Source organism: Bradyrhizobium sp. MI1.7 (assembly GCF_055811795.1).
In genome coordinates, this window is record NZ_JBVVPO010000029.1 from 1 (window position 1) to 85,080 (window position 85,080).

The 85,080-nt window shown below is 64.2% G+C and carries 78 protein-coding genes; 32 read left to right on the forward strand and 46 right to left on the reverse strand.

Going from position 1 to position 85,080, the window contains the following annotated elements; genetic code table 11:
- From AC0L3X_RS24505 to AC0L3X_RS24515, 3 genes are all read right to left on the reverse strand, one after another.
- The coding region (locus tag AC0L3X_RS24505; protein WP_473316929.1) for a GDP-mannose 4,6-dehydratase at window positions 1-131 on the reverse strand (131 nt) is incomplete at its 3' end.
- 69 nt (window positions 132-200) lie between these two features.
- Window positions 201-2,510, reverse strand: coding sequence for a polysaccharide biosynthesis tyrosine autokinase (locus AC0L3X_RS24510; protein WP_225048739.1), 2,310 nt, complete (start codon window positions 2,508-2,510; stop codon window positions 201-203).
- A gap of 447 nt (window positions 2,511-2,957) precedes the next feature.
- Entirely contained in the window at window positions 2,958-3,122 is a 165-nt protein-coding gene (locus AC0L3X_RS24515; RefSeq protein WP_231144474.1) for a hypothetical protein, read from the reverse strand.
- 280 nt (window positions 3,123-3,402) lie between these two features.
- Between AC0L3X_RS24515 and AC0L3X_RS24520 the strand changes: the two genes are divergently transcribed.
- Together AC0L3X_RS24520 and AC0L3X_RS24525 are read left to right on the forward strand one after the other, a co-directional pair.
- Window positions 3,403-4,857 carry a sensor histidine kinase gene (locus tag AC0L3X_RS24520; protein WP_063984542.1) on the forward strand — a complete coding sequence of 485 codons (1,455 nt, stop codon included), beginning with the start codon at window positions 3,403-3,405 and terminating at the stop codon, window positions 4,855-4,857.
- A complete protein-coding gene (locus AC0L3X_RS24525; RefSeq protein WP_063984541.1) occupies window positions 4,854-7,841 on the forward strand; it encodes a bifunctional [glutamine synthetase] adenylyltransferase/[glutamine synthetase]-adenylyl-L-tyrosine phosphorylase in 2,988 nt (995 codons plus the stop codon). The genes AC0L3X_RS24520 and AC0L3X_RS24525 overlap by 4 nt, the downstream gene beginning before the upstream one ends.
- On the opposite strand, the gene AC0L3X_RS24530 is transcribed toward AC0L3X_RS24525, so the two are convergent.
- The 5 genes from AC0L3X_RS24530 to AC0L3X_RS24550 are packed head-to-tail and all read right to left on the reverse strand — an operon-like array spanning window position 7,798 to window position 13,769.
- Window positions 7,798-8,034, reverse strand: a complete 237-nt coding sequence (locus tag AC0L3X_RS24530) for a formate dehydrogenase subunit delta (RefSeq protein WP_028151503.1) — start codon at window positions 8,032-8,034, stop codon at window positions 7,798-7,800. The two genes, AC0L3X_RS24525 and AC0L3X_RS24530, sit on opposite strands and share 44 nt — an antisense overlap.
- Window positions 8,021-8,851, reverse strand: a complete 831-nt coding sequence (gene fdhD / locus AC0L3X_RS24535; RefSeq protein WP_063984540.1) for a formate dehydrogenase accessory sulfurtransferase FdhD — start codon at window positions 8,849-8,851, stop codon at window positions 8,021-8,023. The genes AC0L3X_RS24530 and fdhD overlap by 14 nt, the downstream gene beginning before the upstream one ends.
- 4 nt (window positions 8,852-8,855) lie before the next feature.
- The gene (gene fdhF, locus AC0L3X_RS24540) at window positions 8,856-11,729 is read right to left on the reverse strand and encodes a formate dehydrogenase subunit alpha (protein WP_063984539.1); all 2,874 of its coding nucleotides are present in this window, start codon (window positions 11,727-11,729) and stop codon (window positions 8,856-8,858) included.
- Between the two features lie 10 nt (window positions 11,730-11,739).
- Window positions 11,740-13,296, reverse strand: a complete 1,557-nt coding sequence (locus tag AC0L3X_RS24545) for a formate dehydrogenase beta subunit (RefSeq protein WP_473316916.1) — start codon at window positions 13,294-13,296, stop codon at window positions 11,740-11,742.
- Window positions 13,293-13,769 carry a formate dehydrogenase subunit gamma gene (locus AC0L3X_RS24550; RefSeq protein WP_014496685.1) on the reverse strand — a complete coding sequence of 159 codons (477 nt, stop codon included), beginning with the start codon at window positions 13,767-13,769 and terminating at the stop codon, window positions 13,293-13,295. The genes AC0L3X_RS24545 and AC0L3X_RS24550 overlap by 4 nt, the downstream gene beginning before the upstream one ends.
- A gap of 224 nt (window positions 13,770-13,993) precedes the next feature.
- Here AC0L3X_RS24550 and AC0L3X_RS24555 point away from each other — a divergent pair, with 224 nt between their 5' ends.
- Complete coding sequence (locus AC0L3X_RS24555; RefSeq protein ID WP_014496684.1) at window positions 13,994-14,887, forward strand: LysR family transcriptional regulator; 894 nt, start codon at window positions 13,994-13,996, stop codon at window positions 14,885-14,887.
- Between the two features lie 188 nt (window positions 14,888-15,075).
- Here the strand turns inward: AC0L3X_RS24555 and AC0L3X_RS24560 are convergent, their stop codons facing one another.
- From AC0L3X_RS24560 to AC0L3X_RS24625, 14 genes are all read right to left on the reverse strand, one after another.
- Complete coding sequence (locus AC0L3X_RS24560) at window positions 15,076-17,406, reverse strand: PAS domain-containing sensor histidine kinase (RefSeq protein ID WP_063984537.1); 2,331 nt, start codon at window positions 17,404-17,406, stop codon at window positions 15,076-15,078.
- Window positions 17,407-17,634: 228 nt separating this feature from the next.
- On the reverse strand, window positions 17,635-19,008 hold the full coding sequence (locus AC0L3X_RS24565) for a cation-efflux pump (RefSeq protein ID WP_063984536.1): 1,374 nt from the start codon (window positions 19,006-19,008) through the stop codon (window positions 17,635-17,637).
- 256 nt (window positions 19,009-19,264) lie between these two features.
- The gene (locus tag AC0L3X_RS24570; protein WP_063984535.1) at window positions 19,265-20,233 is read right to left on the reverse strand and encodes a quinone oxidoreductase family protein; all 969 of its coding nucleotides are present in this window, start codon (window positions 20,231-20,233) and stop codon (window positions 19,265-19,267) included.
- Between the two features lie 25 nt (window positions 20,234-20,258).
- The gene (locus tag AC0L3X_RS24575) at window positions 20,259-21,254 is read right to left on the reverse strand and encodes an NAD(P)H-dependent flavin oxidoreductase (protein ID WP_063984534.1); all 996 of its coding nucleotides are present in this window, start codon (window positions 21,252-21,254) and stop codon (window positions 20,259-20,261) included.
- A gap of 271 nt (window positions 21,255-21,525) precedes the next feature.
- Complete coding sequence (locus tag AC0L3X_RS24580; protein WP_187387764.1) at window positions 21,526-22,086, reverse strand: hypothetical protein; 561 nt, start codon at window positions 22,084-22,086, stop codon at window positions 21,526-21,528.
- 183 nt (window positions 22,087-22,269) lie between these two features.
- A complete protein-coding gene (locus AC0L3X_RS24585) occupies window positions 22,270-22,920 on the reverse strand; it encodes a hypothetical protein (RefSeq protein ID WP_063984532.1) in 651 nt (216 codons plus the stop codon).
- Between the two features lie 60 nt (window positions 22,921-22,980).
- The gene (locus AC0L3X_RS24590; RefSeq protein WP_063984531.1) at window positions 22,981-23,184 is read right to left on the reverse strand and encodes a hypothetical protein; all 204 of its coding nucleotides are present in this window, start codon (window positions 23,182-23,184) and stop codon (window positions 22,981-22,983) included.
- Window positions 23,185-23,455: 271 nt separating this feature from the next.
- Entirely contained in the window at window positions 23,456-24,862 is a 1,407-nt protein-coding gene (locus tag AC0L3X_RS24595) for a hypothetical protein (protein ID WP_231144476.1), read from the reverse strand.
- Between the two features lie 615 nt (window positions 24,863-25,477).
- Window positions 25,478-26,251, reverse strand: coding sequence for a fumarylacetoacetate hydrolase family protein (locus AC0L3X_RS24600; protein WP_063986546.1), 774 nt, complete (start codon window positions 26,249-26,251; stop codon window positions 25,478-25,480).
- An 11-nt stretch (window positions 26,252-26,262) separates the two neighbouring features.
- On the reverse strand, window positions 26,263-27,282 hold the full coding sequence (locus AC0L3X_RS24605) for a 2-dehydropantoate 2-reductase (RefSeq protein ID WP_063984530.1): 1,020 nt from the start codon (window positions 27,280-27,282) through the stop codon (window positions 26,263-26,265).
- A gap of 98 nt (window positions 27,283-27,380) precedes the next feature.
- Window positions 27,381-27,809 carry a CBS domain-containing protein gene (locus tag AC0L3X_RS24610; RefSeq protein ID WP_063984529.1) on the reverse strand — a complete coding sequence of 143 codons (429 nt, stop codon included), beginning with the start codon at window positions 27,807-27,809 and terminating at the stop codon, window positions 27,381-27,383.
- A 179-nt stretch (window positions 27,810-27,988) separates the two neighbouring features.
- Entirely contained in the window at window positions 27,989-29,326 is a 1,338-nt protein-coding gene (gene oxlT / locus AC0L3X_RS24615; RefSeq protein ID WP_063984528.1) for an oxalate/formate MFS antiporter, read from the reverse strand.
- A gap of 263 nt (window positions 29,327-29,589) precedes the next feature.
- Complete coding sequence (gene oxlT, locus AC0L3X_RS24620; protein ID WP_063984527.1) at window positions 29,590-30,882, reverse strand: oxalate/formate MFS antiporter; 1,293 nt, start codon at window positions 30,880-30,882, stop codon at window positions 29,590-29,592.
- Window positions 30,883-31,127: 245 nt separating this feature from the next.
- A complete protein-coding gene (locus AC0L3X_RS24625; protein WP_166098301.1) occupies window positions 31,128-31,265 on the reverse strand; it encodes a hypothetical protein in 138 nt (45 codons plus the stop codon).
- Between the two features lie 347 nt (window positions 31,266-31,612).
- Here AC0L3X_RS24625 and AC0L3X_RS24630 point away from each other — a divergent pair, with 347 nt between their 5' ends.
- Window positions 31,613-32,944, forward strand: a complete 1,332-nt coding sequence (locus AC0L3X_RS24630) for an Hsp70 family protein (protein WP_063984526.1) — start codon at window positions 31,613-31,615, stop codon at window positions 32,942-32,944.
- A gap of 169 nt (window positions 32,945-33,113) precedes the next feature.
- Here AC0L3X_RS24630 and AC0L3X_RS24635 read toward each other — a convergent pair whose 3' ends face one another.
- Together AC0L3X_RS24635 and AC0L3X_RS24640 are read right to left on the reverse strand one after the other, a co-directional pair.
- On the reverse strand, window positions 33,114-33,557 hold the full coding sequence (locus tag AC0L3X_RS24635) for an SRPBCC family protein (protein ID WP_063984525.1): 444 nt from the start codon (window positions 33,555-33,557) through the stop codon (window positions 33,114-33,116).
- A 194-nt stretch (window positions 33,558-33,751) separates the two neighbouring features.
- Window positions 33,752-34,189 (reverse strand): DUF2147 domain-containing protein, encoded by a 438-nt coding sequence (locus tag AC0L3X_RS24640; RefSeq protein WP_084795231.1) that lies wholly within the window; start codon window positions 34,187-34,189, stop codon window positions 33,752-33,754.
- 138 nt (window positions 34,190-34,327) lie between these two features.
- Here AC0L3X_RS24640 and AC0L3X_RS24645 point away from each other — a divergent pair, with 138 nt between their 5' ends.
- Window positions 34,328-34,894 (forward strand): DUF2975 domain-containing protein, encoded by a 567-nt coding sequence (locus tag AC0L3X_RS24645; RefSeq protein ID WP_473316921.1) that lies wholly within the window; start codon window positions 34,328-34,330, stop codon window positions 34,892-34,894.
- A gap of 11 nt (window positions 34,895-34,905) precedes the next feature.
- Window positions 34,906-35,148: a helix-turn-helix domain-containing protein gene (locus tag AC0L3X_RS24650; RefSeq protein WP_063986544.1), complete on the forward strand. Its 243-nt coding sequence runs from the start codon at window positions 34,906-34,908 to the stop codon at window positions 35,146-35,148.
- A 153-nt stretch (window positions 35,149-35,301) separates the two neighbouring features.
- On the opposite strand, the gene AC0L3X_RS24655 is transcribed toward AC0L3X_RS24650, so the two are convergent.
- Window positions 35,302-35,991 carry a hypothetical protein gene (locus AC0L3X_RS24655; RefSeq protein WP_063986543.1) on the reverse strand — a complete coding sequence of 230 codons (690 nt, stop codon included), beginning with the start codon at window positions 35,989-35,991 and terminating at the stop codon, window positions 35,302-35,304.
- Window positions 35,992-36,545: 554 nt separating this feature from the next.
- On the opposite strand from AC0L3X_RS24655, the gene AC0L3X_RS24660 reads away from it, so the two are divergent.
- The 3 genes from AC0L3X_RS24660 (at window position 36,546) to AC0L3X_RS24670 (ending at window position 37,374) form a co-directional block, all read left to right on the forward strand.
- Window positions 36,546-36,755: a cold-shock protein gene (locus AC0L3X_RS24660; protein WP_028151479.1), complete on the forward strand. Its 210-nt coding sequence runs from the start codon at window positions 36,546-36,548 to the stop codon at window positions 36,753-36,755.
- 97 nt (window positions 36,756-36,852) lie between these two features.
- Entirely contained in the window at window positions 36,853-37,095 is a 243-nt protein-coding gene (locus tag AC0L3X_RS24665; protein WP_063984523.1) for a hypothetical protein, read from the forward strand.
- A gap of 54 nt (window positions 37,096-37,149) precedes the next feature.
- On the forward strand, window positions 37,150-37,374 hold the full coding sequence (locus AC0L3X_RS24670) for a hypothetical protein (RefSeq protein WP_028151477.1): 225 nt from the start codon (window positions 37,150-37,152) through the stop codon (window positions 37,372-37,374).
- Window positions 37,375-37,580: 206 nt separating this feature from the next.
- On the opposite strand, the gene AC0L3X_RS24675 is transcribed toward AC0L3X_RS24670, so the two are convergent.
- Window positions 37,581-37,763 (reverse strand): hypothetical protein, encoded by a 183-nt coding sequence (locus tag AC0L3X_RS24675; protein WP_063984522.1) that lies wholly within the window; start codon window positions 37,761-37,763, stop codon window positions 37,581-37,583.
- A 305-nt stretch (window positions 37,764-38,068) separates the two neighbouring features.
- On the opposite strand from AC0L3X_RS24675, the gene bioB reads away from it, so the two are divergent.
- Window positions 38,069-39,055, forward strand: coding sequence for a biotin synthase BioB (gene bioB, locus AC0L3X_RS24680; RefSeq protein WP_166105922.1), 987 nt, complete (start codon window positions 38,069-38,071; stop codon window positions 39,053-39,055).
- 314 nt (window positions 39,056-39,369) lie between these two features.
- Here the strand turns inward: bioB and frc are convergent, their stop codons facing one another.
- The 3 genes from frc to AC0L3X_RS24695 all read right to left on the reverse strand — a co-directional run bounded on the left by frc (window position 39,370) and on the right by AC0L3X_RS24695 (window position 43,217).
- Window positions 39,370-40,647 carry a formyl-CoA transferase gene (gene frc, locus AC0L3X_RS24685; RefSeq protein ID WP_473316923.1) on the reverse strand — a complete coding sequence of 426 codons (1,278 nt, stop codon included), beginning with the start codon at window positions 40,645-40,647 and terminating at the stop codon, window positions 39,370-39,372.
- A gap of 66 nt (window positions 40,648-40,713) precedes the next feature.
- Complete coding sequence (gene oxc, locus AC0L3X_RS24690; protein WP_063984520.1) at window positions 40,714-42,447, reverse strand: oxalyl-CoA decarboxylase; 1,734 nt, start codon at window positions 42,445-42,447, stop codon at window positions 40,714-40,716.
- Window positions 42,448-42,521: 74 nt separating this feature from the next.
- Window positions 42,522-43,217 carry a GntR family transcriptional regulator gene (locus AC0L3X_RS24695; RefSeq protein WP_166105920.1) on the reverse strand — a complete coding sequence of 232 codons (696 nt, stop codon included), beginning with the start codon at window positions 43,215-43,217 and terminating at the stop codon, window positions 42,522-42,524.
- A gap of 347 nt (window positions 43,218-43,564) precedes the next feature.
- On the opposite strand from AC0L3X_RS24695, the gene AC0L3X_RS24700 reads away from it, so the two are divergent.
- From AC0L3X_RS24700 to AC0L3X_RS24750, 11 genes are all read left to right on the forward strand, one after another.
- Window positions 43,565-45,694: an acetate--CoA ligase family protein gene (locus tag AC0L3X_RS24700; protein ID WP_063984518.1), complete on the forward strand. Its 2,130-nt coding sequence runs from the start codon at window positions 43,565-43,567 to the stop codon at window positions 45,692-45,694.
- Between the two features lie 214 nt (window positions 45,695-45,908).
- On the forward strand, window positions 45,909-46,751 hold the full coding sequence (locus AC0L3X_RS24705) for an IclR family transcriptional regulator (protein ID WP_063984517.1): 843 nt from the start codon (window positions 45,909-45,911) through the stop codon (window positions 46,749-46,751).
- 113 nt (window positions 46,752-46,864) lie between these two features.
- Window positions 46,865-47,833 (forward strand): Bug family tripartite tricarboxylate transporter substrate binding protein, encoded by a 969-nt coding sequence (locus AC0L3X_RS24710; protein ID WP_063986542.1) that lies wholly within the window; start codon window positions 46,865-46,867, stop codon window positions 47,831-47,833.
- Window positions 47,830-48,312 carry a tripartite tricarboxylate transporter TctB family protein gene (locus AC0L3X_RS24715; RefSeq protein WP_063984516.1) on the forward strand — a complete coding sequence of 161 codons (483 nt, stop codon included), beginning with the start codon at window positions 47,830-47,832 and terminating at the stop codon, window positions 48,310-48,312. The genes AC0L3X_RS24710 and AC0L3X_RS24715 overlap by 4 nt, the downstream gene beginning before the upstream one ends.
- Window positions 48,312-49,811 (forward strand): tripartite tricarboxylate transporter permease, encoded by a 1,500-nt coding sequence (locus AC0L3X_RS24720; protein ID WP_063984515.1) that lies wholly within the window; start codon window positions 48,312-48,314, stop codon window positions 49,809-49,811. The genes AC0L3X_RS24715 and AC0L3X_RS24720 overlap by 1 nt, the downstream gene beginning before the upstream one ends.
- Before the next feature lie 54 nt (window positions 49,812-49,865).
- Complete coding sequence (locus tag AC0L3X_RS24725) at window positions 49,866-50,666, forward strand: NYN domain-containing protein (RefSeq protein ID WP_028150272.1); 801 nt, start codon at window positions 49,866-49,868, stop codon at window positions 50,664-50,666.
- An 85-nt stretch (window positions 50,667-50,751) separates the two neighbouring features.
- A complete protein-coding gene (locus AC0L3X_RS24730; RefSeq protein WP_063984514.1) occupies window positions 50,752-52,554 on the forward strand; it encodes an adenine deaminase C-terminal domain-containing protein in 1,803 nt (600 codons plus the stop codon).
- 152 nt (window positions 52,555-52,706) lie between these two features.
- Window positions 52,707-54,497: a glyoxylate carboligase gene (gcl, locus tag AC0L3X_RS24735; RefSeq protein ID WP_063984513.1), complete on the forward strand. Its 1,791-nt coding sequence runs from the start codon at window positions 52,707-52,709 to the stop codon at window positions 54,495-54,497.
- An 11-nt stretch (window positions 54,498-54,508) separates the two neighbouring features.
- A complete protein-coding gene (gene hyi / locus AC0L3X_RS24740; RefSeq protein ID WP_063984512.1) occupies window positions 54,509-55,294 on the forward strand; it encodes a hydroxypyruvate isomerase in 786 nt (261 codons plus the stop codon).
- A gap of 12 nt (window positions 55,295-55,306) precedes the next feature.
- Complete coding sequence (locus AC0L3X_RS24745) at window positions 55,307-56,194, forward strand: 2-hydroxy-3-oxopropionate reductase (protein ID WP_063984511.1); 888 nt, start codon at window positions 55,307-55,309, stop codon at window positions 56,192-56,194.
- A 112-nt stretch (window positions 56,195-56,306) separates the two neighbouring features.
- A complete protein-coding gene (locus AC0L3X_RS24750; protein ID WP_063984510.1) occupies window positions 56,307-56,690 on the forward strand; it encodes a DUF1236 domain-containing protein in 384 nt (127 codons plus the stop codon).
- Between the two features lie 60 nt (window positions 56,691-56,750).
- On the opposite strand, the gene AC0L3X_RS24755 is transcribed toward AC0L3X_RS24750, so the two are convergent.
- The 3 genes from AC0L3X_RS24755 to AC0L3X_RS24765 all read right to left on the reverse strand — a co-directional run bounded on the left by AC0L3X_RS24755 (window position 56,751) and on the right by AC0L3X_RS24765 (window position 58,377).
- The gene (locus AC0L3X_RS24755) at window positions 56,751-57,113 is read right to left on the reverse strand and encodes a VanZ family protein (protein WP_063984509.1); all 363 of its coding nucleotides are present in this window, start codon (window positions 57,111-57,113) and stop codon (window positions 56,751-56,753) included.
- A gap of 77 nt (window positions 57,114-57,190) precedes the next feature.
- Complete coding sequence (locus AC0L3X_RS24760; RefSeq protein ID WP_063984508.1) at window positions 57,191-57,799, reverse strand: thiamine pyrophosphate-dependent enzyme; 609 nt, start codon at window positions 57,797-57,799, stop codon at window positions 57,191-57,193.
- 11 nt (window positions 57,800-57,810) lie between these two features.
- Window positions 57,811-58,377 carry a thiamine pyrophosphate-binding protein gene (locus AC0L3X_RS24765; protein WP_014496644.1) on the reverse strand — a complete coding sequence of 189 codons (567 nt, stop codon included), beginning with the start codon at window positions 58,375-58,377 and terminating at the stop codon, window positions 57,811-57,813.
- Between the two features lie 244 nt (window positions 58,378-58,621).
- Between AC0L3X_RS24765 and AC0L3X_RS24770 the strand changes: the two genes are divergently transcribed.
- The 3 genes from AC0L3X_RS24770 to AC0L3X_RS24780 all read left to right on the forward strand — a co-directional run bounded on the left by AC0L3X_RS24770 (window position 58,622) and on the right by AC0L3X_RS24780 (window position 60,591).
- Window positions 58,622-59,671 carry a hydroxyacid dehydrogenase gene (locus AC0L3X_RS24770; RefSeq protein ID WP_063984507.1) on the forward strand — a complete coding sequence of 350 codons (1,050 nt, stop codon included), beginning with the start codon at window positions 58,622-58,624 and terminating at the stop codon, window positions 59,669-59,671.
- Window positions 59,672-59,788: 117 nt separating this feature from the next.
- On the forward strand, window positions 59,789-60,238 hold the full coding sequence (locus tag AC0L3X_RS24775) for a flagellar basal body rod protein FlgC (RefSeq protein WP_063984506.1): 450 nt from the start codon (window positions 59,789-59,791) through the stop codon (window positions 60,236-60,238).
- Between the two features lie 140 nt (window positions 60,239-60,378).
- Window positions 60,379-60,591, forward strand: coding sequence for a hypothetical protein (locus AC0L3X_RS24780; protein WP_028150282.1), 213 nt, complete (start codon window positions 60,379-60,381; stop codon window positions 60,589-60,591).
- A gap of 3 nt (window positions 60,592-60,594) precedes the next feature.
- Here AC0L3X_RS24780 and AC0L3X_RS24785 read toward each other — a convergent pair whose 3' ends face one another.
- The 6 genes from AC0L3X_RS24785 to AC0L3X_RS24810 all read right to left on the reverse strand — a co-directional run bounded on the left by AC0L3X_RS24785 (window position 60,595) and on the right by AC0L3X_RS24810 (window position 67,974).
- Window positions 60,595-61,173, reverse strand: coding sequence for a GNAT family N-acetyltransferase (locus AC0L3X_RS24785; RefSeq protein ID WP_014496638.1), 579 nt, complete (start codon window positions 61,171-61,173; stop codon window positions 60,595-60,597).
- A gap of 6 nt (window positions 61,174-61,179) precedes the next feature.
- Window positions 61,180-63,537 (reverse strand): Orn/Lys/Arg family decarboxylase, encoded by a 2,358-nt coding sequence (locus AC0L3X_RS24790; protein WP_283018566.1) that lies wholly within the window; start codon window positions 63,535-63,537, stop codon window positions 61,180-61,182.
- Between the two features lie 97 nt (window positions 63,538-63,634).
- Window positions 63,635-65,839, reverse strand: a complete 2,205-nt coding sequence (locus tag AC0L3X_RS24795) for a xanthine dehydrogenase family protein molybdopterin-binding subunit (protein ID WP_063984505.1) — start codon at window positions 65,837-65,839, stop codon at window positions 63,635-63,637.
- Between the two features lie 7 nt (window positions 65,840-65,846).
- Window positions 65,847-66,863 (reverse strand): FAD binding domain-containing protein, encoded by a 1,017-nt coding sequence (locus tag AC0L3X_RS24800; protein WP_231144477.1) that lies wholly within the window; start codon window positions 66,861-66,863, stop codon window positions 65,847-65,849.
- Entirely contained in the window at window positions 66,860-67,351 is a 492-nt protein-coding gene (locus AC0L3X_RS24805) for a (2Fe-2S)-binding protein (protein ID WP_063984503.1), read from the reverse strand. The genes AC0L3X_RS24800 and AC0L3X_RS24805 overlap by 4 nt, the downstream gene beginning before the upstream one ends.
- 143 nt (window positions 67,352-67,494) lie before the next feature.
- On the reverse strand, window positions 67,495-67,974 hold the full coding sequence (locus AC0L3X_RS24810; protein ID WP_028150288.1) for an Lrp/AsnC family transcriptional regulator: 480 nt from the start codon (window positions 67,972-67,974) through the stop codon (window positions 67,495-67,497).
- A gap of 141 nt (window positions 67,975-68,115) precedes the next feature.
- Between AC0L3X_RS24810 and ald the strand changes: the two genes are divergently transcribed.
- The gene (gene ald / locus AC0L3X_RS24815) at window positions 68,116-69,231 is read left to right on the forward strand and encodes an alanine dehydrogenase (RefSeq protein WP_063984502.1); all 1,116 of its coding nucleotides are present in this window, start codon (window positions 68,116-68,118) and stop codon (window positions 69,229-69,231) included.
- 3 nt (window positions 69,232-69,234) lie between these two features.
- On the opposite strand, the gene AC0L3X_RS24820 is transcribed toward ald, so the two are convergent.
- From AC0L3X_RS24820 to AC0L3X_RS24835, 4 genes are all read right to left on the reverse strand, one after another.
- Entirely contained in the window at window positions 69,235-69,870 is a 636-nt protein-coding gene (locus AC0L3X_RS24820) for a 2-hydroxychromene-2-carboxylate isomerase (RefSeq protein WP_063984501.1), read from the reverse strand.
- Window positions 69,871-70,071: 201 nt separating this feature from the next.
- A complete protein-coding gene (locus tag AC0L3X_RS24825; RefSeq protein WP_231144478.1) occupies window positions 70,072-71,982 on the reverse strand; it encodes a flavin-containing monooxygenase in 1,911 nt (636 codons plus the stop codon).
- On the reverse strand, window positions 71,979-72,620 hold the full coding sequence (locus AC0L3X_RS24830) for a TetR/AcrR family transcriptional regulator (RefSeq protein ID WP_063984499.1): 642 nt from the start codon (window positions 72,618-72,620) through the stop codon (window positions 71,979-71,981). The genes AC0L3X_RS24825 and AC0L3X_RS24830 overlap by 4 nt, the downstream gene beginning before the upstream one ends.
- Entirely contained in the window at window positions 72,617-74,110 is a 1,494-nt protein-coding gene (locus AC0L3X_RS24835) for an AMP-binding protein (protein ID WP_063984498.1), read from the reverse strand. The genes AC0L3X_RS24830 and AC0L3X_RS24835 overlap by 4 nt, the downstream gene beginning before the upstream one ends.
- Window positions 74,111-74,283: 173 nt before the next feature.
- On the opposite strand from AC0L3X_RS24835, the gene AC0L3X_RS24840 reads away from it, so the two are divergent.
- From AC0L3X_RS24840 to AC0L3X_RS24870, 7 genes are all read left to right on the forward strand, one after another.
- Window positions 74,284-75,543, forward strand: coding sequence for an ABC transporter substrate-binding protein (locus AC0L3X_RS24840; RefSeq protein ID WP_063984497.1), 1,260 nt, complete (start codon window positions 74,284-74,286; stop codon window positions 75,541-75,543).
- Between the two features lie 90 nt (window positions 75,544-75,633).
- Window positions 75,634-76,536 carry a branched-chain amino acid ABC transporter permease gene (locus AC0L3X_RS24845; protein ID WP_063984496.1) on the forward strand — a complete coding sequence of 301 codons (903 nt, stop codon included), beginning with the start codon at window positions 75,634-75,636 and terminating at the stop codon, window positions 76,534-76,536.
- The gene (locus AC0L3X_RS24850) at window positions 76,533-77,552 is read left to right on the forward strand and encodes a branched-chain amino acid ABC transporter permease (RefSeq protein WP_063984495.1); all 1,020 of its coding nucleotides are present in this window, start codon (window positions 76,533-76,535) and stop codon (window positions 77,550-77,552) included. Before AC0L3X_RS24845 ends, AC0L3X_RS24850 begins: the two co-directional genes overlap by 4 nt.
- A gap of 2 nt (window positions 77,553-77,554) precedes the next feature.
- Complete coding sequence (locus tag AC0L3X_RS24855) at window positions 77,555-78,310, forward strand: ABC transporter ATP-binding protein (RefSeq protein WP_063984494.1); 756 nt, start codon at window positions 77,555-77,557, stop codon at window positions 78,308-78,310.
- On the forward strand, window positions 78,307-79,020 hold the full coding sequence (locus AC0L3X_RS24860; protein WP_063984493.1) for an ABC transporter ATP-binding protein: 714 nt from the start codon (window positions 78,307-78,309) through the stop codon (window positions 79,018-79,020). Before AC0L3X_RS24855 ends, AC0L3X_RS24860 begins: the two co-directional genes overlap by 4 nt.
- Window positions 79,021-79,183: 163 nt before the next feature.
- Entirely contained in the window at window positions 79,184-79,402 is a 219-nt protein-coding gene (locus AC0L3X_RS24865; RefSeq protein WP_063984492.1) for a hypothetical protein, read from the forward strand.
- Between the two features lie 110 nt (window positions 79,403-79,512).
- Window positions 79,513-80,571: a YeiH family protein gene (locus tag AC0L3X_RS24870; protein ID WP_038941923.1), complete on the forward strand. Its 1,059-nt coding sequence runs from the start codon at window positions 79,513-79,515 to the stop codon at window positions 80,569-80,571.
- Between the two features lie 205 nt (window positions 80,572-80,776).
- Here the strand turns inward: AC0L3X_RS24870 and AC0L3X_RS24875 are convergent, their stop codons facing one another.
- The 4 genes from AC0L3X_RS24875 to AC0L3X_RS24890 all read right to left on the reverse strand — a co-directional run bounded on the left by AC0L3X_RS24875 (window position 80,777) and on the right by AC0L3X_RS24890 (window position 84,914).
- Window positions 80,777-81,649 (reverse strand): ABC transporter ATP-binding protein, encoded by an 873-nt coding sequence (locus tag AC0L3X_RS24875; RefSeq protein WP_063984491.1) that lies wholly within the window; start codon window positions 81,647-81,649, stop codon window positions 80,777-80,779.
- Entirely contained in the window at window positions 81,646-82,557 is a 912-nt protein-coding gene (locus tag AC0L3X_RS24880) for an ABC transporter permease (RefSeq protein ID WP_187387763.1), read from the reverse strand. The genes AC0L3X_RS24875 and AC0L3X_RS24880 overlap by 4 nt, the downstream gene beginning before the upstream one ends.
- Window positions 82,554-83,975, reverse strand: coding sequence for an ABC transporter substrate-binding protein (locus AC0L3X_RS24885; RefSeq protein ID WP_063984490.1), 1,422 nt, complete (start codon window positions 83,973-83,975; stop codon window positions 82,554-82,556). The genes AC0L3X_RS24880 and AC0L3X_RS24885 overlap by 4 nt, the downstream gene beginning before the upstream one ends.
- 165 nt (window positions 83,976-84,140) lie before the next feature.
- Window positions 84,141-84,914 carry a Crp/Fnr family transcriptional regulator gene (locus tag AC0L3X_RS24890; RefSeq protein WP_063984489.1) on the reverse strand — a complete coding sequence of 258 codons (774 nt, stop codon included), beginning with the start codon at window positions 84,912-84,914 and terminating at the stop codon, window positions 84,141-84,143.
- Window positions 84,915-85,080 lie beyond the last annotated feature (166 nt).

Consider the following 85,080-nt stretch of genomic DNA (forward strand, 5'->3'; position numbering starts at 1 on the left):
CGCGCGGTGTTGAACGAGGACGAGCGCCGCTTGATGCCGTGCACGACATAGCCGAGCGACAGCAAATATTCGGCGAGATAGGCGCCGTCCTGACCGGTCACGCCGGTGATGAGAGCGATCCGCTTGCTCATCCGAGCGCTCGCTCCCGCCGAAGCGGGGATCCGGCGTGGCGCCCTCCAAGCATCGATTCAACGGCACCTCTAGCTGCCACTTCTGTAGTATCCATTCTGATAAACACCCGGCTGCTCAAATTTTTCGAGAACCCTCAGATCGGCCTTGTTCAGCACCACGCCAAGCAGGCGATCGTGAAGGTCCGGCTCGGCTAGCAGATGGCGCCGCACCGCCTTGATCCTGGTGCTTCCCCATTCTACCACGAACACGAAGGAGTCGATCACCGGGACGATCGCACGCACGTCGACGACAGGTGCGATCGGCGGAAGGTCGACGATAACATAATCATAGCTTTCGCGCAGTCGATCAAGCAGGGTTCGAAATCCCTGCGATGCCAGCACCTCGTCGGAATGGACCGGAGCTTCGGTCAGCAGCAGAGGCAGCAGTGCCAGTCCCGTGGCGGCGTCTCGACCCGTGGCCTGTGCGAGATCGATCTTCCCGCTCAGCACCTCCAGCCATCCGGCTGACGGCCGTGGCGTGAGCGAGCGGGCAAGCGTAGGATTGCGAAGGTCCGCGTCGATCAGGATCACGCGTCGACCGGCATCGGCCAACAGCGACGCAAGGTTCGCGGCAACGGTGGATTTGCCTTCGCCCGCGACGGTCGAGGTGATGCCGATCAGCCTGTTCTCGCGGATGGTGGATTCCAGCCACGCTCTCATCTTGATTGCGCGAAACGCTTCGGTGAAGACCGAGATCGGATCGTCGACTGCGCGTCGCTTCAACGGATCGATGAATGCGTAATGGGGTGTATCCGCCGCCACGTTCTCCACGGTTTGCGGCGGCGGACCCAGTCGACCGGCCTCTGCATCGAATCCGGTCGCGATCGATCGCGGAGGTGATGGTGCACGAGGTGCCTGTCCAGCCGCGAGCGGAATCACCGACAGACAACGGACGCCCAATTCCTGTTCGGCCTGCGATCCCGTGCGGAAGACGCCGTCGACTGCCTCGCGCCAGGCTGCAATTCCAAAGCTCGCCATCAGGCCCATCGTGAGCGCGATGGCAAGGACGAATGACGCCACCGGCTTGCTCTTCTTCTTCGGCGCGACGGCTGGACTGATCACGCGTGCATCGGTGATCGGAAACGACTGCTGCTGTATCGCCTCCATATAACGCTGCAGGAAAGTGTCGTAGAGCGTGTGATATACCTTGGCCGAGCTTTCGAGCTCGGCCAATCCAAGCCGATCGCGGTTGGTGAGCTGGCCCTCGGATACCAGGCTGGCCAGCGACCGCTCCAAACTTTCTTCGCGCGTCTTGGCGATCTCGTAATCGCTCTTGTAGCTGCCAGCGATCCGTCCGAGCTCCCCGCGGATGTTTCGGCGCGTTTCCTCCATCTGGTCGCGCAGGTTGATCGCGGCCGTATGGTCCGCACCATATCTCGTCGAGATGTTGGCCTCGCGCGCAGACAGGTCGACATACTGATTGCGGAGCCGCGTAATGACCTCGTTTTTCAGGATATCTGCGACGGCGCCCTCGCTGACGTCCATTTTCCGGACTTGCTCGATCCGGTCGAGCCGGGCCTTGGCCTCGCTGGTGGCGCCGCGGGCGGCGGCGAGCTGGCTGTTCAGTTCGAACAGCTGTTGTTCGCCGATGAGCCGGCTCGCGCTGCCGGCCGATACGTTCGGTCCGCCGAGGTCGACAATGTTGTTCTTTTCCTTGAACTCCAGGACGGCGCGATCGGCTGTCGCCGCCTTCGACTTCAGCTCGTTGATCCGGTCCTGCAGCCAGGCGCCTGCGCGGGTGACTGTCTGGTATTTTGCGCCGAGCTGGTCGTCGATATAGGCCTCCGCGATCGCGTTGGTGACCTTGGCCGCGGTCTCGGGGCTACGCGACGTGTATGAGATGTTCAGCGCATAAGTCTTGTCGCCGCGCGTGATAGAGCGGTGGGCCAGAAACTCATCGAGCGCCCTCTGCTCGCGTTCTTCCACCGTGTTTGAGGTGACGTCCGGACGCGAGAACAGGCTCCAGCCACCGGCGAATTCCGGATCGTCGGCGAGCTTGAGGCTTCTTACAACGTCGAGTCCCAGCTTGCGCGAGGCGAGAATTTCGACCTGGGAGCCCACCTGAAGCGTGTCGAGCGGAATATCCCCCTGCGGCTGCAACTGGTTCTGCAGGACCCGCAGCGTGCTGCTGTCGATCAAAAGCGTAGCGGTCGCGGTGTATTGCGAGGGAGTGACCAGCAGATAGAGCAGGCCGATGGCTATGGCCACGGCAGGCACGATGAGAATGACCCGATACTGTCGCCGGGCCAGTCCGGACAGTTGGTCGATCAAGGCCGACATCGAGGACGAAGCTTCTTCCCGCCCACCGCTATAGTTGACGCGGGTTCTGTGCAACGGCATGTCCATCGTCGATCACATCCTCGGCGGGCGGGCGGTTGCTCGGAGCAAAAAGGCGCTGCCACGACCGCAGCGAAATTCCACCTGACCGGGGCATCTCACCCTGTCTGGTCCCAAGGGCAGCGGGAGAGGCATTGATCGTCGCATAACTCTACCAGCTAGGAGTATCTCGACTCATGGTCTTGCCATGACCGAGCCCGGCCCGCCGAGTTGTGACGCCAGCCCCCGTAACGTTGATGGCTTTCTCTAGCGAACAAATAATACACATTTGCAACAGTTTGATATGAACTGATGTAGGTGCGTCGTTCGATATGTTATGTGTTATCGCGGCGGACGACGCCGGATGTCACGCGCCGTCCTTTCGCGTCGGCGTGTCGAGGAAATGGCGCATCGGCCGGGGCGGGTGCCATTCCGTGATCTCGCAAAGTTCAGTGGCTTGCGGTCCAAGCCTCACGTCTTGCCGGGACGCTTCTCGACGCGCGGATCGACGCCATCGCGTTTCAAGATGACCTTGTATTCGCGGGCATGGTTGGGCGCGCCGCTCAACGTCAGTACGTCGCGGCGAACACCATTTGCGCGCCGTTTACCGTCAAGGTCAGTGAAGCGGAAGGCCACACCCGATCGCCGCTCCCGCCCATGACCAGATAGCCCCGCCGTCCGCATGAACGCCAGCTTGCAGGGATTTAACTTGGTTCGAATTGAGTGCCACTTTAACGTTCCATTCCACTGACCAGATGCCTCGGAAGAGAGTCGCGCCAACTTGCCGCTTTTTCGCCAGAGACGGCCGGGAACCAGACAGCATAAGATGCGGTAACTGCTTGAAACAAAAAGAGAATATGAGAAGTTGCGATGACCGGTGATAGCACGCGCAGCGCTCTGATTGGGTACCGGATCCGTGACGGCATTCGGTAAACTCGTCCGCACCACGGCATTCCGGCTGACGCTGGTCTACCTGTTCCTGTTTGCGATTTTCGCGGCCTCGCTGCTCGGCTATTTCGCCTGGAATACGCGGCGGCTGATCACCGAGGAAATCACGCAGACGGTCAATGCCGAGACCTCGGAGATCAACGAGATCTACGGCCGTCGCGGCCTGCGCGGCCTCGTGCTCGCGATCGAGTACCGGGCGCTGCGGCCGGGCGCCAACCTCTATCTCGTGACCACGCCGACCGGGCAGGCGATCGCCGGCAATGTCGGCTCGCTGGCGCCGGGCGTAATGGCGACGCGCGGTTGGTCGGAGACGGCCTACAAGCGGATCGAGGACGCCGACGAGCGCGACCATCGCGCGCTGGTGCGCGTCACCGAGCTCGAAAACGGTTTCCGCCTCCTGATCGGTCGCGACCTCGACGAGCGGCGGCGCCTGTTCGGGATCGTCGCCAAGGCCGCGCAATGGTCGATCCTGATCGTGGTCGTGCTGGGCCTCGGCGGCGGCATCTTCGTCGCGCGCCGCGTGCTCACGCGCATCGATGCGATGACCGGCACCGCGCAGCGCATCATGACCGGCGATCTCAGCGGGCGCCTGCCGGTGGGGCGCAGCGGCGACGAACTCGATCGTCTTGCGGAAAACCTCAATGCGATGCTGGAGCGGATCGAGGCGCTGATGGCGGGGCTGAAGGAAGTCTCCGACAACATCGCCCACGACCTCAAGACGCCACTGACGCGTCTGCGCAACCGCGCCGAGGAGGCGCTGGCGAAATCGGGCAGCGAGACCGATTACCGAGCGGCGCTGGAGCGGACCATCGAGGAATCCGACGGCTTGATCCGCACCTTCAATGCGCTGTTGATGATCGCGCGCGCCGAGTCCGGCCAGGCGCGTGGCAACATGGATGATTTCGACGCCGCCGAAGTCGCGGGCGGCATCCACGAGCTCTACGAGCCGCTGGCCGAGGACGATGGCATGACCTTGAAGGTCAAGGCCGAGCCGACGCCGGTTCACGCCAACCGCGAATTGATCAGCCAGGCGCTCGCCAACCTGGTCGAGAACGCGATCAAGTACGGCAAGCCGGTCGCGCAGACCGGTGGAACCGTGGTCAGCATGGACTCCAGGCAGATCATCATCGAGGCGAGGCGCGAGGGAGACCAGGTGCTGCTCAGCGTCACCGATCGTGGCCCTGGTATCCCCGAAGCCGACCGCAAGCATGTCGTCGAGCGATTCGTGCGGCTTGAAGCCAGCCGCACGCTGCCGGGCTCCGGCCTCGGTCTCAGCCTTGCCGCCGCGGTTGCGACGTTGCATGGCGGAGAATTGCGGCTGGGTGATGCCCAGCCTGGCCTCGTCGCCACGCTGGTGCTCCCGGCGCGCGCCGGCGACAGGGTTGCTCCGCCAATGCAGGATGTGCCACAGAAGGTGGCATGAACCACTCCGCGCCGGGAAACGCGGACAAGACTGGTGAGAGCCTCGCCGCGCGCTTTGCGGAGGCTCCCCATATTGCCGCTTCCACCACCGACGAACGACGTCTTGAAAGCTGGCTGGCCGAGCTCGAGCCGGCGCAATCGGCCCGTCTTGGCGTGTTGCTGGCTCATCCCTTCGCGCGGGATATTCTGGCCGGCATCGCAGAATTCTCGCCCTATTTGTTCGATCTGGTGCGCACTGACCCGCTGCGGCTGATCCGGTTGCTGGAATGCGATCCGGATGCGCATCTCGCCCTGCTGATCGCGGAGGCGAGGGACGCGGTGCTCGCGGCAGGCGACGAAGCCGAGGTGATGCGGCTGCTTCGCAGGATGAAGGCCGAAGCGGCGCTTCTCACTGCGCTGTGCGATATCGGCGGCGTCTGGCCGGTGATGCGGGTGACGGCGGCGCTGACCGATGTCGCGGTATCCTCGGTGCAGGCGGCGCTCCAGTACCAGCTGCGGCAGGAAGCCGCACGTGGGAAGATCCTGCCGCCGAATCCCGAAGCTCCGGAAGAGGGCTGCGGCCTGATCGTGCTCGCGATGGGCAAGATGGGGGCGGGCGAGCTGAACTATTCCAGCGACATCGACCTCATCGTGTTCTTCGATCCCGATGCCACGACGCTCGCACCCGACATCGAGCCGCAGCCGTTCTTCGTGCGGGTGACGCAGGGCGTGGCGCGCATTCTCCAGCAGCGTACCTATGACGGCTACGTCTTCCGCGTCGACCTGCGCCTGCGTCCCGATCCGTCCTCGACGCAAGTGGCGATTTCGCGAGACGCCGCGCTGAACTATTACGAGCGGGAAGGGCGCACCTGGGAGCGTGCTGCGATGATCAAGGCGCGTGCCTGCGCCGGCGATGCCAAAGCGGGCGAGGCGCTGCTCGCCGAAATCGCGCCGTTCGTCTGGCGCAAGCATCTCGACTTCGCCGCGCTTGCCGACGTCCACGACATGAAGCGTCAGATGCAGACCTATCGCGGCCAGAGCGAGATCGCGGTCGAGGGGCACAACGTCAAGGTCGGGCGTGGCGGCATTCGCGAGATCGAATTTTTCGCGCAGACGCAGCAGCTGATCGCCGGCGGTCGCCATCCGGAGTTGCGGGTGCGGCCGACGCTCGCTGCGCTCGATATTCTCGCCACCAGCAACTGGATCACCTTTGCCGCGCGTGACGAGCTGACCATTGCGTATGAATTCCTGCGCCGCGTCGAGCACCGCCTCCAGATGATCGCCGACGAGCAGACCCATGCGTTGCCCGACGACAAGGAGGCGGTCGAGCGCTTTGCGCGCTTCTTTGGCTATCCGGATCGCGAAGCCTTTGCGCGCGACCTGTTGCGGCAGCTCCAGATCGTGCAGGGACATTACGAAAAGCTGTTCGAGGGCGATGACCCGACCGGCACGGCAAAGCTGCCGGCGCTCGACTACAGCGCAGGTCCTGACGATCCGCGCCTGCTGCAATATTTGACGACGCTCGGCTTCAAGAAGCCGGCCGCGCTCGCGCAGACCATACGCGACTGGATCACAGGCGACTACCGCGTGTTCCGCAACGACCAGACGCGAAGCGCTTTCGTCGAATTCGTGCCGGCCCTGATCGACGGCCTCGCGCGGGCCGAGGAGCCGGATCGCGCCGTCGTGGCGTTCGATCAGTTCCTCCAGGCACTCCAGCTTGGCGGGCGGCTGATCACGCTGCTCGGCCAGAACCGCGATCTCGTCGCGCTCGTGGCGCTGGTGCTCGGCGCGGCGCCGCGGCTCGGCGAGATGCTGGCGCGGAAGCCGCAGCTCATGGACGGCCTGATCGATCCCAGATTCTTCGGCGCGATGCCGGACAAGCAGGAATTGTCGGCGCGATTGGCCGCGACGGTGCGCGACGCCGACTCCTATGAGGAATTTCTCGACCGTCTCCGCTTGTTCGGGCAGGAGAGCCTGTTCCTGATCGGCACGCGCATTCTCTCCGGTACTGTCTCGGCGCAGCAGGCCAGCACGGCTTTCGCCGATGTCGCCGAAGGCATCGTCCACACCGTGCACGATCTTGTCGCCGAACGCTTCGCCGCCCAACACGGACGTATCAAGGATCAGGAGACCGCGATCATCGCGATGGGCCGGCTCGGCAGCCGCGAGATGACGGCATCGTCCGATCTCGACCTGATCCTGCTGTACGATTTCGACAGCGACAATCCGGACTCCGACGGGGCCAAATCGCTTCAGGGCGCCCACTACTTCGCGCGCTTCACCCAGCGCCTGATCAGTGCCTTCACCACACGCACCAATTACGGTGTGCTGTACGAGATCGACATGCGGCTGCGCCCGTCGGGACGCGCCGGTCCGGTGGCGTCGAGCCTCGTCTCATTCGCGGACTACCAGGCCAACGAGGCCTGGACCTGGGAGCACATGGCCCTGACCCGCGCCCGCGTGGTATCGGCCTCGGATGAATTCCGTGAGCGGATCGAGCGTATCATCCGCGATGTCCTGACCCGCCGCCGCGATCGGGCGACCATTGCCAACGACGTCGCCGACATGCGGCGCGCCATCGCGCAGGAGAAGGGCGAGAGCGACCATTGGGATCTCAAATACGCTGCAGGCGGCATGGTCGATATCGACTTCATCGCGCAATATCTCCAGCTCGTGCACGCCCATGACAAGCCTGAAATTCTCGACGTCAGCACCCTTCAGGTTCTGGACAACGCCGCCAAGCTCAACGTGCTCCCGCAATCGGAGGCGGAGATCCTTCGCGCGGCGGCGCGGCTCTATCACGACCTGACGCAGATCCTGCGGCTCTGCGTCAGCGACGGCTTCAAGCCCGAGACCGCCGGCACCGACCTTCAGCGCGTGATGGCGCGCGCCGGCGATGCGCCCGACTTCTCGTCGCTGGAGGCGCGCGTGAAGGAAACGCAGAGCGAGGTGAGGCGCGTATTTACGGCGCTGCTGGAAGGGACGTCGTCTGCTTCAGCGAGGTGAGAGCCTCGCGCACGTTCGGCTCCAGGCCTGCGCCGCCCGCGTCGAGATGGGCGAAGATCGCGCGCTTCATCCGGGGATCCCAGAACTTCTTGATGTGGTCGGCGATCCCCGGCACGGCCTTGTCGTGGCCCTGGCTCTTGAAGAAGGTACCGATCTGGTTGGCCATGTAGACGAGGCGGTCAGGCGACGACATCGATAATCTCCTGAGCACGATGAGCCGTAACGCGACTCTGGTGCGTGAATACTTCAAACCCATCGCTGCGGGCAATCGCGATCAACGTGATGCCGGCGGCTTCCGCGGTGCGAACCGCGAGCGCGGTGGGCGCCGAGACGGCGACCAGCACCGGGGCGCCGATTGCGGCCGTCTTCTGCACCATCTCGACCGAGACACGGCTCGTCAGCAGCACCATGCCCACGCTAGCGTCCGTCCGGCTGCGCGCCAGCGAACCTGCGAGCTTGTCTAGCGCGTTATGGCGGCCGACGTCCTCGCGCAGGGCCACAATGCCATTCGATGGCGACCAGAAGGCCGCGGCGTGGACCGCGCGCGTCTGCATGTTGATCGATTGCAGGGGCGCGATCGCCTGTATCGCCGTCATGATCTGTTGCGGCGTGAAGCTGGACCCTGGTGGGACGACGGCCGCAGGCCGCACGGCCTCGGCGATTGAATCGATGCCGCAAATGCCGCAGCCGGTCGGGCCGGCAATGTGCCGCCGCCGCTCGCTGATGCGCGCGGCATCTTCCGACGCCAGCCACATGCGCAGCTCGATGCCGTCGTCGAGGCGGACCACTTCGAGCGACTTGATGTCGTCGACCGACCTGATGATGCCTTCGTCCAGGCTGAAGCCGACCGCAAAATCCTCGAGGTTCTGCGGCGTCCCCATCATGACGGCATAGCTGCCGCCGTTATAGGTCAGCGCCAGCGGCGTCTCCTCCGGGATCAGGCGCGTGCCTTCGGACGCGGCACCGTCGCGCCAGATCTCGCGGTCGATGGCCTGGACCGGCACGTGCATGCCGTTACTCCGCGGCCTCGGCCGGCGCGATGCGGCGGGAGTGCTGCGCCTGCGCGTCATAGGCCTTCTGCCAGTCGGACGGGCCGTTCGACGGCGAGATCTGCACCGCCGTGACCTTGTATTCGGGGCAGTTGGTGGCCCAATCCGAATAGTCGGTGGTGATGACGTTGGCCTGCGTGTCCGGGTGATGGAAGGTGGTGTAGACGACGCCCGGTGAGACGCGGTCGGTGATCTCCGCGCGCAGCGTGGTTTCGCCCGCACGGCTCGCGAGCCGCACCCAGTCGCCGTCGCGTACACCGCGCTGCTCGGCGTCGTGCGGATGAATCTCGAGCCGGTCCTCGGCATGCCAGACCACGTTCTCGGTGCGCCTTGTCTGCGCGCCGACATTGTACTGGCTGAGGATGCGGCCCGTGGTGAGCAGCAGCGGGAAGCGGGGGCCGGTACGCTCGTCGGTCGCGACATATTCCGTGACGATGAACTTGCCCTTGCCGCGGACGAAGCCGCCGATATGCATCACCGGGGTGCCCTCCGGCGCCTTCTCGTTGCAGGGCCATTGCACCGAGCCGAGTTCGTCGAGCTTGGCGTAGGAGACGCCGGTAAACGTCGGCGTCAGTGCCGCGATCTCGTCCATGATCTCGGACGGATGGCTGTAGTTCATCTCGAAGCCCATGGCTTTGGCGAGGGCGATGGTGACCTCCCAGTCGGCCATGCCGTTCTTCGGTGACATCACCTTCCGGACGCGCTGGATGCGGCGCTCGGCATTGGTGAAGGTGCCGTCCTTCTCGAGGAAGCTCGAGCCGGGCAGGAAGACATGGGCGTAGTTTGCGGTCTCGTTCAGGAAGAGGTCGTGAACGATGACGCATTCCATCGACGACAGCGCCGCCACCACGTGCTTGGTGTTGGGATCGGACTGGAGGATGTCCTCGCCCTGCACGTAGATGCCCATGAACGTGCCTTCGATTGCGGCATCGAACATGTTGGGAATGCGCAGGCCCGGCTCCGGGTTGAGCTTGACGTTCCAGAGCGCTTCGAACTGGTCGCGCACGGCGTCGCCCGAGATGTGGCGATAGCCGGGCAGCTCGTGCGGGAACGAGCCCATGTCGCAAGAGCCCTGCACGTTGTTCTGGCCGCGCAGCGGGTTCACGCCGACGCCGGGGCGGCCGATATTGCCGGTCGCCATCGCGAGGTTGGCGATCGCGATCACGGTGGTCGAGCCCTGGCTGTGCTCGGTGACGCCGAGGCCGTAATAGATCGCGCCATTGCCGCCAGTGGCGTAGATGCGCGCGGCTTCACGCAACACCTGCGGATCGACGCCGGTGAGGATCGCGGTGGCTTCCGGGCTGTGTTTCGGCTGGGCGACGAAGGCGGCCCATTCCTCGAACTCGGCCCAGTCGCAGCGCTCGCGCACGAAGGCTTCGTTGGCGAGGCCCTCCGTGACGATGACATGCGCCAGCGCGGTCACGACCGCAACGTTGGTGCCGGGCATCAGCGGCAGGTGCAGCGCCTTCACGTGCGGTGATTCCACCATTTCGGTCCGGCGCGGATCGATTACGATCAGCTTTGCGCCCTGGCGCAGCCGCTTCTTCAGGCGCGACGCGAACACCGGGTGAGCGGAGGCGGGATTTGCACCAATGATGACCGCGACGTCGGTGTCCTCGACCGAGTCGAAGTCCTGCGTGCCGGCCGACGTGCCGAAGGTCTGCGACAGGCCATAGCCGGTCGGCGAGTGGCAGACGCGGGCGCAGGTGTCGACATTGTTGTTGCCGAAGCCGCCGCGGATCAGCTTCTGCACCAGATAGGTTTCTTCGTTGGTGCAGCGGGACGAGGTGATGCCGCCGATGGCGTCACGGCCGTATTTCTTCTGGATGCCGCGCATCTTGGCAGCGGCAAACGAGAACGCCTCATCCCAGGACACTTCGCGCCAGGGATCCTCGATCCGCTCGCGGATCATCGGGTTGAGGATACGCTCCTTGTGGTTGGTGTAGCCCCAGGCGAAGCGGCCCTTGACGCAGGAATGGCCGCGATTGGCCTTGCCGTCCTTGTACGGCACCATGCGCACGACTTCCTCGCCGCGCATCTCGGCCTTGAAGGCGCAGCCGACGCCGCAATAAGCGCAGGTGGTGACGACGGAGTGCTCGGGCTGGCCGATCTCGATCACCGACTTTTCCGTCAGCGTCGCGGTCGGGCAAGCCTGCACGCAGGCGCCGCAGGAGACGCATTCGGAGCCGAGGAAGCTCTCGCTCATGCCGGGCGAAACGCGGCTGTCGAAGCCGCGGCCAGAGATGGTCAGTGCGAAGGTGCCTTGCACTTCCTCGCAGGCGCGGACGCAGCGCGAGCAGACGATGCACTTGGAGGGATCGTAGGTGAAGTAAGGATTGGACTCGTCCTTCGGCATCCAGGCGGCGTTGATCTCGCCATGGGATTTTGCGAAGACGTGGTTCTCGCCCTCGTAGCCGTAGCGCACGTCGCGGAGGCCCACGGCGCCGGCCATGTCCTGCAATTCGCAATCGCCGTTGGCGCCGCAGGTGAGACAGTCAAGCGGATGGTCGGAGATGTAGAGCTCCATCACGCCCTTGCGCAGCTTCTTCAGCCGTTCGCTCTGGGTGTGCACGACGAGGCCGTTCATCACGGGCGTGGTGCAGGAGGCCGGCGTGCCGGCGCGGCCCTCGATCTCGACGACGCAGAGACGGCAGGAGCCGAACGCGTCGACCATGTCGGTCGCGCAGAGCTTTGGGATCTGGTGGCCCGCGTCCATCGCGGCCCGCATGATCGAGGTGCCCTCGGGCACCGTGACCTGGTTCCCGTCGATGGTCAGCGTCACCATCGTCGTCGATTTGGAGCGCGGTGTGCCGTAGTCGATTTCTTCGATCAGAGACATCGTCGTTCTCCTATTCCGCGGCCTGAAGCGTGGTCGGGGCCGGGATGAAATCTTCCCGGAAATGCTTCAATGCACTGAGCACGGGGTAGGGCGTGAAGCCCCCGAGTGCGCAGAGCGAGCCGAATTTCATGGTGTTGCAGAGGTCTTCGACGAGCGCGAGATTTTCGCTCACGCGCTCGCCGCGGATGATCTTTTCGATGGTCTCGACGCCACGGGTCGAGCCGATCCGGCAGGGCGTGCACTTGCCGCAGGATTCGATGGCGCAGAATTCCATGGCGAAGCGCGCCTGCCTGCGCATGTCGACGCTGTCGTCGAACACGACGATGCCGCCATGGCCGATCAGGCCGTCGCGTGCGGCGAAGGCTTCGTAGTCGAACGGGGTGTCGAACAGCGCGCGCGGGAAATAGGCGCCGAGCGGGCCGCCGACTTGCACCGCGCGGACCGGGCGGCCCGTGAACGTGCCACCGCCGATGTCGTCGACGAGCTCGCCAAGCGTCACGCCGAACGCGGTCTCGAACAGCCCGCCATGGCGGATGTTGCCGGCGAGCTGGATCGGCATCGTGCCGCGCGAGCGGCCCATGCCGAAATCGGCATAGGCCTTGGCGCCCTCGGCGAGAATGAAGGGGATCGCGGCGAACGACAGCACGTTGTTGATGACGGTCGGCTTGCCGAACAGGCCGTGATGCGCGGGCAGCGGCGGCTTGGCGCGCACCAGGCCGCGGCGGCCTTCGAGACTTTCCAGCAGCGAGGTCTCTTCGCCGCAAACGTAAGCGCCGGCGCCGACCCGCACTTCGAGATCGAAGCTGTAGGTGGAGCCGCCGATCTTGTCGCCGAGATAGCCGCCGCGCTTTGCTGCCTTGATGGCCGCGTTCATCGCTTCGACTGCGTGCGGGTATTCGCTGCGGATGTAGATGTAGCCCTTGGTCGCGCCGACGGTGATGCCGGCGGTCGTCATGCCCTCGATCACCAGGAAGGGGTCGCCTTCCATGATCATGCGGTCGGCGAAGGTGCCGCTGTCGCCTTCGTCGGCGTTGCAGACGATGAATTTGCGGTCGGCCTTCGCTTGCGCGACGGTCTTCCACTTGATGCCGGTCGGGAAGCCCGCACCGCCGCGGCCACGCAGGCCGGATGCGGTGACCTCGGCGAGGATCGCATCCGAGCCGAGCGACAGCGCGCGCTCGAGGCCCTTATAGCCGTCATGGGCGCGGTAGTCGTCGAGCGAGCGCGGATCGATCACGCCGCAGCGGGCGAAGGTGAGGCGGATCTGGCGCTTCAGCCAGGGGATCTCCTCGGTTGCGCCCAGCCGCAGCAGATGCGGCGTGTTGCTGGCGAGGGCATCGAGCAGGGAGGGCACATCGGCCTCGGTGACCGGGCCGAACGCGATCCGGCCCTGCGGCGTCGCGACCTCGACCAGCGGCTCCAGCCAGTACATGCCGCGCGAGCCAGTCCTGACGATCTCGACTGCAACGCCGCGCTTGGCCGCATCCTGCTCCAGCGCCAGCGCAACCTCGTCGGCGCCAACCGCAATCGCACCCGCGTCGCGGGAGACGAATAGACGCATGCTCATCGCTGTGCCTCCGCGACCAGTGCATCGAGGCGCTTCTCATCGAGCCGGCCAATGAGGCGGCCGTCGAGCATGGCGGACGGTGCGGTCGCGCACAGCCCGAGGCAGTAGATCGGCTCCAGCGTGACGCGATCATCGGCGGTGGTCTTGCCGAGGGGCACGCCAAGCTTCGCTTCGGCGCGCGCGGCGAGAGCATCGCCCCCCGCAGCCTGACAGGCTTCCGCGCGACAAAGCTTCAGCACATGGCGGCCGGCGGGTTTGTGCCTGAAATCATGGTAGAATGTGAACACGCCATGCACCTCGGCGCGCGACAGATTCAACGCCTGCGCCACCATGGGAATCGCCGCCTCCGGCACATAGCCGAACGCCTCCTGAAGGGCGTGCAGGATGACCAGCGTCGCGCCCTCTTGCTTCGCATGTTCGGCGATGATCTCGGCGCCGCGCGTCTCGTCCCAAGGCTCGTAAACCGCTGTCATTCTTTGTTCTCAGATTGAGCGTCCCTTGATCGCAAACTATTTGGAATCGTTCGAAGATCAATAAAGCTGTCTCATGCTGCGATTGCGAATTCCGATCGATTTGGAAGTGCAATCGGACGATACGGAAATGCAATTAATCGCGTTCCGCTTGCCGGTTTTTCCGTGTTGGTAATGACCCGCCGTGCTAGCTTGCATGCCACGATGGCATCCGAGGGGACGACCGGTTGATCGACAAGCTTGAACTGCTGCTGGCGCTGGCGAAGGAGCGGCATTTCGGACGCGCTGCAGAAGTCTGCGGCGTGACGCAACCGACGATGTCGACCGGGCTCAAGCAGCTCGAGGAGATCCTTGGCGTGATGCTGGTGCAGCGCGGCTCCCGCTTCCAGGGTTTTACCCCCGAGGGCGAGCGGGCGCTGGATTGGGCGCGGCGGATCGTGGGCGATGCCCGCGCCATGCGTGACGAGATCAACGGGCTGAAGCATCAGCTCTCCGGCGAAATCCGCATCGCGGCGATCCCGACCGTGCTCGGCATGGTCGCCCAGCTGACGACGCCGTTCCGCGCCAAGCATCCCGAGGTGCGCTTCCGCATCCAGTCCACCACCTCATCCGAGGTGCTGGGGCTGCTCGAAAATCTCGAGGTCGATGCGGGGCTGACCTATATCGAGAACGAGCCGATCGGCAAGGTGCGCACCATTCCGCTCTACAACGAGAGCTATCGTCTGCTGACCGCGCCGGACGGAATGTTCGGCGATCGCGAGACGGTGACGTGGAAGGAGGTCGGCCAGGTGCCGCTGTGCCTGCTGACGCCCGACATGCAGAACCGCCGCATCATCGATCGCGCGCTCCGCTCGGTCGGCGCGGAGGCGACGCCGACCCTGACCTCGAACTCGCTGCTCGTGCTGTTCACGCATGTGAAGACGGGGCGCTGGGCGAGCGTGATGCCGGCCAAGCTTGCCGAGACGCTCGGCCTGTCCGATACGGTGCGCTCGATCCCGATCACCGATCCTGATGTCAATTACAGCATCGGCATGGTGATCCCGCAGCGCGATCCGATGACGCCGCTGATCGCGGCGCTGGTCAACGTCGCGCGCGAAGTCGCGCCGTCGCTGCAGCTGTAGGGGCCAGAGCGGGAGGGCCCGAGCAAGCGCCTCGTCCTTCGAGATGCCCGCTTCGCGGGCTCCTCAGGATGAGGCTCCGTTGTATCGGCGTTCGTTGAAACAGCTGCCGCGTACTCCGCCCTCATCCTGAGGGCCCGCCGGAGGCGGGCGTCTCGAAGGATGGCCGCAGGCGAGCTTCCCGCCATGCTCTAGGCCGCAGCCGACATCCCGGACGCCGCCTTGATCGCATCGCGCGGCAGGGTCACGCGGACGACGGTGCCCACGTCGATCTTCGAGCGGAGCCGCATCGAGCCGCCGTGGAGCTGCGCCAGCGAGCGCGCGATCGCAAGTCCAAGTCCGGAGCCGTGATAGGTCTTGGTGAGCTGGCTTTCGACCTGCTCGAAGGGGCGGCCGAGCCGTGCCAGCGAATGCGGCGCGATCCCGATGCCGGTGTCGGCGATCAACAGCACGATCTTGTCGTCGAGCTGCCGGCTGCGCACCACGATGCGTCCGCCGTCGGGCGTGAACTTCACCGCATTGGAGAGCAGGTTGACGATGATCTGCTTGGTCGCGCGGCGGTCGGCAACGACCGAGATCGATTTCTCGATCCCGGCGTCGAGCGTCAGATGCTTGTCCTGCGCGCGGCCGGAGACGACACGGAGGGACTCCGCGAGCGTCTGTCCGAGGTCGAGCTCTTCCATGTCGAGCTTCATGCGGCCGGCTTCGATCTTGGACATGTCGAGGATGTCGTTGATGACTTCGAGCAGGTAATGGCCGCTGGTCAGGATGTCCTGGCAGTATTCCTGGTACTTCTCCGAGCCGAGCTCGCCGAACATGCCCGAGCCCATGATCTCGGAGAAGCCGATGATGGCGTTGAGCGGCGTGCGCAGCTCGTGGCTCATATTGGCGAGGAATTTCGACTTGGTCTGGTTGGCTTCCTCGGCGCGGGTCTTCTCGCGCTGATACTTCTCGGCGAGGTCGGCGAGCTCGTTGGTCTGGCGCTCCAGCGCGGCCTGGGAGCGCTTCAGGTCGATGACGGTGGCGCGCAGGCGCAGATCGTTGTCGACCAGCTTCTGCTCGTGCTCCTTGATGCGGGTGATGTCGGTGCCGACCGAGACGTAGCCGCCGTCCTTGGTGCGGCGCTCGCTGATGTGCAGCCAGCTGCCGTCGTCGAGCTGCGCCTCGAAGGTGCGTGCGCCCGGACCCTGGCTGGCCGTCTCGTTGTGGCGGGTGCGCACCTCCGGCATGCGGCCGACTTCGAGCACGGTCTCGTAGGAGGTGCCGGGGATGACGGCGCTGTCGGGCAGCTTGTGCAGGCGCTGGAAGTGCGAGTTGCAGAGCACGAGGCGGTCGCTCGCGTCCCACAGCACGAAGGCCTCCGGAATGGTCTCGATGGCGTCGCGCAGGCGGAGGTCGGCTTCGACGGTGCGTTCAGCGAGGCTCTTCTGCTCGGTGATGTCGACGGCGATCCCGATCAGGTGCACGCTGGAATCGGTCGCCCCGTGCGTCTTCTCGCAGCGGACGCGGAGCCAGATCCAGTGACCGTCGACGTGCTGCATGCGGAAGGTCTGGTCGATATGGTCGATCTTCCCGGAGATGAGCTGGTCGGCGATCTCGAACAGGTCGATGTCGTCGGACTTCACCAGCGCGTTGACCTCGCCGAAGGTGAGGAGCTCGTTGCGACCGTCGAGGCCGAGCATCGAAAACATCGACTGCGACCAGAAGATCCGGCCGCGCGACAGATCCCAGTCCCACAGGCCGCAGCGGCCGCGGTTGAGCGCGGTGTCGATGCGGCCGCGCACGGCGTCGTTGATGAGGTCGCCCTCGCGGGCGCGCGTCGACTGCCAGTGGAAGGCGAAGCCGAGGATCAGGACGACGAAGCCGGTGGTCGCCGACAGCGTCACCGAGAGCGCGGCGTCCGAGCCCCAGATCGGCTCGTTGCGCTCCTGGATCACGGTGACGAGGCCCGGCAGCGACTTGATCTGCCGCGAGGTCGCCATCGCGGCGTTGCCGTTCGGCAGCGTCATGTCGGAGACGTTGTTGTCGCGCGGCGGCGCCGCGACCAGTTGCGCCGTGGTGATCGCATCGAGCAGGCGGTCGTTGCCTGAGGGGTCGCGGTCGATCGGAATGCGGGCGAGGATGCGGCGATCGACGCCGGCCGAGGTGACGACGACGTGGCGGCCGGAGGCCGTGCCCCAGGACGGGATGAGATCGGGCAGCAGCGTCGGCAGGTTCTCGATGTTCTTGAGCCGCTCCTGCCGCGACGAGGTCAGGCGATCGATCCGCTCAGCGAGCAGGTCGGCCAGCGCCGAGATGTCGTGGCGGAGCACCTGCCGCTTCTGGCGCGTCTGATCGACGACCTGCACGAACGCGCCGAGACAGATCGTGACCAGGAAGGCGATGATCAGCGTCGGCACGGCGCGGCGCAGCGCCGGCTCCGCGATCAGGAGCCGATGATAGGCAGGTTTCGCGATCGATTGCGCCAATCCCTTGATTGAATCGGATTGGACGCGCACGTTCGCGGCGTCTGCACGCGACATGCCTTCTGCCCCCTGGAAAACCTGCTTGCAACTTGAGTTCGGAAGCAGCCCCACGTCGCTTCCGAATCATGACCGATTTGAATCCAGTTTTCGCAGGCTGTCGAGAGTCAACGAATCGTTAACGCGAATTTATTCTTATCCAACGCGCAGTTTGCGCATTTTGCGTCCGCAAACTTACGTGCGTGGCGAGTCCGAAACGAGAACGTGTGACTCCCCGCACATTTCGCGTCACGCCCGCGGTGGCTCGGCGTGGCTGATCACGCGCTTCACGCCCGGGAACGCGCGGCGCAGCGCGCGCTCGATCGCGTCGACATGCTCGTGCACCTTGATCACGCTCATCGAGGGCGTGGCACGGCAGTGGAAATTGACGATCTCGCCGGCGTCGGTGTTGCGGACACGCACATTGTGGATGTCGTAGATCTCGCCGCCGGCGGCATATTCCGTCAGGGCGGAGGCGATGGCCCGCACCCGTTCCGGCACGGCATCGACCCCGAACGGCAGTTCCGGTTCCAATGGTTCGATATGGACGTCCACCTCGACGTCGGCGCCGAACTCCTCCTGGATGCTGCGCTCCAGCGTGTTGGCGATGTCATGGGCGGCGTCGAGCTGCATCCCGGCGTCGACCTCGAGGTCGATGCCGACGATCAGCTTGGCGCCTAGGTCGTGCACCGTGACGTGGTGGATGGCGAGGCCGGAATTGTGTGCGATGACCATGATCCGGTCGCGCACGGTCTCGTTGTCGCGCGCGACGGGGACGGCGGTGAAGGTAAGGTCGGCGTCGCCGAATGCCTTGTCGACCGCCGCCTGCGCCTTGCGCTTGATCTCCTCGACGCGGTCGATCGGATAGGTTCGCGGCACCTTCGCGATGGTGTCGATGAACGTGGTCGCGCCCACCATGCGCAGCCGCAGCCGCTCGACGTCGATCACGCCGGGCACGCCAAGGATCGCGGCCGTGGCCTTCTCCTGCGCGCCCTCGGGGGCGCGATCGACCAGCGTCTGCACGGTCGAGCCGGCCATGCGCAGGCCGAGCAGGGCGATCATCACGGCGACGGCGGCGGCCGCCGCGGCGTCGCCCCACCAGAAGCCGAGGGCGGCCAGGATCAGGCCGATGATCACGGCGAACGAGCCGAGTACGTCGGAGGCGAAATGCAGCGCGTCCGCCGCGAGCGCCTGGCTGCGCGTTTCCCGTGCGGCGCGGTGCAGGGCGCGGGCACGCCACAAGTTCACGACGATGTCGATCACCAGCACCACGAACGGTACGGCCGAGATGGTCGGCGGCGGAGTTCCCTCGCGCAGGCGGCTGTAGGATTCGACCAGGATGCCCCCGGCCAGCACGTAGAGCAGGGCGGTGACACCGAGCGCGGAGATGCTCTCCAGCTTGCCGTGGCCGTAATGGTGCTCTTCGTCGGCCGGCTTGTCGGACACCCGCACCACCGCCCAGGTGATGATGGTCGCGACCAGGTCGATCGAGGAATGCAGGGCCTCGGAAATCAGCGCCAGCGAGCCGATCGCGATCCCGACCGCAAACTTGGCCGCTGCCATGCCGCCGCTGGCGAAGATCGAGATTGCGGCGACCGAGGTCTTGTTGTGCTGTGCGCTCATGGCCCGGGATTTAGCAGCCTAGGGCTGAACATCAAGCGACGATCCACAGCTGTAGTCGCGAGTGAGTTGCAGGAGCGAAACTATTGCGAATGCTTCCGAATTGAATGCTCGCTTATGCCACCGGCTCAGTCTCGTAGGGTGGGCAAAGGCGCGTAGCGCCGTGCCCACCAACGAGTGTCTCCTGATCAACCGCTGTGGTGGGCACGCTTCGCTTTGCCCACCCTACGAGACCGCGCGCTCGTCGCCCGGCCAGGGATCACAGCGTCACGACGATCTTCCCCAGATGCTTGTTCGCCTCCATGTGCTCGAACGCCTTGTCGATGTCGGCGAAGGCATAGACCTTGTCGATCGGCAGCTGCAGCTTGCGTGACTCGACCGCGCCCCAGATGTCCTTGCGGACCTCGTCGAAGATCTCGCGGACCTCCTCGATGGTGCGGGTGCGGAAGGTGACGCCGACATAGTCGATCCGGCGCGCGGCATGCAGGTCGAAGTTGAAGTCGGCATGGGTGCCGCCGAGCCGGCCGACATTGACGATGCGGCCCTTGACCTTGGTGGCGGCGAGGTTCTGGCTCGCGACCTTGCCCGAGACCTGGTCGACGATGAGGTCGACGCCTTCGCCGTTCGTCGCCTTCAGCACCTCGTCCACCCATTTGGGGTCGGAGGAGTCGACGGCGAGGTCGGCGCCATACTCCCTGAGCCGGCCGCGGCGATAGGGATCGGTCGACGAGCCGATCACGAGCTTGGCACCCTTGAGCCGCGCGATCTGCATCGCCATCAGGCCGACGCCGGAGCTCGCCCCCTGGATCAGCACGGCTTGCCCGGGCTGAACGCCGCCAACGGTGACGACCGCGTTGTGCATGGTCGCGAGCGCGACGGGCAGGGTGGCGGCTTCCTCGAAGTTCATGTTCGAGGGCGCGCGGAACAGCCGGCCGTGATCGGCCAGGGTGTATTCGGCGAACGCCGCGCCGCCCGAGCCCATGATGCGGTCGCCGACCTTCACGCCCTTGGCATCCGGTCCGAGCTCGGCGACCTCGCCGGCCCATTCCATGCCGAGCACGGTGCCGGCACCGCCGGCGGCGCCGTGGGCGTGGCCCTTGCGCATGCCGGTGTCGGCGCGGTTCAGCCCGCAGGCGCGGACGCGGACCAGCACCTGCGTGCCCTTAGGCTTTGGTTGAGCGACGTCGGAAATCTGAGCGCCGTCAGGGCCGTAGACATAAGCCTTCATGAATTACTCTCGCTTCTTGCAGTGATTATTCAGCGGCTTGTGCGCTCGGATGAGCGATCATGCCTTCGAGCCGGCTGCGAATGATGGCTTCGGCCTCGCGCACGATGCGGGAGATCAGCTCGGCGCAGCTCGGGATGTCCTGGATCAGGCCCTGCACCTGGCCCGCCGACCAGATGCCTTCGTCCGAATTGCCGGTCGCATAGACCATCTTACCACGGGCGCCCGCAACCAGCTCGCGGATGTCCTCGAACTTCGCACCTTCCTTCTCCATGGCGACGACCTTGGTCGAGATGTCGTTTTTGGCAACGCGCGAGGTGTTGCGCATGGTGCGGAAGATCAGCTCGGTCTCGCGCTCGTCATTGGCGACGATCTTCTCCTTGATGAGCTGGTGGATCGGGCTTTCCTTGGTAGCCATGAAGCGGGTGCCCATGTTGATGCCCTCGGCGCCGAGCGCCAGGGCGGCGACGAGGCCGCGGGCATCGGCAAAGCCGCCCGAGGCGATCATCGGGATCTTGATCTTGTTGGCGGCGGCCGGGATCAGGATCAGGCCGGGGGTGTCGTCCTCGCCGGGGTGGCCGGCGCATTCGAACCCGTCGATCGAGATGGCGTCGACGCCCATGCGCTCGGCCGAGAGCGCGTGGCGGACGCTGGTGCATTTGTGCACGATCTTGACGCCATGCCTCCTGAACTCGTCGACATGCTCCTGCGGCTTGTTGCCGGCGGTCTCGACCACGGTGATGCCGGCCTCGATGATGGCGGCGCGGTATTCGGCGTAGGGCGGCGGCTTGATCGCGGGCAGGATGGTGAGGTTGACGCCAAAGGGCTTGTCGGTGAGGTCGCGGCAGCGCGCGATCTCCTTGGTCAGGTCTTCCGGGGTCGGCTGGGTCAGCGCCGTGATGAAGCCGAGCGCGCCGGCGTTCGCGACCGCGGCGACCAGCTCGGCGCGTCCGACCCATTGCATGCCGCCCTGGACGATCGGGTGCTCGACGCCGACGAGCTTTGTGAACCGTGTCTGCAGCATGATCTGTTTCCCCCGCCTCGCGTGGCGCTCTGTTATCGGTTGATGGCGGCAGGATGCCGCCGGGGTCGGGAAATGTCTATTGCGCCGCCGTGCGGTGGGGGCGGGGCGATCATGCGAGGCGTGAGGGGATTCCGTGGGGCGGATAATTTTGGTGCGGGGCGCTTGGCGTATTCTCCTGCCGTCGTCCTGACGAAAAGGGGCGACGGCGGAGAGGTAGCAAAGGTGCTGCTCCAAGGGTGCCCGGAAGGCCGAGCGCCAACTGGATCCCGCGTCAACCTTGGCCACGAAGCCGCAGGAGTCGCGATGGAATATACTCGACGTCGATGCTGATGCCGTCTCCGCTCAGAGGGTTCGCGGTGTAGACGACGGAGACAGACAGTTCGAATTGGCTGACAATCGTCAAGATAGCGATGGTGAGCGCGGTGTCTCCGCTCGGGGTCGCGCCCAGCAGCATCTCTGCGATACGGCAGCAATCATCCATCGTCGCCCCCAACGGAGGAAGCTTGATGACCTCTACCTGACGTGCAGCGAACGTGGTCGGATCGGCGACGTCGGGTTCACGCGCAACAACAGCGCCCGAGTTGATCAAGGGCACGACGAACTTCAGAACCGGTGCCGTCACCAGGTTGAGATTTTGAATGTTGACCTCGGTCGCATACACGCCCGGCCGGGCGCCGGCGACACAACAGCAGCTTGCCTCGGATTGCTTGCCGCATACGATCTTCGCGCTGTATGCGAAGAGGCCCTCGGCTGCGGCCGGTATCGCGCCGAGCTTTTCGAGAAATGGATGCTTCAACCGGTCAGCACTTGAGCCCGTCTGATTGTTAGCCATCTCGACCTCCGTGAAGGTTGTGGAACGGATGAGCGGCACCTGGGCGCGTTGCTTATAGTCCTCGGTCTTGCCTCGATTGAGTTTTGATTACGCTACGCCAGACGCTTTCCCGCAGCGCCTGCTCACCACCTACAATAGCACTGTCGAGGAATGCTCGCCAATCATGTCAAAGGCGAATAACGGCTACTCCGCCGACAGCCGCACCATCTGGCGGCCGCCGTTCATTTCCTTGAGGCTGTTGACGAATTTTTCCGGGCGCTGCCAGCGGTAGGGGACCTGCAGGCCCATGAACTCGGCGATGTCGCCGATGAAGCCGGTGCAGTTGGTGGTCTCAGCGTTCCAGACCGGCGAGCTCGCCTGCAATTTCTTGATATAGGCGAAGACGCGCTTGGCGTCGGCTTCGCTCAGATAGACGCGGTAGTTCGCGGTCAGATAGTCCGGATCGAGATCGCCGTAGCTCGCGCCGGTTTCGGCTGGCACCCAGGTGAGGTGACCGAGCACATAAGCCCAGGTGTCGCCGGCGGGCGTGAGGCCCGCGACTTCGACGGCGCGCTCGCTGGTCTTGCCATACCAGACGAACGCATGGCCCCAGCTCGCCGCCGTCCGCGCGCGGAAGTCGACGTAGTAGGGACCTTTCTCTGCGCGCGCGACGGGGCGCCGCGTCGATTGCGGCGCCGGTCGTGATGCGGAGTCGGTCGTAGCAAGCGCATTGGCGTCGGCAACGCGCTTGTTCGCTTCGTGGGCCGAGGCCGAGGGGGTGGTGCAGGCGAGCATCGCCGCGAGAGCGAATCCCGCGAGGATGCAGGATCCCGATCGATCAGATGTGTTCGTCACGTTGTGCCCCTCGACTACCGGCCGCTTACGCAGATTTCTTGCGCGTATTTCCGTTGCGCGTCAGTAGCGCGCAGCGACCGGGCCGGGCGCCTTGCCGATCGGGGCCTTTCCAATCGGGCTCTTGCCAATCGGCATCTTGCCGATCGGCGCCTGCTCCGCAGGATAGACGGGAACGGGCTGGCGACGCGGCAGATCCGCAGCGTTCGCAGCCGTCACCAGAGCAAGCGTCGCACCCAGAGCAATTACAATTTTCTTCACAGTCATACCCCTAGAAGGTTTGGTCCAAACACGGCACGGCCGTGCCCCCAGACACGCCTCATAGAAGGCGGCCGAATGCGTCCAAGTTGCGGCACCCGCGGGACATGTTGGCGGCATTGATCGGGTGTACAGGGATGTGATGTGTCTGGATGTTTCGGGCTGCGCGGCCTGGTCGGTAGGATGGGTAGAGCGCAGCGAAACCCATCGGCCATCTGCGCGGGGAGCGATGATGGGTTTCGCTGCGCTCTACCCATCCTACGCTGCTGCTACGCGTCTCTCACCCGATCCTGTTCAAGCTGTTCCGGATCGTCGAGAAGATGCCGCCGATGTCCTTGCGCAAGGCATCGAGCGCGTTGAAATTGTCAAAGATGCGGGCGAGGCGGTCTTCGACCTCGCGCTTGCTCCTGGCGAGGGCATCGACGCGTGAGGCGAGGGTGACGTCGCCGTTCGCCTCGATCTCGCCGACGGTTTTCGCAAGAAGATCGCGGGTGGTGCCGACCTCCGCGATCAGGGCCTCGATGCCGAACACCGGCGCCTTCAGCGGAACGAGGTCGGCCTGCGACTTCGACAGCTCCGTCTTGAACGCGTTCAGCGTCGCCAGCGTCTCCTGCAACACGCCGAGGCGCTGGCGCGACTGGAGGACGAAATCGTTCAGCGCGTTCTGGCGGTCGACGAGGGTCTTGCCGTCGGGGTCGGTTTCGACGTCGGCGAGCGAGCGTTCGAGCAGGGCCTGGCGCTGGCCGAGCTCCTCGAAATCGAGCCGGATCGCTTTCAGGATGTTGAAGCTGTCGTCGATGCGGGCGAGGCGCTGCGCGATCTCGATCTTGTTCTTCGAGAGCGTCTCGACGCGAGTGTCGAGCGGCGCCTCGCCGCCGGTCTCGAGTTCGTCGATGCTCTTGGCCAGGCGGTCATGGCTGAGGCCGAGCTCGCCGATCAGGGCATTGATGCCGGCGTCCGACGAGCGCAGCGGGACCAGCTCGGCATGGGATTTCGCCAGATCTTCCTTGTACTGGCTGAGGGTCACGAAAGTGTCCTGGACCGCGTTCACCCGTGACAGCAGCGCCGATACGTCGCGCGCAACATCTTTCAGGCGGTCGGCGAGGTTGTTCTTGCGGTCGTCGGTCTCGAGGTCGAGCAGGGAGCGTTCGAGCTGGTTCTGGCGGTCGCGGATCTCGGTGAAAACAGGCTCGACCGCGCGCCGCTGATCGGCGACCTTTCCCACCATCTCTCGCACCCCCTGCTGGCGCCGGCGGATCTCGGCGAGCTGGTCGTGCATGTCGGTGGATTCGTTGCGGCCCTGCTGGAGCAGGGCGCGCTGCTCAGTCTCGCCGAGCTTGTCATGGAGGGCGGAGACGGCCTCGCGGGGATCGCTTTCGATCAGGTGCTGGACGGTGGCGTCGAGGTGGTTTTGCAGGGCGTGGGCGACGACGACATCCTCGCGGGTCTTCTTGAGGCGGTCGCGCAGGGTATTGAGGCGCCGGTCCTGACGCGAGAGCCGCCAGGCGGGGGCGCCGATCAGCGCCAGCCCGAGCGTCACGATCGCGCCGGTTGCGAGACGCTGCGGCATAGGCAGGTCCGCAAACAGGGCGGGCAAGTGCGCGACGTCATAACCAAACGCCTGCTGGGCGAGGATCGCGATGGCGGCTAGCAGGACAAACCAGGCAACCACGAAAAACAGCCACATCGTGACTTCCCCACCCGGGACACATTCTCGCCATAGTTGCTATTGGAGAGCGGAACCGAGATCAAGGGGCGGGCGGGGTTGCCAGATGTTTCCGGTCGCGCGATCCACTGCTGGTTGCGTCAGTCGATTGGCGGAGAGCAGGGTGCCAGGTTTTCCCGGGGAGCGGGGCAAGGCCTGTAAGCCCGGATGGAGCAAAGCGCAATCCGCGGTCTGCGCGCGCAGAAACGCCCGTCCCGGATTAGGCTTCGCTCCATCCGGGCTACGGCACTGCGTGGGCCCCTTTCGGGGAGGCTAGCAGCAGGCGTCGGCGCGAGCCGGCGAGCCTCGGGCTATCATTTCCCGAGGAAGTTCGTGCGCATCTTGTCGGCGAACCAGACCACGAAGATCGCAGCGAACGAGAGAGCGAAGTACAGAGCCGCCCAGAGAAGTGCATTACTGGCATTCGACATGACATCCTCCCTTGCATCAGAAATCGATCTGTTGCCGGGAAGGATAGCGGCAGCCGCGACCGCCGATTTGCGCAGGATCAATTTTTGTCGGGCTGCGGCGCAAATGGCCGGCGAGCCTTCATTCCGGGCCCACGATGGATTTGCGGCCTAGGAATGACGCAGCGAGTTACAGCCGAAACTCGTTGGTGAGCTCGCCGATGCCGTCGATCGCGACGGTCACTGTATTCACCGGCTCCTTCATCACCCCGACGCCGACCGAGGTGCCGACGGCGATGAGGTCGCCGGGAAGCAGGGTCATGTCGTGGGAGATTTTGCTGACCAGCTCCTGCGCGGTGAAGATCATGTCCGAGATCGGATAATTCTGCCGCTCCGCCCCGTTGAGGATGGTGCGCACGGTGAGCTTGGCCGGATCGAGGCCGGTTGCGATGACGGGGCCGAACGGGCCGTAATCATCGATGCCCTTGGCACGGGCCCATTGCGGGAAAGTGGGATCGCTGGTCAGGATGTCGTTGGCGGTGATGTCGTTGACGCAGGTGTAGCCGAAGATGAAACTGTCCGCCTCGGCCGGCGAGACACGGGCGCAGGTCCTGCCGATGACGATGCCAAGCTCGCCCTCATAGGTGGTCTTGCCGTCGTAATAAGAGGGACGGCGGATCACGGCGCCCGGCGTCGTGATGGTGGTGGTCGCCTTCAACAGATAGAGCGGCTCCGGCGGCTCGGGCTGGTTCAGCTTGGCGGCGAGCGCGTGGAAATTATTCCAGAGCGCGACGATCTTGCTGGGTGTGCAAGGCGCGAGCAGCTCGACCTCCGACAGCGCCAGAGTCTTGCCCGTGGCTGCATGGCGGCCGAACATCTCGCCCTCATGCACGCTGATGCCTGATTGCGTCAGGGTGCCGAAACCGGTCGCACCGGCATGGCGGAAGCGCAGCCATTGTTTCATCTCGCCCGCCATCACGCCACCGCCAGTGCACGGGGATCGGCAGGCGCGGAGACGCCGTCATAGAGGCCGGCGATTCGGGCACGCTGGGTCACCATCGCCAGCACCGAGTCGAGCGCGGGCGTGGCGATGCCGGTGAGGCGGCCCATCTCCTGCACCACGGTGACGAGCGGGTCGATCTCCATCGGACGGCCGCGCTCGAGATCCTGCAGCATCGAGGTCTTGTGCGCGCCGACCTTGCGGGCGCCCTCGATGCGGCGCTCGACGTCGACGCGGAATTTGACGCCAAACGTCTCGGCGATGCCTTGCGTCTCCACCATGATCGCGCGCGACAGCGCACGCGTGGAGGGATCGGTGCAGATCACGTCGAGCGTTGCATGGGTCAGTGCGCTGATCGGGTTGAAGCAGACATTGCCCCAGAGTTTCAGCCAGATCTCGTCGCGGATGCGATCAAGCACCGGCGCTTTCAGCCCGGCGGCGACGAAGAGATCGGCGAGGCGCTGCACGTCCGAGGTGATTTCGCCGGAGGGCTCGCCGAGCGGGAAATTGTTGCCGTAGACGTGGCGGATCACGCCGGGCGCTTCGATCTCGGTGGCGGGATAGACGATGCAGCCGATGGCGCGCTCGGCGCCGATCTCGCGCCACTGCCGTCCGCCGGGGTCGATGCTCTCCAGCGTCGAATTCTCGTATTGGCCGCCGTGCTTGTAGAAATACCAATAGGGGATGCCGTTGACGGCGGTGACGATGCGGGTGTGCGGCCCGAGCAGCGGCTGCATCTTCTCGATCACGCCGGTGATCGAATGCGCCTTCAGCGTGATGATGATGTAGTCCTGCACGCCGAGCTCGGCGGGATCGTCGGTGCAGCGCGGATGCACGGTGTGCTTCTCCTCGCCCGCGAGCAGGGTCAGCCCGCGCTCGCGCATCGCGGCAAGGTGGGCGCCGCGCGCGACCAGGCTGACGTCGGCGCCAGCGCGTGCGAGCTGAACCCCGAGATATCCGCCGATCGCGCCGGCGCCGTAGATGCAGATCTTCATGAAATCCTCGCGGGTGTCCGGAATTTTGGGACGAAAGATCCGGTCCGGCTCGGAGAGGTCCGAGCCGGGGCCGGCAGTCGCAGGGGAAGTGTGACGCTTTAAGCTGCTGCTTGCGGCGAGCCGTTGATCGCTTCGTCAACGGCAGCAGCAATGTCGCGCATGCTGATGACGGAGACGAGGCTGTAATCGTCGATGACCGGCAGGTGACGGATGTGATTGCGGTTCATCAGATGCCGGACGTGCTCGATCGTGTCTGAGGAGCTGCAGGACACCAGCTGCTGCACCGACACGAGCTGCGAGACCTTGACGTTAATGGCGTTGGCACCATGCTCGGCGACGGCGCGCACCACGTCACGCTCGGTGAACATGCCGACCGCGGTGTTGCCTTCGGAGCGGACCACGTCCTTGACCACCAGCGCGCTGATATTGTTGGCGCGCATCAGCTTGGCGGCGATACCCACCGTTTCGTTCATTCGCACCGTGACAACGCGCGGTGTCTTCTTGCGCAGAATGTCTCCGACCAGCATTGCAACCTCCCTAGGTGAATGACAGGGGAAGTGTGGTATACATAATGCCAATCGTCAAGCATTCGATTTGGCTGATCCGAAAATTCTTGCGGCAGCAATACTGACGTTTGTCATCGTGCCAAAAAGGAAAAGGGGCGCATCGCTGCGCCCCTTTCGACCGATTGAAAGGCGTGTGGTCGCTACGCTGTCTCGGTCTTGGCGTTGCCGGTCTTGGCGGTGCCGGTCGCAGCGTTGGCGCTCTCGGCTTCCTTGCCGAGGATGAAGGAGCGGCGCAGCGGCTTGATCACGAACAGCGCCGTCAGCGCCGCCGTCGCGTTCAGCGCCACCGCGACCACGAACACGGCCTTCCAGCCGTACGTTGCCGAGATCACGCTGGCGAGCGGGACGAGCAGGGATGCCGTGCCTTTCGCGGTGTAGAGCATGCCGTTGTTGGTGGTTGCGTATTTCGAACCGAAGGTGTCGCCGCAGGTCGCAGGGAACAGCGAGTAGATTTCGCCGAACACGCCGAAGTACACCGCGGTCGCGAGCACGAACACGATCGGTATGTTTCCATAGGCCGACAGCGTCAGCAGCATTACCGCCGCGGTGCCGAACGCGATGAACATGGTGTGCTCGCGGCCGATCGTGTCGGAGACCCAGCCGAAGAAGGGACGTCCGAAACCGTCGAAGATGCGGTCGAGCGAGATCGCGAACGTCAATGCCGCCATCTGGAAGCCCGCGAGCGTCACCGGCGTGTCGGCGATCTTGAAGTCGTGCGCGATCGGGCCGATCTGCGCCGCGGTCATCAGGCCGCCGGAGGCGACCATGACGAAAACGAGATACATCACCCAGAAAATAGGGGTGCGCAGCACCTGCGGCGGGGTGAAGTCGATCTTGGTCTGCGGCAGATTGAGCTGCTTCTTCTTCGGCGGGATCGAGATCCGCGGCGGCTGGATGAAGAAGGCGAGCACGAACACGATCAGGCCCTGGCCGATGCCGAAGGTGAGGAACGCGTGCTGGTAGCCGCTCGTTACGATCATGGTCGCGATCGGCACAATGGTGAGCGCGGCGCCCGCGCCGAAGCCGGCAGCGGTCGCACCGGCGGCGAGACCGCGGCGATCGGGGAACCATTTCAGCGCGTTGCCGACGCAGGTGCCGTACACCGCGCCGGCGCCCATGCCGCCGACGACCGCGGCGGCGTAGAGCAGGGTGAGCGAGTCAGCGTAGGAGTTGAGCACCCAGGACAGCGCGATCATGACGCCGCCGAACATGACGACGATGCGCGGACCGTATTTGTCGACGAACCAGGCCTCGATCGGCACCAGCCAGGTCTCGGTGACGACGAAGATGGTGAAAGCGAGCTGGATCGCCGCGCGGCCCCAATGATACTTGGCGTCAATCGGATCGACGAACAACGTCCAGCCGTATTGCAGATTGGCGATCATCGCCATGCAGACGATGCCCATGGCGAGTTGGAACCAACGGAAACCGGTGCGAAGAGGCGCAGCTGTGACGGCGCCGTCCGTGCTGGAAATCATCAATAACCTCCCAACGCGCCTGATTGAATGCGACCTGGGATTGCAAGATGACCCAGTGTCGCAAATATTGTGGCTTATCGTCGCAAGCGCGGCGGGGACATTGGTATACCATATTCCAGAAGGCAAGCCCAATCTTGTGACGCAGCGCAAGAAAAGTGCACGGTTCCCTTCAGGTCAGCGGTAGCCAAGACGGGTTCTGAAAAAACGAAAACGCCCGGCCGTGAGGCCGGGCGTCGTGCTTGGTTTAGATGTGGTGGCGCGCGTCAGGCGGCGGCGGTCGATTTCGCGACCACGACCTTGCGCCAGGGCTTGAGCACCATGATCGCCAGCAGCGAAGCCAGGATGTTGGCGCCGGCCGCGATGATGAACACGCTGTCCCACGTGCCCGACGATTGCTGCATGTAGTTGGCGATCGGGACAAGCAGCGCGGCGGTACCCTTTGCGGTGTAGAGCAGGCCCGCATTGGTGGTCGCGAACTTGGCGCCGAACGTGTCGGTGCAGGTCGAGGGGAACAGCGAGTAGATCTCACCCCAGGCGAAGAACACGAAGCCCGACAGCAGCACGAACCAGAGCGGGTCGTGTCCCCAGAGATAGAGCATCCAGATGCCGAACCCTTCCATGCCGAAGGCGATGAACATCGTGTTCTCGCGGCCGATCATGTCGGAGATCCAGCCAAAGAACGGACGCGTCAGGCCGTTGAGCACGCGGTCAATCGTGGCTGCGAACGTCACCGCGGTCATCGTCACCGCCATCAGCGTCACCGGAACGCTGTCGACCTTCCAGTCGACTGCGATCGGCTTCAGGTTCGCCGTCACCATCAGGCCGCCGGCGCCGACGATCACGAACATGAAGTACATCAGCCAGAAGATCGGCTGGCGCAGCACTTCGGTCGGCTGATAGTTGCGGCGGGTCTGTTGCAACGCAGCGTTCTGCACAACGGGAGGCACCTGTCCGGCCTTCGGCGCGTAGAGGAAGAAGGCGAGGATGCAGATGATGATGCCCTGGCCGAGCCCGAAATACAGGAAGGTGGTCTGGAATCCGCTGTCCTTGATCATGGCCTGAATCGGCGCAACCGTGAGCGCGGAGCCCGCGCCGAAACCGGCCGCCGTGATGCCGGCAGCAAGACCGCGCTTGTCGGGAAACCATTTCAGCGCATTGCCGACGCAGGTGCCGTAGACGCCGCCGGCGCCGATGCCCGCGATGATCATGCCGAGATAGAAGCCGTTGAGCGTGGTGGCTTGCGCATTGATCGCCCAACCGATGGCGCAGAGCACGCCGCCGACGAGCACGACGATGCGCGGGCCGTATTTGTCGACGAACCATCCTTCGACCGGCACCAGCCATGTCTCGAACAGTACGAAGAGCGTAAAGGCCCATTGGATCGAGGCGCGATCCCAGCCGAACTTTTTCTGGATGTCGGGGACGAAGAACGTCCAGCCGTATTGATAATTGGCGATCATCACCATCGCCGCTACACCGACCGCCAATTGCGCCCAGCGATACGTGTCGCTAACCCGCGCGGCGGTTGGAACCGTTGCCTGCACCATGTCCGTCATAAAGCCTCCCGTGGCGCCTCTAATTTTTCTGCGAGCGCTGGAGAGGCATTCTTGTATTCATTATGCCAAGGTTCAAGCGCTGGTCCGGTCACCGTGCGCAAATGCCGCAGGACCTTCATCGGTTGCGGCTGTGACTCGGGACAACGCAAATAGAAATGGCCCCGTCCTGCGGGGCCATTCATCAAAAGTAGTATGTGGACGGTTCTGAAACCGGCGCGTCGCGCTTGCCGCGCGGGAGGCGCTGCTTACAGGCCGAAGCGGGGCAGGTCGCCGTTGTGATTCGAAATCTCGGCGCTCGCCATCAGGAAGCGATCGACCGCAGCCAGGAAGCGGGTGAACAGCGAGGCGGAGGGGGCGAGCGCGACGGAAGCGGTCTTGGACATCTGAATTCCCTTTCTCGAGACGGTCAGTGATGCTGTCTCATTTCGAAGGGCAATCTACGTATACCAGATGCCAGTGTCCATGCATGCCATTGCATAGCAGCATGCATGCTCCCGCATTGCAGCATAATGATCCGTTAAAGGGACCGAACCGAGCTCAAAATTGCCAGCCGGGCTGCTGGAGTTGCGAGATCGGCCCCAAAAGGCCCCCATTACGGAGGCAAAAGAGCGCGGACAGAGCGGCGCGCGGGTTCCAAATCCAACCGCACCGCAACATTCAAGGTCTTGGCAGGCCCAGCCAAAGCCGTTAGTGGTCTGCCCCCTTTTCCAATCAACTGTCAGAGTGGTTCATGTCGAGCGCCTCGCCCGCCGTCTCGATCGGCATCGATTTTGGGACCAGCAACACGGTCGTCGCGATCGCGGCGGACGATCGCCGGGTCGAGGCCATCCGCTTCGATCACGGCGGCCAGCGCCACAGCGTCTACGTCTCGGCGCTGTGCTTCTGGGAGGATCGGCCGGGCGCCGGCGCCCAGGCCGAAGGCGGTCCATGGGCCATCGAGACGTTCCTCGAAGGCCGCCACGTCTACCGCTTCCTGCAGTCGTTCAAGACGTTTGCGGCGAGCTCCAGCTTCAACACCACGCAAGTGTTTCGGCAGCGCTTCAAGTTCGAGGACATTCTGGCGGCGTTCCTGCGCACGCTGGCGCGCCATGGCGGCGAAAAGTTCGGCTTCGAGACGTCCAACATCACGGTCGGCCGCCCGGTGCGGTTCGCCGGCGGCAATCCCGACGAAGCGCTGGCGATGCAGCGCTATCGGGCCGCGTTCGAACGCCTCGGCGCCGGCCACGCGCGCTATGTCTACGAGCCCGTGGGCGCGGCGTTCTCCTTCGCCCGACGGCTGGAGCGCGATGCCACCGTCCTGGTTGCGGATTTCGGCGGCGGCACCAGCGATTTCTCCGTGATGCGTTTCTCGCGCGTGGGTGGTGCCTTGCGTGCGGAGCCGCTTGGACACGCCGGCATCGGGATTGCGGGCGACACGTTCGATTACCGCATCGTCGACCACGTCGTCTCGCCGCGGCTGGGCAAGGGGTCCAGCTTCCGCTCGTTCGACAAGGTGCTGCCGGTCCCCACCGGCCACTATACCAACCTCGCGCGCTGGCATCAGCTCGCGATGATGAAGAGCAATGGCGATCTGCGCGAGCTCCGGGAGCTTGCGCGCAGCGCGCTGAAGCCGAAGCTCCTTGAAGATTTCATCACCATCGTCGATCTCGACCTCGGCTTTTCGCTCTACCGCGCGGTATCCGACGCCAAGGTCGCGCTGTCGGCGCGGGACGAGGTGGACTTCCGCTTCAAGGGGGGCGGCGTCGACATCGGTGCGACCATCACACGGAAGAATTTTGAATCCTGGATTGCCGACGACATCGCCCGGCTGGCTGCCACCGTCGACAAGGTGCTAAGCGAAGCGGGCATCACCGCGCGCGAGGTGGAGAAGGTGTTCTTGACCGGCGGGACTTCCTTCGTTCCGGCCGTCAGAAAGCTGTTCGCCGACCGGTTCGGCAACGAACGGCTGATGTCGGGCGACCAGTTCGAGTCGATCGCCTACGGCCTCGCGCTGATTGGACACAGTCCCGATCCCGATCGCTGGACCGCAAGCGGTGGGATTACGCCGAAGGCGGGCGCGTAGCCCAGCAACAGCCGCCATTGCTTGGCTGCTCGCAATGACGACGGAGAGCTGTCATCAGTGCCGTAGGGTGGGCAAAGGCGCGGAGCGACGTGCCCACCATCTTTCCGAGGTTGAGAGAGCATCGGTGGGCACGCTGCGCTTTACCCACCCTACGATACTGATTTCGCCGCTACTGATTGATCTCCGGCTCCACGAGCCTTGCGAGGCTTCGCAGCGATTCCTGCCAGCCGAGATAGCAGGCCTCCGGCGGGATGACGTCAGGGATGCCGGCCTGGGTGATGTCGACCTCGGTGCCGACCGAGACCTTCTTCAGCGTCACGGTCACCTGGATTTCGCCGGGCAGATTGGGGTCGTCGAACTTGTCGGTGTAGCGGAGACGTTCGCCCGCGACGAGCTCGAGATATTCGCCGCCGAAGGCGTGGCTGTTGCCCGTCGTGAAATTTCGGAACGACATCTTGAACGTGCCCCCGACCTTGGGCTCGAGGTGATGGACGGTGCAGGTAAAGCCGTTCGGCGGAAGCCATTTCGCCAGCGCATCCGCCTCGAGGAAGGCGCGATAGACTTTCTCCGGACTGGTCGAGAGAACGCGGTGCAGACGTACAGTGCTGGGCATGTTCTTTCATCCTCTTGCATCGATGGGCCCGACCTTGGCGTCTACGGCCCATTCATGTCTCAAGGACGACCGGGACGCCGCCGATCCGACATGGCATTGCAGATAAACGGGGGCCGCCGAAACCAGCGGCCCTTGATGCTGTTTTTGTTCGTCTTGGAACTTATCTTGGACGTTGTTTTGGATCGGTTTGCCGCTCACCGCGTCCAGTCTTCACCCGCGCACAACGTTCCCATGCAGCCCCGGACGTTGAGACTGCCGGATGGCAGCAAGCTGACGGTGCTCGCATAGGTCTTTCCGTCGTCGGCATTATAGATCCTGCCCGACCATTTATTTTCGCCGGCAGCCTGCATGTCGATGAACAGGGAGATGCCGACGATCTTCCGGCCGCGCAATGCAGGATCGGCGTTATGGTCGTCGAGCTGCGCCTTGCCCGTCTTCTTATCGATCGGCTCCTTCAGCCAGACGACCCGGCCGCATAGCGCATTGCCGCAACGGCTCACCTTGATCCTCGCGTCGCCAGACTGTGTCAGCCAGACACCAGCGGGACCGCTGGCCGTTGCGGCTTCAGCGTTTCCAAGCGGGGAGATGGACAACAGCGCTGCGAGCAGGTGCCGGACGAGGGTGGAACGCATGGGGGCTCCATATTGGACCAATTGTCATGAAATATTTCATGATAAACGATCAATATATCGCGCTTAAGGTTGAGTCAATTGTGCGGAACATGCATATTGGGGGAGGGTGGTTGCCTGGAAATTGCGGAGTGCTTGGAGATGGGTGTGGTGGAGATATCGGTACGTGAGGCCCGGCAGAGCTGGTTCCGGCGTCTCGATCTTGCGTTCTGGGCGATCTGGGCGGCACTGCCGGTGGTGGTGTGGCTCGCCTATCTCCGGAGCACGACCGCCTCCGCCTCGATCGCGGCGAGCCTTGGTCCCGACCAGGTGAAATGCGCAGGCCTTGTCGCCAATCCGCTCGAGATGTCGCGCCCGGGACAGCTGTTGTTCTGGACGCTATTTGCGCTTCAGCTCTCGTTCTTCGCCGTGTTGATCGGCATCCTGCACCGTATGGTGCACCGATTCGCACGCGGCCGGATCTTCGCGTCCGAGACGCTTCAGGGTGTGTGGTGGATGGGGATCATTCTGGTGATCTGGCCGTTCATCGACCAGATCACCAGCAACGCGGTGGCTTATGCCTTGCACGAGATCGGCGACGTCAAGTTCTTCCTGCCGTCCTACAACGTCGACATCGGCACGATCGCGGGCGGGATGTTCCTGATGGCGCTGAAATTCGTCATCGAGCACGCCATCCTGCTGCAGTCCGAAAACGAGCTGACGATCTGAGGTGAATGCTTGTGCCGATCGTCGTGAACCTCGATGTCATGCTTGCGAAGCGGAAGCGCCGCCTCGGGGACCTCGCCGACGCAATCGGCATTTCCATCCAGAACCTGTCGGTCCTGAAAACGGGCAAGGCGAGGGCGATGCGCTTCTCGACCCTGGCCGCGATCTGCCGCGAGCTAGATTGTCAGCCCGGAGACATCCTCGAATATGTCGCAGGCGAGGAGGGCCGCGATGAGGATGCAGGCGAGGGGAGCTGAGCTTACACCTGGCGTGCCTTGTCCGCCTTCGTGCTGCACACGAGAACCTGAAACACGTCCTCCATGTGCAACGGTTGGCGCGTTTGCGCGCTCACTTGAATCGAGCTCGCCTGGTGCGAGCTCTACCTCGCGGCCGGCCGGACGACCGATCCGTCAGATCGTTGCCACATCCTGCGGCGTCATCGTGAAGGCGAGCCGGTAGCGGCCGATCGTCGGATTGTCCTGCGCGCCCAGAGCGCCAAGCGCCGCCGGCGAAAGTCGGTCGGCGGTCACCTGCTCGATCGCGTCGGCATCGTAACCCGACAGCAGCATGATCCAGTCGGCGGCGCCGTCCTTGCCGCGGATCTGCTGCTCGGTGGTGGGCGAGCTGGTCCGGGGCGTGTCGGTCAGGAGGAGGTGGGCGCCGGTCAGTCCCGGCATCTGCGCCAATGTGCCGAGCGTCTCCGAGAGATGTGTCTGCAACTCCGCCTCGCGCCCGGCCTCCGGCGAAAGCCGGATGGTGGCGAGCGAGGTCGCGACGCCGCCGCCAAAGCTGGCGGCGACGCGGCACTGGCTGCGGACCATGCCGAGATGGTGCGGCATCATCTTGGTCGACCACGGCGTCGGCGCGTTGAGCCGGTCGAGATATCCCTTCGACGTGAGCACCTCGTACCGCTCCAGCTCGTACAGCACGAAGAAGCCGTCGGTGTCCGTCGTGCTGGTCCAGCGCGATCCGCGCCGGAAGCCGGGAATGCTCATCCGCTCGGGAAAATGTTCGTGGGAATGCCAGTCGCCGAACTCCGCGCGCTGCTCGTGGCGGACGCTCCACCACATCGCGACGGCGGCCTTGCCAAGCAGTGACATGCTGACCTCCCTGTTTTCCAGCACTTTGCCTTGACGCCAACGGAGGAAGCAAGTCGTTCACGCTTCCAATCCGACCCCGTACTGTCAGGTGTGATCTGCTATCCCTTCGCGGCGGAGCCGGCACGTGTGGAGCTTGGCAGTCTTTCGGTGCACACAGTCGATTGGCTGGAGGGAGAGTGGTGCGGGTCTTCCGCGAGCAACTTGCCGGTGGCGTACGGTGTGCGCTCGATAGCGCGGCATCGCATCGACGCTCTCGGGCCAGCACAGTTAGCCGACACCAAATCGCGGCTGCGAACGCGCAACTCACCTTGCCTCAGGCGCCTTTCGGGCCTGAATTCGTAAAGTCCGAATTGTTCCGCCGGAGCCCATGAGGCATTAAATCCCGCCAAGCCTTGCAACTGGCGCCGATGAGGTATACGTTGGTGCTGTTCGTTCAGCCGCTGTGCCTTGTTGAATGCGCCCGCGGGCTCCTTTTCCAGAGACATCGACGAATTGAATCTGGTTCTGCGTGAGTGTCACGCGGAATGTGCGCGTATGCGCTTTGGAGAAGAATAATGACGACAGGTACCGTGAAGTGGTTCAACGGCCAAAAGGGCTTTGGATTCATTCAGCCCGACGACGGCGGCAACGATGTGTTCGTTCACATCAGCGCAGTCGAGCGGGCTGGTCTCTCAGGTCTCGCCGAGGGCCAGAAGGTCAACTTCGAGGCCAAGACCGACAAGATGCGAGGCAAGGTCAGCGCAGAGAATCTATCGCTGGCCTAAGATCCTGCGCCGTTTCACGGATGTACTGAAACGGCCACGCTGCCCGCTCGATCCCAGGGATTGAGCGGGTTTTGTCCGTTGCGGGAGTGGGTGAAGCATGAGCGGCAAGAAGTCGGCTGAACCGTCACCCCAAAGCATTGCGCGTACCAACCGTCAGCGTTTGGCTGCCGAGGAGGGAACGCGGGCAATGGCGGACGTCGAGAGACAGGCCGTCGATGTTCGCAAGAACATGGCGCGGCTTCGCGAACTGCGCGAAGCCAAGGAAGCGGCCGACGCAACTCTTCAAGCATCGCTGCCGGCACCAACCCTGACGAAGCGCAAGAGAAAGCTGACGCGATAGTCGAATTCAACTGCGTCGACGAAAATCTGGAGAGGGCCGGTCACATGCCAAAGAGTGCGGATCGTGCCTAGGATCAAGTCGGACAGCGGTGGTACAATCACCTTCTTTCTCGCGCTTGGCGCAGGCCGGCAGATGTGCCGCCTTGCGACCACGTTTCAGACGCAGAAGCAGGCCTTCAGCTATCTTCAGAAATACCGGACGGAATTCGAGCGCATCGCGCGGAGCCGATTGGCCTCCGGGGAGCTCGAAGACGGGATCGTCGTGCTTTCGATGCTCTAAAGCATGATCCGGACCCGAAGGGCCGCGTTTGCGCAAAGTGCGAAGCGGTTTTCCGAAAAGATCATGCTCAAACAATAACCTAAAGCGCGTTGACGATTCATTCCGATCTCATCGCGCTTTCGGTCAGGCGTCGATTTCGACGCGACGCGCTCAGCGCCAGCCTCCATCGCGCGGATGCAACATCGTGACCCGGCAGGGAACGCGTCCTATTCAGAGCGGTCCTTCGGCTCGGCCTCGCGGGCCAGTCGCTCCGCTTTCAGCCGCTCGCGATTCTCGTTGAAGGAGTGCTGGTCCTTCGCATAGTCATTGATCGGCTTCTGCGTTTTGACAGGCTTGAACGCCTTGTTGGCTTCACGCTTGGCCCGATCCGAGGATTGATCTCTCAACATTTCGACCTCGTTTTGATCAACAAGCTGTGACAGGACAGGTGCTGGCCGACGCCTCCCACCCGCAAACGCTGTGCGTAGGCTTGCTACCTTTCGGGGCGAGAAGAAGGCCAATTCTGCAGCGTTGCGCAGATGCTTTTGCGATGTGTTTCAGTCACTCGCCTTGGCGGCTGCGTTGCTCGTACGTCGGGATAGCACGCCGGCTTAGACAACAATGGCACGCCGCCGCTTTTGTTCCAAGGACCCTGCGGACTGGCGCCAGGTTTGCGATAGTGCGATTGTCCCGCCGCAATGTCAGGAGATGTGTAATGCTCGGTGTGAACGACGGGGAGACAATCCCCGCGAAGGAAAGGCCGCAAAGGCCTCAAAGATGGACCGGTGAAGATGCATGGGCGGCTTACCAGCTTCCCTTCAACGATCTGCTCTTCCGTTCACAATCCGTACATCGGGAGCATTTTGACCCAAATCGCGTGCAGTTGAGCCGGCTGCTGAACATCAAGACAGGTGGTTGTCCGGAAGACTGCGGTTACTGCAGCCAGTCGTCGCATCATGCGACCGCTCTTGCAGCCTCCAAGTTGATGGAGGTCGGGAAGATCGTTGCCGAGGCACGCAAGGCAAAAGACAGCGGCGCGACGCGTTATTGCATGGGGGCGGCCTGGCGCAATCCGAAGCCGCGCGACATGGATGCCATTGTCGAGGTCGTCGGAGCCGTGAAGGAGCTCGGGCTCGAGACCTGCATGACGCTCGGCATGCTCGACCGGGATCAGGCCGACCGGCTGAGTGCTGCCGGGCTTGATTACTACAATCACAATATCGATACCTCGGAGCGCTTCTATCCGAGTGTTACCTCCACCCGCACATTCGCCGATCGTCTCGATACGCTGGAGCATGTCCGCGATGCCGGCATGAAAGTGTGCTGCGGCGGAATTCTCGGCATGGGTGAGAGCGAACAGGACCGCGTCGACATGCTGGTCACGCTCGCCAACCTTCCGGAAGCGCCGGAGAGCGTGCCGATCAACATGCTGATCCCGATTCCGGGAACGCCGATGGCGAAGGCGACGCCGATAGGTCCGGTCGAGTTCGTGCGCATTGTCGCGCTGGCGCGTATCATGATGCCGGCCTCTTTCGTGCGACTCTCGGCGGGGCGGTCGGCGATGAGCGACGAGATGCAGGCGCTGTGCTTCTTTGCCGGCGCAAACTCGATCTTTGTCGGCGACACGCTGCTGACGGCGGGCAATCCGCAGGACGAAGCCGATCGAAAGTTGTTCCGCCGGCTCGGACTGGAAGCGCTCTGACCTTTTTGCAAGCCGCTGAGCCTCTTTCCCGATCATGCCCTGGCCGTTAGGTCGTTTGTCCGACGAACAACCCCTCGGCCGCTCTTCGCAGGGCAGGATATTGGCTTTGTCGGATCATGGCATAATGCCTCTGTTTTGCCCGACGTGTCAAAAGGCATTTCGTGAAATACGAAATCGTTTATGACCAACAGGTTAGCTACTGTGCATGGGGTTGTTTTTCCATTTTTTAGTCACAGCCGCGACCGCACGGTCTTCTGAAGCAAAAAGGGCCGCCCCTTCGGGCGGCCCTTTCGTCTCGTTCAACGTGGTGCGGCTTACTCAGCGGCCTGCTTCTGCGGCGGCTCGAGCGCGCCGGACTTGTGGATGTCGGCGACCTGGTGATCGCTGAAGCCGAGCACGCAGCGCAGGATCTCGTCGGTGTGCTCGCCGAGCAGCGGGGAGCGCTCCACCTCGCTCGGGCTATCCGACAGCTTGATCGGATTGCCGACCGAGATGTACTTGCCGCGGGTCGGGTGATCGACCTCGACCACGGTGCCGGTCGCGCGCAGCGACTGGTCCTCGGCGATCTCCTTCATCGACAGGATCGGGCCGCAGGGGATGTCGTCCTTGTTGAGGATCTCCATCGCCTCGAATTTCGTCTTGGTCATCGTCCACTGTTCGATGCGGGCGAAGATCTCGTTGAGGCGCGGCAGGCGGACGGCCGGCTTGGCGTAGTTCGGATCGGTCTTCCAGGTGGGCTCGCCGATCACGTCGCAGATCTTCTCCCAGACCGGGGCCTGGGTGATGAAGTAGATGTAGGCGTTGGGATCGGTCTCCCAGCCCTTGCACTTCAGGATGCGGCCGGGCTGACCACCGCCGGAATCGTTGCCGGCGCGCGGCACGGCGTCGCCGAACGGAATGCCTTCGCCGAACTGGCTGTATTCCTTGAGCGGACCATGCGCGAGGCGCTGCTGGTCGCGCAGCTTGACGCGCGCGAGGTTGAGCACGCCGTCCTGCATCGCGGCGGTGACCTTCTGGCCCTTGCCCGAATGCGTGCGCTGATAGAGCGCGGTGACGATGCCGAGCGCCAGGTGCAGGCCGGTGCCGCTGTCGCCGATCTGCGCGCCGGTGACGAGCGGCAGGCCGTCGCGGAAGCCGGTGGTCGAGGCGGCGCCGCCGGTGCACTGCGCGACGTTCTCATAGACCTTGCAGTCTTCGTACGGTCCGGGGCCAAAGCCCTTGATCGAGGCGACGATCATCTTCGGGTTGATCGCCTGGATCTTCTCCCAGGGGAAGCCCATGCGGTCGAGCACGCCGGGGCCGAAGTTTTCGACCAGCACGTCGCACTTCTTGATCAGCTCGGTGAGGACTTCCTTGCCCTTGGGGTTCTTGGTGTCGAGCGTGATCGAGCGCTTGTTGTGGTTGAGCATGGTGAAATACAGGCTGTCCACGTTCGGGATGTCCTGCAGCTGGCCGCGGGTAATGTCGCCCACGCCCGGACGTTCCACCTTGATCACGTCGGCGCCGAACCATGCCAGCAGCTGCGTGCAGGTCGGTCCGGACTGGACGTGGGTGAAGTCGAGAATGCGAACGCCCTTGAGCGCTTTGGTCATCGTGTTGCTCCGTATACTCTGTCTGCCCCCGCAAACCGCAGGGAATTAAGGGTTGAAGGGGAGGACTTACTTTTTCTTCTGCAGAACGCTCTGCGGATTGAGGTTGCCGATGCGGCCGCTCTCCGAGCCCGCGGCCGGATCGATCACCGCGTTGATGAGCGTCGGCTTGCCCGAGGCCATCGCCTCGTTGACGGCGCGCTTGAGCTCGTCGGGCGAGGTGGCATTCACGCCGACGCCGCCGAAGGCTTCCATCATCTTGTCGTAGCGCGCGCCCTTGACGAACACCGTCGTCGCCGGATCGGCGTTGACGCTGTTGACGTCGGTGCCGCGATAGATGCCGTCATTGTTGAAGATGACGACGCAGATCGGAAGGTTGTAGCGGCAGATGGTCTCGACCTCCATGCCGGAGAAGCCGAAGGCCGAGTCGCCTTCCACCGCCAGCACGGGGTGGCCGGTCTCGAGCGCCGCCGCGATCGCCTGGCCCATGCCGATGCCCATCACGCCCCAGGTGCCGACGTCGAGGCGCTTGCGCGGCCTGTACATGTCGATGACGCCGCGGGCGAGGTCGAGCGTGTTGGCGCCCTCGTTGACGAGGATCGCCTCCGGGTGATCCTTGATCACGTTCTTCAGCACGCCGAGCGCGCCGTGATAATCCATCGGCGACTTGTTGTTCATGAGCTTCGGCGCCATCTTGGCGACGTTCTCGTCACGCTTGGACACGATGGCCTTGGTCCATTCGGCCGGCGGCGCGGTCCAACCCGTGCTGATCGCCTGATTGAAGGCCGATACGACCGAGCCGATGTCGCCGACGACGGGCGCGACGATCTCGACGTTGGAGTCCATCTCGCGCGGCTCGATGTCGACCTGGATGAACTTCTTGGGCGCTTCGCCCCAGCTCTTGCCCTTGCCGTGCGAGAGCAGCCAGTTCAGCCGGGCGCCGATCAGCAGCACGACGTCGGATTCTTTCAGCACCGTGGAGCGCGCGGCTCCAGCGCATTGCGGATGCGTGTCGGGGAGGAGGCCCTTGGCCATGCTCATCGGCAGGAACGGCACGCCGCTCTTCTCGACGAACGACTTGATCTCTTCATCGGCCTGCGCGTAGGCCGCGCCCTTGCCGAGGATGATGAGCGGACGTTTTGCGCTCTTGAGCACGTCGAGCGCGCGCTTGATTGACGCGGGCGAGGGGATCTGCGCGGGCGCGGCATCGATCACCTTGACCAGCGACTTCTGGCCGGCATCGGCGTTCATCACCTGGCCGAACAGCTTTGCCGGCAGGTCGAGATAGACGCCGCCCGGACGGCCCGAGACCGCGGCGCGGATGGCGCGGGCGAGACCGATGCCGATGTCCTGGGCGTGCAGCACGCGATAGGCCGCCTTGCACAGCGGCTTGGCGATCGCGAGCTGGTCCATCTCTTCGTAGTCGCCCTGCTGGAGGTCGACGATCTCGCGCTCGGAGGAGCCCGAGATCAGGATCATCGGGTAGCAGTTGGTGGTGGCGTGCGCGAGCGCGGTGAGACCGTTGAGGAAGCCGGGCGCCGACACCGTGAGGCAGACGCCGGGCTTCTTGGTGAGGTAGCCGGCAATGCCCGCGGCGTAGCCGGCGTTCTGCTCGTGGCGGAAGGAGATCACGCGAATACCTTCGGCCTGCGCCATGCGGCCCAAATCCGTGATCGGGATGCCCGGCACATTATAGATGGTGTTGATGCCGTTCAGCTTGAGCGCGTCGATGACGAGATGAAAGCCATCCGTCAATTCCTGCTCGGTGCCCGGTGCTTCGGACTTGGTCGCGGTATTCAGCATGGGCCTTGTCTCCCTGGTCTCATATGCCGTTTTAGGCTTTGTGGGCGAATGGCTCGCCCTTCTGGTGGACGTTGCTAGGTGAACAGTTCTTGACCGTGCGCTTCGACGTAAGCGGCAAGGCCAAGGGTGTGGTCGCGGGCGCGCTTCTCGGCGAGCTCGGTGTCGCGCGCTTCCAGTGCTTCGATCATGCTGAGATGCTCGGGCAGCGAAGTGGCGGTGCGATCCTTGCGTCCGATGGTGAGCTGGCGGTAGCCGCGCACGTGCAGCAGCAGGTCGTTGGTGAGATCGACCAGCACCGGCGATTCCGACAGCGAGATCAGCGCCTGGTGGAAGGCGATGTTGGCGCGCGAATATTCCTCGACGTGATCCTCGGGCAGGCGGTCCTTGCCGAAGTCCTTGAAGTAGTCGCGCAGCGCCGTGATGTCTTTCTTGCGTGCGGTGGTGGTGATCAGGCGGGCCGCCATGCTCTCCAGCGCCGCCCAGGCGCGGATCATGTCGACGATCTCGCTCTTGGTTCTGCGCACCACCATGATGCCGCGGCGCGGAACCGTCTTCACGAAGCCATCCTGCTCAAGCATCGCGATGGCTTCGCGGATCGGGGTGCGGCTCACACCCAGGCGTTCGGACAACGCGCGCTCGTCGAGCATCACCGGCTCGGGCGTCGAGTAGATGTCCATCTTGAGGATGGCTTCCTTCAAGGCGTCATACGCCTTGTTCTTGAAGCTGCTCTCCGGGGCAATACGAACGATTGCGATATCTGCCTCGGTCATGTTCGGCAACGCCTTGGTTGGTTTCCGCAGTGACACGACGAATCTCCTCCAGTGGGAGTCGTCTTTTACAGGATTATTAACGGGAAAGTTTTTGGCATACCACATGCCAGAATGTCAAGCTGGCTATTTTTTGCGGCGTTCTAAGTCATGCAGCAGCTTGACAAGTTGGCTTCTGGCATACCAAATGCCATCGCCAGCCATTTTTGATCCAAAGCGGCGGAGTAATGTGGGCTTTATGCCACTCCGTTCCGCGACATGGAACAGAGCGCGGCGAATGGCAAGCATCACGGGCAGCCGCTACACGCGCGCGCTTTGAAAGAACGAACTGAGGTCAAGGGAGAAGCCATATGTCCAATTCCAAAGATGCCGTCCGCAAAGTGCTCGACCAGGTCAAGGCGGACAACCGCACCAGCCTGACCGCGCCGGAAGGCAAGCTGGTCTGCGACGCCTACGGCATTCCGGTGCCGAAGGAGGGCGTGGCCAGGTCGGCGGGTGAGGCCGGCAAAATGGCCTCCTCGATGGGCTTCCCGGTGGTGATGAAGATCGTCTCGCCGGACATTCTCCACAAGACCGAAGCTGGCGGCGTCATCGTCGGCCTCAAGACGGCCGAGGATGCCGAGAAGGCCTACGAGACCATTCTCTCCAACGCCAAGAAGCACAAGTCCGATGCCAAGATCGAGGGCGTCCAGGTGCAGCAGATGCTGGCCGGCGGCACCGAAGTCATCGTCGGCTCGATCACCGACGGCTCGTTCGGCAAGCTGGTCGCCTTCGGCCTCGGCGGCGTGCTGGTCGAAGTCTTGAAGGACATCACCTTCCGCCTCGCACCCGCGACCAAGGAAGACGCGCTCTCGATGCTCGACGGCATCCAGGCGCATGAGATTTTGAAGGGCGTTCGCGGCGGCGAGGCGGTGAACCGTACTGCGCTCGCCGATGTCATCGTCAAGGTTTCGCAGCTCGTCACCGATTTCCCTGAAATCGTCGAGCTCGATCTCAACCCGGTGTTCGCGACGGCCAAGGACGCGATCGCCGCCGACGTGCGTATCGTCGTCGACTTCGCCTATGTGCCCAAGCCGAAGCCGCGCCCGACCGAAGAGATCGTCGCGGCCATGAGCCGCATCATGCAGCCGAAGGCGGTCGCCGTGGTCGGCGCCTCCGCCGAGGACGGCAAGATCGGCAACTCCGTGATGAAGAACCTCATCAACGGCGGCTACAAGGGCGACATCTATCCGATCCATCCCAAGGCCGCCGAGATCCTCGGCTACAAGGCCTACAAGAGCGTCAAGGACGTTTCGGGTGTGATCGACACGGCCGTGTTCGCGATCCCCGCGAAGTTCGTGGCGGCGGCGCTCACCGAATGCGGCGAGAAGAAAATCCCGGGTGCGGTGCTGATTCCGTCGGGCTTCGCTGAAGCCGGCGCGCCGGAGCTTCAGGCCGAGATCGTCGAGGTCGGCAAGAAGTACGACATCCGCCTGATGGGGCCGAACATTTACGGCTTCTATTATACGCCGGCCAATCTCTGCGCGACCTTCTGCACGGCTTACGACGTCAAGGGCCACGCGGCGCTGTCGTCGCAGTCGGGCGGCATCGGCATGGCCATCATCGGCTTCTCGCGCTCGGCGAAGATGGGCGTCTCGGCGATCGTCGGCCTCGGCAACAAGTCCGATATCGACGAGGACGATCTGCTCGCCTTTTTCGAGCAGGATCCGAACACGAACCTGATCGCCCAGCACTGCGAAGACCTCAAGGACGGCCGCGCCTTCGCGGAAGCCGCCAAGCGCGTCTCCAAGAAGAAGCCGGTCATCGTGCTCAAGGCCGGCCGCACCTCGGCCGGCGCAAAGGCGGCCTCGTCGCATACCGGCGCGCTCGCCGGTAACGACAAGATCTACGAGGACGTCCTGGCGCAGTCCGGCGTGATCCGGGCCCGCTCGCTGCGGCAGCTGCTCGAATTCGCCCGTGGCGTGCCGGTGCTGCCGACGCCGAAGGGCGAGAACGTACTGATCATCACCGGCGCCGGCGGCTCTGGCGTGCTGCTGTCGGACTCCTGCGTCGACAACGGCCTGTCGCTGATGTCGATGCCGCCGGATCTGGATGCGGCCTTCCGCAAGTTCATCCCGCCGTTCGGTGCGGCCGGAAATCCTGTGGATATCACCGGCGGCGAGCCGCCGATCACCTACGTCAACACGGTGAAGCTTGGCCTGTCGGATGAGCGGATCCATTCGCTGATCCTCGGCTACTGGCACACCATCGTCACGCCGCCGATGGTGTTCGCCCGCAACATGGTCGAGGTGAAGAAGGAGATGGAGGCCAAGGGCTTCGTGAAGCCGATCGTCGCCTCGCTCGCCGGCGACGTCGAGGTCGAGGAAGCGGCCGAATATCTCTACCAGAACGGCATCCCGGCCTACGCCTATTCCACCGAGCTGCCGGTCGAGGTGCTCGGCGCCAAGTACAAGTGGGCGCGCGGGGCAGGGCTGCTCTGAGACGACGAAGACGCTTCGGTATGATCCGGAGCGGGTGGTTATTCACCTCTCCCCGCGCGCGGGGAGAGGTCGAATTGCGAAGCAATTCGGGTGAGGGGACTCTCCCCGAGTCTAACTGTCACCGTCCTTGCGGAGACTCCCCCTCACCCTGACCCTCTCCCCGCAAGCGGGAGAGGGAAATAAGAATAGGGCGAGGGAGAACGGTCAGGTCGCGATGAGCAAGAACGTGATCCGGCGCAAATCGCTCGAGCCTCGATCGCCATCGGAGGCCGACCACGACGCGCGCGATGGTGGCGTGCAGTCCGTCGACCGCGCGCTGTCGATCCTCGAAACGCTGGCCGAAGACGACGAAGGCTACCGCCTCAGCGACCTCGCCGTGCGCACCGGCCTGTCGGCCTCGACCGTGCACCGCCTGCTGGCGACGCTGGAGAGCCGCCGCTTCGTGCAGTTCGACCGCGCCCAGTCCAAATGGCATGTCGGCGTGCGCAGCTTCACGGTCGGCGCGAGCTTTGCCCGGCGGCGTAATTTCTCCACGCAGGCGATTCCTTACTTGCGCAAGCTGCGCGATCTCACCCGCGAGACCGCCAATCTCGCTGTCGTCGACGACGAGTTCATCATCGTGCTGACCCGCATGGAGAGCCGCGAGATCATGCGCTCGCTGACCCAGGTCGGCGGCCGCGTCGCCATGGTGACGTCAGGCGTCGGCAAGGCAGTGCTCGCGACTTATTCGGACGAGGACGTCGGCGCGGTCATCCGCCATCACGGCATGCCTCGCCTGACCGAGAAGTCGATCGTGCGGCCGGGCGATCTGTTCAAGGAGCTCGAGAAGATCCGCAAGCAGGGTTTTGCGCTCGACGATGAAGAAGCTTGTATGGGCCTGCGCTGTATTGCCGCAGTGGTCTACAACGACTGCGCCGAGCCGCTCGCGGCGATTTCCGTCTCGGGCATGACCAGCCGCCTGACCGACGACAGATTGCCGGAAATCGGCCAAATCGTGCGCGAAGTCGCCGGCGAATTGACCGTCGCGCTCGGCGGGGTGATGCCGAAGTCTGGCTAACAAGGAACCGGGCCTGTCGCTGGACAGCATCGGCCGTTTTGGCTGATATGCGACCAAACGACACAATGCGGCAACCGATCAACGACGTCCGCACGAGCCCGGAGAATACCCTCATGTTTCAATTTCCCGCGCGCCTTGTCGGCGCAGCCGTCGCGTTGACCCTTGCGGCAGCTACGCCGGCCTTCGCCCAGCCGCTGGAGCTCAAGCTGATGGCGCCGGCGGCCCCGGGCGGGGGCTGGGACCAGACCGCGCGCTCGATGCAGCAGGCGCTGGTTGCCGCGGGCGTCGCGCGCAGCGTGCAGGTCACCAACGTTCCCGGCGCCGGCGGCAGCATCGGCATCGCGCAGTTCGTCAACGGCGCCAAGGGCGATGGCAACCAGCTGATGGTCAACGGCTTCGTCATGGTGGGCGCGCTCGCCATGAACAAATCGCCTGTCACGCTCGAGCAGGTGACGCCGATCGCACGCCTCACCGAGGAAATCCAGGTGATCGTGGTGCCGGCGAATTCGCCGATCAAGACCGCGCAGGATCTCGCCGCCGCGGTGAAAGCCGATATCGCCAAGGTGACCTTCGCCGGCGGCTCGGCCGGCGGCGTCGACCATGTCATGGCCGCGTTGTTCGCGGGCGCAGTCGGCGCCGACGCGAAGAAGATCAACTACATCCCGTTCTCCGGCGGCGGCGAATCGCTGGCGGCAATCCTCGGCGGCAAGGTCACCGCGGGCATTTCGGGGCTGAGCGAATATGACGGGCAGATCAAGTCCGGCAAGCTGCGCGCGATCGGCGTGACCTCGGAGAAGCGCATCGCGGGCAGCGACATCCCGACCTTTAGGGAGCAAGGCATCGACCTCGTGATCGCCAATTGGCGTTCGGTGGTCGCGCCTCCCGGCATCACGCCGGAGCAGCGCAAGACGCTGAGCGATGCGGTCGAGAAGATGGTGAAGTCGGACGCCTGGAAGGAGATCCTCAAGCAGAAGGGCTGGGAGGATGCCTATCTCGGCGGCGACGCCTTCGCCGACTTCCTGAAGAAGGAAACCGTGCGCGTCACCGACGTGCTGAAATCGGTCGGCCTGGTCAAGTCATGACCTCAGGCGATCCCGCCCAGCCGCGGCGCGTCGATCGCGCCGGCATCGTCATCGCTGTATTGCTCGCAGGTCTCGCCGCGGTGCTGGTCTGGGACGCGCGCGGGCTGCAATCCACTGCGATGTACGGGATGGGACCGGAGGCGATGCCGGTCGTGGTCGCCACCGGCCTTGGGCTGCTCGCGATCGGAAATTTCATCGACGCGCTACGCGGCAATCTGCCGGTGCGCGAGAGCGCCGATCCCGTGCCTGTGATTCTGATCCTGGTTGGCCTTGCGCTCCTCATTGCCATCATCGGCTTCGGCGGCGGCTTCATCCTGGCGACGTCAGCGCTGTTCGTGACGACGTCGGCAGCTTTCGGGCGCCGTGCCATCCTCGTCGACAGCATCATTGCCCTCGTGATGTCGACCCTCATCTATCTCGCGTTCGACCGGCTGTTGACGCTGAGCCTTCCGACCGGCCCGCTGGAGCGACTGCTGTGATGGACACCTTTGCCGCGCTGGCCCACGGCATGGCGGTCGCCGTCCAGCCGATGAACCTGCTCTATGCGCTGATCGGCGTGTTCCTCGGTACGGCCGTCGGCGTGCTACCCGGCATCGGCCCGGCCCTGACGGTCGCGCTGCTGCTGCCGGTGACCTACAAGCTCGACCCCGGCGGCTCGCTGATCATGTTTGCCGGCATCTATTATGGCGGCATGTATGGCGGATCGACCACCGCGATCCTGATCAACACGCCCGGCGAGAGTGCCTCGATGGCGACCGCGCTCGAAGGCAACAAGATGGCCAAGGCCGGCCGCGGCGGGCCGGCGCTTGCGACATCCGCGATCGGCTCCTTCGTCGCCGGCACCATCGCCACCATCGGGCTCGCGTTCCTCGCGCCGTGGCTGGTCGATTTCGCCGTGCGCTTCGGCCCCGAGGACTATTTCGCGCTGATGTGCGTCGCCTTCGTCACTGTGTCGGCGACCTTCGGCGATTCTCCGATCCGCGGCCTGACCAGCTTGTTCATCGGCCTGACGCTCGGCCTCGTCGGCATCGACAAGCTGACGGGGCAGGCGCGGCTTGCCTTCGGCGTCCCCGAGCTGCTCGACGGCGTCGAGGTGACCACGCTTGCGGTCGGTCTGTTCGCGGTGGGCGAGGCGCTCTACGTCGCATCGCGCCGCCACCACACCGAGGAAAAGCTCGAGCCGGTGCGCGGCTCGCTGTGGATGACCAAGGAAGACTGGAGGCGCTCGTGGAAGCCGTGGCTGCGCGGCACCATGTTCGGCTTCCCGATCGGCGCGCTGCCCGCGGGCGGCGCGGAGATTCCGACCTTTCTGTCCTATTCCACCGAGAAGCGGCTCACAAAACATCCGGAAGAATTCGGCAAGGGCGCGATCGAAGGCGTCGCGGGACCGGAGGCCGCCAACAACGCCTCCGCCGCCGGCACGCTGGTGCCGCTGCTCACGCTGGGATTGCCGACCTCGGCGACGGCCGCGATGATGCTGGCGGGGTTCCAGCAGTACGGCCTCAACCCGGGGCCGCTACTGTTTGCCGAGCGGCCTGACCTCGTGTGGGGCCTGATCGCCAGTCTCTTCATCGCCAATTGCATGTTGCTGGTGCTCAATCTGCCGCTGGTCGGACTGTGGGTGCGGTTGCTCGCGATCCCGCAGCCTTGGCTTTATGCCGGCATTCTCGTGTTCGCGACCATGGGCACCATCGCCGCAAAGCCCTCGGTGGTCGAATTGTCGATGCTGGCCGGCTTCGGCGTGCTCGGTTTCCTGATGCGCCGGTTCGACTTTCCGATCGCGCCCGTCGTCGTCGGCCTGATCCTCGGTCCGATCGCCGAGAGCCAGCTGCGCCGTGCGCTCGCGATCAGCCTCGGCGATCCCATGACGTTGCTCCAGAGCCCGATCTCGGCGACGCTGCTCGGCATCGCGCTGGTTGCGCTGCTGGCCCCGTTCGTGCTGAAGGGGATGGGGCGCTTCAAGGCGAACGAGGACTAGCCGTCCCGGCGCGAGCGTCCTCTAATGCTGCGTCCAGCTCGTTGAGGAAACGCCATGCCGTCGGAACTTCGCTCGCCCCGTCTCGCCGTCCTGATCGATGCCGACAACGCCTCTGCGAAGATCGCGGATGGGCTGTTCGAGGAGATTGCCAAGATCGGCGAGGCCAGCGTCCGCCGCATCTATGGCGACTTCTCCAATGCACGGTCCAGGGGCTGGGCCGACATTCTGTCGAAGCACGCCATCATCCCGCAGCAGCAATTCGCCTATACGACGGGAAAGAATGCCTCCGACATAACCCTGGTGATCGACGCCATGGACCTGCTTCACAGCGGCCGGTTCGACGGCTTCTGCCTGGTCTCCTCCGACAGCGACTTTACCCGTCTGGCCGCCCGCATCCGTGAGCAGGGCGTCGACGTGTTCGGGTTCGGCGAGCAGAAGACGCCGGAGAGCTTCAGGCAGGCCTGCCGAAGGTTCGTCTACACCGAGAACCTGGTCTCCGTCCCGGCGACCACCCAGGATGCCGCCTCAAGATCGACGTCGCTTCAGCCGCCCGATGCAGCCACGCCCATCATCAAGAAGGTCATCACCCAGATGGAGAGCGAAGACGGCTGGGTCGCGCTCGGCGAAGTCGGCCGGCAGCTCGCCAATCTGGCGTCCGATTTCGATCCGAGAACGTTCGGGTTCCGCAAGCTGAGTGACCTCGTACGCAAGACGAATTCGTTTGAGATCGATGAGCCAAAGGGCCGGTCGATGCGAATTCGCGTGAAGCCCGCTGCCGCCGCACCGCCGAGAAGGCGGAACCCGCGCAGGCCCGCAAGGGCGGGGACGACGGGCAGTTCGGCGCCTAAGGCGTAAGCAGGGTCTGCCGTTATATTTGCGCTTGCCCGCTATAGCGCAGGGCGTAACCATCGCTGGGCCGTAACGCCACGCGAGGGTCCCGATGACCAGACTTACCCGCTTCGCCGTCGCACCGCTGCATTCGATGACCCGGTGTCTGGCCGATGTCGCCTCCGCGCGCGTCGCACCGGATCTCGTGGTCACGGGGGCCCGGGTGCTTTCGACCTATTCCGAGCGCATCCATCCCGGTCGGGAGGTCTGGATCACCGGTGGCCGCGTCGCAGCGGTGAAACCGGCCGGGGCGGCGAAGAAGGTCTGGGGCGGGGTGCCACTTTACGACGCCGCCGGCGGCATCATCGCGCCGGGGCTGGTCGATCCGCACATCCACATCGAATCCTCCATGGTGACGGCCTGCGCCTATGCCGAGGCTGCGCTCCTCAACGGCACCACCACGATCTTCTGCGACAGCCACGAGATCGGCAACGTCATGGATGTCGCCGGTGTCGAGGCGATGCTGGAGGACGCGCGCGAGGCGCCGCTCTCGATCTTTTTGACGGTGCCGAGCACGGTGCCGGCCACGTCGGCGGAACTGGAGACCGCGGGCGGCGACCTCACGCCGGACAAGATCGCCGGCCTGTTCGACCGCTGGCCCGAAGCGGTCGCGCTCGGCGAGAAGATGGATTTCGTGCCTGTCACGATGGGCGACGAGCGCAGTCATGCCATCCTTGCCGCTGCCTTGAAGCGGGGACGGCCGGTGTCCGGACACGTTTACGGCCGTGAATTCGTCGCGGCCTATGCGGCGTCCGGCGTCACCGACACCCATGAGGCGATCGATCGCGACATCGCCGACGATCTGCTCGACGCCGGCGTCTGGGTTTTTCTGCGCGGCGGTCCGCCGACCACGCCCTGGCACTCGCTGCCGCAGGCGATCCGCACCATCACCGAGCTCGGTGCGTCGCACAAGCGTACGGCCGTGTGCACCGACGACCGTGATGCCGACGATCTTCTGCTGTTCGGTCTCGACTGGGTGGTGCGCGAGGCCGTAAAGGCCGGCATGTCGCCCGAACAGGCCTGGTCGATGGGCTCGCTGCATGGCGCCACACGCTTCGGCATGGAGGGCGATATCGGCGGGCTCGGCGGCGGCCGCCGCGCCGATCTCGTGCTGATGGACGATCAGCTCAGACCGCAATGCACCTGGTATGGCGGCGAGCTGGTGGTCGAGCACGGCAAGATTACGCCGCGGCTCGATCAGGCGCTGTCGCAACGCTATCAATATCCGAAGGCGGCCTATGCGACCGTAAAGCTTCCGGAGAAGGTCAAGCTGACGCCGGAATTGCCGGCGAAGGCGTGTACCGTCAATGCCATCAAGACCGCGCTGCCGGGCATTACGCTGATCCATGAGAAGGTCGCGATCGAGCCGACAAAGGATTGGCCGTCGCTGTTTGAGCGCTACGGCCTGTGCTTCGTCACGGTGGTCGAGCGCCACGGCAAGTCGGCCGGCAATGTCGCTTACGGCGTGCTGAAGGATTTCGGCCTGAAGCGCGGGGCGGTCGCCTCCAGCGTCGGGCACGACAGCCACAACATCATCGTCGCCGGCACCAACGAGGGCGACATGCAGGCGGCGATATCAGCCATCAAGGCGGAGCAGGGCGGTGTTTGCGTCGTCGCCGACGGCAAGGTGAGGGCGCTGGTTCCGCTGCCGATCGCCGGCCTGCTCTCCGACAGACGGGTCACCGAGGTCGCCGAAGCGGTCAAGGTGCTGAAGAAGGAATGGGCGGAAGCCGGCTGCACCATCCCCTACATGGGCTTCAATTTGATTCCGCTATCGGTCATTCCGGAAATTCGCATCACCGACAAGGGTCTCGTGCTGGTGCCGCAGATGGAGCTGGCGCCGCTGTTCGAGTGAGCGGCTTTCACGCCGATGTCGATCTAACCGTTTGAGACCGCCACGGTTTTTCCGCGGCTGCCGCATCGTGGAAAATAAAATCGATCTCGTTGAGATCGCATCTTGCACGCCTGATGATCGCACTCGCTGACGCAACTCAAGCGAGGTCCGATATGGCGAAGATGCGAGCCGTCGATGCTGCCGTGCGAATTCTGGAAAAGGAAGGCATCTCGACTGCCTTCGGCGTTCCCGGGGCCGCGATCAATCCGCTGTACTCGGCGCTGAAGAAGCGCGGGTCGATCCGCCACATTCTCGCGCGCCATGTCGAGGGCGCCTCGCATATGGCCGAGGGCTATACGCGGGCGAAGGCCGGCAATATCGGCGTCTGCATCGGCACGTCGGGTCCGGCCGGCACCGACATGATTACCGGGCTATATTCGGCGATCGCCGATTCCATTCCGATCCTCTGTATCACCGGGCAGGCGCCGCGCGCACGGCTCTACAAGGAGGACTTCCAGGCCGTCGACATCGAGTCGATTGCAAAGCCCGTGACCAAATGGGCTGTGACCGTGCGCGAGCCGGCGCTGGTGCCGCGTGTGTTCAGCCAGGCCTTTCACATCATGCGCTCGGGCCGGCCGGGTCCGGTGCTGATCGACATGCCGCTCGACGTGCAGGTCGCCGAGATCGAGTTCGACGACGAGACCTATGAGCCGCTGTCGGTCTACAAGCCCACCGCGACGCGCAAGCAGGTCGAGAAGGCGCTGGAGATGCTCAATGCCGCCGAGCGCCCGCTGATCGTCGCCGGTGGTGGTATCATCAACGCCGACGCCTCGGACCTGCTGGTGGAATTCGCCGAGATCGCCAACGTGCCGGTCGTGCCGACGCTGATGGCGTGGGGTGCGATCCCCGACGACCACGTGCTGATGGCCGGCATGGTCGGCCTTCAGACCAGCCACCGCTATGGCAATGCGACCATGCTGGAATCCGACTTCGTACTCGGCATCGGCAACCGCTGGGCCAACCGTCACACCGGCTCGGTCGAGACCTACACCAAGGGCCGCACCTTCGTGCATGTCGACATCGAGCCGACCCAGATCGGGCGCGTTTTCAATCCCGATCTCGGCATCGTCTCGGACGCCAAGGCCGCGCTCGAGCTCTTCGTCACCGTCGCCAGGGAGTGGCGTCGGTCAGGCAGGCTCCGCGAGCGCCAGGCGTGGCCCGCGGCCTGCCGCGATCGCAAGAAGACGATGCTGCGCAAGAGCCATTTCGACAACGTCCCGATCAAGCCGCAGCGCGTCTATGAGGAGATGAACAAGGCCTTCGGCCGCGACACCACCTATGTCACCGTGATCGGCTTGTCGCAGATCGCAGGCGCGCAGTTCTTGGGCGTCTACAAGCCGCGCAACTGGATCAATGCCGGGCAAGCCGGCCCGCTCGGCTGGACGCTGCCTGCCGCGCTCGGGGTGCGTGCGGCATGCCCGGATCGCGAGATCGTCGCGCTGTCCGGCGATTACGACTTCCAGTTCCTGATCGAGGAGCTCGCGGTCGGCGCGCAGTTCAATCTGCCCTACATCCACGTCGTCGTGAACAATTCCTATCTCGGCCTGATCCGCCAGGCCCAGCGCGGCTTCGACATGGATTATCACGTCCAGCTCTCCTTCGAGAACGTCAACGCACCGGAGCTCGGTGGCTACGGCGTCGACCATGTCGCGGTCGCCGAAGGCCTCGGCTGCAAGGCGATCCGCGTCACCGATCCCAAGGATACGCAGGCGGCGTTTGCGACCGCGCGTGAACTGATGGCGAAGCACCGCGTGCCCGTCGTGGTCGAGTTCATTCTCGAACGCGTCACCAACATCGCGATGGGCACGGAGATCGACAACATCGTCGAGTTCGAGGAGGTGCTGGATCTGCCGCTCGACGAGGTCGAGACCAAGCGGCCCGGCGTGCTGCAGCCGGCGGAATAGGGGAGAGCATCATGCCGAAATTTGCCGCCAACCTCACCATGCTCTTCAACGAGATGCCGTTTCCCGACCGCTTTGCCGCGGCGAAAGCGGCGGGCTTCTCCGGGGTCGAGTATCTCTTCCCGTACGATTTCGACAAGGCGCTGCTGCGCGAGCAGCTCGAAGCTCACGGGCTGACGCAGGTGCTGCACAACCTTCCCGCGGGCAACTGGGCAGCGGGCGAGCGCGGCATCGCGATCCTGCCCGATCGCGTCAGTGAATTTCGCGACGGCGTGTTCCGGGCCATCGACTACGCCAAGGCGCTCGATTGCGAGCAGCTCAACTGCCTCGTCGGCATCGCGCCTGCCGATGCCGACCCGCGCGAGCTCAACGAAACGCTGGTTGGCAACCTTCGCTTTGCCGCCTCGACGCTGGCGCGCGAGAACATCAAGCTCCTGGTCGAGCCGATCAACACGCTCGACATTCCCGGCTTCTACCTCAACGGCACCGAGCAGGCGGTTCAGCTGATCTCCGAGGTGCGGTCGAACAATCTGTTCATCCAGTACGACATCTACCACATGCAGATCATGGAGGGCGATCTCGCCCGGACCATGCAGGAATATCTCCCGCAGATCGCCCATATCCAGCTCGCCGACAATCCCGGTCGCCATGAGCCCGGCACCGGTGAGATCAACTACCCCTTCCTGTTCCGCCACCTCGACGCGATCGGCTATCGCGGCTGGATCGGCTGCGAATACAAGCCGCGCACCACGACGCTGGAAGGCCTGTCCTGGCACGCCGCGCAGACATTTGAGACCTGAGGAAACGTAGACATGATCGACATCGGCTTCATCGGACTTGGCACCATGGGACGGCCGATGGCCGGCCACCTTCTGGCCGCGGGCCATCGCGTGCTCCTGCATGACGTCGCGCCGGTCGCGCCTGAGCTGATTTCCGCGGGCGGCATCGCCTGCAAATCGGCGAAGGAAGTCGCGGAGGAGGCGGATGCGGTCATCATCATGGTGCCCGACACCCCGCACGTGGAGGCGGTGCTGTTCGGCAAGGACGGCGTCGCGAGCGGCATCTCCAAGGGCAAGATCGTCGTCGACATGAGCTCGATCTCGCCGCTGGCGACCAAGGAGTTCGCGAAGAAGATCGAGGCGCTCGGCGCGGACTATCTCGACGCGCCGGTGTCGGGCGGGGAGGTCGGGGCGAAAGCAGCGAGCCTCACCATCATGGTCGGCGGCCCGGAGCGGGCCTTTGGCACCATGAAGGCGATCTTCGACAAGATGGGCAAGAACGTCACGCATGTCGGCGCCAATGGCGATGGCCAGACGACGAAGGTCGCCAACCAGATCATCGTCGCACTGACGATTGAGGCGGTGAGCGAAGCGCTGCTGTTCGCATCCAAGGCGGGGGCCAATCCCGTTCTCGTGCGCAAGGCGTTGATGGGCGGTTTTGCATCGTCGCGGATTCTCGAAGTGCATGGCGAGCGCATGGTGAAGCGCAATTTCGAGCCGGGTTTCCGCATCGAGCTGCACCAGAAGGATCTCAACCTCGCGCTGGAAGGTGCGCGCGCGCTCGGCCTGTCGCTGCCGAGCACGGCATTGGCGCAGCAATTGTTCTCGTCCTGCGCCGCGCATGGCGGCAAGGCCTGGGATCATTCCGCGATGGTGCGGGCACTGGAACTGATGGCGGGACACGAGATCGCCGCAGCGTAAGTGTTACGCAGTAACACTCTCCAGATTTGGCCTGTCTTTCGTCGTGCGGGAACCGGAACAATGGTCCGACCCCGCGGTTGAAGGCGCAGAACAATCACTGGAGAGTGTGGACATGAAGACCCGTCTTGCGATTTCGCTGGCTGCCGTGTCGCTGCTGGCGTCGAGTGCAGCCTTGGCCCAGTCGACGACCGAACAGGGCGCTAGGGACGGCGCGCGTGCGGGTGGCGACATCGGCGGACCGATCGGCGCGATGGTCGGCGGCACCGTCGGTGCGGCCGTCGGCGCCGGTCTCGAAATTCCGAATGCCGTGCTCGGCGGAATCCCGCGCGACGATTCCGTCGTGATCCACGAGCGCGTCATCGTCGGCGAGCCGCTGCCCCCGACCGTGGTGCTGCGCCCCGTGCCGAACTACACCGAGTATCGCTACGCGGTCGTGAACGATCGCCGCGTCATCGTCGAACCGCGCACGCGCCGCGTCGTCAAGATCATCGACTGATCGATCAGAGCGTGAAGGCTTTGAAGAGCCGGGCCCTGCGGAGCGTCACTCCGCGGGGCCCTAGTTCGTCAGGGCCGAATTGGCGCGGAAGCGCGCCATGATCCAATCGGTGACGGCGGCGAGCGCAAAGCCGATGCAGGCGGTGCCGGCATCGACAAGAAAATCGTCCAGCCGTGCATGCCGTCCCGGTGCCCAGAACTGCATCAGCTCGAGCACGCCGATCAGGACCACCGCGACGGCCGCGACAGCCCAGCGGCGATTCCGGTAGGCGAGGCCGAAGGCCAGTCCGACCAGGATGAAGGCGAGGGCGTGCTCGCCGTCCTGGCCGAGATCGGAATGGGGCCGCAGGCCGGGCGGGCCGAGGGTTGCGAAAGTGACGGCGGCCGCGAGCAGCCAGGCAAAAAAGCGAATAAAAATGGGCATCCGGTGCCGATAGCACGGATTTGCAACGGCCTGTTGCGGGGCAGGGATCAGATCGCCGTGTAGTTAATGACGAAACGTTAAAGTGGCTCGCGCACGCCGAGGCCGTGCATGAAGCGTTCCCGGATCTGAACGGGATCCCTGCGGGTGGTACCCACGCCCGGCTTGTCGTCGATGCGGACCGCGATCAGGCTCGGCTCGGAGGCGGACAGGGCCTCGTCGACCAGCCGCTCGAAATCCTCCTCGTCCGCGGCCCAGGCGCTGTTGGCAAGTCCCGAGCCGGAGGCGATCGCGACGATGTCAGCCACACTCGCGGCCGGCGTCGGCTGCGCACCGGTGATCTGGTAGATGCCGTTGTCCATCACGATCATGATGAGGTTCTTCGGCCTCAACGCCGCAATCGTCGCGAGCGCGCCGAGCTGCATCAGCAGCGAGCCGTCGCCTTCGAGCGCGAAGACTCGGCGATCGGGCTGGGCCAGCGCGACGCCTAATGCGATCGGGAAAGCCAGCCCCATGCTGCCGAGCATGTAGAAGTTCTGCGGGCGATGGCCGGCGGCCCAGAGATCGAAATTGGTGTTGCCGATGCCGCCGATCACCGCTTCCTCGTGCTTGAGCCTGGCGATCAGGCGCGAGGTGACATCGAAGCGGTTCATGACCTTGGTGTTGCGGTTGTCCAAATCTGTGCTCATTCTGGCCGGCCTCACTTGTCGAAAACCTTGCCGCCGGTGAGCAGCGGGTTGAGGATCAGCGCCACCGGCGCCTGCGTGGTCACGGCCTGCTTGATCGAGCGGTCGGCGATGAATTCGAGCTCGTCGAGCCGGGTGATGGTGTGGTGCTCCAGCGCGAGTGAATCCAGCACCGGGCGCATGGTCCGGCAGACCAGCGATTGCCCGTAATTGAACTCGCCAAGCGTGCCGCGCTCGGAGACGAACATGATCAGCGGGATCTGGTAGGGCACCGCGAGCGAGGCCAGCACGTTGGCGAGCGTGGCGAAGCCGGAGGTCTGCATCAGCACCGCGCCGCGCCGTCCGCCCATCCAGGCGCCGGAGACGATGCCGACGGCCTCTTCCTCGCGGGCGGTGGCAAAGGTGGTGAAGAAGGGGTCGGCGTGCAGGTTCTTGATCAGCGGCGTCAGCACGCGGTCGGGCACGTAAGGGATCAGGCTGATCTCGTTCCGCTTCAGGGTCTGCAGGACGATGCCGTGCCAGCTCCTGTCGCTGGCGCCTTGTGCCGCCTGGGGCGAGGTCTGCTGTTCCGCAAGCGCCATTGCGTTCTCCCTTGAGCCGCGCATGCTTCTTGGTTCTGGTCGTCGCGGCGGTCTGCCGAACTTGACGCAGGCAGCGGGATTGTCAACATGTCCGGGCCAGCACCGTGATCTGCGCCAGACGGCCTGCCGTGGCCGGCACCGCCATGTCATAAGCGGCGATAATGCAAAAACGGGAGGAACGCATGGACGGAGCGCGGGGTGCGCTGGCCTTGCGGGTCTCCTTGAGAGAGCCGGAAGGGTCCTGATGTCCGTCAATAGCAAGCGCGTCTTCTACGTCAAATACCTGGCCAATCCGATCTATATCGACATCCTGAAGGCGCGGTCCGACGTCCGGCTCGATCGCATCGAGAACGAGAGCCCCGAAGATTTCTACGCCCCGATCCTGAACGCGGCGCATGTTTACCAGATCGGCGCCGCCCGCGACGAGCTTGCTCCGCATTTCCATGTCGATGCCGCCTTCCTGAAGCGCACGCCGAACCTGTTGCTGGTCTCCAGCAATGGCGCGGGCTTCGACCCTGTCGACGTCGAGGCCTGCACCGATGCGGGCGTGCTGGTCGTCAACCAGTCCGGTGGCAACGCGCATTCCGTCGCCGAGCATGCGCTGGCGATGATGCTGACGCTGTCCAAGCGCATCATCCAGTCCGACCGCAAGCTCCGCAGGGAGGCCAACGTCAACCGCAACGAGCTCGTCGGCAACGAGGTCGAGCACAAGACCGTGGGCATCATCGGCCTCGGCAATGTCGGCCGCCGCATTGCCGCGCTGTGCAAGGGCCTGCTCGGCATGACGGTGCTGGCCTATGACCCGTATTTGTCGGCCGAGGTGATGGCCGAGCGGGGCGGGGAGAAGGTCGAGCTCGACGAGCTGCTGCGCCGCGCCGATTTCGTCTCGATCTCCTGTCCGCTCGACAAGAAAAGCCGCAACATGATCAGCACGCGCGAATTCGCGCTGATGCAGCCGCACGCCTATTTCATCACCACGGCGCGCGGCTTCATCCACGACGAGGATGCGCTGCTCCAGGCGCTCCGCGACAAGCGCATTGCCGGTGCCGGCCTCGACGTCTGGTCGAAGGAGCCGCCGCCGCCCGAGCATCCGCTGCTCCAGTTCGACAACGTGCTGGCGAGCCCGCACACCGCAGGCGTGACGATCGAGGCGCGCCAGAACATGGGCCGCATCGCCGCCGAGCAGGTGCTGGACACGCTCGACGGCAAACGCCCGCCGCGCATCATCAATCCCGAGGTCTGGCCGCGCTACGCCGAGCGCTTCAAGCAGGCGTTCGGCGTGACGCCGGGGTAGGAACGTGCGAACCCCGATCGCGCTCCGATCGTTGGTTACGAGGATGCAAATAGAAAGCTGCGGATTTTACTGATGGCGTGAATGAACGCGTATCACTTGTCCTGTAGTTGAAAGTCCATGAGCATATTTTCGATTGCGACATCAGGACTTTCCGCGGCGAGTTTGCGTGTGAACGTGGCCGCGAGCAACATCGCCAATGTGCGCACGACCGGCCCGCTACCCGCTTCAAGCGGATCGAGCACATCGGCCGGTGCGGGCGGCTCGAGCATTGGCCCGACATTTCCAGCGGCCTATGTGCCGTTGCGCGTCGATCAGGTCTCCCAATCGAGCGGCTCGACGCCAGGCGGTACGGTCGCGACCGTGTCGACGGTTTCGCCGAGCTATGCCGCACAATCCGACCCCAGCGCTCCCTTCGCAAACGAGGACGGCCTGGTCGCCGCGCCGAACGTCGATCTCGCCAGCGAGTTCGTTCAAATGGCGGCCGCCAAGTACAGCTTCATCGCCAATGCGAAGGTCATTCAAGCCTACGCCGAGACAGAACAGACCCTCCTCGATATCAAGACGTGATCGCTGACGGATTGTATCGACGCCTGCGTTGGCGACGGGAACCGTCACCGATCTTGATCCGCGTCAAAATCTCCTTTCCCGGTTCAGGCTAAATGGGATTAAAGTGCCGCCGGGGCACGCTGGCGCAGGCAGGAGGTCCCATGTCAACTTATGTCGTCAGGTTCATGAAGGACGTGCTCGGCCAGTACGGCCGGCAGATCGAGGTTTGCCAGGGCACGCTCGAAATCGACGCCACCGACGAGGACGAAGCAAGGGAGCGGGCGAAGGCGCGGTTTTGCAAGGACCAGGCGCTGCATCACTGGTCGCTGCATGCCGACCGGATCCAGGTCAAGCCGGCTGACTTTCCCTCGTAAGGTTTAACGGCCCGGTGCCGGTAGCGTCGGCGGAGCGGTGACGCCCGCGCCGAGCGATCGCTGCACCATGACGGTGTCCGACCAGCGGCCGTGGCGATAGGCGACGCCGCAGAGCAGGCCGGCGCGCGCGAAGCCGAATTTTTCGTGCAGCGCCAGCGAGGGCGCGTTGTCGGCATCGATATAGCCGATCATCTGGCGGAAGCCGGCCGCCGCGCACGCATCGATCATTCCCTGGAGCAGCAGCCGTCCGACGCCGCGACCAAGATGCTCGTGGTGGACGTAGATCGAGTGCTTGGCGGTGTAGCGGTAGGCCGGGCGCTTGCGGAACAGCACGGCATAGGCATAGCCGACCACCTCGCCGCGATAGGTCGCGACCAGATGCGGCAGGCGGGTCTGCTTCAGGTTCTTGCGGCGGTCGCGCAGATCGTCCGGTTCGGGCGCGCCGGTTCCCTCGACATCGCGCGGCACCCCATTGCGGACGTGATGGCGGTAGATCGCCAGCATCGCCTCGACATCGCTCTCCCGTGAGGGGCGGACCAGAACCGGTTCGTCATCTGTACGCGCAATCGCTGTTTCGTTCATCGGCACCTACTCGGCAACGACGTAAGTATAGAGGCCGATGCGGCCCTGTGCATCGATCTCCTTGTAGACGCCTTGGATTTCCACATCGAACCCCGGGAACGTGTTGAAGCAGGTTTCGAACATCTTGAGATAATCCACCATGGGCTTGGCCCGCTCCGTCAGCCGTTCGCCGGGCACGATGGTGGCGATGCCGGGCGGGTAGACCACGAAGGGCGTGGTGGCGATGCGGCCCGCGATCGCCTCGATCGGCAAATAGTCGACGTCGTTCTTGAACAGATAGCGCGCGGCATCGCGGGGCGACATCGCGATCTCGGGCATGTGCTCGGGCATGAACTGCCGGGCCTGGAGGGCGCTGACATCGGCGGCGCGGAAGAAGCGGTGCATCTCGCCGCAGAGATCGCGCAGCCGCACACCGGCATAGCGCGCCTGACGCCGCTGGTAAAATTCGGGGATGACGTCGGCCAGCAACGCGTTGTCGTCATGCAGCCTTTTGAATGCGACAAGCCCGGAGATCAGCGTGCCGGCCTTGCTCGCCTCGACGCCGGGGGTGAGCAGGAAGAGCAGGGAGTTGAGGTCGTTCTTCTCAGGGACGATGCGGTTTTCGCGCAAATACTGCGCGACCACAGGCGCGGGAATGCCGTGCTCGGCATAGGCGCCGGTGGTGCGATCGAAGCCGGGCGTCAGCAGCGTCAGCTTGTTCGGGTCGGTCATGGCAAAGCCTTCCGCAAGGTCCGGGAAGCCGTGCCAGTTGGTATCCGGCGAGAGCTGCCACAGCGCGGGGTTGGTGGCGAGCTCGTCGGTGGAGAGGGTCTCCCAGGCGACGTTGTGCGCGGCGCCGGGGCGGCTGACGTCGGGAATGGTGACGCGATCGGGAACAAAGGGCTCGAAGAACCAGCGGCGATCCGGATTTTGCTCCTTCTCCTCGAACTCCCGGCGCATGGCGCGGATCTTCTTGCGCAGCTCGATGCCGAGCCGGATCGTGTCGTCCCACAGCACCTCGCCCGAGCGGCCCTTCATCATCTGCGCGCCGACGTCGAGGGAGGCGAACAGCGGGTAGAACGGCGAGGTCGAGGCGTGCTGCATGAAGCTCTCGTTGAAGCGGCGGTGTTCGACGCGCCGCTTCTGGCCGCGGATATGGCGGTCCTTGATGTGGATTTGGGAGGCCTGCGAGAAGCTTGCGAGCTGCTTGTGGGTGGATTGCGTCGCGATGATGCCGGGCGCTTCGGGAGAAAGGTTCGCCAGCCCCATGGCAAAGCGGCCGGCATAGAGCGGGTGGAACTTCATGAAGCCGGCCCAGGCCTCGTCGAACAGGATGTATTCGCAGAGATGGCCGATGCGCTTCAGGATCATCTCGGCGCTGTGGATCGAGCCGTCATAGGTGCACTGCTCGACGACGGCGACGCGGAACGGCCGCTCCTTGCGCCAGGCGTCCTTGTCCGTCACCAGCGGATGGTTCCGGATCGCCTCGCGCAGGGCCTTTTCGTCGAGCATGTCCCAGCGCATCGGGCCGATCAGGCCCCAGGCATTGCGGATGGTCGGCACGTAGATCGGGATGCCGCCATTGATCATCAGCGCGCCGTGATGGGCGGCCTTGTGATTGTTGCGGTCGAACAGCACGAGGTCGCCGTCGGTGACGAGGGCGCCGAGCGCGACCTTGTTCGAGGTCGAGGTGCCGTTGAGCACGAAATAGGTCTTTTCCGCACCAAAAATCTGGGCGGCTTCCTTCTGCGCCCTCAGCGCGGGACCCTCATGGGTGAGGAGGTCGCCGAGGTCGAGCACGGAATTGTCGAGGTCGTCGCGGAACACGGATTCGCCGAGATGCTCGACGAAGACCCGGCCGATCGGACTGCGGTTGTAGAACACGCCGCCATTGTGACCCGGACAGGTCCAGAGCTGGTTGCCTTCCTCGGCGTAGTCGACCAGCGCGCCGAAGAACGGCGTCTTCAGCGTCTCGGCATATTGCTTGAGCCGGCTGATCAAATTCTTGGCGATGAAGGTCGGCGTCTCCTCGGAGAGGAAGACATAGCCGTCGATGAAGTCGAGCACCTCGACCGGCAAATCCTCGAAGCGCTTGCGCCGGATCAGGAGGATGATCGGGAAGTCGAGGCCGCGGCGCCGCATCAGGTTGATCAGCGCCGAGGTCTTCCCCTCGAGGCCCTTCTTGCCCCAGTCCACCACCATGCAGCCGATCGCGGCGTCGGTCTGTACCGCGATCTCCGCGTCCTCCAGTCTGCGGGCCCTCACGACCTCGAAGCCGGAGCGCTGGATCTCCTCGATAATCTGGTTGAAGCGGATGCCTTCCAGATCGTCGGCGTCGAACACAGGTGCGGCGAACAGGAAGTTGAAGCGCTTGAAATAATCCATGGTGTGTCCCGAATCTACAGAGACTGGCAGGTCTCTGCACTTTCGATGACAGTTCTATGACAATCGCCCGATCCAGCGGGGATCGTGTGACGGGCGATCAATCCAGCAACTTGTCCAGCGTGATCGGGAAGCGCCGGATGCGCTTACCGGTGGCGTGATAGACTGCGTTCGCGATTGCCGCAGGCACGCCGACGATGCCGATTTCACCGATGCCCTTGACGCCCAGCTTGTTGATCCGGTCGTCGGGTTCGTCGACGAAGATGACGTCGATGTCGTGAACGTCGGCATTCACGGGAATGTGGTACTCGGCGATGTTCGCGTTCATGATCCGGCCGAAGCGGTGATCCATCACCGTCTCCTCGTGCAGTGCCATTCCGATGCCCCAGACCACGCCGCCCATGATCTGGCTGCGGCCGGTCTTGGTATTGAGGATCCGTCCGGCTGCGACCGCGCTCACGACGCGCGTGACGCGGATGACGCCTAGTTCTTCGTCAACCTTGACCTCGGCGAAGACCGCCGAATGGGTGTTGCGCGCGTGCGACTTGTCCTGCGCGAAATGATTGAGCTTCTGCTTCTCGATCCGCTCGAGCTTGCCGTGGCGCATCGCATCGGCGATCGAGACGGCACAAGCCTTGTCGCCGGCCTTGGCGATCGTGCCGTCGACAAGGATCACGTCGGGCGCATCGACGCCGCCGAGGGGCGAGGCGGGCATCGCCTTGGCGAGCCGTGCGAGCTCCTGGCGAATGTCTTCGGCCGCGCCCAGCACGGCGTGCGCGGCCGACGCCGCCATCCAGGAACCGCCTTCGACAGGGGCCTGCGGCAAGGTCGAGTCGGCAAGCTTCACGTCGATATTCTCGATCGGCAGCCCGAGGGCGTCGGCGGCCACCTGTGCCACGATGGTGTAGGTGCCGGTGCCGATATCGGAGGCGGCGCAGGATACTTCGGCATGGCCGTTCGACGTCAGCACGATGCGGACGGCGGCCGGCATCTGAAGCGCCTCCCACACCCCCGTCGCCATGCCCCAGCCGACCAGCTCCTTGCCGTCGCGCGTGGAGCGCGGCGCAGGATTGCGCCGGCCCCAGCCGAACGCTTCCGCGCCGCGGGCGTAGCATTCGCGCAGCTGCTTGCTGGTGTAGGGCAGGTCTTCGCTCTGGTCGCGGTCCGAATAGCACTTCAATCGCAGCTCGATCGGATCGAGCTTGAGCGCGACGGCCAATTCGTCCATGGCGCATTCGAGCGCGCAGACGCCGGAGGCGGCGCCGGGTGCGCGCATGTCGCAGGGTGTGGAGAGGTCGAGATCGACGAGCTTGTGGGAGAAGAGGCTGTTCGGGCTCTTGTACAGCTGTTCCGCCCAGCCGGTGTCATTGCGCGAAAAATCCTCGTAGCGCGAAGTCACGGCAGTGGCCTCGTGCGTGACGGCATCGAGCGTGCCGTCGGGCCTTGCGCCGAGCGCGACACGCTCAATGGTCATCGGCCGGTAGCCGAGCCCGTACATCTGCTGCCGTGTCAGCACGACACGGACGGATCGCTTGAGTTCGAGCGCGGCAAGCGTCGCCAGCACCACCTGGTATTGCGGCCGCAATCCGGAGCCGAAGGCACCGCCGACATAGGGCGAGACCACGCGGAGATCATCGTGCCTCTTGTTGAACACACTGCATAGATATTTGTGGACGTTCTGGACACCTTGCGTCTTGTCATAGACGGTAAGCCTGCCGCTGCCGTCGCGGACCACCGTGGTCGCATAGAGCTCCATCGGGTTATGGTGCTCGGTCGGCAGGACATAATCCGCCTGGTGCCGCACAGCGGCCCCAGCCAGCGCCGCGGCGGCGTCGCCGCGCGGCCTGTGCGGCCGATCCACTTTGCCGGCTTTGCCATGTTCGGATTCGAGATCGGTTGCAAATGCCTCCCGGTCGTATTCAACGCGCACGCGGGTCGCAGCGAATTTAGCGGTTTCCCAGTCATCCGCCACGACGAGCGCGATGGGCTGGCCGTTGAACCAGATCCTGTCGTCATAGAGCGGGCGGAAGGGCGAGCCTTTCTCCGGCGCCACCTCGTCCTTCCAGGCATCGTCATTGTCGGCGAGGGGCGGACGATGCGCATGCGTGAGCACGTCGACCACGCCCTTCACTTGCAGCGCGTCGCTGGCGTCGAGGCGAGCGATACGTCCGCGCGGAATCGTGGCCTCGACAACGAAGCCATGGAGGAGGCCGTCTGCCGGGAATTCGCCGGCATATTTGGCGGCTCCGGTGACCTTGGCGCGGCCATCGACGCGGGACGTTGGCGTTCCGACATAGGCGTTCATCGGTCCCTCACGCGATTTTCTTGTGAGCCTGTGATTGTGGCGTGGCGCTCGCGGCCTGTATCAGCGTACGCACGATGGCGCGGCGTGCGAGCTCGATCTTGAAGCGGTTATGTGCGCGGGCCGTTGCCCCGTGCAGCAGCAGATCGGCCGCGCGCGAGAAGTGGTCCGGCGTCGCTGCCTGGCCGCGCAACGCCGCTTCGACCTCAAGGCTGCGCCAGGGCTTGTGAGCCACGCCGCCGAGCGCCAGGCGGGCTTCGCTGATCGCGTTGCCATCCAGTTCGAGCGCGGCCGCGACCGAGACCAAAGCAAAAGCATAGGACAGCCGGTCGCGGATTTTCAGATAGCTGTAGTTACGGGCAAAGCCATGCTTGGGAAGTTCGACGGCCGCGATGATCTCGCCGGTGCCGAGATTTGTGTCGACATGGGGCTTGTCCTCCGGGAGCCGATGGAAATCGGTCAATGCGATTGTGCGCCGGCCGGAGGGACCTGCGATGTGCACGAGCGCACCGAGCGCGGCAAGTGCTACGCTCATGTCGGACGGGTTGGTCGCGATGCAGGACGCGCTCGTACCGAGGATTGCGTGGTTGCGGTTGAGGCCGTCGATTGCCGAGCAGCCGCTGCCGGGCTCTCGCTTGTTGCAGGGCGTCGCCGTGTCATAAAAGTAGGCGCAGCGCGTGCGCTGCATCAGGTTGCCGCCAACGGAGGCCATATTGCGCAATTGAGCGGAAGCGCCGGCGAGGATGGCGGCGGCGAGCAGGGGATAACGCTGCTCGACAAGCGGATGGTAAGCGAGGTCTGAATTCGGTACCAAGGCGCCGATGCGCAGGCCTCCGTCGGCCGTCTCCTCGATGTCGCGGAGCGGCAGGCGGGAGATGTCGATCAGCCGGGAGGGCCGCTCGACATTTTCTTTCATCAGGTCGATCAGATTGGTGCCGCCGGCAATCAGCTTGGCGCCGGGATCGGCGGCCAGCAAGCGGATCGCATCGGCGATGTCGGTGGCGCGGGAATATTGGAAGTTGTTCATGGCCGGCCCATTGCCTGCTGGATCGCAGCGACGATGTTCGGATAGGCGCCGCAACGGCAGAGATTTCCGCTCATCAGCTCTCTGATCTCGTCGGCATCCCGGGCGCGGCCTTCGGCCAGAAGGCCCGCGGCCGAGCAAATCTGTCCCGGCGTGCAATAGCCGCACTGAAAGGCGTCGTGGTCGATGAACGCCTGCTGCACAGGATGAAGCGTTCCGTCCTTGGCAAGGCCTTCGATCGTCGTGATCTCGGCGCCGTCCTTCATGACGGCGAGCGTCAGGCAGGAATTGACGCGCCGACCGTCAACCAGCACGGTGCAGGCGCCGCATTGGCCGTGATCGCAGCCTTTCTTGGTGCCGGTCAGCGCAAGATGGTCACGCAGGGCATCCAGAAGCGTGGTCCAGGGCACGAGATCGAGCGTGTGGCCGACGCCATTGACGACGATATGAACTGGAATGCGTTCGGGAATCTCGTGCGTGACATCGCTCATGTCCTGCTCCCTGCGACGGCGACCGAGCCGAGACGTCAGCCGAACTGACGCGGAGGCACCGTCGCCTCCGCTTGCCAATGGCGTCCAACTTACAACCGGCCGCTTGGTTCCCTGCCGGGAATTATGGCGCCCGCGACACAGTGTCAGCGCTTGGCTTCGCCGAAAACCACCGTCGGCACCGCGCGGTTGACGATCTCGCGCAGCGCGAAGCTCGATTGGACCCGCGCCACGCGCGGCAGGCGCGACAACTCGGTACGGTGGATGCGCTCGAAATCCTGGATGTCGCGGGCGAGCACGATCAGGATGTAGTCGTCGGTGCCGGACATCAGAAAGCAGCGCACGACGGACGGGCATTTCACCACCTCGGCCTCGAACGCCTTCAGTGCCTCGTCGCTCTGGCTCTCCAGCGCAATGCGGACCAGCACCGTCGTGGTGAGGCCGAATTGCGCGAGATCGAGCGCAGCCTGGTAGGCCTGGATGTAGCCGTCGTCCTCCAGCGCCTTCTGCCGCCGCGCCAGCGCCGTGCTTGATAGCCCGACCTTCGTGGCGAGCTCGGTGTGGCTGGCCCGCGCATTGGTGGTGAGTTCCGCGAGGATGGCGAGATCTTTCCGGTCGAGGGCCAAGGTTTCGTTTCCAGCGTGAAAGGGCGTTTGCACGCCGGAAACCGGCGCGGGGAGGTCGAAGCTAGCGGATATTTGCACGAAACCAAACTGGCCCGATCGCTACGATGACGGGGTGAATCAGGACGTTGGAAGGAGCCCAAAATGCGCGTCGGTGTGCCCAAGGAGATCAAGGTGCAGGAATATCGCGTCGGGCTCACCCCGGGCGCCGTACGCGAATATGTCGCGGCTGGGCACCAGGTGACGGTCGAGACCGGCGCCGGCAGCGGCATCGGCGCTTCCGACGAGGTGTACCAGCGGGCAGGGGCCGCGATTGCCGAGAGCGCCCGCGACATCTTCGCCAGCTCCGACATGATCGTGAAGGTGAAGGAGCCGCAGAAAAGCGAATGGGCCCAGCTCCGCGAGAGCCAGATCCTTTTTACCTACCTCCATCTTGCGCCGGATCCCGAACAGGCCAAGGGCCTGCTCGCTTCCGGTTGCACTGCGGTCGCCTATGAGACCGTCACCGACGCGGCCGGTCACCTCCCCCTGCTTGCGCCGATGAGCGAAGTCGCCGGCCGCCTCGCCGTCGAAGCCGCCGGCGCCGCGCTCAAGCGATCGGTCGGCGGCCGCGGGGTGCTGCTCGGCGGTGTGCCCGGCGTGCAGCCGGCGCGCGTCGTCGTGCTCGGCGGCGGCGTGGTGGGAACGCAGGCGGCGCGCATGGCGGCGGGCCTCGGTGCGGAAGTCACTGTGATCGACCGCTCGATTCCCCGTCTACGCGAGCTGGACGATGTGTTTCTCGGGCGGGTGCGCACCCGCTTCTCGACCATCGAAGCGGTCGAGGACGAGGTGTTCGCCGCCGACGTCGTGATCGGGGCGGTGCTGGTGCCGGGCGCCAGCGCACCAAAGCTCGTCACGCGCGCGATGCTCAAGTCGATGCGGCCGGGCGCCGTGCTGGTCGACGTCGCGATCGACCAGGGCGGCTGCTTCGAGACATCGCATCCGACCACGCACGCCGATCCGACCTATCAGGTCGACGGCATCGTGCATTATTGCGTCGCCAACATGCCGGGCGCGGTGCCGGTGACGTCGAGCCAGGGGCTGAACAACGCAACGCTGCCATTCGGCCTGATGCTCGCCAACAAGGGCTTTGCCGCGGTCCTGGAAAATCCGCATTTGCGCAACGGACTGAACGTGCATCGTGGCCGCATAACCAACAAGGCGGTTGCCGAGAGCCTCGGGCTGGAATTTGCTCCGGTCGAGAGCGGCCTCGCCGCGTAACGGCTACACTGATTTGCGGTGGCGGCTGCCGAGCGCGGCCTCGATCGTTTCCGGACGCTCGATCCGTTCGATCGGCATGTCGATGCGATCACCGCCCCAGAACAGCTCGCCGTTGAACACCATGGTCGGCACGCCGAACACGCCGAGTGCTTCGGCCTCGTCGATGATGCGGTCGTGCTCGGCGCGGGCAGGGCCGTTGACGTAGGCTTCGAACTCGGGCGCCTTGCCACCGCAAGATTTGATGACGTCCGTGATTGCGGCGAGATCGTCGATCTCCAGCTCATGGCTCCAGAATTTGCGGAACACCGTGTCGTGATAAGGGCGGAAGAAGCCGTGCCGCTGTACGAACAGCATTCCAACGCTGGAATAGAAGGCGTCGTAGATGCGACGCGGCCCCTTCATGACGAGCCCTTGCGCATTGGCATAGCGCCGCGCGTCCATATAGGCGTAACGCACCTTGCGCCAGAAATGCGGCGTGCGCTCCTCGACCGTCCCCATGAATTCGGCGACGCGCAGCGTATAGGGCAGCCATTCGAGCTCGACGCCGTGCGCCTCCTCGAGCGAAAATAGCCGCTTGTTGGCCACGAACGCGTAAGGGCTCTTGTAGTCGGTGTAGACGCGGACAATTGGCCTGGGCATTGGCGGCTTCCTCTTTCTTCCTTCTCCCCTTGTGGGAGAAGGTGGCGCGAAGCGCCGGATGAGGGGTATCTATCCACTCGCGCTACCGTTCGTGGGGATAGAACCCCTCACCCGGCTTCGCTTCGCGAAGCCACCCTCTCCCACAAGGGGCGAGGGTGCAGTGCCGTCGTGGCGCAATCAACGCCTCAATGCCTCAACCTCTTACCCCTTCGTCAGCCGATACTGCCCCAGATCCGGATCATGCGTCATGCGCCAGTAGTCCACGAACCGCCAGGGCATCGCCGAAAACACGCGGCCGCTCGAATTGCGATAATAGGTGCTCATGCCAGGATGGGTCCAGATCATCGCCTCGTGCTCGGCATCGACCTTGCGGACGTAGTCGTCGAGCACGTCGGGACGGACGTCGATGGCGGCGACGTCTTGCTCGATCATGTCGGCGAGGCAGGCGGAGATATAGCGGCTCTGGCATTCTGACTGGAAGATGACGCTGCCGCCATGGGCGGGGCCGGAGTTTGGGCCGAGCATGCAGAAGAAGTTCGGAAAGTCCGGGACGGTGAGGCCGAGGAACGCCGTCGGGTTGTCGTTGGCCCAGGCCTCGCGCAGATCCTTGCCGCCGCGGCCGCTGATGTTGAGGCGCGCCGCCATCTCCGTGACCTTGAAGCCGGTGGCGACCACGACGATGTCGGCGGGGCGGTGCTCGCCGTCTGCGGTGACGATGCCGTCGCGATCGAAATGATCGATCGTGTCGGTGACGAGCTCGACATTGTCCCGCGTGAGCGTCCTGAACCAGTTGTTGTCGAGCAGGATGCGCTTGCCATAGGGCGGATAGGTCGGCACGCATTTGGCGATCAGGTCGGGCCGATCCTTCAGCTCGGTGAGGATGAAATCGGTCAGCTCCTGGCGATGCCGGTCGTTGCCCTTGTTGACGGCGCGCTCCGGATGCGGCCAGGCCGGGTCCTTGCGCAGGAACGGCAACAGGCCGTCGCCATAGCGCCAGAACATGTTGAAGCGGTACCACTGCACATAGAACGGCAGATGCGCGAGCAGCCAGCGCGCGCCGTCGCTGATCGGATCGGAATAGCCCTTAACGGGCCGCGCCCATTGCGCGCTACGCTGATAGACTGTGACGGAGGCGACGCGGCCGGCGATTGACGGCACCAGCTGCATCGATGTCGCGCCGGTGCCGATCACGGCAACATGCTTGCCGTCGAGGTCGATATCGCCTGACCACAGCGCCGAATGCAGGATCGTTCCCTTGAAACTGTCTTCGCCCTTGAAATGCGCGCGCGAGGGATCGTTGAGCTGGCCGATAGCCGAGACCAGCGCGGTGGATTCAAAAATCTCTTCGCCGCTCTTCGTCTTCAGCGTTGAGATCCAGCGTCGCTTGCCTTCGTCCCAGCGCGACGCTGTCAGCTCGGTATTGACCCGCAGATGCTCGCGGATGCCGTATTCCTCGGCGACCTTCAGCAGATAGGCAAGCAGCTCCTCGCGCTGGCAGAAATAGCGCGTCCATGCATTGCCCGAGCCGAACGAGTAGGAATAGGAATGGTTCGGCGTATCGACGCCGCAGCCGGGATAGCGGTTGATCCACCAGGTGCCGCCGAGCTCGTCGTTCTTCTCGACGATGGTGTAGGGGATGCCGAGATGGCCGAGTGCCACGCCGAGCGCGATGGCGCAGACGCCGGCGCCGACGATCAGGACGTGCTGGCCGGCAAGCTTCTCGTCGGAAGGGCGCTGCGTCCACTGCGGCTCGCGCGCCACAAACCCCATCTCCTCGCGCATCAGGGGCGCATACTCCGGCGCGACGTTCTCGCCGAGGCAGGCGCGCATCATCTTCAAGAGCAGCGCTTCGCCGGGGTCGGTGATGACAAGTTTTGGCGTGCCGTCGGCAAACAGCCTGACCACCGCGGCGCGGATCTCGTCCTGGACCTCCCGGGGCACGCCGGCTTCCGGATCGGGAATGAGGCGGATGTCGCGCTTGGGCAAATACGGCGGCTCGAGCCAGCGCTCATCGCCGGTCATGTGCACCAGCACCATCAGCAGGCAGCGGATATCGCCTTCGGCGATCGCGGAGACGAGATCGAGCGGCTTTTGTGGAGATGCGATGTTCATGGCGTGTCCTGATCTCCGGATGCACTGAAGAGGCCGCGCGTCATCAGCTTGCGATAGGCGGAGATGACGTGGTCGGGCACGGCGGTGACGCCGCCTGCCGAATAGGAGTAACGGCGGCTGAGATAGCCGCGCGCGCCCATCAGCATGTGGACGATCGCCTCGAATTCCTCGTCGCTGTAATTCTCGATCGCACCTGCCGCTCGTGCGCGGCGCAAGATGCGGACATAGGCGACCGAGATGTTGTCGAGATGTTTCTGGTAGCCGATGGGCGCGAAGAATTCGGCCTCGTTGAGGATGCGCAGGAACTCCGGCACCTCGCGGATAAAGTCGAAGAAGGCGGAGAAGCGGGCGATCTCCTGCCGCGCGGCATCGGCGGTGCCGGTGCGGGCGCGAATGAATTCCACCATGTCGAGGCCGATCTTCGGCAGGAGCTGGTCGAGCAGCTCCTGCCGGTTCTCGAAATGATTGTAGAAGGTGCCTTGCGCGACGCCGGCTTCTTCCGTGATGCGGGCGACGGAGGCTTCGGCATAGCCATGCTTGCCGACGACCTTGGTCGCGGCGTCAAAGATCTTCTGCTTGGTCCAGGCGTTGCGCTCGACGCGGTTGAGCTTTGTGACCTTGGCATTCGCTTGCGTCATTCAGAGGTCTCCAGCTCGGCGCGCAGCACGCGCTTGAGGATCTTTCCGCTCGGATTACGCGGCAGGCTGTTGCGGATGACGAGCTGCTTCGGCACCTTGAAGCTCGCCAGGCGCGCGCGGCAGTGCTCGGCGAGGGCAGGGAGTTCAAGGCTCGCGCCTTCGGCCAGCACGACGATCGCGACCGGCCGCTCGCCCCAGCGCGCATCGCGCAGCCCGATCACCGCGACTTCGCGCACCTCGGGCAAATCGTAGATCACGCGCTCGACCTCGGAGGAAGCGATGTTCTCGCCGCCCGAGATGATCATGTCCTTCTTGCGGTCGGTCAGGTACAGGAAGCCTTCTTCGTCGAGATAGCCGACATCGCCGCTGCGGAACCAGTCGCCGAAGAAGGCCGCCGCCGTCTTCTCCGGATCCTTCCAATAGCCGCGCGTGATTTTCGGTCCGCGCAGGCAGATCTCGCCATTGACGTTCGGCGGCAGCGTCTTGCCGTCCTCGTCACGGATCTCGATCTCGACGTGGGCGATGGCGCGCCCGGTTGAACCGATCTTCTCGATCTCGCGGCCGGCTTCCATGAAGGTGTCGCCGCCGACGGTCTCGGTGAGGCCATAGGCATCGATGTAGCGCGCATTGCGGAAGAACTCGGAGAAGGCGCGGATGCGGAGCTCCGGCGTCTTCTCGCCGCCGCCGATCACCCATCTCAGGCTGGAGACGTCGTGGCGATCGCGGGTGGGGCAGGTGAGCATCGCGGTGGTCATCACGGGCGCGAACCATGCCGCGTTGAGCTTGTCCTCCGCGATTGCCGCAAGCGCGGTCTCCGGCTCGAAATTGCGTTCGACGCGGATGAAGCCGCCATGCCAGAGCACGGCGATGCCGGGCAGGTCGAGCGCGCCGACGTGATAGAGCGGGCCGACAACGAGCAGTCGCGTCTCGGCACCGATGCCGAGCGCGATCGTCTGGTCGGCGGACTTCCAGTAAAAATTATCGTAAGTGAGCATCACGCCTTTGGGGCGGTCGGTCGTACCCGAGGTGTACATCAACCGCATCAGGTCGGACGGTGCGCGGACGTGCATCGGCGCGGGCACGGCCTCGCCCGCGAGGTGCGTGATGCTTTGCTGCGCAACTTCGTTCAGCACGACAACCTTCGCGCCCGCTGCATTCGCGGCGAGTTCCTCATCGACGATCAACAACCGCGCGCCGGCATTGCCCGCGATGTAGCCGACCTCGTCGCGCGACAGTCGAAAATTGATCGGCAAGAACACCGCGCCGAGATGACTGGTGGCGAAGACGAGCTCCAGGAACGCCGCGCTGTTCTTCATCAGCACGGCCACGACGTCGCCCGCGCCGATGCCCTGCGCGGCGAGCCAGCCGGCCGCTTGCCGGATGCGCGCATCGAAATCGGCGTAGGAGATCTCCTCGCCGCGATATTTCAGCGCGGGCCGGTCCGGCGTGCGCCGGGCATGAAAGGTGATGAAGCTCGAAAGATTGATCATTTTGCGGGTTTTGGGCCGATTACCGGCCTCGTTTCCTCCTTTGATGAATTATGACTCGTAATTCATCTTTGGCTTGACGTCACCCCCCTGCCTCTGAAATTGTTGGGAACACGGAGACGAGACGATCTCCGGCAAGGGACCAGGAAACGCCGACCCGAAAGAGGGAGGGGAAAATGACGAGAACCCGCATGCCGGGCATCAGCCGCCGTTCAACGCTGGCGCTGATGGGCGCCGGTGCGATGAGTGTTGCCGCACCGTGGGTGGCGCGCGCGCAAGCCAAGACCATCAAGATCGGCATGCCGACGATTCTGTCGGGCCGCGTCGCGCAGCTCGGCACGTCGTCGCGCAATGCGGTGATGCTCGAGGTCGACAAGGTCAACGCCGCCGGCGGACTTGCCGGCCGCCAGATCGAGATGGTGATCCGTGACTCCAAGGGCCAGCCGCAGGAAGCCGCGCGCGTCGCGCGCGAGCTCGTCAACACCGATGGTTGCGAGTGGTTGATCGACGGCGAGGCGTCGTCCGGATCGTTTGCGGTTCACGAAGTCGCGCGCGATCTCGGTGTGCTCTGCGTCCACACCTGTTCGGAGGCGTCCTCGCTCACGGCCGATCCGAAGCAGCACATCCCGAACGCGTTCCGTTGCGTCCGCCAGGGCATCCACGATTCCATCGTCGGCGGCAGCTATGCCGCCTCGATCGCGAAAGCCAAGGGCCTGAAGAAATGGGCGACCTGCTCGCCGGATTATGCCTATGGCCGCGACACGACCGGCGAGTTCACGCTGTACCTGAAGCGTTTTGCGCCCGACGTCGAAATCATCAGCGAGTCCTGGCCTAAGCTGTTCCAGCCCGACTACACCGAAGTGGTAACCAAGATCCTCCAGGCCAAGCCGCATGCGCTGTATTCCTGCCTCTGGGGCGGCGATCTCACCTCCTATATCGACCAGGCCAACATCTACGCGATGTTCGGCCAGATGGAGGTCTTCGCGGTCAACATGGCCGACTACACCGCGCTTACCGTGGTGAAGAACCTGCCGAAAGGCATCCACTCCGGCAACCGCTACATCAAGACCTTCCCGACCACGCCGGAGAATGCGGCCTGGGGCGATGCCTACAAGGCGAAGTACAACGAATATCCGACCAACTGGTCGTGGCAGAACGCGACGGCCGTGATGTTCCTCGCTGAGGCCGCGAAGAAAGCCAACTCCACCGACGGCAAGAAGATCGCGGAGGTGCTGAAGGGCCTCACCATCAAGTGCCCGTTCGGCGCCGACGGCACCGTGACGATGCGCGGCGACGACCACACGCTGGTCGGCTACGCCATCGGCTGGGGCACCACGATCCCGCAGGAGCCCTACGTGCCCGAGGTCAAGGCCGGCGACTGGAAGACCATCTTCGAGCTCGAGGCCGAGTGGAAGAAGAGCAAGGGCTACACCTGATGTGACGCGCGGCGGGGACGGGCGACCGTCTCCGCCGTTTTGATTTGGCTCTCCGCGCCAAGTTCGGCGCGTCGCAATGAAAGTGCTCCCGTGGATCTCGACGCGCTCGCCGGCTGCCTCTCCAGTTCCGCCTGCCTGGTGACGCAAACCACCAGCGGCCTCATCATCGGCATGCTCCTGTTCCTGGTTGCAGTCGGGCTGACGCTGATCTTCGGCGTGCTCAAGGTCGTCAATTTCAGCCACGGCGCCTTCTACATGTTCGGCGCCTATTTCGCGATGACGGCCTATCAGCTCACCGGGAGCTTCGCGCTGGCGATGTTCGCGGGCGCGGCCGGGACCGCGATTCTTGGTCTGATCTTCGAGCGCGTCTTCATGAGCCGCGTCTATGGCGCCGACGTGCTGATGCAGCTGCTCGTCTGCTACGCCTTCGTGCTCATCTTCGACGATGTCGTGCGCATCATCTGGGGGCCGGAATTCAAGTCGATGGGCATGCCCGCGGCGTTCCAGGTGATGCCGCTGTTCATCGCCGGCGGCGTGGTGCCGCCTTACTACCTGCTGCTGATCGGCGTCGCGCTCGTTGTGGCGATCGTGCTCGGCATCGGATTGTCGCGCAGCCGGATCGGCAAGGTGATCCGGGCGGCGGCACATAATCCCGGCATGGTCTCGGCGCTCGGCATCAACACCGGTCTGATCTATGGGGGCGTGTTCGCGCTCGGCGGCATGCTGGCGGGCCTTGCCGGCGCGCTCGCGGCGCCCGTTCGTTCGCTCACCCCCGGCATGGGATTTTCGGTGCTGATCGAATCCTTCATCGTCACCGTGATCGGCGGCATGGGCTCGATCCTAGGCGCTCTGATCGGCGCGCTGTTGCTCGGGCTTATCAGGTCCTTCGGCTCGCTCGGCTTTCCCCTATTCACGGAAGGCCTGATGTACCTGTTCATGGTGATCGTGCTGGTCTCCAAGCCCACCGGCCTGTTCGGCAAGGAGGCGGCATGACCGAGCTCGAGGCCGGACGTGCCGAAACGCTGGCGCCGGTGCGCAGCGGTGCGGCACTGCAACGCTATCGCGACGTCCTGATCGCGCTCGTCGCCTTTGCCGTGCTGGCGAGCCTGCCGCTGTTCACGGGCAGCAAGGCGCTGCTCGATTTCGTCATCCGCTGCTCCGCCTATGGCCTGTTCGCGACCTCGCTGAACCTGCTGGTCGGCTACACCGGCCTGACTTCGTTCGGCCACGGCATGTTCTTCGGCCTTGGCGCCTACAGTTTTGGCCTGATCATGCAGAAGCTGGGCGTGCCGATTCCCGTGGCCTTCGTCGCGACGCTGGCGATCACGGCGGTAATCGCCGCCGTCATCGGCGCGATCTGCGTGCGGCTGAAGGATATCTATTTCGCCTTCGTCACGCTCGCGTTTCAGATGCTGATCCACTCGACCATCCTGTCCTGGGCCTCCTTCACCGGCGGCGACCAGGGCCTGCGTGGCGGCATTCCGCGCCCCACATTCCTCGGCATCAATCTTGCGAATCACATTCATCTCTATGTCGCGAGCTGCGCGCTTCTCATCCTCGGCCTGCTCGCGATGCGCCAGATCGCGCAATCGCCGTTCGGTTACACGTTGCGCATGATCCGCGACAATGCCGCGCGCGCAAGCTTCCTCGGCATCGACGTCTGGCGGGCCAAGCTGACTGTCTTCGTGCTGGCGGCATTGTTTGCGTCGATGGGGGGCATGGTGATGGCGCTGTTCGTCTCCGGTGCCTATCCGGAATTCGCCTATTGGACGATCTCGGGCGAGGGCATCTTCATCAACATGCTCGGCGGCGTCTCGACCTTCCTGGGGCCGATGGTCGGCACCGTGCTGCTGCTTCTGCTCAACGACACCGTCACGCGCTTCACCGAGTACCACGGCATCGTGCTCGGCGTGGTCATCCTGTTCTTCGCGCTGGGCCTGCGCAAAGGCCTGCTGGATTTCGTCGCCGACTGGTTCGCGCACCGGCGTGATGCGGGCGAGGGGCGCTAGCGATGCTCGAGATCCGCAACCTCGCAAAATCCTTCGGCGGCGTGAAGGCGACCAACGACGTCACGCTGGACTTCCCCGACGGTTCGCTCACGGCGGTGATCGGACCGAACGGCGCAGGCAAGAGCACGTTCTTCAACCTGATCACCGGCGCCTTGAGGCCGGATTCCGGCCAGGTGCTGCTCGACGGCGTCGATCTCGCCGGCCGCTCGCCGCCGGAGATCGTGCGTCACGGCATCGGCCGCGCCTTCCAGGTCGCGAGCATCTTCAAATCGCTGACGGTGCAGGAGACCATGCTTGCCGCAGTCAGCGCCGACCAGCGCTCGTCCGCGGTGCTGCACAAGCGCTTTCCTTTGCCCGAGACGCGCGACCGCGCCGAGCATGTGATGGAGCTGCTGGGCTTGGCGAGCAAGCGCAACCGTACCGCCGCGACGCTGTCGCATGGCGACCAGAAGCTGCTCGACATTGCGCTCGCTCTGGTGCTCGAGCCAAAGGTTCTGCTGCTGGACGAGCCAACTGCCGGCATGGGCCCGGAAGAGCGCTGGCGCATGATCGACAAGGTGCGCGAGCTCTGGGAGACGCAGAAAATCACCGTCGTCTTCATCGAGCACGACATGGACATCGTGTTCAAGATCGCCCCAAAGATCGTCGTGCTCTGCTACGGCCGCATCCTGGCAACCGGAACGCCTGACGAAATCCGAAGCAACAGCGCCGTGATCGAGGCCTATCTCGGCACCGAACATGCGGGGGCCACCGCATGAGCGCGACCATTATCGAAGTCGCCGATCTCGACGTCTACTACGGCACGAGCCAGATCCTGTTCGGCGTCGGCCTCTCGGTGCGGCAGGGCGAGACCATGGCGCTGCTCGGGCGCAACGGCGCGGGTAAATCGACGACCATGAAAGCGATCATGGGGCTGGCGCCGCCGCGGCGGGGCAGGATCAGCCTGCGCGGCGCGGTGATCTCGGGCCAGAAGCCGCACCATATCGCGCGCGCCGGTCTCGGCTTCGTGCCGGAGGATCGCCAGATCTTTCCGGAGCACACGGTCGAGGACAATCTCGTCATCGGTCGCAAGAAGGGGCCGGAAGGCCAGGACGAGTGGCCGATCAAGCGCATCTACGACGTCTTCCCGCTGCTGGAGCCGCTGCGCCATCGCATTGCTGGACGTCTCTCGGGCGGGGAGCAGCAGATGCTCGCCATCGCGCGCACGCTGATGGGCAACCCGGCGCTGTTGCTGCTCGATGAGCCGAGCGAGGGCCTCGCGCCGATCATCGTGCAGCGGATCGGCGAGCTGTTGCGGCAGCTCCGCCAGCTCGGATCGACCGTCCTGATCGCCGAGCAGAACATGCATTTCTGCCTGGGGCTGGCGAGCCACGCCACTGTCATCGACAAGGGCCAGATCGTCTATGCTGCCGGGATCGACGAGCTGAAGGCCAACGACGCGATCCGTCGCCGTTATCTGGCGCTGTAACCGGGTTCCGGACCGCCAAACCGGCCCAAAGAAGAAAACTGTTGTCTCGGGTTCGTCAGACGGAAGGAGTTTCCCCGTCGACGGCCAAAAACGCCAATCGCTTCCATTGCCGTTTGGGGCCGAAACGACGACATTCCATTCAGAATTTGATGGATTGACGGTCATGGAACGCACCGGATTTGAGCCCTTCGGCGAGCAGCTGGTGTCCGCAACGGACACGCAGCCGCGATCGCGCGCGTCAAAGCTCCTGCTGCGGGCCGGCACCACGGTGTTCTGGTCGCTGGTCGCGGGCATCGTGCTCGCGCGTGCGGCCTTCTTCGAGCCGGGCGTCTATGACAGCTTCAGCCGCGTCGCCTCGCTCGCCAAAAGCCTGATCTTCTGAGCCGATTATTCCGGGCTGAGCATAGAACTTCGCTCGGCCCTGATATGCCGAAAACTTATTCCCCAATCGGACGGCACTGCGTATAAATATTTCTCCTCTGGGAGAGATTTGTGTCGCAGAATCAAGCATCCAACCCGGCCGACGCCAAGCCAACCACTGTCGTGAGCCGTATCGCGGCGCTGATTCCGGGAATCCTCCTGTGCATCGCCGTGGCCGGTATCTCGGCTTTGCTCGAACGGGCCGAGCTGGGTGTCTTCGAGCACCCCTATGTCGAAGCGCTGGTGATGGCGATCCTGCTCGGGATGGCGCTGCGCAGCTTCTGGAAACCGGCGCCGCGCTGGCAGGCCGGTATCGCCTTCAGCGCCAAACAGCTGCTCGAAGTTGCGGTCATGCTGCTGGGGGCCTCGATCAGCTTCGCCGCCATCGCGGCTTCCGGCGTGGCGCTGCTGGCATCGATCGCCGCGGTCGTTGTGATCGCGCTCTGCGTCTCCTTCGGCCTCAGTCGCATGCTGGGGCTGTCGACGCGGCTCTCGATCCTGATCGCCTGCGGCAATTCCATCTGCGGCAATTCCGCGATCGCCGCCGTGGCGCCGATCATCGGCGCCAACAACGACGAGATCGCGTCCTCGATTTCCTTTACGGCGATCCTTGGCGTGATGATGGTGCTGGGTCTGCCGCTGCTGATTCCGCTGCTGCAATTGTCGGCCACGCAATATGGCATCCTCGCAGGCCTGACCGTCTATGCGGTGCCGCAGGTGCTTGCGGCAACGGTCCCGGCCGGGCTCGTCTCGACGCAGATCGGCACGCTCGTGAAGCTGATGCGCGTGTTGATGCTCGGGCCCGTCGTCGTCGGTCTCTCCCTGGTCGCCTCGCGCTGGCAGACCGGCGCCAAGAAATCCAATGTCGGCTTCTTCCGCCTGGTCCCCTGGTTCATCCTCGGCTTCCTTGCGCTGGCGACCCTGCGCTCGCTGGAGATCGTGCCGGGCACAGTGGTCGGGCCGGTGACGAAGATCACGAGCTTCCTGACCGTGGTCTCGATGGCGGCGCTCGGCCTCGGCGTCGACGTGAAGGTGCTGGCGAATGTCGGGGGCCGGGTGACGGCCGCCGTGACACTGTCGCTGATGCTGCTGCTCGGCATCAGCATCGCGCTGGTGCACTGGTTCAAGTAAGGGGGGCGCAGCGGCTGCGAACTCCTCTTCCTTCTCCCCTTGTGGGAGAAGGTGGCGCGAAGCGCCGGATGAGGGGTTCTATCCGCGAGTCCGAACTGAGAGGGGAGTTTGCCGAAGCAGACCCCTCATCCGCCTTGCCTTCGGCAAGACACCTTCTCCCACAAGGGGAGAAGGGAAGTAAGAGCGCAATCGTCGAGATGGGGCGCTAGATCACATCCGCCAGCGAATGCCCATGCAGCTCGATGTTCAGCCCCTGCATGCCCATGTCGCTGATCTCGCCGCCCATCGCCTTCAGGCTCTCCTCACGGATCAGCGACATCAGCCCGCGGCGGAGCGCCAAAAACTCCGACGACATCATCATCGACTGCTGCCGCGGCCGCTCCAGGGGGATCGGGATTTCCGCCTTGATCGAGCCGGGGCGGGCGGTCATGCAATAGACGCGGTCGGAGAGGAAGATGGCCTCATCGATGTCGTGGGTGACGAACAGCACCGAGATCTTCAGCCGTTGCCACATGTTGGTGAGGATCTGCTGCATGATCACGCGCGTCTGCGCGTCTAGTGCGCCGAACGGCTCGTCGAGCAGCAGCACCTTCGGGCCCGTGGCGAGCGCGCGGACGATGCCGACGCGCTGCTTCATGCCGCCGGAGAGTTTTTCCGGATAATGTTTTTCGAACGCCTCGAGCCCCGCGAGCCCGAGCAGCGTGCGCGCCGCGCGCTCGCGCTGGGAGCGCGGCATGCCGCGCATCTTCAGGCCGAACTCGACGTTTTCCCGCACCGTCTTCCACGGAAACAGCGAATATTGCTGAAACACCATGCCGCGCTCGGCGCTGGGGCCGTTGACCCGCTCGCCGTCGACCGTGACTACACCGGTGGTCGGCTTGAGAAAGCCGGCGACCGCATTGAGCAGCGTCGACTTTCCACAGCCGGAGGGCCCGACGATCGAGACGAACTCGCCGGGCCTCACATGAATCTGCGTGTCGGTGACGGCCTGCACAGGTCCCTCGATGCTCTCATAGCTGAGGGAGAAATTCCTGACCTCGATATGGCCCTGCGGTGCTTTGGTCAGGATTTCGTTCATTTTAGCCTCCACGGCATCACCAACTGCCCGGCGCCCCTGATAAGCAGGCTCGATCCAAGGCCAAGCACGCCGATCGCGATCATGCCGAGCGCGATGTCGGCATATTGGACAAGGGAATAGGCCTCCCAGGTGAAGTAGCCGATGCCGTATTGACCCGAGATCATCTCGGCGGCGATCAGCGACACCCAGGCCACGCCCATACCGACGGTGAGGCCGGTGAAGATGTGCGGCATCGAAGCCGGAAAATACACCTCGCGGAAGATCGACCGTTCTCGCGCGCCGAGACATTGCGCGGCGCGCACCAGCACGGGATCGACCAGCGACATGCCATGCAGCGTGTTGACCAGGATCGGGAAGAACGCACCGAGGAAGGTGATGAAGACGATGCTCTGCTCGTTGGTCGGCCAAAGCATGATCGCCATCGGCACCCAGGCGATTGCCGGGATCGGCCGCAGCACCTCGGCCACCGGGAAGATGATTTCGTGCACCAGCTTGAAGCGGCCCATGATCAGGCCGAGCGGCACGCCGACCACCGCCGCGAGCGAGAAGCCGAACAAGATGCGCCGGCAGCTCAAGAGGATGTGCAGCAGGAATTTGGGATCGTGGATCGCCTTGGTGAAGCTGGCATAGACCGCGAGCGGCGAGGGCACGTTGGTGAAGCGCACGAAGAACACAACACGATAGGTCGTGAGCAGGTGCCACACCAGCAGGAAGGCGAGCAGCGATATGATGCCGATCGCCGTCGCGCGTAGTCCCGCTCGATTGAGCCGGTACCAGCGCAGCGCAAGCGTGCCGAAGGAAGGCGGTGTCGCGGGCGGGAAGGGGGCGGGCACGGGGCCCGCCTCGGCGATTGCGGTTGCTGCCGGCATGCTGTCCTCGGGATGTCTGGCGAGGGCGGGACTGCTCACGTCTTGCCTCCGCCGACCGCAGCCTTCACCGCGTCGTCGAAGCCGAGCACCTTGCCATTGATCTTGGCGGCATAGGCTTCGGCGTCCTTCTTCAGCAGGAACGGCGCGACCTCGCCGTTGCCGACCGCGAAGAAGGCCTGGTCGGCGAACAGCTTGATGCCGCGCGTGGTGTCGAAGACGTAGGCGACGTTGATCTTCTTGCCCTTGGCCTTGTAGTCGGCATAGGCCCCTAACGTGCACGCTGCGGACGCAAACGGCAGGATGCCGGCTTCGTCGACCCAGACCTCGCCGGCCTTGCGCGGGTCGGTGATCGGCTTCTTGCAGAAGGAATCTTCGCCCGCGATCTCGTAATTCCTGGTGCTCGCAAGCTGGGTGTCATAGTCGAGCTTCATCTCGGCATAGGCCTTGCGGATATAGGAATCGTCGACCCACTTCTTCGGATCGAACTCCTTCATGCGGCCGAGATTCTGCAAAACCTTGACGTCGGTCGCGGCCGCGTCGATCAGCGCCGGCTTCACCGTGGGATCGGTGGTCATGTTGCCGCTGGGACCGAGGAAGATATAGACGACTTCCTTGTTGATGCCGGTCCACTCCTGGATCTTTTCGGCCGCGAGCTTCGGATCGTCGCGCAGCCACTGGTTGGCGGCGATCAGCGCCTTGAAGTAGGCAACGACGACCTCGGGGTATTTCTCGGCGAAATCGGTGCGGACCACGATGCCGTGGAAGGTCGGCAGGTTGGTCTCAACGCCGTCAAAGATTTTTCGCGCAAAGCCGCGGAACGGCAACAGCTCGGCGAAGGGGACGAAGTCGGCATGCGCGTCGATCTTCTTCTCCTGGAGATTGGTCGAGCCGACCTCCGGGCTCTGGCTGACGAGCTGGAAGAAATCGGAGGCGTAACCGCGGTCCTGCATCGCCTTCAGCACCATGCCGTGCGCGGCCGAGCCGAACGGCACGCTGACGAGCTTGCCCTTGAGATCGGCGAGATCGTAATAGGGCGAGTCCTTGTGGACGACGAGCCCGTTGCCGGAGCCGGACAGGCTGTAGGCGGCCACGCCGATCAGGCGGCTCTTGCTCTCCGGATTGCTCTCGAAGGTGAAGCCGTTCACGATCAGCGGATAGTCGCCCATCATGCCGATCTGGAGCTTGTTCGCCATCATCGCGTTGGTGACGGGCGGGCCTGAGGTGAAATTCTGCCACTCCAGCTCGAACTTGATGTTGGCGTATTTGCCGTCCTTCGGCAGATATTTCTCGAGGAGATGCAACTGCCGGATGACGACGCCGGCGGTCACCGTGTTGGTCGTGGTGTCCTGCGTTCCAATGCCGAGAGTGACGGTTTCCGCCAAGGCCGGCTGCGCAAGGAGTAGCGCCAGCGAGGTCACCGACATCGCGATCGAGAGCGTGGGAAGATGGCGGACCATTCTCATCCTCATTCGGTTGGATGTGCTGTGGTTGCCATGATTGGGTGAGGCCGCGGGCAGGGCAAATCCGGAGTGACCGTCGCAGTCGATTAGTTGCCGGGAAAAGCTGATTGCATACTCCTTGAGCAGTCCTGCACTATAAAGCCGCTTGCCTGTGCATCGACCCTAGTCGCCGCTCTGGCCGCGCATCTCCTCGAGAGCGTCGGCCCGGCACACCACGATCTGCGAGCGCTTGGTGACGACGATTCCCTTCTCCTGCATCCGTTTCAGGCTGATCGTGACCCATTGCCTGGTAGCACCGACCATGTGGGCGATGTCGGCATGGGTGAAGGCCGCCGCGATCACCCGGCCGTCGGCATCCTCGACGCCGTAGAGCTCGACCAGATGCAGCAGAAGATGCGCGAGGCGCTGGGTGATCGAGCGCGTTCCCAGCATCTGCGCCAGTGCCGAATAGCATTTGCCCTTGAAGGTGAGGCCTTCAATGAGGCCGATGGCGAGGTTCGGGATCTCCACGGCAAGGGACCGCAGCTCCTTTCCGGGCAGGTGCACGACGCTGCAATTGCTGGATGCGACGCCGGACCATTGATGCACGGTGCCCTCGAACACTTCGGGCCCCCCGACGAAATTGCCGACATGCCAATAGGCCAGCGTGATCTCGCGTCCGAGCGGCGAAGTGTAGAACACGCGGATGCGGCCGCTCTCGATCAGCCAGATGCCGTCATGCTTGCCGCCCTGGCTGAACAGCGTCTGGCCGCGGTTGAGCACCTTTCGCCGGCCCTGCTTCAGCACCAGCTCCCGCTCGCGTGGCGTGAGCTTGTCCATCAGCGGTGGCGGTCCGCCGATCCATTGCTGGTTCTCGGTCAGCAGCAGCGAGGAGCCGCCGGCAGGCCGAACCGTTGCGGGAACCGCCCCGCGAACCACATTGGTCGCCTGCAACATAAGCCGCCTCCGGAACGTTCAAATCGTTCTAAAGAGGAGCAATGTCCGTGCCAGCTTTACTCCGCTGTCGTGGGGGGGGGGGGGGGGGGGGGGACCCCCCCCCCCCCCCCCCCCAAAAAAGGGGGGGGGGGGCGGCGGGGGGACTGAGCACCAGGAGCAGGCGGGC

Coding starts and splice junctions, on each gene's coding strand:
- AC0L3X_RS24510 (WP_225048739.1), bottom strand. CDS start 2,510: ATGCCGTTGCACAGAACCCGCGTCAACTATAGCGGTGGGCGGGAAGAA.
- AC0L3X_RS24525 (WP_063984541.1), top strand. CDS start 4,854: ATGAACCACTCCGCGCCGGGAAACGCGGACAAGACTGGTGAGAGCCTC.
- AC0L3X_RS24530 (WP_028151503.1), bottom strand. CDS start 8,034: ATGTCGTCGCCTGACCGCCTCGTCTACATGGCCAACCAGATCGGTACC.
- fdhD (WP_063984540.1), bottom strand. CDS start 8,851: ATGCACGTGCCGGTCCAGGCCATCGACCGCGAGATCTGGCGCGACGGT.
- fdhF (WP_063984539.1), bottom strand. CDS start 11,729: ATGTCTCTGATCGAAGAAATCGACTACGGCACACCGCGCTCCAAATCG.
- AC0L3X_RS24545 (WP_473316916.1), bottom strand. CDS start 13,296: ATGAGCATGCGTCTATTCGTCTCCCGCGACGCGGGTGCGATTGCGGTT.
- AC0L3X_RS24550 (WP_014496685.1), bottom strand. CDS start 13,769: ATGACAGCGGTTTACGAGCCTTGGGACGAGACGCGCGGCGCCGAGATC.
- AC0L3X_RS24560 (WP_063984537.1), bottom strand. CDS start 17,406: ATGTCGCGTGCAGACGCCGCGAACGTGCGCGTCCAATCCGATTCAATC.
- AC0L3X_RS24565 (WP_063984536.1), bottom strand. CDS start 19,008: ATGAGCGCACAGCACAACAAGACCTCGGTCGCCGCAATCTCGATCTTC.
- AC0L3X_RS24570 (WP_063984535.1), bottom strand. CDS start 20,233: ATGAAGGCTTATGTCTACGGCCCTGACGGCGCTCAGATTTCCGACGTC.
- AC0L3X_RS24575 (WP_063984534.1), bottom strand. CDS start 21,254: ATGCTGCAGACACGGTTCACAAAGCTCGTCGGCGTCGAGCACCCGATC.
- AC0L3X_RS24580 (WP_187387764.1), bottom strand. CDS start 22,086: ATGGCTAACAATCAGACGGGCTCAAGTGCTGACCGGTTGAAGCATCCA.
- AC0L3X_RS24590 (WP_063984531.1), bottom strand. CDS start 23,184: ATGACTGTGAAGAAAATTGTAATTGCTCTGGGTGCGACGCTTGCTCTG.
- AC0L3X_RS24595 (WP_231144476.1), bottom strand. CDS start 24,862: ATGTGGCTGTTTTTCGTGGTTGCCTGGTTTGTCCTGCTAGCCGCCATC.
- AC0L3X_RS24600 (WP_063986546.1), bottom strand. CDS start 26,251: ATGAAACAATGGCTGCGCTTCCGCCATGCCGGTGCGACCGGTTTCGGC.
- AC0L3X_RS24605 (WP_063984530.1), bottom strand. CDS start 27,282: ATGAAGATCTGCATCTACGGCGCCGGCGCGATCGGCGGATATCTCGGG.
- AC0L3X_RS24610 (WP_063984529.1), bottom strand. CDS start 27,809: ATGCTGGTCGGAGACATTCTGCGCAAGAAGACACCGCGCGTTGTCACG.
- oxlT (WP_063984528.1), bottom strand. CDS start 29,326: ATGATTTCCAGCACGGACGGCGCCGTCACAGCTGCGCCTCTTCGCACC.
- oxlT (WP_063984527.1), bottom strand. CDS start 30,882: ATGACGGACATGGTGCAGGCAACGGTTCCAACCGCCGCGCGGGTTAGC.
- AC0L3X_RS24625 (WP_166098301.1), bottom strand. CDS start 31,265: ATGTCCAAGACCGCTTCCGTCGCGCTCGCCCCCTCCGCCTCGCTGTTC.
- AC0L3X_RS24630 (WP_063984526.1), top strand. CDS start 31,613: ATGTCGAGCGCCTCGCCCGCCGTCTCGATCGGCATCGATTTTGGGACC.
- AC0L3X_RS24635 (WP_063984525.1), bottom strand. CDS start 33,557: ATGCCCAGCACTGTACGTCTGCACCGCGTTCTCTCGACCAGTCCGGAG.
- AC0L3X_RS24640 (WP_084795231.1), bottom strand. CDS start 34,189: ATGCGTTCCACCCTCGTCCGGCACCTGCTCGCAGCGCTGTTGTCCATC.
- AC0L3X_RS24645 (WP_473316921.1), top strand. CDS start 34,328: ATGGGTGTGGTGGAGATATCGGTACGTGAGGCCCGGCAGAGCTGGTTC.
- AC0L3X_RS24655 (WP_063986543.1), bottom strand. CDS start 35,991: ATGTCACTGCTTGGCAAGGCCGCCGTCGCGATGTGGTGGAGCGTCCGC.
- AC0L3X_RS24660 (WP_028151479.1), top strand. CDS start 36,546: ATGACGACAGGTACCGTGAAGTGGTTCAACGGCCAAAAGGGCTTTGGA.
- AC0L3X_RS24665 (WP_063984523.1), top strand. CDS start 36,853: ATGAGCGGCAAGAAGTCGGCTGAACCGTCACCCCAAAGCATTGCGCGT.
- AC0L3X_RS24675 (WP_063984522.1), bottom strand. CDS start 37,763: ATGTTGAGAGATCAATCCTCGGATCGGGCCAAGCGTGAAGCCAACAAG.
- bioB (WP_166105922.1), top strand. CDS start 38,069: ATGCTCGGTGTGAACGACGGGGAGACAATCCCCGCGAAGGAAAGGCCG.
- frc (WP_473316923.1), bottom strand. CDS start 40,647: ATGACCAAAGCGCTCAAGGGCGTTCGCATTCTCGACTTCACCCACGTC.
- oxc (WP_063984520.1), bottom strand. CDS start 42,447: ATGCTGAATACCGCGACCAAGTCCGAAGCACCGGGCACCGAGCAGGAA.
- AC0L3X_RS24695 (WP_166105920.1), bottom strand. CDS start 43,217: ATGACCGAGGCAGATATCGCAATCGTTCGTATTGCCCCGGAGAGCAGC.
- AC0L3X_RS24700 (WP_063984518.1), top strand. CDS start 43,565: ATGTCCAATTCCAAAGATGCCGTCCGCAAAGTGCTCGACCAGGTCAAG.
- AC0L3X_RS24705 (WP_063984517.1), top strand. CDS start 45,909: ATGAGCAAGAACGTGATCCGGCGCAAATCGCTCGAGCCTCGATCGCCA.
- AC0L3X_RS24710 (WP_063986542.1), top strand. CDS start 46,865: ATGTTTCAATTTCCCGCGCGCCTTGTCGGCGCAGCCGTCGCGTTGACC.
- AC0L3X_RS24715 (WP_063984516.1), top strand. CDS start 47,830: ATGACCTCAGGCGATCCCGCCCAGCCGCGGCGCGTCGATCGCGCCGGC.
- AC0L3X_RS24720 (WP_063984515.1), top strand. CDS start 48,312: ATGGACACCTTTGCCGCGCTGGCCCACGGCATGGCGGTCGCCGTCCAG.
- AC0L3X_RS24725 (WP_028150272.1), top strand. CDS start 49,866: ATGCCGTCGGAACTTCGCTCGCCCCGTCTCGCCGTCCTGATCGATGCC.
- AC0L3X_RS24730 (WP_063984514.1), top strand. CDS start 50,752: ATGACCAGACTTACCCGCTTCGCCGTCGCACCGCTGCATTCGATGACC.
- gcl (WP_063984513.1), top strand. CDS start 52,707: ATGGCGAAGATGCGAGCCGTCGATGCTGCCGTGCGAATTCTGGAAAAG.
- hyi (WP_063984512.1), top strand. CDS start 54,509: ATGCCGAAATTTGCCGCCAACCTCACCATGCTCTTCAACGAGATGCCG.
- AC0L3X_RS24745 (WP_063984511.1), top strand. CDS start 55,307: ATGATCGACATCGGCTTCATCGGACTTGGCACCATGGGACGGCCGATG.
- AC0L3X_RS24750 (WP_063984510.1), top strand. CDS start 56,307: ATGAAGACCCGTCTTGCGATTTCGCTGGCTGCCGTGTCGCTGCTGGCG.
- AC0L3X_RS24755 (WP_063984509.1), bottom strand. CDS start 57,113: ATGCCCATTTTTATTCGCTTTTTTGCCTGGCTGCTCGCGGCCGCCGTC.
- AC0L3X_RS24760 (WP_063984508.1), bottom strand. CDS start 57,799: ATGAGCACAGATTTGGACAACCGCAACACCAAGGTCATGAACCGCTTC.
- AC0L3X_RS24765 (WP_014496644.1), bottom strand. CDS start 58,377: ATGGCGCTTGCGGAACAGCAGACCTCGCCCCAGGCGGCACAAGGCGCC.
- AC0L3X_RS24770 (WP_063984507.1), top strand. CDS start 58,622: ATGTCCGTCAATAGCAAGCGCGTCTTCTACGTCAAATACCTGGCCAAT.
- AC0L3X_RS24775 (WP_063984506.1), top strand. CDS start 59,789: ATGAGCATATTTTCGATTGCGACATCAGGACTTTCCGCGGCGAGTTTG.
- AC0L3X_RS24780 (WP_028150282.1), top strand. CDS start 60,379: ATGTCAACTTATGTCGTCAGGTTCATGAAGGACGTGCTCGGCCAGTAC.
- AC0L3X_RS24785 (WP_014496638.1), bottom strand. CDS start 61,173: ATGAACGAAACAGCGATTGCGCGTACAGATGACGAACCGGTTCTGGTC.
- AC0L3X_RS24790 (WP_283018566.1), bottom strand. CDS start 63,537: ATGGATTATTTCAAGCGCTTCAACTTCCTGTTCGCCGCACCTGTGTTC.
- AC0L3X_RS24795 (WP_063984505.1), bottom strand. CDS start 65,839: ATGAACGCCTATGTCGGAACGCCAACGTCCCGCGTCGATGGCCGCGCC.
- AC0L3X_RS24800 (WP_231144477.1), bottom strand. CDS start 66,863: ATGAACAACTTCCAATATTCCCGCGCCACCGACATCGCCGATGCGATC.
- AC0L3X_RS24805 (WP_063984503.1), bottom strand. CDS start 67,351: ATGAGCGATGTCACGCACGAGATTCCCGAACGCATTCCAGTTCATATC.
- ald (WP_063984502.1), top strand. CDS start 68,116: ATGCGCGTCGGTGTGCCCAAGGAGATCAAGGTGCAGGAATATCGCGTC.
- AC0L3X_RS24820 (WP_063984501.1), bottom strand. CDS start 69,870: ATGCCCAGGCCAATTGTCCGCGTCTACACCGACTACAAGAGCCCTTAC.
- AC0L3X_RS24825 (WP_231144478.1), bottom strand. CDS start 71,982: ATGAACATCGCATCTCCACAAAAGCCGCTCGATCTCGTCTCCGCGATC.
- AC0L3X_RS24830 (WP_063984499.1), bottom strand. CDS start 72,620: ATGACGCAAGCGAATGCCAAGGTCACAAAGCTCAACCGCGTCGAGCGC.
- AC0L3X_RS24835 (WP_063984498.1), bottom strand. CDS start 74,110: ATGATCAATCTTTCGAGCTTCATCACCTTTCATGCCCGGCGCACGCCG.
- AC0L3X_RS24840 (WP_063984497.1), top strand. CDS start 74,284: ATGACGAGAACCCGCATGCCGGGCATCAGCCGCCGTTCAACGCTGGCG.
- AC0L3X_RS24850 (WP_063984495.1), top strand. CDS start 76,533: ATGACCGAGCTCGAGGCCGGACGTGCCGAAACGCTGGCGCCGGTGCGC.
- AC0L3X_RS24855 (WP_063984494.1), top strand. CDS start 77,555: ATGCTCGAGATCCGCAACCTCGCAAAATCCTTCGGCGGCGTGAAGGCG.
- AC0L3X_RS24860 (WP_063984493.1), top strand. CDS start 78,307: ATGAGCGCGACCATTATCGAAGTCGCCGATCTCGACGTCTACTACGGC.
- AC0L3X_RS24865 (WP_063984492.1), top strand. CDS start 79,184: ATGGAACGCACCGGATTTGAGCCCTTCGGCGAGCAGCTGGTGTCCGCA.
- AC0L3X_RS24875 (WP_063984491.1), bottom strand. CDS start 81,649: ATGAACGAAATCCTGACCAAAGCACCGCAGGGCCATATCGAGGTCAGG.
- AC0L3X_RS24885 (WP_063984490.1), bottom strand. CDS start 83,975: ATGGTCCGCCATCTTCCCACGCTCTCGATCGCGATGTCGGTGACCTCG.
- AC0L3X_RS24890 (WP_063984489.1), bottom strand. CDS start 84,914: ATGTTGCAGGCGACCAATGTGGTTCGCGGGGCGGTTCCCGCAACGGTT.